Below are 113,587 nucleotides of genomic sequence, written 5' to 3' on the forward strand. Positions count from 1 at the left end.
ACACCGCGCCCTGCCGGCGTGACGCGCACGCTACGCTGAGTCAGCGGCGCGCCGGGGTCCGCGCGCCGATGGGCTGCGTAGGGGATCGGACCGTGATGAGGATCGTGCAGATCGCACCGAGCGTCGCACCCGGCGCCGGCATCTCGGGTGTCGCGTGGGAGCTCGAGCGAGCGTTCCGCGCCGCCGGGCACACCGTGGAATCCCTCACCGCGCCGCAGCTCGTGCGCGTGCCCCCACGCACCCAACGGGCCGCCTGGCAGCGCCGGCTGTCGATGATCGGCACGCAGTTCCGCCTCGTCGTTCGGGGCAGCGCCCGCGCCCGGCGCTACCTCGCCGAGCGGCCGGACGCGGTCGCCCTGTGCCACGGCATGGTGCTCGCGGGCGACGTCTTCGTGAATCACGTGATCACGATCGCGGCGGTGCGCGCCCGCGGACGGGCGCTGTGGCGGGTGCTGCGCAATCCGATGGTGCCGTTCGCCTACGTCGTGGACCGGATCCGCTATCGCGGCCGCACGCATCGCGCGATCGTCGCGCTCACCTCGGCCGAGGTCGCCGAGCTGGAGCGCTGCTACGGAGTGGCGACCCCTCCGGTGCAGGTGATCCCCAACGGCGTGGACCTCGAGCGGTTCCGGCCTCCCACCGTCGCCGAACGCACAGCGGCCCGTGCCGCGCTCGGGCTGGACGACGAGCACCGGATCGCCCTCTTCGTCGGGCACGAGCTGCGCTGGAAGGGAGTGCCGCTCGCGATCGACGCCCTCGTGCACGCGCCGACCGTGATGCTGCTGGTGGTCGGCGGGGACTCCGAGACCGTTCCGCTGATGCTGCGCCGCGCCGAGCGGGCGGGGGTCGCCGACCGCGTGCACTTCGCCGGGGTGAAGACCGACCTGTCCGCGGTGTTCGCCGCAGCGGACATGTTCGTCTTCCCGACGCTCTACGAGCCCTACGGCATGGTGATCTCCGAGGCGCTGGCCTCGGGCCTGCCCGTGATCGCGACACGGCAGGGGTGCGCCGTCGACCTCGTCGAGGACGGCGTGAACGGCTACCTGGTGGATCCGGATCCGAAGGGCATCGCCGCCCGGCTCGAGCAGGTCGCGGCCACCGACGTCGCGGACTGGCGGGAGGCATGCCGGCGCAGCGTGGAGCACCTCGGCTGGGACAGGATCGCGCACCGCTACCTCGCCCTGTTGGCATCCGTGCGCCCGGACGCGGCGGATCCGACGCCTCCCTCGCCCGCGAAACCGAAGTTGCGTCGCGAAACCCACGATGAAAACGTCGGTCTCGCGACGGAGGTTCGGTCTCGCGGTCAGCACACTCCCGAGCCGGACCCCGAGCCCGCCGACGGCCGTGACGCCCGGCCCCTCGACATCGTGCACGCGGTCAGCTCGGACGGGTTCGCCGGGGTGGAGCGCTTCATCGTGCGCCTCGCCGCCGCCCAGCAGGCCGCCGGCGCACGGGTGCGCGTGATCGGCGGCGACCCGGCGCGCATGTCGGCGGCGCTCGCCGGCTCCGGCGTCGGGTTCGTCCCCGCGCGCGGCAATCTCGGGGTGCGCCGCGCGCTGCGAGCGGTGCGAGGCGACGCCGATGTGGTCAACGTGCACATGACGGCCGCCGAGGCCGCCGCCGCGCTCGCCTTCGGGCGCGGCCGCAGGCCCGCCGTCGTGGCGACCCGGCACTTCGCGCAGCCGCGGCGCCGCCATGCCACGGTGCACATGAACACGGTCGCCGCCCGTGTGGTCGATGCGGAGATCGCGATCAGCCGCGCGGTGGCGGCAGAGATCGGCGTGACCTCGACGGTCGTGCACTCGGGTCTGCCTCCATCGGAGCCGACCGCATCGCGTCCACGGGAGCGCATCGTGCTCGTCGCGCAGCGCCTCGAGGCGGAGAAGGCCACGGACGTGGCGATCGACGCCTTCGCCGCATCCGGCCTCGCCGCCGACGGCTGGCGGCTGTGGATCGCCGGCGAAGGTGCACGACGCGAGGAGCTCGAAGCCCAGGTCGCCCGGCTCAGTCTCGGCGGCAGCACCCGGTTCCTCGGGTACCGGTCCGATATCGCCGCGCTGCTGGCGCAGGCGGGGCTCCTCCTCGCCCCCTGTCCGCGCGAGGGTCTGGGGCTGACCGTCCTGGAGGCGATGCAGGCGGGCCTCCCCGCCGTCGCCGCCGGAGCGGGAGGGCACCTCGATCTGCTCGACGGGCTGGAGCCCGATGCTCTCTTCCCGCCCGGCGACGCGGAGGTCGCGGGAACGCGCCTGCGTCTGCTCGCCGCGGATCCGGAGGCACGGGCCCGGCTCGCGACCGCCGCGCAGCAGCGCCAGCGTGCCGGGTTCTCGCTCGAGGCCCAGGCCGCAGGGACGGATGCCGTGTACCGCGAGGCGATCGCCCGCCACGCCGCGCCGCGCGGCGCACGCGAAGGCGAGGCGCGGCGATGAGCGACCTGGTCGTGCTCTCGCTCGAGCGCTGGGACGAGGTGTGGCGACGCAATCAGCACCTGGTCTCGGGCCTGCTGCGGGAGGATCCTGCCCTCCGCGTGCTGTTCGTCGAGCCTCCGGACGACCCCCTGCACGCCCTCCGGCGGCGCGCCCGGCCGGAGTTCGGCCATGGCGTGCGCGCGGTGGCCGAGCGGCTGCACACGATCCGTCCCGTGAAATGGCTGCCGCGTCGGATGGACCCGGGGGCGGACGAGCGGATCGAACACACCATCACCCGCGCCGCGGCGCGGCTGGGCATGACGGATCCGCTGCTGTGGGTCAACGACCCGCGCATGGCCGGGCTCGCCCGGCGCACCGGCTGGAGGGCGCTCTACGACCTCACCGACGACTGGCTGGCCGCCGACCGGCCCGCGGCGGAGATGCACCGCGTCGCGGAGGGCGAGGCGTGGCTGCTCGGGCATGCGGCCGCCGTGGTGGCCTGCTCGCCCGAACTGGCGCGGCGCAAGAGTCCGCAGCGCCCGGACATCGCGGTGGTGCGCAACGGCGTCGACGTCGACGCCTACCGCACTCCGCAGCCGCGTCCGGCAGACCTGCCCCCCGGTCCGGTCGCGCTCTACCTCGGCACCCTGCACCGAGACCGCCTCGACGTGGCGCTGTGCGTGCGGACCGCGGCGGAATTGGGCGCGGGCAACCGGACCGGCGGCGCCGGCGACCCGGGGAGCGCCTGGGGCGGCCCAAGGAGCATCGGCACCGCGGGGAGCACCGGCACCACGGGCGGGAGCACCGCGAACGCCGGCACCAGCGGGACGGTCGTGCTGGTGGGGCCGAATGCGCTCGACGAGGCCGACACCGCCCGGCTGCGCGACGCGGGCGCGATCGTGCTCGGTGCGCGCCGACGCGAGGCGGTCATCGGCTATCTGCAGCACGCGGATGCGCTGCTCGTGCCGCACGTCGTGACCGACTTCACCGAGAGTCTGGATCCGCTCAAGCTCTACGAGTACCGGGCCGTGGGGCGCCCGGTCGTGTCGACGCCGGTGGCGGGCTTCCGCGACGCCGACGACCCGCTGATCCGGATCGCGACGACCGAGGACTTCCCCGACGCCGTGCGGAAGGCGCTGGCCGAGGCCATCGACCCGTCGCCGACCGTCCCGGCACCGCGGACGACGGGGGCGGATCCGGATCCGGCGCTCTCCGCCGACTGGTCCCTGCGCGTCGCCGAGATGCAGGCCGTGCTCGCCGCGGCGGCGGGATCATGAGCGCCTCGGGCCCGGTCCCCGCCGCACGGGACGTGGCGCGCACGCGGTCGCCGAGGCTCCGGCACGGCAGCGATGCGCAGAGCGGCGTCCTCACCGTCGCCCTCTGCGTGGCGACCGCGGCCCTCGGCACGATCGCCGCGTTCGCCGTGCCCGCGGGCCTGCCCTACGACGAGACCGCCCACTGGGCGAACGCCGTCTGGGTCGCCGCGCACGGCACCCTGCCCGTGCTCGGCGATCCCGGCGTGACCTACGAAGGTCAGCAGGCGCCGGTGTTCTACCTCGCCGCCGCCGGGATCATCCGCCTGCTCGGAACCGGCGAGGCCGGCTTCCTCGGCGTGCGACTGTTCGGCGTGCTGGGCGCCGTGCTTCTGACCTGGCTGGTCGCTCGGATCCTGCTCCGCACGATTCCCGGGCAGGCCGCAGCCGTCGTGAGCGGGACGGCGTTCGTGGCTCTGAATCCGATGCTGATCGTGATGTCGGCCTCGGTGCAGAACGACACCTGGTCGCTCGTGGCCGGGTTCGCGGCCGTCCTCGTCGCGCTCGGCGGTCCCGGCGCGAGACCGTGGGGGCGCGGACTGGTGCTCGGCGCGCTCGGCGCCGTCGCGATCATGGTGAAGATCACCGTCGCCCCTCTGGTGGGCGGACTGCTCATCGTGCTGCTCGCGCGCCGCCGCTGGCGCGAGTCGCTGGCAGCGGCGATCGTCATCGCGGCGGGCTGCACCTGGTGGGTGCTGCGCAATCTCGCGCTCTACGGCGATCTCACCGGGCAGGCGGGCGTGGACGCCGCAGGCTACCACTTCCAGTCGGGTGGGACCACCCCGTTCGCACTCGCCCGCGAGGCGCTCACCTACCTGACGCTGCCGGACGAGTACCTCCGCAACGTGTTCGCCGCCCCCGGCTGGGTCGATGTGCTCGCGGTGCTGGTGGGAGCCGTGCTCGTCGTCGGTGCCGTCGCGCTGCTCACGGTCGCCCGCGAGCGCGCCCGGGGGGTTCCGCTCGCGGTGCTCCTCGTCACCGGCGTCGCGAGCGTCGCCGCCTGGCTCCTGCAGGTCGGGCTCGGCTGGCACGTCGCGTTCCGCACCGCGTACGGCGCGCTGCCCCTGGCTGCTCTGGCGTTCGGGTCCGCGACGCTGTGGATCCGCCGCCGTCGCGGGGACTGGATCCTGTGCGCGCTGCTCGTGCTGGTGCTGCTGGTGCTGTGCGGCTGGACCGGCGTCCAGATCGCCGCGGTCGGCGACCGCGTGATGCTCCAGCTCTGACCCGCGCGCAACCCCGGTCGACGTCAGCCGCCCTCAACTCGCGGTCGCGGCGTCCGGCTGCGGGTCCGTCGGCGGCCGCTCCCCGTGCAAGGCCTCGTACACGTCGCCGATGAAGGCCTCGACGGCAAGGTCGCCGGTGACCGGGCCGCCCGCGAGCAGGCCGTCGGCGCCGAGCAGCACGGCGGACGGTGTGGCCCATTCCTCGATCGATCCGGCGACGTAGTCACCGCGGTCGTGCAGCGATTGCGGCTCCTCGCGTTCGGCCCAGCGGCTCGACGTCGGCTCCACCAGCAGCAGCCGCACGTCGACCTCGGGCAGCAACGCGCGGTAGTGCGCCCGCCGCTCCCGGATCGTCTCGCACGGTTCGCACATCGACGACAGCGCGAGCAGCAGCATCGGCTTCCTCGCGGCGAGCTCACGCAGATTCACCTCGGTGCCGTCCGCGAGCGTCACCGGCACCGACGGCGTGCGGCGACGCGCGTACTCGAGCTCATCACCGCGCGGGGATCCGCCCGGAGCGTCGGAGGGGCCACCGTCCGCGCCCGCCGCGGATCCGGGAACCACCGGCACCCCGGGTGTCGTCGCCGACGGGCGCGCGGGCGCCCGCCACAGCACGAGCGCGGTGGTGACGACGGCGATCAGCGCCGCCAGCAGCCACGGCAGGTGCGCGATCCCCGCCGCGAGCGCGCCACCCAGGAGCGGGGTGCCGGCCGCGCCGAGCGCGGCGCCGACTGCGAGGGCCGTCAGCCAGATGTTCCGCACCACCGTCGCACCGGTGACCGGCGCGGGTACCCCGAAGCAGGTGCACGATGCTCCCCCGCGGGCCGCGGCCCGTGCGACCAGCACCATGTAGGCGAGCATCAGGGCCGCGGCGACGGTGCCCGCGAGAGCGCCGAGCCAGCCACCGAGTGCCGCCACGGCGATGCCGAGAGCGCCCTCGGCCCACGGGTGCAGCCGCAGCAGCGCCGCACGCCGCAGCGGCCGGGGCACGCCGAGCGCCTCCCACTCCCGCGGGTCGCCGGGCGAGCGCAGCTTCGCCCCGGCGCTCACGAGCAGCACTCCCGCGAGCAGCAGCGGCAGTGTCACGGCGAACGGAACGGGCATGGTGCGATGCTATCCAGCGGGCGGCGGATCCGGGATGCGAAGAAGGCCCCGCCGAAGCAGGGCCTTCATACGAGTGCACCGGACATCACTGTGCCGCGATGTAGCCCTTCTCGGTCGAGTTGAAGGTCGAGCACGACGCGCCCTGGATCGGCGGGGCCGACGGGATGGTCGCGTTCGCCACCATGGGCGCGCCGCCGTTGACGGTGTACGTGATGCTCAGCGCGCCGTTCGAGCTGTTCGGCGCGTTCACCGTCAGCAACGCAGCGGTGTAGGTCGTGTGCGCCGGAACCGTGAACGGGTTGGCCTGGCTGGAACCGTCGTTGAGGTTCACCACCCGGACCCCGCCCAGGCTGCTGCCGTCCAGCGTCGCGGAGGTCACGTTGATCGTGATCTGCGCGCCCGTCGGGTTGGCGATCGTGAGCTTGAACGCGTAGCCCTTGTAGAGGGAGTTGGAGTTACCCGGGAGCTTGCAGCCCGTGCCGGCCAGCGTGATCGGACACGGATTCTCGGGGTTGAAATCGTTGCAGGCGCTCGCGGCCGCGAACGGCACGGTCGCGGCGACAGCTACGGCGGGCATGGCCCACGCCATTGCTTTGGTCACAGTGCGGCGGCTGATGCCTACCGACGGTTCGTTCTCAGACATATGCAGTTCCCCAGTCGAATGCAATGCGTTATGCGACCCCAGATGACGGCATAACGCGGACAAGAGCGATGTTAGCGTATGAGCCAATATTCCGATACGGGGTTCGCAATGATTTCGCGGGAGGACACGCGCGATGGCACGGGATTCAGCCCGCAGGACGACGCCGCGGGCGCTGCTGCCGCAGCTCGGCACCCTGCTCCGTGTCACGGGCGCCCGTCCGCGCCAGTGGATCCTGACCACCGTGGCCGCCTCGGTCGTTCTGGCCCTGCTCGACATGGCGGGCGTCGCCGCGATGCTGCCGCTCATGAATCTCATCACCACGGGATCCCCTCAGGGCCCCGTGCTCGAGTGGGTCGCTGCGACAGCCGGAAGCTCGCAGCTGTCCGTGCTGATCCCGCTCGTCGGCGGCTTCATTGCGCTCGTCTTCCTGATCAAGACCGCCGGATCGCTGCTGTTCCGGTGGTGGCTGCTGGGCCGCACGACGCGGATCACCGCCCTCGCCGCGACGGAGCTGATGAACCGGTACGTGCAGGCGCCCTACGCCGCGCATCGGGCGCGCACGCTGAGCGTCGTCTACCGCAACATCAACGATGCGACCAATCAGGCGGCGAGCGTGCTGATGGCCGTGGTCACGATGTGCTCGGACGTGCTCGTCCTGGTCGCGATCATGGCGGTGCTCGCGCTCGCGGCACCCGGTGCCACGGTGTTCACCATCGTGCTGTTCGGCGGCATCGTGGGCGGCGTGCAGTTCGCCCTGCGCCGGCGCCAGCTGCGGATCGGCGAGACGATCGCCCAATCCGGCCTCGAGGCCTGGCAGGCGCTCATGCCAGGGCTGGAGGGCTTCCGCGAGACCCGGCTGAGCTCCCGCGGCTCGGCGTTCGTCAACGACTTCCGCGAGTCGCGGTTGCGCAGCGCCCGGGCCGGTCGTGAGCTGAGCTTCATGAGCGACGTGCCGCGCCACATCCTCGAGATCGCGTTCATCATCGCGATCGTGGGCATCTCGATCCTCATGTTCGCCGTCGGATCCGCCGCACAGGTGATCCCGGTGCTGGGACTGTTCGCGACCGCGGCGCTGCGCGCGCTGCCCACCCTCACCCGGGTCTCCGCGAACCTCGCGACGACGCGGGTCGGCGGCGTGGGCCTGAACATCATGGTCGACGCGCTGGCCGAGCTGGATCCGGCCGACCTGTACGACGAGAAGCCGCGCAGCGACGAGCCGTACCGCGGCGACATCGTGCTCGACGACGTCACCTTCCGGTATCCCGACTCGGACGTGACGGTGCTGGACGGGCTCTCGCTCACCATCGGCGAGAACCGCACGGTGGCGTTCACCGGGGGCAGCGGCGCCGGCAAGACCACCGTGGTCGATCTGATCCTCGGCCTGTTCTCCCCCACGTCCGGCGTCGTCCGCTGCGGCGGGCGGAGCATCTCGGATGATCCGGCGACGTGGTACTCGGAGATCGGCGTCGTGCCCCAGGACGTGTACCTGCTCAGCGGCACGATCGCGCGCAATGTCGCCTTCGGAGTCGACCCCGCCGACATCGACCGGGATCGCGTGCACACCGCTCTCGCGCAAGCGCAGCTCAGCGACCTCGTCACGGATCTGCCCGACGGCATCGACACGATCGTCGGGGAGCGTGGCACCCGTCTCTCCGGGGGTCAGCGTCAGCGCGTCGGCCTCGCGCGCGCCCTGTACCTGCGCCCTCGGGTACTCGTGCTCGACGAGGCGACCAGCGCGCTCGACAACGCCACCGAGCACGAGATAGCGCAGACGCTGCAGTCCCTGCAGGGCACGATGACCATCATCATCGTCGCGCACCGGCTCTCGACCGTCCGGGCCGTCGATCACCTGGTGCATCTGCGCGACGGCGGCATCGCCGCACAGGGCACCTTCGACCAGGTGCGGGAACAGGATCCGGAGTTCGCGCGCCTGGTCCAGCTCGGCCGGCTGGAGTGATCCGAGCCCGAGCCTGAGCGCCTCCGCTCAGACGGCCGCGGCGCTCGGCCGCTCGTCCGGAGCGAACTGCCGCTGCGCGAGAGCGCGCACATGCGGCAGCCGCGCACCGATCCGTTCGCGCAGGGTCGTGTCGGCGAACAAGTCTGCGAGCGCTGTTCCGGCCTCGTCGCCGATGCCCGGCGCGGGGTCGAGGGTGTACTCCTCCAGGCCGAACATCCGCGCGAGGCCCTCCACCTTGCCCCGGGTGCGCAGCACGACGACGGGCGTGCCCTGCCCGAGGGCGAGGATCGACAGGTGCATACGGCCGGTGACGACCGCATCCGCCCGCGCCGTGAGCCACCGCACCTCGGCGGGGCGCAGCGCCCGTTCGACGAGCAGCACCCGGTCCGCGCGAGCCGCCGCCTCCCCCGCGCGCCGGCACACGGCGAGGTCGTCGTCCGCGTCGCGCAGGCAGTGCGGCAGCAGCACCACGCGCATGCCCTCCGCCGTCAGCCGATCGATGAGCGCAACGAACTCGGGCACGAGGTCGGTCCTGCGTTCGATGAGGCCACTGAGGTTGACGATGACGACCGGATCCGGAAGCTGCGCCAGCCAGGCCGAGACGTCCGCCGGCTCCCGCTCGCCATCGGCCGCGAACACCAGGTCGGCGGCCTCGACCGCGGCGATCCCCGCGCGGTCCAGCCGCTCGGCCGAGATCGGATCCCGCACGAACAGCCGCGCCTCTCGTGCCGCCCGCGCCAGCGCTGCGGACGCGGCGGAGTCGACCTTCTGACCCCAGCTGAAGCCCAGCAGCCGAGCGTCGGCGCCGAGCCGCCGCGCCAGCCGGAGCATCTCGGCGCGGGTCACCGCCTCTGCGCGGTTGTACCCGCCGTCCATGATGTCGGCGCCGATCACGGCGAACGATCGCGCGGCTCGGAGCTGGTCGGCGAGCGCGCACACCTCGCCCCAGCGTCCGCGCAGGGTCCCGCCGCTCAGCAGCGGCGCGTGCAGCACCCGCACCCGGGCGCGGTCCTCCTCCGGGATGACGTAGGCGTCGGCGTCGCGCATCACGGCCACGACATCGCCCGGGGTGTTCGCGAGATACGCCTCGAACATCGCCTGATCGCCGATGTTGCCGCCGCCCGCGGGGAGCATCACCGCATCCCGATCCCGATCCTGCTCCCGCTGGTCGGAGCCACGGCGGAGGGGAAGGCGCCGCGGATGCGCCAGCACGCGCATCCGCTCCACGGCGTGCACGAGGCGCAGCCCGGCGTCGGAGAGGAGCGCCTGCCGAGCGCGCGCGTACAGGCCGCGTCTGAGCCGCGATTCGCGCCGCGCGGCTGCGACGGCGGGCACCGTCCGGGCCCCTTCTGTGATCGGCATGCGTCCTCCGCCGCGATGCTATTGCCTGTGACCGCGCGGTGATATACCTGTGTCGTGGTTCACCCGACCCCGTCGTCGCACGACGGATCCGGCCCTCGGGCATGAGGATCGTCAGCTTCTCCCTCGTTGTGCCCTATCCGGGCATTCCGCACGCCGGCGGGGAGTACTACCGTCGGCATCTCGGCGCTCTGAGTACCCTCGGCCACGAGGTCACCGTCGTCGCCCCCGACACCGAGCTCAACCGGATCGGCCTCGCGCGCACGCAGGATCCCGGCCGTGTGATCCTGGTCGCGGGTGACGACTCCCGCGGTCTGCGTGCCCTCGATCGTCTCGCGGCGCTCCTGCTGCCGCACTGGCTCGCACCCAGCAGGCGCAGCGCGCTGCGACGCAGCCCCGCCGTGCGCGAGGCCCTTCGGCATGCGGAGTTCGTCGAGGCGCAGTGGGAGGAGACGGCGTTCCTCCTGCGGGGCGCGGCGGGACGGCGACCGACCGCGCTGGTCGCGCACGATGTGCCGCTGCAGCGGGAGCTCCGGTGGCTGCGATCCGCCCGGGCGCAGAGCGCCACCACCAAGGTCGTGTGGCGAGGATGGCGCGCGCTCGTGGTCGCCGTGACGCAGCCCTCGTCGTTCCGAAGCGCCGATGTCGTGATCGTGCTGAGCGACAAGGACGCCCGGCAAGTGCGTCGCGCCAGCCGGCGCCCGCGTGTGGTCGCACTCGATCCGCCGCTGTGGGATCCGGCCGAGCATCCCGATCCCGCACCGGGTGGAGCGGCCCTGTCAGGCGGAGAGGCACTGTCGGGCGGAGCGGCCACGTCGGGCGGAGAGGCCGTGTCAGGCGGAGAGGCCATGCCGGTCGGATCGGCCATGCCGGGCAGAGGACCCGCCGTGTTCGTCGCGGCCTTCGACCGGCGCGAGAACGTGGAGGCGGCCGTGTGGCTGCTGGACGAGGTGTGGCCCTCGGTGTGCGCGGCCCTGCCCGAGGCTGCGCTGATGCTCGTCGGCGTCCACCCTCCGGAGTCGCTGTACCACCGTGCAGCGCTGATCTCCGGAGTGACCGTCACGGGCTATGTCGACGACCTCGACGAGGTCTATGACACGGCCTCGGCCGCGCTCGTCCCGCTGCACTCGGGGGCAGGCGTGAAGTTCAAGACGATCGACGCGCTGCTGCGCGGGCTCCCCGTCATCGCCACCACGGTCGGTGCGGAGGGGATCACCGACGACGACGGCCGGCACCCGTTCCCCGTGACGGACGATCCGCGCGAGTTCGCCGCCGCAGTGGTCACCGCACTCGGAGGCGCCTCCGCATCGGATTCCGAGGTGACCGAATGGGCGCGCACCCGGTACGGCACCGACCGCTACGCGCGCCGGCTAGTCGAGCTGATCCCGGCGCTGGGCGTGCACTCCCCGCTCTGAACTCCCTCTGCGTCGAAGACGCGTTCCTGGGGACGCCCCGTCTCCTCCCCCAGCCCGCATCGAGCGAGCGCAGCGGGCGCCCGCCCCGTCGTCACCTCGGGTCGTCGAGCGAGGACGCGCGCAGCGCGACCGAGACGAAACGCGCGCTCTCGCGGCTGCTCACGCGATGTGTTCGGTGCGCGCTCTGCCGCCGAGGCGCGGTGGGGATCCGGTGCCGGGTGGGGGCAGGAACCAGACTCTCGCGCGGATGCCGGTGCCGTCGACACGGATGTTCCAGCCGTTGTCGTGGATGAGGTGGTGGCAGGTCTCGCAGAGCAGCACACCGTTGGACAGGTCTGTTTTGCCGTGGTCGCGTTTCCACCAGTCGATGTGGTGGGCTTTGGTCATTCCGGGTGGGAGTCCGCAGAACGCGCACCCCCCGTCGCGTTCGGTAAGGGCGTGGCGTTGGGCGCGGGTGAAAAGGCGCCGGTCGCGTCCCCAGTTCAAGACCTCCCCGTTGTCCCCGCACACCCAGCTGGTCATGCCGCCCCCGCCTGCCATGCGGCGGACGGTGTCGATGCTGACCGACTGTTCGATCCCGTCGATCAGCCCGAACCCGCTGCCGTGCTCCAGGTCGGTCGCGTTGACGCGGACGATCACGGTCGCCCCGTTCAACGTCTTGTTCCGCTGACAGGTGAGGGCATGTTCGGCGAAATGGACGAGAGCGTCGGCCTGGACCTGCACCACGCTGCGCCGATCCGCATCCGGGGCGGCCGGGTCCCGGCCCTCACGTTTCGCGGCGAACTCGGCAGACACGAACCCCTCGATCGCCGTCTTCACCGCCGCCGCCCGTCCCGGATCCAGCACCGCGTTCACGTGCAGCATCCCATCCCGCTCGAACATCGACAGCGACGCCCGCGACCGCAACTCGTCCTCCCGCGGGGCGACCCCATCCGGATCCAGATGCGCCTCCAACCGGGTCACCATCCGCCGGACCTCGTCCAACGACAACCCGGGCGCCTTGCCGACCAGGAACTCCTCCGCCTGCGCGACGGCCCCACGGCCGACTTTCACGATCATCCGGTCCAGGAACGTGACCAGCAGATCCGCCACCGCCGCGCCGATCCGGCCCACGGCCAGCGCCTCCCGCAGTGCGGGGAACTTCGCCGGCAGCGGCTCCCCGATCAGGTTCGAGCGCGGCGCGGTGGCCTCCCCGACCTTGACCAGCCGGGTCGCGTCCCCCGTCGACGTCCCGGTGGTCGTCGCGATCAGTTGGGCCGTGTTCCGGTAGCCCTGCTGCTTCGCCAAAGACTCCGGCCCCAACTCTCGCCGCGACTCGTACGCGATCGCCGCCGCGACCTCTGCATGCACCGCTCCTGAGGAACGGTGCAGCAACCCCAGCACGTCGTTCACTGCCACCAGCTGCGCGCGCGACAGATCCCCGCCAGACCGCGCATCACCCCACGCCTCCACCAGAAGCCGAGTGGCTTCCAGGAGCGGATCAAGGGTGCTGGTCATGCTCCGATCCTACCAGGGATCGAAGATATGTTCTAGAGTTGTCGACAAGTGGATTCCAGCTTCGACCTGGGAATTCCCTGCACTTGCAAGACGCCGCACCGGTCGCTCCGCCCGCTTCGACGGGCCCGGCGTCCCGCCGCCCTAAGCTGGCCCCATGGGCGAGCGTCGCGTCATCCACGCCATCACGCCGGGCGACCACTTCTCCCCCCGCACCGGATCCGCGGTTCCGACGGTGGTGCATCTGCTCGCGGATGCCGCCGTGCGTGCGGGCGACGCCCGTCATGGCGTGATCCTGGACCGCACCACCATGTCCCCGCGGTATGACGGCGTCGACCTGATCGAGTACGACCGCGCGCCCGGCGTGACGCGCAACGGCCACTACCTCGATGCCGCGGCAGGGCGCCTCGGCCTGCTCCGTCCGCGGGTCGCGCAATGGTTCACCCCGCTCGCGGATGCGGTGCGCGCGCTGCCGGAGGCCGATGTGCTCGCGCACAACGCGCCGATCCTGCCCCGGCTGCTGCGCGGCAGCGGCCACCGCGTGTCGATCTATGCGCACAACCAGCTGTTCCGCACCTACGGTCCCCGCGAGGCGGACCGCATCGTCGGAGAGGCGGCGGCGGTCATCTGCGTGAGCGACGCTCTGGCGGACGAGACCAGCGCGCTGCTGCCGCGCGCGCAGCGATCGAAGGTGGCGGTCGTGGAGAACCCGGTGGACACTTCCCGGTTCTCCCCTGCCTCGCAACGGGCCACCGGGTCCCGTCCCGTCCGCGTGCTGTACGTCGGGCGGATGATCCCGTCGAAGGGTCCCGACGTGCTGGCCAGGGCGGCCAGGGCTTTCGGACCGGACGAGGCCGAGTTCGTGTTCGTGGGCAGCCACGAGTTCGACCCGAATGCGCCCGCCACCCCCTACGAGCAGGAGGTGCGCGACCTCGCCCTCGCGAGCCGTGCCACCGCGACCTTCCTGCCGTTCGCCGACAGGGACGCCCTCCCTGCCCTCTATCGCGACGCCGACGTGCTCGTCGTGCCCTCGGTCTGGGCCGAGCCCAGCGGGCTGATCCTGGGCGAGGGCATGGCGAGCGGCCTGCCGATCATCGCCTCCCGCACGGGCGGCATCCCGAGCGTGGTCGGAGACGTGGCCGTGCTCGTGCCGCCGAACGACCCCGACGCGCTCGCCGCCGCACTGCGCGAACTCATCGCGGATCCGGCGGACAGGATCCGGCGCGGCGAGGCCGGCCTGCGCCGGGCGGAGCAGCGGAATCCGGACTGGGCGTGGGCGCGGCTGCGCGCACTGCTCGAGCGGATCTGATCCAGGTCGGCGCCGCCAGCCCCAGGACGGGGCCCGGGCCGAGTCAGGGGCCGGGTCCGCGAGACCGAACCGGCGTCGCGAGACCGACGATGAGAACCTCGGTCTCGCGACCCCGTCTCGGTCTCGCTGTCAATGGCCCGGGTCAGCCGATGGCCCGAGTCAGCGCCCCCAGCGCCGCAGCGGACGCACCAGGGCAAGGTGTGCGAGGGCGTCCAGCTGGCACCGCAGCGCGAAGAGCACGCGTCGCGCGCGCAGTTCGCGGCGCGCGGCGGCCGACTTGACCCGGAACTTGTGTCGCTGCATTCCCCGCCATGCCGCCCGCAGGGCCTGCCGATCGGCGGTGGAGTTGTCGGCGGAGAAGTACGTGCGCGCCCAGACCGCGCGGCTCTCGCGCACATTCAGCACGGTGTTCCCCGAGGCGTTCGCCCCGTGGCGGCGATATCCGACCAGGATCTCGTCCAGCGGCACGATCGGACCGCGCCGGGACAGGCGCACCAGGGCGTCCCAATCGTCGGCCACTCGATACGAAGGATCGAACCCGCCGATCGCGTCGATCTCATGGCGTCGCAGCACGATCCCGCTCGGCGGGTAGAGGTGATTGGCGAGGAACAGCTCGGGCAGCGTGGCGTCCTCCTCGGGTGCGAGCGGCACCACGCGCCCGCCGCGCACCGCCTGGCGCGCCCGCATGAAACGAGCGAACTCCCCGTCCCCGAGCGGGGCGGAGCCGGCGTCGATCCAGTCCGCGACCGCATACGCGCCGACCGCGTCCGCTCGCGCGGCGAGCACGCGCAGCAGCCGCTCGTACAGCTCCGGGGCCACGAGGTCGTCGTGATCCATGAAGACCACGTACTCGACGTCGGCGCCGAGCAGGGCCAGCCCGGCGTTGCGGGTGCGGGCGATGCCCTCGTTCCTCTTCTGCACGAGCGTCAGCCGCGGGTCCTCGAACGCGGTGCGCACGATCTCGGCACCGCCGTCGGAGGATCCGTCGTCGAGCACGATCACCTGCAGCGCGGAGTACGTCTGGGCGAGCACCGATCGCAGCGTCTCGGTGATGTGGCGGGCGCCGTTGTAGAGCGGGATGATGATCCCGATCGTCGCCTCGCCGGCTCGTCCTGCGGTCACCTGCGCTCCTGTGCCGGTCGCCCACACCTGAGGATGTGCCACCTCGAGTCGATGATAGCCAGCGCGATCCGCGGCGCGTGCGTCCAGCGACGAGGGTGAGCCGGATCCCGCGCGGGCATACTGGAACCGCACACGGACAGGAGGCGAGATGGCGCGAGCCCGAGCCCTGCACGGGTCGACGGGCCGCGGGGCGATGCGCGCCTCGACGGCGTCGTCGCCTTCTCAGAGCGCGGTCCTCTGGCTGAGCGTCGAGGTGCCCGACCGGTTCGGACAGGGTGGGCAGCGCCGGCAGTACCACCAGATCGCCGCCCTGCGCGAGCACGGACGACGGATCGTCGTGGTCAGCCCGGCAGGACCCCAGGACGACTCCTCGATCGCGGCGCTCACCGAGGTGATCCGGCCGCGGCTGCACGTCAAGGGCAGGGCCGTGCCCGGCGCGGCCCGGCGACTCGCTCGGCTCGTGCGCAGTCCCCGCTGGGAGGCGATCGTGCTGTCGCACCAGGATTCGGTCTGGCTGCTGCCCGAGGGCGTCGGCGCTCCCGTGCTGCTCGACGTGCACAACGCGATGAGCGCCTGGCTCCTCACCCGTGGTCTTCCCGACCAGGCCGCGCAGCACCGTCAGCTGGAGGCGCGGGCGATCACCCGCGCCGAAGGGGTGATCACCTGCTCCGACACGGAGCGGATCCGGCTGATCGAGCAGCATCCGGACGCGGCGCCGCGCGTCTTCACCGCGCCTCTCGGCATCGACCCCGCGGAGTGGCCCGATCGCGCGTACTCCCGCAGCGCGCCCCTGGTCGCCCTCTTCGGTGGCTGGGCCTGGGAGCCGAACCGGCGCGGCCTGGACTGGTTCCTCGGCGAGGTCTGGCCGCTGCTGGCCGCCCTGGCCCCCGATGCGCGGTGCCGGATCGCCGGCACCGGACTGGACGGGGCGGTCGCCCTGCCGGCGGGCGTGGAGTTCGTCGGAAAGGTGCCGAGCCTCGTCGACTTCACGGCGGAGGCCACGGTCGTCGCGGTGCCCGTGATCGACGGCGTCGGCGCGGCCATGAAGTTCGCCGAGGCCCTGGCCACAGGCGCGGCGGTGATCGCGACGCCCGATGCCGCCAGCGCCTTCCCCGGCTCTCATGCGGAGGTCTCCGCGGATCCGGCGGCATGGGCGGCGTGGATCGCGGATCGCCTCGCGCACCGGGACTCGGAGCCGGCGCCTGCGCCCGAACGCGCGCAGGTGCTCGCGGAGCGGACCTGGGCCGAGTGCGTCGCCCCCATCGAGCGCTGGCTGCAGGCGCATGGGCGAGCCGAGCCCGGCACGGGATCCGGCGCCGAGCCCGGCACGGGATCCGGCACAGGGCCCCGCACGGGATCCGGCGCGGAGCCCGGTTCCGCCCCCCGTGGCGGATCCGTCGACCCGCCTCCCGGACAGGAGGCGACATGACCCGCCCGCGGCTCTCCTTGGCGACCATCGCGACCGAGGTCCCGATGGGCGCCCAGGCCTACCAGCAGCAGATCGGCGAGCGCGCGCCGGCGGCTCTGGCGCAGGCCGGACCCGAGCCGTGGACCGTGCGCCCCCTGGTGTTCCGCTCGCTCCGCTCACCGCTCGCGGGCAACCGCCGCCTTCCGCTCGGGCGTGTGACGCAGGCATCGGAGCGCGCTCGTGCCGCCCTCGGCCGCGCGTTGTACGCCGGCGACACCGTGTCGCATCGGATGGCGCTGGAGCTGCCACCGTCTCCGCACGCGGATGTGATCACGCTGCACGACGTGGTGTCCTGGCGCTTCCCCGACGAGTCGGCGCCCGTCGCCGCCGCAGCTGCCGAGGCGCGGCGGGCGGCGGCCGTGATCTGCGTGTCGGCGTTCACCGCGTCCGAGGCCGTGGATTTCCTCGGCGTGACGGATCCGCATGTCGTCCCGAACGGAGTGGATCCGCGCTATCTCGACGCGGCGCCGCTGCCCGCCGAGGCGCGTGCGGCGCTGGGGCTCGAGCAGCCGTACGTGCTGCACGCGGGCGGCGCGGCGCAGCGCAAGAACCTCGACGCCCTGGCGGCCGCCTGGCCACGGATCCACCGCGAACGACCCGGCCTGCTGCTGGCGCTCGCCGGACCGGCGCACCCCCGCCGCACCGAGCTGTTCTCCCGCATGGCGGGGGTGCGCCTGCTCGGGCGCCTGCCGGACGAGCTCATGCCCGGGCTCGTCGCCGCTGCCCGGGCCGTGGTCGTGCCCTCGCTCTACGAGGGTTTCGGGCTGCCCGTGCTCGAGGCGATGGCGGCACACGTCCCCGTGGTCGCGGCGAACACCAGCAGCCTGCCCGAGGTGGCGGGCGGGGCGGCCCTGCTCGTCGAACCCACCGCCGACGGGGTGACCGACGGCGTGCTGGCCGCGACCTCGGGCGACCCCGCCGTCGACGGGCTGATCACCGCCGGCCGCGCCCGCGCGGCGGAGTTCACCTGGGAACGCTCCGCACAGGGGCACGCGGACGTCTGGCGCGCCCTGCGGTGACCGGTTGCGGGACCCGTCGCCGCGATCGGTGAACACCCCGCGGACACCGCAGCCGGAGCGGACCCCAGCCGAGCGTCAGCGCCGCAGCAGTCCTGAGGGATACCGCGGCAGCGGGCCGAGCGCTTCGGGAACGCGCCGCAGCGCCGCCTCCAGCCCGTCGCACAGCGCTGCCACGCGGCCGGCGTCCGCCCGGCTCGCACGGCGCACCACGTCCTCGCGTGTGCGCACGTCGTCGAACTGCACGAATCGGCTGCGCCCCGGCGTGACCGCGGCCTCGTAGTCGCGGAACTTGAAGTCGCCCCCGATGAGGGCGGGCTCGCGCGTCGTCCAGACCGCCGGGATGCCGTACGCGTCCGCCGTGACCAGCCCGTGCAGCGACGTGGTCAGCACAGCTCCCGCCGAGGCGATCTCCCGCACCACGGGCGGCGCCGCGCGGTGCACGTCGACCGCGCGCACACCGTCCCGTCGGGCCAGTGCGAGCAGGTCCTCATCGCCGCGATGGTGCCCGTGCGCGACGAGCGCGACCTGTCCATCGGATCCGGGCCGCCTGAGGTGCCGCGCCACCAGCAGTCCCGGATCCCCGTACGCGACGGCCCCGGCACCGATCCGCTCCGCGGTGAGCGGACCGCGCACCGCGAGGACCGTGGCGTCGGGCAGCAGGCGCTCGGCGTCGTCGATCGCACCCGTGCCCCAGATCGCGCCGTCGAAGTCGGCGGGAAGGAACTGGATGAGGCTGCCGACGCCGACCAGCCGCGCCCGGTCGGGCTCGCGATGCCGCGGCACGAGGCCGTACCGCGGCAGCAGCAACGGGGTCAGGGCGTCGCCGAAGTTCGGATGGCCGTCCCACCAGAACGCCGGGACGACCACGCCCCGGGTGCCGACCGCGGGCGCGGCCTGCACCGCTCGGCGCGCCTGTCGCAGGCGTCGCCGCAGCGCGCCCTCGTACCGCCACGCCCCGGTCATCACGGGCCCTCCGCAGACGTATAGACCTGCAGGTACCGCTCGGCCACACGTTCCCAGGTGAACTCGCCCACTCGGTCGGCGCCCGCGGCCGCTAGCTTCGACCGCAGTGCCGGATCCGCCAGCACGCGCGAGATCGCCGCGGCCAGCGCGTCCACGTCCTCCGGATCGACGAGGATGCCGTCCTCCCCGTCGCGGACGAACCCGCCGGCGCCGCCGCGGTTCGTCATCACCAGCGCGGTCGATGCCCGCCAGGCCTCGAGCGCCGCGATGCCGAACGCCTCGGAGCGGCTCGGCACCACGAGCGCCCGGGATCCGGCCAGCACGGTCGCGACCTGCGCGGGCGAGCACCAGCCGAGGAAGTCGACGACATCCTCCAGGCCGTGCGCCGTGACCTGTTCCTGCAGCGCTGCACGCTCGGGACCGTCGCCTGCGATCACGAGCCGCGCATCCGCCCGCGTCGGAACGGGCTGCGCGGGTTCCGTCGCGGCGGACCGCCCGGGCTGCTCCAGCATCGTCGAAGTCGACCCTGCCGCCGTCGCGGAGCCCGGATCGCTCCGCACCCGCAGGCGAGCGAGCGCCTCGAGCAGAAGGTCGAATCCCTTCATCCGGCCCAGCCGCCCGACGGCGGCGAGATAGGGGCCGTGCGGGAGCCTGCCGCGGATCCCGTCGTCCTGCACCACGTCGAGCGTGACGCCGTTCGGTACGACCACGCCGCCGGCCAGCCCGAACCGAGCGCGCAGGTCGCGCAGCACGTACTCCGAGGGCGCGGTGACCGCCGCGGCTCGGGTGAGCGCGTCGCGCAGCCCCCGCCGCAGCAGCGCCGACTGGGCGAACACGTTGTCGTCGTCACCCGTGGTCTCGCCGTGGGAGGTGATGATCAGCGGGGTGCCGAACCGGCGATGCAGAGCGAGGGCGTACAGCCCGTTCGGGCCGAAGCAGTGCACGTGCAGCGCGTCGGGGCGGAATCGCCGATGCGCGCGCGCCCACAGCGACCAGGCACCGGGGGCGCGTCGGGCGAACCGTGCGAGCGAGCTCGCGTGCCGGGCCGGCAGCGGCGTCGGCAGATAGCGCACCGCGAAGGCGTCCGCCTGCTCGGCGTCCGCCCGGCCGCCACGGTCGACGGCCCATACCTCGACCTCGACGCCCCGGGCACTCAGCGCCCGGGCGACCTCGGCGACGTGCGTCTCGACGCCGCCGACGTGGGGCGCGTACGACGAGGTGATGAGTGCGACGCGCCGCGTGGTCACGACCGCCCGCGCTGGCGGCGCGGGCCGCCGGTGGCGTCGTCGGCGATGAAGTCGCCGAGCAGGGAGTCGAAGTCGCTGACCTCCGGATCCGCGGATTCCTCCGGGTCCGTCGAGTCCTCGGCGGGGTTCGCGGTCGCCGAGGCGGCGCGTGCTGCCGACCGCGCGGACGAGGCCGCCCGGCGCGGTTTCGCGGCTGGCGCCGCCGGCGTCTCGGTCTCGTCCGGCGCCGGCTCCGCCGCGGGCTGCCCCGGCTCCAGGTTCGCCGGAACGATCGGCATCGGCAGGGCGACCGGCGCGGACGTGGCGCCCGTGCGCTTCGGCCCGGCCGGAGCGGCCTCCTCCGCCTTCGCGCCACCGGACTTCGCTCCGCCGGACTTGGCTCCGCCCGGCTTCGGTGCGGATTCGATCTTCTCCCGGTAGTCGTAGGCGTAGCCTGCCTGCCGTCCGGTCACGGGCACGCGGTTCATCACCACGCCGAGCACGCGACCTCGCGCCTTCTCGAGCGTGTTGAGCGCCTTGTCCACCACCTCGTACGTGGTCTTGCCCGCCGCCACGACGATGAGGGCGCCGTCGGCCTGATTCGTCAGCACGGCGCCGTCGGTCACGGCGAGCACCGGGGGCGCGTCGATGATGACCGTCGCGTGCTTCGTGAGGTCCTTCACGAGCTGGTGCATGCGCTCGGATCCGAGCACCTCGCTCGGGTTCGGCGGGATGGTGCCGGCGGTCAGCACCGCCAGGTTGGGGATGTCGGGCGCGGTCTGCGCCACATCGGTGAGCTTCGCCCTGCCGGCGAGCACATCGGTGAGCCCGGCGCCGGCGACCAGGCCGAGCGTCGATGCGACCGTGGGGCGGCGCAGATCGCCGTCCACGAGCACCACGTTCGTGCCGGCCGCCGCCAGGGTCATCGCGAGATTCGCCGCGACCGTGGACTTGCCCTCCCCGGGCAGCGCGCTCGTCACCACGATCGTGCGCGGCGGGTGGTCCACGTCCATGAACTGCAGATTGGTCCGCAGCGCGCGCAACGACTCCCGCACGGCGAAGTCGGTGCGCGAATCGGCCGGCGCCTCGCCCTCCGCGACGATCCGGCGTTCGGCGGCCACCCCGTCGACCTTCGGGATGGTGCCGACGACCGGCACCCCCAGGCGCTGCTCCACGTCGTCCGTGCTGCGCACCCGGCGGTCCGAGATGGCACGGATCATCGCGAACGCGATCCCTCCGCCGAGCCCCAGCAGGCCGCCGACCAGCAGCGCCGTGGGCACGCTCGGGAAGATCGGCGCCTCCGGCAGGGCCGCCGTCTGGGCGACGTAGATCATGACCGGCGAGGTGTCCGGCTTGCCATCGATGCCGTCGGTGACGTCGATCACCGAGATGAGTCCCTGCATCCAGGCGTCCGCGAGCAGCTGCGCGGCCTTCGGCGACGATGCCGTGGCCGCGATGTTGATGATGTTCGTGCTCTCGGGGTTCGTCACCGTGATGCGCTTCACGAGCGCCTCCGGGGTGTCGGAGAGGTTGAGCGCGGCCGCCGCATTCACACCGACGTTGCGCCAGCCCGCCATCACCAGGTAGGTCGGCACCTTGGCGCGCCCGTAGGTGTCGCCCGACTGCGCGAGCTGCTGCTCCGGGTCGGTCGGCGTGGTCCTGCTCTTCACCAGCCCGCTCACCGAGGCCTCGTACACCGGGGTCTGGATCTTGACCCACCCGTAGGCCGCACCGAGGCCGACCGCGGTCATCAGGATGATGGCGATCCAGTTACGCCGCAGCGCCCGCAGATAGTCCCGGATGTCCATGTCAGCCCTTCGGGGTGGATGAGTAAGCACGATCATACAAACGGGCGCCGATCGGCTCCCTGGCGCGGGCCCGTCGTTTGGCCGCCCGCCGTTCCGCCGGACTCTGACGCGCATCCTTCGGCGGTGCCCAGTACTGCCCCTCGCCCTTCGAGACCGCGAGCGCCTGGGCCCCCAGGCAGATCCCCGCGACCAGGAACGGGACCGAGACCTGGGCGGCGACCCAGAACAGGTCGAACTGCGCCGCAGTGATGCGCAGCACGACCGCGCCGAGGGCGACGGCGCCGTAGCGGGGCGACATCCGCCACAGCACGACGACGAACCCAATCCACATGATCACGAAGCCGAGCAGACCGACCACCCCGGCCGAGGCGGCGACCTCGAGCTCGGCCTGCGGCGGCTGGAAGTGCGCCCACGGATGCACGTACCAGTAGCGCAGGCCGTGCCCGAAGATCGGCGAGAGCTTCCACAGCGCGTACACCTCGCGGATCCAGTCCAGCCGTGCGTAGGCGGAGTTGAACTGATTGCCCGACGCGAACTGCTCGATCACGCTCTGCACGATGAGCAGCACGGCGGGGATGGCGAGCAGGGTGAGGAAGACGGCATGCCCGGCCGCGCCCCGGCGGATGATGAGGATGAAGAGCGCGGCGAGCAGTCCGGAGACGGCCTGCCGCGACTGCGTGAGCAGCAGCGCCGCACCGAAGACGAACACGAGCGCGACGGTCCAACGGCGGGCGAGCCCGAGCCAGTCCGGTCTCGCGTAGGCCAGGAAGACCCCGAGCGCGAGAGCCCCGCCTGCCGCGTTCTTGTGCATCGGCCACGGCCACACCGGATAGACGGCATCGATCGGATGCCCCTGCACGACGTTGATCCCGGCCGTGACGTAGGTGCCGGCGGCGATCAGCACCAGCATGCCGAGCAGCAGGATCACCGACAGGCGCGCATATCCGGCCCGGCCCAGCCCCCAGCCCAGCACGAGCGCCCCGGAGACCAGCAGCCACGCGTGGAACCACTCCACCGTGTTCTGCGGGAACGGGTTCACGATCACGGTGAAGACCGTGCTGAACTGGTAGATCGCGTTCAGCCACAGCATCGCGCGCATCGGCGGGCTGAAGTTCCGGCTGCCCAGCAGCACGACGGCGCCGAAACCGGCCGCGATCGCCGCATCCGACACCGTCAGATCCGCCCCGCCGACCGCGAGCCGCTCCGTGACGAAGGCGACCGGCGTCGCCATCAGCGCGATGGCCAGTGGCGTCGACCAGGTGAGCACGGCGCCGACGACGAGCGCCGCGAGTGCGGCGGCGGTGAGCACGGAACCGGTGGTGGCATGCTCCAGCAGCAGGTAGGCCGCGATCGCCACGCCGACGGCGATGACCACCCAGCGCCAGGTCGCGGCCCAGGCTCCGGGGAGGGCGTCACGAAGGCGCGATACGACCTTCGCGCCTGTCCCCATGACCCGCACCTCCGTAGCCGCCCATTATCCCACGCGGACCCTTCGGGCCATCGGGCGAGGACGTCGCCGACGACCGTCACGGAGAGCATCCCACCGAATGCGACATCCGTCATCCGATTCGCGTCGTATCCTGCGGATCCTCGAGAACGTCCGTGATGATCCCGGCCCGCACTCGTCTCCTCATCGGGTGGTCCGCAACCGACGGGGGATCGTTGCGGCTCCCGACCACCCGGCACCGCGTCCCCGGTGCGCGATGCGGCCGGTGCCCTCCGGCCCGGCCGCATCGCCTTCGTCCGCGGGCCGCCGCGCCCGAAAACGCCCGCGCCGGCCCGTTGCGCTGAGCGAGGGCAGGCGCAAGGCCGCCTCACCGCGAAACTCCCCCGTGCATTCCCGTCCCCGCAGCCCTAAGGTGAGCACAGCCGGGGAACTCCCCTCCTCGGCGTTCTAGCCGGTGCAGTCCACTGCGAAGAAGCGAAGAGCTGGGGTTCTCCTCGCTTCCATGGACCGCGGCTCGGACTGCACCGGCGCCCCAAGCCCCGCCCATGGCATCCGCTGCGCACCCCTAGTCGTGCAGCGGCCCGCCCTGTCGCACACCCAGCGACTCCACCAGCTCCCGCATCCGCGCCTCGCCTGCGACCGGCGAGAACTCGGCGAACCACCGTTCGAACAGTGGCCCCCGGTGCGGGGAGATCGCCCCCGTCACCACGTCGGCGATGCGGTCGGCGAGCGCGGCGGCATCCCCGGCGGGCACGACCTGTGCGGCGCCGCCGACCACCTCGGGCAGCGCGCCCGCGTCGCTCACGATCAACGGCACCCTGGCCGCCATCGCCTCGGCCGCCACGAGCCCGAACGACTCGGCGATCACCGACGGCACCACGAGAAGGTCGATCGTGTCGAAGAAGTCGGCGGCGTCGACCCAGCCTGCGCGATGCGTGAGTCGTGCGACCGCGCCGAGCGCATCCTCCATCACGACGAGGTCCTCCTCGTGCACCGCTTCCGGCTCCCCGGCGAGCACCAGCCGGAAGCGGCCCGGCATGCGGTCCTCGAGCAGGCCGACGGCATCGGCGAGCACATGCACGCCCTTGTCCAGCCCGAGCTGCCCGAGGAAGCCGATGCGGATCCGTCCCGACGCGTCCGGATCCGGCTTCGTCCGGCGGATCCGATCCGTCCAGTTCGGCAGCACGAGCGCGCCGGGCACGGCCTCCAGCATGGCTCGCGACGGCACGAGGGTCGTGACGGCGCCGCGACGGGCGAGCGGCGACAGGATCCAGCGGATGCCGGTCGGCTCCTGATGCAGGTGCACCAGCCGCCCGGCACGACGCACGGTGGCCAGCGAGGGCACCAGGCCGTTGCACCAGAGCAGACCGTCGGGCCGCTCGCGGTCCCACCGGCGCAGCGCCCACATCCACAGGGCGCGGTTACTGGCGGCGAGTCCGATCACCGGCAGCCTCCTGCGCACCGTCTCGTCCAGCAGAGGCGACGGCGCGGGCACCACGACGGTGACGTCGACACCCAGCTCGCGCATCGTCTCGGCCATGCGCAGCAGCATGGTCGCTCCCCCGCCGAGGTCGCCGCTGTTCGCGGCGAGGAAGACCCGCTCGAAGCGGGCCGGACTCCGGTGCACCGCCCAGCTCGCGCCTTCGGCGAGCGTCCAGGTCTCCGCCGGCTCGAGCAGCGGCAACAGCGCCACGCGCCCGCGCTCCTCGGTCCGCTCGTCGACCCCCGGTGTTCCGACCGTGCGAAGCGGTCGTGCAGCGTCACTCATCAGTGCCTCCCCAAGTGGCACAGAAAGATGCCTCCCACAGGCACCGCAGCCTCGGGTGGGCTGCACCCCGCACGATACGTCAGAACACGGGCGTCCGGAAGCGTCTTCAGCAAAGCCGCAGACGACGCGATCACGAGGCGACGGCGGCGGGAGCCCATCGCGTCATCGCGCCCTGGACCCCTGTCGTTTTGGGGGATCCGGATCCATGCCGTAAGCTTTCTCTTTGGTGTGCGATCACTGCTGGTCGCACCCGCGAACGTGAGCCCTCCACTGGCGTGTTCCTCTCCCCTCAGGGAGGGAACCACCCCGGAGTGGGATTCACGAACCTCTCCGTTCGATCAAGAAAGCAGCACTATTGTGACGCGCACTTACACCCCCAAGGCCGGGCAGGTCCAGCGTGACTGGGTCGTCATCGACGCCACCGACGTCGTTCTCGGTCGCCTCGCCTCGCACGCCGCCGCGCTCCTGCGCGGCAAGCACAAGGCCACCTTCGCCAACCACATCGACTCGGGTGACTTCGTCATCATCGTGAACGCCGACAAGGTCGCGCTCACCGGTCAGAAGCTCCAGAAGAAGATCGCCTACCGCCACTCGGGCTACCCGGGCGGGCTCAAGGCCGTCGCCTACTCCGAGCTGCTCGAGAAGAACCCGGTCCGTGCTGTGGAGAAGGCCATCCGTGGCATGCTCCCCAAGAACAGCCTCGGCCGCCAGCAGCTGGCGAAGCTCAAGGTCTACACCGGCTCCGAGCACCCGCACGCCGCTCAGCAGCCCAAGACGTACACCCTCGACCAGGTCGCCCAGTAAGCGCCGTTACGAACAAGGACATACTCGTGGCTGACATCGAAACCACCGAATTCCCGCAGAACTTCTCGACGGAGACCCCTGAGGCCGCCGCCGTCGAGACCGCTCCGCGCCCCGTTCTCAACGTCCCCGGCGCAGCCGTGGGCCGTCGCAAGCAGGCCATCGCCCGCGTGCGCCTCGTCCCGGGCGCCGGCACCATCACGGTGAACGGCCGCACCATCGAGGACTACTTCCCGAACAAGCTGCACCAGCAGCTGATCAACGACCCGTTCACGGTGCTGAACCTCGCGGGCTCGTACGACGTGATCGCCCGCATCTCCGGCGGTGGCCCCTCGGGCCAGGCCGGCGCCCTGCGCCTGGGCATCGCTCGTGCGCTGAACGAAATCGACGCCGAGAACAACCGCCCGACCCTGAAGAAGGCCGGCTTCCTCTCGCGCGACGCTCGCGTCAAGGAGCGCAAGAAGGCCGGTCTCAAGAAGGCCCGCAAGGCGCCTCAGTACTCGAAGCGCTAAACCGCACAGTCCTCTATGGCTCTGTTCGGTACGGACGGGGTGCGGGGGCTGGCCAACGGCCCCCTCACCGCCGATATCGCGCTCACCCTGGCCCAGGCGACAGCTGTCGTCCTGGGCCAGGGCCGTATTGCCGAGGCTCGCAAGGCCGCCGGCAAGCGTCTCACCGCCGTGGTCGCCCGTGACCCGCGGATCTCGGGACACTTCCTCAGCGCCGCCGTCGAGGCGGGTCTCGCCTCCTCCGGGGTCGATGTGCTCGACGCGGGCACGCTGCCGACCCCGGCCGCGGCGTTCCTCATCGCCGACATCGACGCCGACTTCGGCGTGATGATCTCGGCGTCGCACAACCCGGCGCCCGACAACGGCATCAAGATCTTCGCCCGTGGCGGAGTGAAGCTGCCCGACCTCGTCGAGCAGCGCATCGAAGAGGCGATGGCCGGCGAGAAGCTGCGCCCCACGGGCGCCGACGTCGGCCGCGTGCGCCGCTTCTCCGACGCCGAGGACCGTTATGTGATGCACCTGCTGGCCTCGCTGCCGCACCGGCTCGACGGCCTCCACGTCGTGCTGGACTGCGCGCACGGCGCAGCGTCCGGCGCCTCCCCCGAGGCGTTCCGCAACGCAGGCGCCCGGGTGACCGTGATCGGTGCGGATCCTGACGGGATCAACATCAACGACGGCGTCGGATCCACGCATCTCGACAAGCTCGCCGCCGAGGTCATCCGCGTCGGCGCCGATGTCGGCATCGCGCACGACGGCGACGCGGACCGCTGCCTCGCGGTCGACGCCGACGGCAACATCGTGGACGGCGACCAGATCATGGCGATCCTCGCGGTCGCGATGAAGGACCGCGGGCGCCTGGCCGAGAACACCCTCGTCGCCACCGTGATGAGCAACCTGGGCCTGCACGTCGCGATGCGCGAGCACGGCATCACCGTGCGCCAGACCGCGGTCGGCGACCGCTACGTGCTCGAGGACATGAACGCCGGCGGCTACTCGCTGGGCGGCGAGCAGTCCGGCCACGTCATCATGAGCGACTTCGCCACGACCGGCGACGGCGTGCTCACCGGCCTGCACCTGGTCGCCGAGATGGCGCGCCAGAAGAAGTCGCTGGCCGAGCTCGCCGCGGTCATGACCGTGTACCCGCAGAAGCTCGTCAACGTCAAGGGCGTCGACCGCACCAGGACCGACGACGAGCACGTGCAGAAGGCGGTGCAGGCGGTGGAGGCCGAACTCGGCGAGACCGGCCGCGTGCTGCTGCGCCCCTCGGGCACCGAGCAGCTCGTGCGCGTGATGGTGGAGGCCGCCGACGAGACCTCCGCCCACGAGTACGCGCACCAGCTCGCGGAGGTCGTGCGCGAGCGACTCGCGCTCTGACATCCGCACCAGCCGGAACGGCCGCACAGGATTCCTGTGCGGCCGTTCTGTCACAATGGACGTTCTGCCGCGTTGAGGATCCTGGGGGTGAAGGCGTGAGCGATTCCCCGCCGACCGCGGCCCCGTTCTGGCATCGGCTGACCACCTGGGCTCTCATCTACGGAGCCGTCGTCGCCATCATCGTGTTCTCGCCGTATCCGTTCCTCTCGGTGTTCGATCCGCTGATCCAGAGGATCGGAGCGGTGGTCCCGGGGCTCACGCTCGTCCGCGCCGAGTTCATCGCGAACATCGCGATGTTCGTGCCGTTCGGCATCTTCCTGGCCGTGTTCCTCCCTCGCCGCCGATACCTCGTGCTTCCCATCGGCTTCGTCACCACCGTCACCATCGAGACCGTGCAGGGCCTGTTCCTGATGTCCCGCAGCGATTCCGTGCTCGACATCCTGTCGAACACCGCCGGCGCCGCCATCGGTCTCCTCATCGTCGAGCTCGTCGACGCGTCCCGGCGCCGATCCCGCAGATTCGCGCGGACGGACGGCGACTGAGCAGGCTTCCGATATTCCGCGGTCTGGATTCTGGGCCGACTCCGGGTTAGCATGAAGCCACGTTCGCATCCTTTGGGAGGATGCGGGCGGCGGCTCCACGGCTGTTCGACCCGAAAGATCAGCCTCGAGTCGGTGAGCGACGTCGGCCGTGGGAAGCCGATGCTCTGGGGAGGATGGCGAGTGCCATCCGCCGTTGTGGGAACGGTTCTGGGGAGTTCTGGGGAGTGTTTGAAAAAGTCGATCTTGTAGCGACGTCTCATACCGTCGCGCAGTGGCGTCACGCGTACGCCACACGTCTCGCCATCACGGACACGGTCGTCGTGTTCGCATCCGTGATGATCGCGCAGGTCGTGAGATTCGGATTCGGTGACTCGCACGTCGTCGGACTGAATCTCCTCGACACCGAGCTCGGATACTCGATGTTCTCGATCGGGCTCGCCCTCGCCTGGCTGCTGTCGTTGCGGCTGACCGGATCACGCAATCCGAAGCTCGTCGGCGGCGGAACGCTGGAGTACAAGCGCGTCATGGATGCCAGCGTGCGTCTGTTCGGCGTGCTGGCGATCCTCGCGTTCGGGTTCCAGCTGCAGATCGCGCGCGGCTACGTGCTGGTCGCGTTCCCGATCGGGCTGGGGCTGCTGTTCCTGGGCCGGTGGCAATGGCGCCGCTGGCTTCTGAGGCAGCGCACCGCCGGCCGGTACGCGCATCATGCGGTGCTGCTCGGGGAACGCGAGAAGTCGCGGCACGTCGGGGCATCGATCCTGCGCGAGCCGGGTCTGGGCGTGCGGCTGCTGGGGGCCGTCACCGAGAACGGCAGCGATCAGGACCTGCTCCCCGACGTGCCCGTGATCGGCGGGTTCGACCGCGCGATCGAGGCGATCCGCGCGTCGGGCGCCGACACCGTCGTCTACAGCGGATCCGATCGGATCAGCCCCGAGGCGCTGCAGGAGCTCGGCTGGGAGCTCGAGGAGGCGAAGATCGAGCTGCTGGTCGCCCCCGCTCTCACGGGCGTCGCGGGCCCGCGCCTGCACTCGAACCCGACGCCCGGCTTGCCGCTCATCCAGGTCGACTATCCGACGTTCGAGGGCATGAAGTACGTGGCCAAGCGCACGCTCGACATCGCCGCGTCCATCGTCGCGCTGATCGTGCTGAGCCCGCTGTTCGCGATCATCGCGCTGCTCGTGCGTCAGGACGGCGGCAGCGCGCTGTTCCGGCAGCAGCGCATCGGCGTCGACGGCCGGCGCTTCGAGATGCTGAAGTTCCGCACCATGGTCGTCGACGCGGAGGACCGGCTGCCGACGTTGCTGGACCACACCGACGGCAATGGCGTGCTCTTCAAGATGCGGCACGATCCCCGAGTGACTCCCGTGGGGCGCCTGCTGCGCCGGCACAGCCTCGATGAGCTTCCGCAGCTGGTCAACGTGCTGCGCGGCAACATGTCGCTCGTCGGACCCCGCCCGCCGCTCGCGAGCGAGGTCGAGCACTACGACTACCGCATGCAGCGCCGCTTCCTGGTGCGCCCGGGCCTCACCGGCCTCTGGCAGGTGAACGGCCGTTCCGACCTCTCCTGGGACGACAGCGTGCGACTCGACCTGTTCTACGTCGAGAACTGGTCCCTGACGGGCGACCTGATCATCCTGTGGCGGACGCTGCGGGTGGTGTCGACCGGCGTCGGCGCCTACTGAAGGCCGAGGCGCGCGACGTGTCGGGGCTGATCGTCACCGAGTGGATCGAGCGGTCCGGCGGGGCGGAGCGGGTCCTGGACGCCATGGGCGAGGTCTTCCCCGATTCGGAGATCTTCTGCCTGTGGAACGATGCGCCCGAACGGTTCGCGAAGGGACGCGTCGCCGAGTCGTGGCTGTCGCGGACGCCGTTCCGCAAGCACAAGGCGGCGTCGCTCCCCCTGCTCGACGCGACATGGCGGCGCGCACCGGTGCGTAGCGACCACGAATGGGTGCTCGCGAGTTCCTACGTGTTCGCCCACCACGTGCGGGTTCCTGATCCGTCGGTGCCGAAGTTCGTCTACGCGCACAGCCCGGCACGCTATCTCTGGGATCCGGAATCCGACGATCGCGGCCGGCATGCGCTCGTGCGCGCCGCCTCGCCCACGTTCCGCGGCATCGATCGCCACCGGGCGCAGGAGGCCACGACGATCGCGGCGAACAGCCGATTCGTCCGAGACAGGATCGCCCGGGCATGGCAGCGCGATGCCACCGTGATCCACCCGCCCGTCGCGGTCGAGGCGATCGGCGAGCACCAGGACTGGCGCACTCAGGTCCTCGATGCCGAGGAGCGACGCATCCTCGAACGGCTGCCGGAGACCTTCATCATGGGTGCGTCGCGGTTCACCCCCTACAAGGCGCTGGATTTGGTGATCGCGGCTGCCGACCGTGTCGGGTTGCCCGTCGTCATCGCCGGCCGGGGGCCCGACGAGATGCGCCTCCGCGCGCGTGCGGCGGAGGCCGGGGTCCCCGTCGAGTTCGTCATCGCACCCTCGGACGCCCTGATGTACGCGTTGATGCAGCTGAGCGCCGTGTTCGTCTTCCCGCCCATCGAGGACTTCGGGATCGTCCCGGTCGAAGCGCAGGCGGCGGGAACCCCTGTGGTCACCGGACCGATCGGCGGCCAGATCGAGACGATCGTCCCCGGCGTATCGGGGGTGATCGCAGAGTCCACTGATCCGGGCGATCTGGCCGTCGGCATCGAGGACGCACTGCGTCTGGCCCCGTTCGACTCCCGGATCCTGAGTGAGCGGTTCGGGGCGGACCGCTTCGCCCGTGAGCTGCAGGAGTTCGTCCAGGTCTGAGCGCGCCGGGCCCCCTATCCTGCTGATCGTGCCCTCCGCCCCACCGCCGCCGACCGCCAGCCGGGCCCGACCGCGCGCCGTGACGCGACGCATCGCCCTCGTCGCGCGGATCCTGCTCGTGCCGTACGCGATCGCCGTGCTGTTGGTCACCTGGCTGCCCGCGGAGGACGCCGGAAAGGTGACCGGCATCGTCGCTGTCCTTGCACGCCTTGTCGCGGCATCGGGCATCCCGTTCGCGTCCGCCTACGCCGTGCTCGAGTTCGCGGCGAACATCGCCCTATTCGTGCCGCTGGGGGTGCTGCTGGCCGCGGGCTGGCGGCGGATGCATGCCGGGGTCGTCATCGCCGTGGGGTGCGCCGCCAGCACCGTCATCGAACTCGTGCAGCTGGCCCTCCCGAGCCGCTACTCGACGCTCTCCGACGTGATCGCCAACACGCTCGGCACGGCCGTCGGCCTGGTGATCGCGCGGGCGTTCTCCCGGCGACGGAGGGCCGACGAAGCCTGACGCAGCCGGTCTACTTGCAGGTCGGCTCGACGGTCGTCGGCGTCGCGCGCGACATCGGTGTCGTCCAGACCTTGAGTGGCCCACCTGGACCCGGTGCGGTGAACTCGACGTTCACGGTGTGCGTATCGGCGAAGTGGCTGAAGACCTCGATCTTCACGGCAGGTCGGCCGAGGTGTTCGCCCTGGCTGAGGATGTTCGCAGGCTGCCCGTCGATCGTGATGCTCGACAGCGTGCCGCCCGCCGGTCCGTAGAAGACGGCGTAGCTGCTGATGTCTCCCGCTGCGAAGTAGGGACCCGTGATGTACGGCGGCAGGCCGGCGGCCGCCTCCTCGGTCAGTCTCGATGTGAGCGTCATCGTGCCCTTGACCACCTGATCAGCGCGGCAGGCATCGATCTTCATGTCGAGGTAATAGCTCTTCTTCGACCCGGTGTTGTCGTTCAGGTAGACGCCCAGAACGCTCTGCTCCTTGTCGTCCGTCGGCATGATGCCGCTCATCCGTGAATTGTCGACCAGCGCGGTCTGCTGGGGATCATTGCTGAGGTAGAGCAGCCGCCCCTCGTCGGATGCACGGAACAGCGCCTGGATCAGCTTCACCGGCGAAGCCTTGCCGGAGGTGACCGCCGAGAAGATCGTGTCCGCAGCGGAGGCGAAGAACGCGTCCTGCTCCGGACCGGTCGGATAGGTGAAGTACACCTGGTTGAGCAGCAGCGGGACCGCGTTCTGCGAGGTCAGCTGATCGCCGGTCGCCAGGGTCACCGGACCAGTCGCCTCGAGGATGTAGGACAGCGTGACCGGGTCGATCGACAGCACCGCGTCGAAGTTCGTCCCGACGTCCCTCGCCCACCATGCGCGCAGGATCTGGACCGCATATGGAAGATTCGGCACCATCGTGAAGTCGGGCGTGTAGCGACCGATCTTGTCGCCGAAGATGTTGACGGCCTGCGGGTCCAGGTCCGTGACGGGATTCGGACTGCCCTGATGCTTGAAATCGGAGCTGCTCACGACCGTGCCGCGCGTGATCGTACCGTTGTCGACGGTGATCGGAAGGAACTGCGCCGCGTTGCCGCCGAGGCTCCGCGCCTCCGAGTTGCCCTGGAACATCAGCAGGTAGGTGCGCGGGCCCTTCGCCCCGAGCGCGTCCGGCAGGACGCTCAGCACCTCGCGCGCGGTCTTCATCGTCGGCTGCAGCTTCGTCAGCTCGGAGTCGAGCCTGCCGACCCCGTCGGCGACGGGACCGACGAGCTGAGCCTTGTCGACCTTGCGGAGGTCGGCCGTCGCCTTCTGGATCCCGGCATCGACGGAATCGAAGGTCTTCGAGAGCGCGGTGATCGATGCAGGGTCGATCCGCCCATCTGCGATGTTCAGATCGCTCAGTTTCACGCTCGCCGCGGGCCGGACGACGTCCATCGCGAGGCCGTCTGTCACTTCGGCGACGGTTCGGACAGCGGAGAGATTGGAACCGACGACGGGGAGCTTCTCTGCGAAACTCCACTGCCACCCCTTCGTCGCCGCGACCGCAGCTGCGGTCTGCGCCGACACCGTGGCCGAGCTCTTGGCCGCGGCGTCGAGGTCACCGGTGAGCACCGACTGCTGCACTTGCTGCACGCCGGTCATCGCCGCCTCCAGATGGCCGCGCGCAGACATCGCCTTGTCGTAGACCTGCTTGCCGATGATGCCGCCGACCACGGCGATCACGATGAGCAGAAGGAACACTCCGCCCACGATCCATGGCCAGATCCGACGACGTCGGGGCTTGGACTCGAGGCGTTCCGCCTGGCGATCGCGGAGTTCACGGCGCGAGGGAGGCGTGCTACTCATGACTCCATCCAACCATCACCGGCAGAAGCCTCTTGGGCGCGTATTCCCAGCAACAGGGCGGCTCGGCCTGCGCGCATCTCGAAGTCCCACGATGAGGAGAGCCCGCGACGACGCGACTAGTCGATCTTTACGGTCTCCATCAGCCGTGACGACTCCAGCGCCGCCTCGACGACAGCGAGCGTGCGCAGCCCCTGCTCCATGGTCACGACGTCGGAACGGCTGCCCAGCACGGCATCCCGGAAGGCCTCGTGCTCCACCCGGAGCGGCTCGCGTTTGGTGAACGCGTATCGAATGACGTCTCCTTCCGAGACGCCGCGGAAGCTGGACACCGACTCCCACTCGAGTGGAATGGTGCCGTTCGCGAAGAAGGTGAGGTCGCCGGTCGCGGTGTCGGCGACGAACGCGCCCTTCTCCCCCGTGACAACGGTGACCCGCTCCTTCATCGGGCTCAGCCAGTTCACGATGTTGTTCACGATCACGCCGCTCTCCGTTCGGCCCGTGATGGTGATCATGTCCTCGTGCTCACGACCGCTCTTGAACGCGGTCTGCGCGAACACACGCTCGTAGTCGGACTGGACGACCCACGCCGTCAGGTCCACGTCGTGCGAGGCCAGGTCCTTCGCGACCCCGACATCGGCGATCCGGGACGGAAAGGGCCCCTGACGCCGGGTGACGACCTGGTAGACGGCCCCCAGCTCACCGGCCGCGAGCCGCCGTCGGAGCTCTTGCAAGGCAGGGTTGAAACGCTCGATATGCCCGACGGCGCCGACCAGCCCCGCTCGCGAGAACGCCTCGACCATGCGGCGTCCAGCGTCGAGACTGTGCGCGATCGGCTTCTCGACGAGGGTGTGCACGCCGGCGGCGGCGAGCTTGAGTGCCGCCTCCTCATGGAATCGAGTCGGCACCGCCACAACGGCGGTGTCGAGCCCTGCATCGATCAGCGCGTCGATGTCGGGCAGGATGTCCAACTCGCCGGCGACACCGTGCGGATCCCCGCCCGGGTCCGCGATCGCGACGAGCTCGACGCCATCGATCTCGCGCAGCACGCGAGCGTGGTGCCGTCCCATCATGCCGACGCCGAGCAGGCCGGCGCGCAAGGCCATCAGGCGCCCGCCCCTGCGACGGCGTTCACCGCGGCCACGATGCGCTCGAGGTCGTTCTGCGACAGCGACGGATGGACCGGCAGGGAGACGACCTCCCGCGCCGCGCGCTCGGTCTCGGGCAGGTCCAGTCCCGGTGCGAAATGTGCGAGCGACGGGAGACGGTGGTTCGGGATGGGGTAGTACACACCGGCACCGACCTGGTGCTCCTCTTTCAACGCCGCCACGAACCCGTCCCGGTCCTCCGGAACGCGAACCGTGTACTGGTGATACACGTGCACCGCACCTTCTGCGACCGGAGGGACGACCACGCCCTGCAGGTTCGCGTCGAGAAACGCAGCGTTCTCTTGGCGCGTCGTGGTCCAGCCGTCGACCTTGGTCAGCTGCACGCGACCGATCGCTGCGTGGATGTCGGTCATGCGCGCGTTGAACCCGATGACCTCGTTCTCGTACTGACGCTCCATGCCCTGGTTCCGCAGCAGTTTGACCATGCGCGCGATCTCATCCGTCGCTGTCGAGACCATGCCGCCCTCGCCACTGGTCATGTTCTTGGTCGGATAGAGGCTGAACATGGCGAACTCGCCGAAGGTTCCGACCGGCCGTCCATCCAGTGCGGCGCCGTGCGCTTGCGCTGCGTCCTCGTACAGGGCGATGCCGGTCTCGGCGGCGAGCGCCTCCAGCTCACGCATGCGCGCGGGGTGCCCGTAGAGATGAACCGGCAGCACGCCCTTCGTCTTGGACGTGACCGCCGCCGCCACCGCATCCGGGTCGAGCGTGAACGTGTCGGGCTCGATGTCCACGAAGACGGGGGTCGCTCCCGTGAGTGCGACCGAGTTGCCCGTCGCGGCGAACGTGAACGACGGCACGATGACTTCGTCACCGGGTCCGACGCCTGCGGCAAGCAGTCCGAGGTGCAGGCCCGCGGTTCCGGAGTTCACCGCGACAGCCGGGCGCCCCTGCACGAAATGCGCGGAGAACTCGGCCTCGAAAGCCGCGACCTCCGGGCCCTGCGCGACCATGCCGCTCCGCAGCACTCGATCGACGGCTTCGCGTTCTTCGTCGCCGATGATCGGCTTGGCAGGGGGAATGAACTCGCTCACGCGATCTCCTTCGTCAGTGTGCCGTTCTGCTCGCGGTACGTTGCGCCGCTCTGCGGACAGATCCAGATGCCGGTCGTGTCACCCGCGGTCAAGGGCACCCCGGCCTCACCGACCCAGCCGATGCGCTTCGCAGGTACCCCCGCGACAAGGGCGTACGCGGGAACGTCCTTGACCACGACCGCGCCGGCCGCCACGGTCGCCCAGGCGCCGATCGTCACCGGCGCGACGCACGTGGCACGCGCCCCGATCGCCGCGCCGCGCTCGATCGTCACTCCGACGGGCTCCCAGTCGTGTGCGCTCTTGAGCGACCCGTCCGCGTTGATCGCACGCGGGTAGGTGTCGTTGGTGAGGACGACCGCGGGCCCGATGAACACGCCGTCAGCCAGTCGCGCCGGTTCGTAGACCAGGGCATAGTTCTGCACCTTGCAGTTGTCCCCCATCACGACACCCGTGCCGACGTACGCGCCCCGCCCGACGATGCAGTTCTCCCCCAGCCGGGCGCGCTCACGCACCTGAGCGAGGTGCCAGATGGATGATCCCGCCCCGATCTCAGCCTCAGGCGAGACGTCAGCGGACTCCACGATCCGCACGTCAGATCTCTCGGTCATTCAGCCCCCCGTTTGATGAAATGCCAGAAACAGTCAGGCGGATCCGACCACGATGCGAGGCGTGCCGGCCCAGAGCGCGGCATCGCTCGCCGCACGCCCGTCGACGAGCAGCCTCACACCGGGGATCTGCGCAGGCGCCAGCGTTCGGTAGTCAGCGTGATCCGTCTGCAGCACGGCCACGTCCGCCGCCTCGCCGATCGCGAACGGCTCGAGACCGAGTGCCCGCAACTCTTCGTCCGTGTACAGCGGATCGTGCACGCGGACGTCGGCACCGCGCTCACGCAGTGCCTGGACGGTGGGGAACACTCCCGAGAACGCGGTCTCCTTCACGCCGCCCCGGTATGCCGCGCCCAGCACGACCGCCGTCAGCCCGGAGAGGGAACCGAGAACCGTCTCCGCCTGGGCTACCAGCCGCTCCGGCATCGACGCGTTGAGCTGCCGCGCGGTGCGGACGATGTCCGCACCGGGGTCGGTGGACAGATAGAGCCGCGGGTACACGGGGATGCAGTGGCCGCCCACGGCGATGCCGGGACGATGGATGTGGCTGTACGGCTGCGAGTTGCACGCCTCGATGACTTTGTAGACGTCGATCCCGTTGGCGGCGGCGAAGAGCCCGAACTGGTTCGCCAGACCGATGTTCACATCGCGATAGGTCGTCTCGGCGAGCTTCGCCATCTCGGACGCTTCTGTCGTCCCCAGATCCCACACCCCGTTGGGGCGCGGGAGGTCAGGGCGCTCGTCGAACTGGAGCACCGCCTCGTAGAACTCACGCGCACGTCGCGTGCCCTCCGGCGAGAGCGCGCCGATCAGCTTGGGGTACTTGCGCAGGTCCTCGAACACGCGCCCGGTCAGCACTCGCTCCGGCGAGTACGCCAGGTGGAAGTCGACGCCCTCCGTCAGACCGGAGCCGTCCTCCAGCATGGGCTTCCATCGATTGCGCGTGGTGCCGACGGGCAACGTCGTCTCGTAGGAGACCAGCGTTCCCGCCGTGAGATGCTCCGCAAGAGACGCAGTCGCAGCGTCCATGTGCTTGAAGTCGGGCTCCCAGGTCTCGTCGTTCACGAAGACGGGAGCCACCAGAACGACGGCGTCAGCACCGGGAATCGCTTCGGCGTAGTCGGTGGTCGCTCGAAGACGACCCGACGGAATCAACTCGGCGAGCTTCTCCTGCAGGTGCGCCTCGCCAGGAAACGGCTCCAGCCCCGCGTTGATCGTGTCGACGGTCTTCTGGTTGACATCGACGCCGATCACATCGTGGCCTGACGAGGCGAACTGGACAGCGAGGGGAAGCCCGATCTTTCCCAGGGCCACGACGGCGATGCGCATGGAATCATGCTATCGGTGCGTTCAGCGGCTCCCGTCGCGGTGTCAGCAGGACGAAACGTCCTGCTGCCTAAGACTCACCGCTTGCCGAGGAAGTATCTCAGCGTCGCTTCTGCGCCTCGACGCCATCGGTGTATCTGGTAGTCCCACATCTCACGTCGCGAGGGAAGATCCTCCCGATCGTTCCGCGGCATGTCCGCGCGCGACACCCAGATCGCACGCACGATCCAGCGGGGCTTCTGCGACCATGGCGCCGCGCGCACATGATGCCACCACGCCACGCTCGACGCGTCGTCGACCCGAGTCGAGAAGAGCGCCCATCGACGCTGCTGCTCGGCATCAGCATCGACGACGACAGGCCCCAAATCGGCCAACACGAAGTAGTCGCGCAACGTCCATGCGGCTCTTCCTGCACGAGCGATCGTCGTGAACTCGTCGCGCTCGCTCGTCGTGAATGCTTCACGCAGCGCGACGCTCACGAGCTCGCGCTCCTCGAGGTGCTTCGGCGATCGCCGATCGCGCTCGGCGTGCAGTGCCATGATCACGGCAGAGCCGGCCTTTGAGGGGGCCTGAACCGGAACGTGCGCCACGGAGACCTCCTGCCGCGACGACCAGAGGATGTCGAATGCGTCGGCGGCGTCGGCGAAGAATCCCGGGAACATCCAATGCACGTCGATGTCGCACGGCCAGTCCGCGTGGATATAGGTCATCGAGTGCTGTGGGATCAGCGCCGGGGTCTCGCGACCGACTCGCGTGTGCCACCCCCGACTCTCAAGTGCCGCGCAGTATTCGGTGAAACGCTCCGGTTCGATCAGGACGTCAGCATCAGCCGAAGCGCGTGGGGCGCGCAGCTCATAGTGTGCGGCGATGGGGCCCTTGAGGCTGAGTGCGCGGACACCGAGTTCTCGTGCGATCGCCGCAGCGAGCGCATGCGCAAGCTGCGTCGCGGCGTCCAACTCGAAGGATCCCGAACTCACGGTTCTCATCCTAGGGAGGATGCCCGATCGGTCAGCCACGCGGATGCAGTCGGCCTCTGATCGCCCGGACCGCGGATACCGGCAGCAGCCCGCTCAGCACCGACTTCGCGATGCGCGCATACTCTCGCGGCCCCGCGCCCAGTTGCGGGTAGTACCGCACACGCACACGGATCTCGTCGCGGCGATGACGAAGCGAGCGCTTCGCGAAGTCCGCCTTCTCAACGCGGTAGTTGTAGACCACCTTCGGGATCACGTACAAGCGGTATCCGCGCAGGAGCAGCTCGTACCAAAGGGCCAGGTCCTCTGCGCGCTTATAGGACTGATATCCACCGGCGGCCTTGACCGCGCTCGCGCGCATGATCGAGGCCGCATGAATGGGCGTGAAACCGCGCATGGCCAGTCTGGCCGTCTGTTCCCCCGGGCGACCGAGCACGATGCCGGGACCGTCCGACGAGATCTCCCTCGCCTGGCCGGAGACCACCGCGTACTCGGGATGCTGCGAGATCCAGCCGTAGACCGCCTCGAGATAGTCGGGTTCGACCGTGTCGTCGGTGTCCATGCGCGCGATGTATTCGCCACGGGCTTGGTCGAGGCCGTAGTTGAGCGCGGCTACGAAACCGCGGTTCTCGCCATAGCCGACGACGCGGATCCGGTCATCGGCGAACTCGGCGGCGATCGATCGCACATCCGTGGCCGAACCGTCGTCGACGATGAGGAACTCGAACCGCCGCTCAGTCTGAGCGAGGATCGAAGCCATCGCTTTGCGCAGTCGGTCGGGGGACGTGTTGTACTCGGCCATGAGGACCGAGATCAAAAGGGAATCCCCGGATCTTGTCACGCGGCCACCCTACCGATCGGCCGGACGGACCCGGAAATGTTGGCGCATCACGAACCGTAAACTTCTCACCATGAGGATCATGAGCGTCGTTGGCGCCCGCCCCCAGTTCGTCAAACTGGCCCCCATCGCTAAAGCTGCCCGCGCAGCCGACCAGGAGCACATCATCGTGCATACCGGCCAGCACTACGATCCGATGCTTTCTGACGTCTTCTTTCGCGATTTGGAGATCCCGGCGCCGGACGCTCATCTCGGTGTGGGCTCGGGTTCCCACGGCGTCCAGACAGGCGCGATTCTTGCGCAGATGGACGGAGTGCTCGAGCGTTTCAAGCCAGACGCTGTTCTCGTCTATGGCGACACCAACTCCACCTTGGCGGCCGCGGTCAGCGCCACCAAGCTGCACTTCCCCGTCGCGCATCTCGAAGCCGGGTTGCGATCCTTCAACCGGGAAATGCCGGAAGAGCACAACCGAGTGCTCACCGACCACGCTGCTGATTTGTGCCTCGCACCGACGGAGGTGGCTATGGGACATCTCGCTGCTGAGGGTCTCGCCACCCGCTCGGTTCTCGTCGGTGACGTCATGACGGATGTCCTGTTTCAAGTGAGGGACGCCATCACACGACAAGATGCCGTGCACCCGCTCGCCGGAGAGGCGGAGCCGGGGAACTACTATCTCGCCACCATCCATCGTGCCGAGAACACCGACGCCCCCGAACGGCTGCGCCAGATCGTCGACGCGCTTGCCGCAGCGGATCGTCCGGTCTTCCTCCTCGCGCATCCTCGCGTGCGCGCCAAAGCCGCCGAGCACGGTATCCCCCTGGAGGCTGGCGCTCTGCGGGCGCGCGACCCGCTGGCCTACCCCGAGTTGATCGCCGCCGCGCGCACGAGCGCTGGCATCGTGACCGACTCCGGAGGGTTGCAGAAGGAAGCATTCCTCCTCCGCGTTCCGGGGACGACGGTGCGGCGAGAGACCGAGTGGGTGGAGACCGTAGAGCTCGGCTGGAATGTACTCGCGAACACGGCCGAGGAGATCGCGGCGGCGCTGACGCGACCGACGCCTGCACCGACGGACGCAGCTCCTTACGGAGACGGTCACGCTGCGACTCGTGCCGTGGACGCGATCATCAGCGCCTTCGACTGATTGGACAAGAACGTCTGCGCTCAAACCGGATGTCTGCAGAGGTCAGGATCCGAAGGTCCCCGACGTCGACCGCGATTCAAAACCGCCGCCACCGTGTTCCCACCTATCGCCCGTAGAATCGGTCAGATCGCCCAGAGTTCAGTCCGTCGAGGCCTCGCACGAAGTGCCCGACATCAATCAAGGATGCACTGCCGCACATGAGAATCCTTCACGTCGGGCTCTTCCACAAGCTGGGAAGTGGCCAGCGCGCTCAGTTGGAATACGAGCGAGCGGCGGCGCAATCGCTGGAAGGCGCGATCTGGGAGACGCACACACTCACACCAGAGCCGGTACGGACCGATGACGGCCCACGCGTTCCGGCATGGGCGCGGCGGTTCCAACTGGCCAAGCTCTACACGTGGCTACATATCCGACGCCAGGCCGCGCAGTACGACGCGATACTGATGCGGTCGATCTCACCCGACCCGTTCGCCGCTCTGATGGCGCCCTTGATCCCGAACCTCTTCACCGTGCACCACAGCAAGGAGATTGAAGAGATCTCCCTCGTCACGAAGGGGCCGCGGCTCGCGCTTACGCTCTTCCTCGAGGGTGGTTTCAAACGCTGGGCGTTCCGTCGCCTTCGGGGCGTTATCGGTGTCACGGACGAGATTGCCCAGTACGAGGCCGAGCGCTTCCCCCGGGCACGCGTCGTTGCAACGTATCCGAACGGGATCGACATCGAAAGTGTTGGCATCGCAGCAGAGCCCTCGGATCAGCCGGCGCCTCTGCGTGCAGTTTTCGTTTGCAGCGTCTTCTACGCCTGGCATGGTCTCGACCGGCTCCTCGCCGCGCTTGAGGCGCTGCCGGCAGATGGCACAATCCCCGTGAGGGTGGATCTCGTTGGTCGGATCGAAGACGATCAGCGCGCGCAGGTCGAGGCCCTCGCCGCACGAGGGATCGTCGTCGTCCATGGCGACCTCTCCGACGCGGAGATGCTCGATGTCTTCCGAGAGGCTCGAGTGGCGATAGCTTCCCTGGCTCTAGACCGCAACGGCCTCCGCCAGGCGAGCACCCTCAAGGTCAGACAGTATCTCGCAGCTGGACTGCCCGTCTACTCAACTCACATAGATGCGGGGCTCCCCCGCGATTTCCCCTACTATCACTGTGACGACAGCGGATTCAGTATCGAGCGGATGGTTGCGTTCCACGACGCACTTGGGGATCGTCGACGCGCTTCAGTCCGGGAGGCGGCCCGACCTTACGTGGACAAGCACTCGATCATGGAGTCGCTGGTCGCTCAGCTGGGAGAGGCGAACCTCTCCGACTCGGCGAGAAAGACCACTCAGGGCGATCACAGGCAGCGACGATGACTGAAGTCGGGTCCCGCCCGCCCGAGGACGCCACCGGACCGCGACCCATAACGCGGATCGGTCTGGTTCTCGTTGCGCTGATCGCCCCGGTCAGCGTGCTCAACCCAGTCCTTCCGCACCTCGGGCCGGTCTCGGCGTTCACGGGCTTCGCGGCGCTGTTCTTCATCTACGGCATCACGCACATGCAGAAGCGTCAACCCGACGGCCTTCGACAACTTGTTGCGATCCTCTGCCTGCCAGTCCTCGTGATCTCGCTGTTGGCGGTTGTGAACAGCTTCAACGTGCAGTATGTCTTCGCCCAGGCCGTCGTGGTGTCCGGTGGCGTCTTCATAACGTTAGGGTTGCTCGCGCTGCCGAGCTCACGAGACCTGATCCGATCGCTGCTGTTCGGCTGGCTTGTCGCTTCGCTTTGCACGTCGTGCCTGGCTCTGATCGAGATCACAACGGGTCGACATTTCGGTGCAACCTACCTCGATGCAAATCCCGACGCAACAAAACTCGGCGTCGTGACCGTGTTCTACAACCCCAACAACTACGCCGCCTTTTTGGCATTGACCATCCCGCTGCTTCTCGCGGGCGCCTCGCTGACGACGCGGAAGTGGGCCCGCCTCCTCTATGTTTTCGCCGCGATCGTATCGGTTCCCCTCATGGTCGCGACGAGCAGCCGCTTCGGGCTCGCCACCCTCTTCGTCGCCCCCGCCATGTGGATCATCCTCCGCCTCCGTTCTCACGTCACACAGGCAATTGCCGTCGTGTTCGCACTGGTTGGCGCAGTCCTGATTCTGCGGTTCCAGGCGGGGTCCGCGGCGGGGGATATCGCGCCGGTCGGCGCCGGCGGTAGTTACACGATCAATCTGCTCGGGCTCCAGATCCCTGCAGACAGCTCGTTGCTTGCTCGCTGGAACCTCATCCTGAACGGCCTTGACATGATTGCCGAGAATCCTCTCGGCTCGGGTCCCGGCGGGTACACCGTCACTGCGCAAGCGCAGGGCACGTCCCGCATGACGTTCAACATCACCAACCCGCACAACGGAGTGATCGAGTTCTTCACGCAATACGGCGTGCTGCTCGGAGTCGTCGCCGTCGTCGTCACCATCGCACTGTTGGTGCTGTCCGTCCGAGCCAACAACGCGTCCCGGCGACGGACGCCCGAGCGCGCACTTGCTTCGGCGCTCGCGTGCGTGATCGCTACACTTCCACTCATCCTCACCATGAACAGCTCGTTCGTCGGCGTCCCCCATGAATGGGCGGGCTTCGCGACGTGCGCGGCAGTCGGCATCTATCTCCGCACCCTGCACCGCTCGGCCGCGGCACGTGAGCAAGTTGAGCCCGGCAACGACATGGCCTCCCTGGGAGGTCTGCACACGAACTAGGTGGACACGGCCCGATCGCAGTTCCGCGCAGAACAGGCCAGGATACCGTCTAATGGACCCGGCTGCCGGCCGCCTTCCGATAGACGTCCTGGTAGCTTTCCCTCCGGGCCGCCGCGCTGAACTCGTTTGCCGCATGCGTGCGAAGTTCCCGCGAAGACAGACGATTTTCATCCCGCACTAAGGAATCCACTGCGTCCGCCAGCGCCTCTGGCGTGCGTTCCCGCACGATCCTGGATCCCCGCGAAGGAAGAAAAGTCTGGTACTCGCCCGCGCCCGACGTCACGACAGGGAGCCCCTGGGCAATCGCCTCAGCAATCGAGACACCAAATGTCTCATAGGCGGTAGGAAGGATAAAGAGTTGATGCTCGCGGAGCAGATCCGGAATTCTTGCCGCGTCCACGTGGCCCAGGAAATTCACGGCCTCGTCGATGCCAAGATCCCGCACAGTCTGTTCGGACTCATCGCGTAGCGGCCCACTACCCGCCCAAGTCAGAGAAATATCATAGCCGCGCGCACGCAAAAGGGCTGTGGCCCGCACCGCTTCTAGTGGCCCCTTGTTCGCGACGAGCCCGCCAGTCGCGATCATCCGGATCGGGGACAGGGCGCTGAGCGCCTCAGGGAGCGGTGCGTCCGCGGCGGGCAGAGCGACGTCATTCCCGATCACCGACACCGACGTCGCACCGGTCCGACGAACCGCAGCCGCCAGCTCCTGTCCGACAGCAATGACCTCATCCGGGCGGCGGAGCATGCGGCGCATGGGAGCGCTCATGAGCAAGCCAGCGCGCCAACTCGGCGCTTTCGCGATGAGAAGGCTGTAGTGCTCGGTGTGCACCCAAGGGATACTCACGCGCAGCCCCAGGAACGCCGTCAGCGTGGGGTATGCCATCGTGTGCAGGAGGTCGGCCTCACCGAGCATCCGTTCCAGGAGAGGTCGCAACCCGCTACCGGGACGGATGTCCTTCGTCCGGAATGGAACCCGGACGACGCGAAGCGATTCACCAAGGCGAGCATCGGGGTCGGAGCTACCCAGATGCAGAACCGTCACGTCATGATCCTGGGCGAGAAGCGCACAATCCCGCATGTTGAATACACCACTCATTGGTGAATGCGAGTCTGGGAACCAACGAGTCACCACGAGCACGCGCATAGACGTATTCTATCGAAGTTGCTCAACCGTCCGCGGGGCGTTAGGCATGCGGATCGAGACCTGCTGCCCCACGCTCGCAGCGAGAAATCATCAGTTGCGCCGTTCGGCCACGTCGCCCTGGCTAACGGCCAGTCTCCATGCGGTCGCTGTCGTACCGTCCAGCGACGCGATGAGCGAGCACGATAAGGAATGCGAGCAACAGCGTCATGGCGGCGCTCGTGAACCACACCGCTCGCACGAGGTCGCCTCCAGCCGCAAGAAGGATCGCGATCGGCACGATCAGATAGACGATCGCGAAGATCAGCATCGATCCTTGTCGCTCAGCGACGATGAACACCGTTGATAGCGGTGCGGTCGCGACGTTCAGATAGAGCCACGGGGTCAGCGCCTGTACGACGAGCCCTGCCTCAGCCCACCGCTCCCCGAGGAACCAAGGCACCACGACAGGTGCCACGAGGCCGAGCACCAAAAACGGGAGGAAGCCTAGGAGCAGTGCGCGAATGGTCACTCCTCTGACCAGGGTTTTGAGCGTCCCGGGAGCAGCAACTGCCATGCGCTGGTAGTACACCTGGGAGATCGCGCTCGCGATCAGCGCCATCGGTGCCTGGGCGAGCTTCCATGCCATCGAGAACTGGCCCAGCGCATGCAGCGAACGCCCTCCGATGATCATGTTGATTCCATTGAGCCGCAAAGAGTCCACGAGCGCATTAGGTGCATTGAGGAGCGGCATCTTGCGGTAGCGCACCATGAGCTTCCACCAACTGCGGTGGTCTCGGACTGGCGCCGTCTTACGAGCGTCGTCTGTGATCAGCAAGATTCCGACGCCGAAGACCTGACCCACCAGGTAGCCGACGATGAGCCACTCGCCGGTCGGTGCGATGAGCAGCCCCAAGCCTGCTTGCGTCGCAGCTGTGACGAGCGCCTGAACGATACGCGAGACGCTCTGCATGCGATAACGACGCTTCCGCGTCAGCCAGAAATACAGGATCGTCGTCTCACCGGCGAGAAAAACGCTCGCTCCGATCAACAGCAACCACCAGTGCCGATCCGCAGGCCCGGAGAGCCAGAACACCAAGAGAGTGACGACCACCGTGAGGGCCGAAATGAGACTGACTAGTCCCGTGGAGAGCTGCCGCAGTCGGTGAGCGTCCTCCTCGCGCTCCGGGAGCACAATGGCGTATTCATAGCGCAGGGCCGCGACCATGCTCACCACAGCGCTCACCGAGAGGAAGATCGCCAGGATGCCGAACGCCGCGGGTCCGTAGATACGGCTAAGGATCGGCATCGTCACAACGCCGATGATCTGGGAGGCGACTGTACCTGTGAGGAGGGTGGCGATGCTTCGGATAGTCGATGAGCTACCCCTGCCTGACGACTTGCGACCGTCCTCGCGCACAGCGCTCAACTCCTTGTCGTCTTCAGGCACCTGCACGATCACCGCCTGATCCAAGCAAGACCTCAAAATGATCGGCGTATTGACGCCAGACCCGATCAGTCGAGTAGTACTCTTCGGCACGCGCCCGAGCCGCCTGACCCCATGCACGTACCTGTTCGCGCTGGCCTGCCGCGCGCTCGATGGCGGCCGCCAGTGCCACCCCGTCCTGCACCGGCACGATCAACCCGGTCTCCCCGTCGAGCACCACGTCACGGGCTCCTGTCGCCTCGGTGGTGATCGTGGGAACCTCGAGTCCCGCTGCTTCGACGATCACCTGACCGAATCCCTCACGCAAGGTGGGCAGGCAGAGGATGTCGACCGCACGCATGTAGACGCGAGGGTCCGAAACCGCTCCGACCCGATGCACGCCGTGGTCGACGACGAACTCGTCGATGCGGCGCTCAAGCCCATCGTCCTCACCGGGGCCGACGATGACCGTGGCGACCTCGATGCCTCGCTCCGCGACGAGGGCAAGGGCATCGAGGAGGTCCCCGACGCCCTTGTCCGCGGTGATGCGCCCCACGAACAGCAACCGGAACGCGTCGCCCTGGCCCGCGAGGAAGTCAGCCGTCTCCGCGTCCATCGTCGGAATGTCCGTGGCCTCCCGGCTGAAACGGCGCAGATCGGTCCCGAACGGACTCCCTTCCCCGAGCACCACCACGCGGGAAGTGAGCCGCTCGGCGCGCACGAGCTCAGCAAGGCTGTGGCTGACGGCGAGCGTCTCCGTCGCCAGGCCGGCGGCAGTCTTCTCCAGGGCTCGGAAGACGCGGCGACGCATGCCCGACTCGGTCTCGTAGCGCAGACCGAGGATGTGATAGATCCGGACAGGCACGCGGAGCAGCCAGCCCGCCACAGACGCCAGGAGCGATGCCTTGGGCGTCGAGAAGACGAGAACGTCCGGACGGACACGTCTGATCGCGCGCGTGAGCTGCAAGAGAGAGCGAAGATCACGGATAGGCGACGGATCGCGCACCATATCGACGTCGACGATGTCCACGCCCTCCGCTTCACCGAGCGCCGTCAGCTTGCCGGTGTCGCGCGAGATGATCGTCACATGCCACCCGCGCTCCCGGAGGTAGCTGAGGTAGCCGCGATAGAAGACGGTGCTGATGTCATTCGTGATCACGAAACACAGTCGCCGACCCGTCATCGCGCAGGAACTCCTCGCACGGTCGCACCGGCCGGCACGTTCTTCGTCACACAAGCACTCGCTGCGACGAGAGCACCGACACCGACCTCCAGCAACTGCAGGACGACCGCTCCCGCACCGATCAAGGTGCCGGAGCCCACACGGACGTCCCCCGAGATGACAGCTCCGGGGTTGATGGAGACATAGTCCTCAAGCCGGCAGTCGTGGCCCACGATCGCGCCCGGGTTGATGTGCACATGGCGACCGAGGACGATGTTCGTGGAGATCTGAGCCCCACCGCACACCACGGATCCCTCGCCGATCCGAACCTCGGAACCGACAACGGCCGAAGGGTGGATCACGGTCGCGGCCCGACCGCCCCACGAGTCGATCCTCTCGCTCAGCTGAGCGCGTACAGAGGGGGAACCGATGCCGATCACGTACCTCGCGGAAGCGATGTGGGAGCGCAGTTCCTCGATGCCGCCGAGATGCGGGATCTCCAGCGCTGCAAGGCGCTCACCGTGAACGGGCGATGGGCCGTCGTCGACGACTCCGAGCAGGTTCCAGACGGGTTCAGGTGCGGCTGCGTTGATCGCTCGAACCACGTCGATCGTCTCGCGCCCGAAACCACCGGCGCCGACGATGATGATGTCTTCAGGCATTCGTCTCCCCGAACTTCTGCATGGTCACGTGCCCCTCTGCGGAGATCCCTTCGCGCGCGAAGACTGCTCGCACAGTCGCCAGAATCACACGTGCGTCGAGGGCCAGGCTCCGGTTGTCGACGTACTCGACGTCCAACGCGAACTTCTCTTCCCAGCTCAGCGCGTTCCGTCCGCTCGCTTGCGCCAGCCCCGTGATACCGGGCCTGACCTCGTGCCGTCGTGCCTGCTCCGAGGTGTAGCGAGGAAGGTACTCCACCAGCAGCGGCCGAGGTCCGACGATGCTCATGTCGCCTTTGAGCACGTTCCACAGTGAAGGCAGCTCGTCGAGACTCGTCGAGCGCAGGCTCTTGCCGAATCGAGTGAGCCGCTGCTCATCCGTGACCAGCCCTTGCGACGCATCCACGTCGCGCATGGACCGGAACTTGCGCAGCACGAAGATCTTCGCGTCCTTGCCGGGGCGAGGCTGGGCGAACATCACCGGACGCCCCAGTCTCGTCGCGACCAGAAGAGCCACCACGGCGATCACCGGTGACAGCAGTACCAGCGCAACCCCTGCGGCAACGACATCCAGTACCCGCTTCAGCGGATCGTACGCACGCACGGCCATCGGTCAGCGAGTCCGGAGGAAGCGGCCGATGGAATCGAAGACACGTCCGCGCTGATCCGCCGTCAGGGCGGATCCGCTGGGCAGCGTCAGCCCGCGAGCGAAGAGACGCTCCGAAGCACCGGTGAGCGTGCCCCGGTAGTGGGCGAAAACAGGCTGAAGGTGCATCGGCTTCCAGACGGGGCGGCTCTCGATGTCATCCGCAGCCAAAGCGTTCGACAGATCTTTCGCGTCCCATCCGGCGATCTCCCGATCGACGAGGATCGAGGTCAGCCAGGCGTTGTCCTCGGCATCGTCCGCCCCACCGAAGATCTCGACCCCCGGCACTTCCCGGAACACGTCCTTGTAGAGCTCCCGCATCTCACGACGCCGGGCGAGCATGGAGTCGAGTCGCTTGAGCTGCGCACGCCCGAGGGCAGCGAGCAGGTTGCTCATTCGATAGTTGTACCCCACGTCGACATGCTCGTAGTGCGCAACCGGCTGGCGCGCCTGAGTCGCCAGGTACCTGACGCGCTCCGCGATATCCGCATCATCGGTGAGGAGCATCCCGCCGCCCGACGTCGTCATCACCTTGTTGCCGTTGAACGACACGGCAGAGACCTGCCCGAAGCTTCCTGCGGCTTTGCCCTTGTGTGAAGCGCCCAACGATTCCGCGGCGTCCGCCAGCACCGGCACGCCGAACTCGTCGGCGATGGCGAGGATCGCGGTGTAGTCGACCGTCTTGCCCAGCAGATCCACCGGGACGATCGCGCCGACGCGGGATCCTTCGTCGCGCAGCTCTTCGAGAGCAGACCGGAGGAGTTCGGGATCCATGTTCCCCGTCGCCTCGTCGGCGTCGACGAAGAACGGGGCCGCGCCCGTATAGACGATCGCGTTGGTGGTCGCCGCAAACGTCATCGTCGACGTCACCACGACATCGCCGGGCTCCACGCCGAGCGTGAGCAGCCCGAGATGGAGTGCAGCCGTGCCGGAACTCAGCGCGACACCATGCCCCACCCCGACCCGAGCAGCGAGCTCCGCCTCGAAAGCGTCGACATCCGGGCCGAGCGGAACGATCCAGCCGGAGCGCATAGCTGCGACGACCGCATCCTCCTCGATCTGAGTGACGTCCGGGGAGGACATGAGGATGCGTTCAGCCATTCAGTGATTCTCCCAGACGCGGCGCGCCACCGATGACCTGCTCCACCACGATCCGGTCGACCACGGCGGTGTCGTTGTTCCGCGGGACGGCGTTCATCCGGGCTTCCCACCCGGCCTTGTCCAGTCGCTCAGGACTGATCGTATCGGCGTGCGCGTGCGAGATCTTCGGGTGGAAGGGCCGCTCGAGGTTCTCCCGGGCACCGACCAGTTCCTCGTGCAGCTTCTCGCCGTGGCGCAGACCCGTGAAGACGATCTCGATCTGCTTCCCCGACATCGCGATCATGCGCTTGGCGACCTCGAGGATCGACACCGGCTCCCCCATGTCGAGGATGAGCACCTCGCCGGCACGACCGATTCCTCCGGCCTGGATCACCAGCTGGCAAGCTTCCGGAATGGTCATGAAGTAGCGAGTCGCGTCGGGGTGCGTCACCGTGATCGGCTTCTCCTCGGCGATCAGACGCTGGAAGGTCGGGAGCATGGATCCGCGGCTGCCGATCACATTGCCGAAGCGCACCGAGAGGTACTGCATGCCGGTCTGCTCACCGACCCAGGCCGTGAGCTTCTCCGCGACGCGCTTGGAGTGACCCAGCACACTGGTCGGGTTCGCGGCCTTGTCAGTGGAGATGTTGACGAAGTGGCTCACACCGACCCGGCGCGCAGCCTGCAGGACGTTCAGTGATCCGATGACGTTGGTCTTCCAGGCCTCGTCGGGATACTGCTCGAGCATCGGAAGGTGCTTCAGGGCGGCGGCATGGAACACGACCTCAGGGAGGCGCTCATCGAAGATCGCATTCAGCACTGACACGTCGCGGATGTCGGCGAGCACGACCTCCTTGGAGTCGAGCAGTCCGTTGCCGGCCGTACCGAGCTGCGCCGTCTGCAAACCGGTCTCGTCCCGGTCGAGCATGATCAGCTCGCTGGGCCCGAACTTCGCGAGCTGGCGACACAGCTCGGATCCGATGGATCCTCCGGCACCTGTGACGAGCACGCGCTTGCCCGTGATGTACCCCGCGATCAGCTCGACGTTGGTGTCGACCGGGTGCCGACCGATGAGGTCTTCGATCTCGATGTCGCGGACATCGACGCTGGCATGTCCGTCGAGCATGTAGTCGGTGATCGTCGGCGTGACCGACACGCTCATACCGGCCGCGTCCGCCGCGTCGCTCAGCTCTCGCAGCAGCACGCTGTCGGCGTTGCCGAGCGCGATCACCAGTCGGGTAGCGCCCGTCCGTTCCGCGATCTCGGCGAGCTGACTGCGGCGACCGAGCACCGGGACGCCGCGCAGCCGCAGGTTCTTCTTCGCAGGATCGTCGTCGATCAGCCCGACCGGGAGGATCGGCGATCCCGGGTCGGTGATGATGGTGTGGAGAAGACGGTCACCCAGATATCCCGCGCCGACGACCAGTGCGCGCTCCGCGTTCGTGCCGGGCTTTCGGGAGCGCTCGACGACGAGTCGCGCGACGTAGCGCACGCCGAACATGAGCAGAAGCACGAACGGGCCGGCGAGCAGGACGGTGGCGCGCGGGACGCCGATGTGGTTTCCCGAGGGGACGACCACGGACGAGAGGATCAGTGTGATGCCGCCCGCCACGAGCGCCAGCGTCCATACCTCGCTGAACGAGCCGTAGGAGTAGCGACCTCGATAAAGGGCGAGCACATACCCGACGATGAGCTGCATCGCGGCCGCGATGAGGCCCAGGCAGAACGTCGCGACCCATCCCGAAAACGGAAGCTTGAAATCGACGCGCAGTCCCACGGCGAGGAAGGTGCCGAACACCCAGGCGAACGCGTCGAGAGCAGCCACCCATCCTCGTCGCCGGTGCCCCACGCGGGTGACACGACCGGCGACGACCACGTTCTCGCTTTGAACGGCACTCTGCACGACAGCATCCCCCCACACTCGATCCGCGGCACTTGAGCGCACGGACGCTCAACATCGCTAGCCCCAGATGAGGAGAGATGCACGCTCTGCCCCACCATCCCTGCCCTTCAGGATCCCATACCTGTGAGAACGCCGTGTGCCGTTGTCCGGAAAGTGACGCAAAGCGTACGGTTTCCGTTCGCATTTCGTACGGTATCGACGACGATGTCGGGCGCGTCCGACCGTCGCCGCGGAGGAGTGAGGCTTGCCGGCAACGCTCCGATGTTCGGGGGAAATGCGAGGAGGACCCTTGACCACCCGAGGGCGTCCGTCCGTGCTTCACGCCCGCCACGGCGAACGACCAGCGCGTGCTTCGCTAGGCTGACCGCGTGGGTGGGGAGCAGACGGCACAGTGGCGTATCGCCGACGCCGTCGCGTGGACGATCAGCGGCAACGACGTCGTCGCCCTCGATCTCGAGTCCTCGACGGCGCATCCGATGACGCTGCAGGAGACGGCGGCGTACATCTGGGAGGAGATCGCCGTGAACAGTCCGATCTCCACGAACTCACTGGTCACGAACGTCGCTGATGCCTACGAGGTCGGGGAGGAGATCGTCAGAGACGATGTCCTCGCCCTGCTCGATGAGCTCCGCGACAGGCATCTGATCCGCCGCACGACCTCCGCCGGCATCTGACTCGAAGGAGCCACCACCATGCACGTCCTCGTCACCGGCGGCGCCGGATTCATCGGTTCGCACACGGTCGTCGCTCTCCTCGAGCGCGGGCACGACGTCACGATCGCCGACGACTTCGACAACTCGTCACCCGAGGTGATCAACCGGATCGAGCAGATCACCGGCATCCGACCAGCACTGGCGGAGGTCGATCTGCGCGACGAGGAAGCATTCGACGCCGCATTCGCGACCACGGCGCCCGACGCCGTCATCCATTTCGCCGGGCTGAAGTCGGTCGGCGAGAGCTCGATCGATCCGCTCCGCTATTACGAGCACAATCTCAGCAGCACATTCTCGCTGCTGAACGCGATGAAGAAGCACGGCGTGCGCACCCTCGTCTTCTCCTCTTCGGCGACGGTCTACGGCGAAGGCCAGGAGCCGCCCTATGGCGAGGACGGCGGGCCGCTCGACGCGAACAATCCGTACGGCATGACCAAGGTGATGCTCGAGCGGATCCTCTCGGATGTCGCCGATGCCGAGCCGGGATGGCACATCGCGCTGCTGCGCTACTTCAACCCGATCGGAGCTCATGAGAGCGGTCTGATCGGAGAGGATCCGAAGGGCGTGCCGAACAACCTCGTGCCGTACGTGCTGCAGGTGGCCATCGGTCGCCGCCCGCACGTCAGCATCTACGGCGACGACTACCCGACCGCCGACGGCACCGGCGAACGCGACTACATCCACATCGCGGATCTCGCGGAAGGACACGTCGCAGCGCTCGAGAAGATCGTGGCGATCGAAGGTGCACGGGCATGGAATCTGGGCACCGGGCAGGGGACGTCGGTGAAGCAGCTGATCGCCGCCGTCGAATCGGCCTCGGGCATTCGGATCCCGGCGGTCATCGCACCCCGTCGCGCGGGCGACCTGCCGCGCAGTTGGGCCGACACCTCGCGCGCAGAGGCCGAACTGGGCTGGAGAGCCACCCGCGACATCGCGGATATGGCTCGTGACGGCTGGCGCTGGCAGTCGCAGAATCCGCGTGGCTTCGACTCCGTCGACTGAGCGGGACCGCCGCACGCAACTGTGGCCGAATCGACGCCGCGCGACCATGGCCTGCGGCGTGCCGGATCCCTAGAATCGCACCGTGCCTTCCCGACACGAAGAACGTGGGGCGCGCCCGGCTCCCGAGAACTCTTCACCCGAATCGGACGGTTCGCTCGCACGCCTTCCCGTCGACGCGGACCTCGAGCACGAGAAGTCCAAGAAGCGATACCGTCGCCCCCTGCTGAAGAGCGCCCGGTTCTGGGTGCCGATCGCGATCCTGCTGGTGCTCATCGGGCTCGCCATCGCCGGCACCCTCGCCGCGAAGCAGCTCTACGGACACGCGATGGCGGCGAAGGCCGACCTCGAGAAGGCCATCCCGCTCGTCGACACCGTGCAGCAGCAGATGCTCGACGGCGACACCGCCGGCGCGAAGGCCACGATCGCGCAGATCTCGCAACTGACGGCCGCCGCCGAGAAGGAGACCACGGGCCGGCTGTGGAAGAGCGCGGAGTGGGTGCCGGTGGCCGGGCCGAACCTCGTCGCCGCACGCGTGGTCGCCGGATCCGTCAACGACCTCGTCACCAACGCGATCACGCCGCTCACCGCGGTCGACCTCAAGGCCCTGATGCCCAAGGACGGCGCCATCGACGTCGCCAACCTCTCCAAGCTCGCCGCCACGATCGAGACGGCGAACACGAGCGTCACCCGCATCAGGACGAGTCTCGACAGACTCGACCGCTCCGCCCTCGTGCCCCAGGTGGCCTCCGGCGTCGCCCAGCTCGACGCGGCGATGGCGAAGATCGAACCCGCCGTGACCCCGATCCACAATGCGCTCACCATCCTGCCGAAGGCCCTCGGCGCCGACGGCCCTCAGCACTACCTGCTCATCTTCCAGAACAACGCGGAGTCGCGCGGCACCGGCGGCAACCCCGCCGCCATCACCCTGCTGACGGCCGAGAACGGCAAGATCTCGATGACGCAGCAGGCCAATTCCACCGACTTCAGGAACGGCCGCCCGGATCCGGTCATCGCACTGAACCCCGAGACCCAGGCACTCTACGGCGACAAGATCGGCCGCTACATCCAGGACGCCACGCTCTCCCCCGATTTCAGCGAGACCGCGCAGATCGTTCGCGCCTGGTGGGCGGAGACATACGGCACCCCCGTCGATGCCGTCGCGTCGATGGACCCGGTCGCGCTCAGCTACGTGCTGCGCGCCATCGGCCCCGTGACCATGCCTGCTCCGTTCGGCGAGACGCTCACGGCGGACAACGCGGTGCCGCTGCTGCTGAACGAGGTGTACGCGAAGTACCCGGATCCCGCCACGCAGGACGCGTTCTTCGCGTCCGCCGCCAAGACCGTCTTCGACGCGCTCCTCACCACGCACGCCGATCCCAAGGCACTGCTGACCGCCCTGGTGCAGGCCTCGAAGGAGGGGCGCCTGATGTACTCCCCCGGCGACGAGTCGCAAGCCAAGCTGCTGGCCGGCACCCCGGTGGGCGGCAACATGCCCGTTGACAACGCGAAGACCACCGACCTCGGCGTCTACATCGACGACCTCACGGCAAGCAAGCTCGACTACTACATGCAGATGGGCATCGCCGCGTCGAGCACGCAATGCCAGAAGCCCGATGCGCCGACGTTCACCAGCACGGTCACGCTGCAGAACACGCTCGACCCGGCCGCAGTCCCCGGTCTGCCGCCGTACGTCGATCCGGGGCTCTTCTTCCCCAAAGGCCACGCCTCCACGGACGTGTACCTTTACGGACCGGTCGGATCCACTCTCGTGGGCGTCACGGTCGACGGTCAGGTCATCCCCGTGTCGGGGCTTCCGCACCTGGGCCGCACCGTGGCGAAGGTGAACGTGCTCATGGCGCCCGGCCAGACGGCGACGGTAGCCGCCTCGTTCAGCGCTCCCGCCGGCGCGTTCGGGCCGCTCGAGGTGCGCCACACGCCGATGGTGAAGGCGACGCCCGTCACGATCGACACCCCGGGGTGCACGCCGGCGAAGAAGTAGTGCGGCACGGTGTGCGGCCCAGATACGCGGCCACGGCTCGATCCCCCGCGGGGCTGGTCAGCTCCGGGATCGACTGAGGCTCACGGCGAAGGCAGCACGATCGTGGGATCCGCGGGCGGAGTGCTCACCGGCGGCTGCGACGGGTCCGACGGCGGCGGCGATGACGGCTCCGTCGGTGGCACGGTCGGCTCCGTCGTGGTCCCGCCGCTGGTGCCCGTGCCTCCGGTGCGGCCGGATCCACTCGACTCGCCCTCCGCGACGGCACGCGCCTGGTCCGCGATGAGCGCGGCGAGCGCGCTGCGCCAGGCCTCCATCGCGGCGAACGGCGTCGGACCGAACGGATCCGAGGCAGCTGCTGCGGCCGCCGTGTCGGTCGCCGCGATGCGGAACGGCTCCGCGGCGTCGGCGTTCTCGGCCACGGCCGTCGCCGCGAACGCCGGGATCGACTGCCGGAAGGTGGTGATCGCCCCGCGGAACCCGGCGCTCGCGGCGGTGAGAGACGCATGCCCCGCTGCGATGTCGCGCTCGAGCTGGTCCAGCGAGGCGTTGGTCGCGCTCTTGCCCGCGGGTTTCGGCACCTTCACCGCGGCGATCGCGGCGACGTAGGCCTGACGCGCGGCATCGGCGGCGAGCCGCGCGGACTCGTCACTGGATCCGGCCATCGCCGCCAGCGGCGCTGCGAACGAATCGGCACTGGTCTTCGCAGCCACCACGGCGGCGGCCAGCGTGTCGACCGACTCGTTGACGTTCGCCACGCGCTCTGGGTCGACGGTCGCGGTCGGAGACGCCTGCACGGTCACTGGCGCGGACGCCGCCGGCGTCGCTAGGGCCCAGCCGGCGCCGGCCGCGGTGATCACGAGCCCCACGGCCATCGCGATCGCCTGCGGACGCGCGAAGCCGTAGGTCTGCGCGTGCTGCGGCTCGGGGCGGGCGGGCACGGGCGACGGGAACGAGTGCGTGTAAGGATGCGCCTCGATCTCGGCCTCGTCGAACAGGTGCCCCTCGGTCGTGTCGATGAGGGCCGTCGCGGGCGTCAGATGCAGGTCGTCGACCTCGTCCTGCCGGACTGCCGGAATCTGCTGCGAAGGGGCCAGGTCCGCGAACAGCGCTCCCACGTCGTCGTGATGGCTCTCACCGGCAGCCTGCTCGGGCCCGTGCTCGTGCGGGAACAGCGCCGACAGGTCGAAGGCACTCCCGTCGCCGGGCTGCGGGCGTTCGCCGTTCGCAGCCGCTGCGGTGCCGGCCCCGTCCCGGGGCAGGTCATCGTCGGGCATCTGTCTCTGCCTTTCCCACGTCGACGCGGTACTCGACTCTATCGACAAAGCGACGCCGGCTTCGTGAGGCGACGGGTGCGGCACCCGCCGGATCGGGCACCCCGCCGTCCCCGCACTCTTCGCCGGCATTCGCTGGTCGCGATACGCCCTATCAGCGCGCTCGAAGGGGGGCCTCGCGACCAGCGAACCTGGCACGGGGGCGAGTTGCGACAGGCGAACCCGGCACGAGGGCGACTCGAGACCAGCGAACCCCGGCACCAGGGCGAGTCACGACAGGCGAGCGTGCGGCGCAGCCGAAGCTCCCCCGCGGTCGGACTGCTACGGGCGCCCCATGCCCAGGTACGTCCATCCTTCAGCGCGCCACGCCGCAGGATCCAGGCAGTTGCGTCCGTCGACGACGATGCGTCCCGGGGTCAGCGACGCCGCGTGCGCGGGGGTCAGCTCGCGACGATAGAGATCCCACTCGGTGACCAGCACGAGCGCCTCGGCCCTGCGGATCGCCTCGTCGCGATCGCGCTTGTACTTCAGCTGCGGATGCAGGCGCTTCGCATTCGGGATCGCCTCCGGATCCGTCACCGTGACCTTCGCCCCCAGCCCGCGCAACCGGGTGGCGACGTCGAGTGCGGGCGAGTCGCGCACGTCGTCGCTGTGCGGTTTGAACGCGGCGCCCAGCATCGTGATCCGCCGCCCCACCACGCTGCCGCCGAACGCGTCGACCACGAGGCGCACGGCGTGCTCCCGGCGACGCAGATTGATCGCATCGACCTCGCGGAGGAAGCCCACCGACGCCCCGCGTCCGAGCTCCTCCGCGCGTGCCGCGAAGGCGCGGATGTCCTTCGGCAGGCAGCCGCCGCCGAACCCGATCCCCGCGCCCAGGAAGCGCCGGCCGATCCGCTCGTCATGGCCGATCGCGTCGGCGAGCAGGGTCACGTCCGCGCCGGACGCCTCGGCGATCTCCGCCATCGCGTTGATGAACGAGATCTTCGTGGCGAGGAAGGCATTGGCCGCGCCTTTCACGAGCTCGGCTGTGGCGAGGTCGGTGGCGAGGAACGGGCTGCCGCTCGCGATCGCATCCGCATACGCCTCGCGCAGCACGTCCGTGCCACGCGCACCGGCGGCGTCGGCGGCGGCGCCGACCACGAGCCGGTCCGGGCGCAGTGTGTCGTGCACCGCCCACCCCTCGCGCAGGAACTCCGGGTTCCAGACCAGGGTCGCGCCGGTCTCGGCCACGCGCCCGGCCAGCGCCGCGGCGGTGCCCACGGGCACGGTGGACTTGCCCGCCACCACGTCGCCGGGCTGCAGGTGCGGGAGCAGCGCGTCGAGCGCCGCATGCACGTAGCGCAGGTCGGCAGCCGACGAGTCCGGCTGCTGCGGGGTGCCCACGGCGAGGAAGTGCACCCGCGCACTGCGGGCATCGGCGATATCCGCAGAGAACATCAGCCGCCCGCTCTCCACGCCGCTCGCCAGCAGCTCGTCCAGCCCCGGCTCGAAGAACGGCGCGCGCCCCGCGGCGAGCGCGGCGATCTTGACCGGATCCGTGTCGATCCCGATCACGTCATGCCCGATCGATGCCATGGCCGCCGCATGCACGGCGCCGAGATACCCGCAGCCGATCACAGACATCCGCATGAGGCCACATCACCGGATCCGCCTCTCCTGCGCACGACGAGCAGGCGTCGCGACGGCGACCTCTGGGTGAACGATTGGGGCAGGCGCACCCTCGGGGAGCACGTGCACCGGGAGGCGCTGGCGTGCGGTCGCTCCCACGCGCGGCCCGGTGCCCGTTCGCTGGTCGCCAATCGCCCCTTCACGACGCCCCAAAGGGCCATACGCGACCAGCGAACAGCACCCCGGGGCCACAAGCGACCAGCGAACAGCGTCCGAATGACCCCGAAGGCGACGAACGACAGGCAAGGGCCAACGGACCGTCGAGAAACCTACTTCGGCGTCGCCGTCACCAGGATCGGCAGATGGTCCGACTCCCCCTGCGGCAGCGTGCGCACCGACTCCACGACGAACCCCGACGCCGCGGCGAAGTCGTAGAACCCGCGGAACACCCGATAGCGCGTGTACGTGTGCTGGTCGCTCATGACCAGCTCGTACCCGACGTCGCGCATGTGCTCGCTGAGCCGCTCCTTGAACACGGGGTAGTTGAAGTCGCCGACGATGAGCTGAGGCAGACCCCAGCCGAGTTCGGAGAGCTCCGACAGCGCAGCGCGGATCTGGTCCCGCCGCAGTGCATTGCGCGCCGTGAGCGGAGCCGCGTGCAGCGACGCCACGAGGAAGTCGCGGCCGGCGTCGATGTCGCGCAGCCGCACGCCCAGCAGCCGCTCATGCGCGGGGCGGAGCACGTGGTCGTGCAGCGACTTCTTCACCGAGACCGCCGCCATGTCGACGAGGCGGAACGCGCTGGAGCGGTAGTAGATCGCGAGTCCCAGTCGGTTGCGCTGCGTCGTGTGGGCGAGAACCAGCCCTCCGGCGCGCTCCGGCAGCGAGGCGGTGTCCCCCTCCTGCAGGCACAGCACGTCGGGGTCATGGGCGTCGACGAGGTCGTCGAGCTCATGCGCCGCCCGGTGCTTGCGCAGGTTGTAGGAGATGATCCGCACGGTCCCCACCGTACCCGCGCGCGCTCTCGGCAGCCTGGGCGGTTGCGCGGTGTTCACGGGGTATTACGGATCCGGATCCGCCGCGCGCGATGCGCATGTTGCCCGCACGGTCGGGAGGAGAACGCGCGCTGGGGTGGTTCCGGCGCCCCGGGACGCTCCGGCGGGGGGATCCGCGGGCTGGGCGCGTCTCAGACGGCTGGAGAAAGTCCGGATGGCTGGAAATCTCCGGGGAGCTCTCCAGCCATCCGGGCAAACCTCAGCCATATGGATGCGCCCGGCGAACTCCAGCCATCCGGACGCGCCGGGCACAGAACGGATCCAGGATCCGGCTCAGTCGTCCTGGCCGCGGCGGTTGCGGGTCTGCTCGGCGCGTGCGGCGAGCAGCTCGTCCGCGGGGTAGCCGACCTCGGTCAACGTGAGGCCGCGCGCGGCGAGCACCTTGAACGCGCTCGTTCGGGTGAGCTCGTCGCGCAGACGGGCGAGGTCGGCGACCTCGAGGCGCCCCTCCCCCACGGCCGCGCACGCGCCCACGAGCGCGCGCACCATGCTATGGCAGAACGCGTCGGCCTTCACCTCGGCCACGAGCACCCCGGTCGCATCGCGCACCCAGCGGTAGTCGAGCAGCGTGCGGATCGTGGTGGCCTCCTCGCGCGGCTTGCAATAGGCGGCGAAGTCGTGCAGGCCGATGAGGGTCTGCGCGGCGGCGTCCATGGCGCCTTCATCGAGGGATCCCTTGATCGTCGTGGTGTCGTGGCGCAGCAGCGGATCGTAGCCGGCCCGGGCATCGGCGAGTCGATAGCGGTAGCGCCGCCACACCGCGGAGAAGCGCGCGTCGAAGCCCTCCGGTGCGAGCGCGGTGCGCGACACCGTGACGTCGGGGTACTGCCCGAGCACCCCCCGGATCCGCGACGCCAGGGAGGACGCCGGATCGGCGGCGCCAGAGGCGCCGGAGGCCGGATCGGCCGCGGCACGACCGTTGCGCGTGACCACGCGGGACCACTGCTGCTCGTCGAGGTCGACGTGCGCGACCTGCCCCGTGGCGTGCACGCCGGCGTCGGTGCGTCCGGCGACGACGAGCCGCGGCCCGGCGTCCGACGGTGCTCCGGGATCCTGCTCGGCCGACGGCCCGACGATGCGAGCGAGCGCCTGCTCGATCGTGCCCTGCACGGTCCGCAGCCCCGGCTGCTTCGCCCAGCCCCGGAAGTGGGTGCCGTCGTAGGCGATGTCGAGACGGATGCGCACGGTTCAAGGGTACCGATCCCGCTCGCCCTCCCCCGTTCCCCTCTCATCGGGCAGACGGCGTCCCGGGCAGAACGCGTCCCCGCTCCCCCGGATCCCGGCCGGGAGTATGGTGTCTCACAGATCGCGTCCCACGAGGGCGGATCCGGAATCACCCTGGGACTCAGTCTCATTCTGTGCGACACTGAATTTCAGGAAGCGGTACCGGCGCCCGAGCCGGCGGCGCAGCGCGACAACGAGTCAGGCCGAGATCGAAGGAGATCCCATGGTCAGCAGCATGTTCCCCGACGTCGAGATCCCCGCGGTCCCGATCCACGAGTACCTGTTCGGCGACATCTCCGAGCACGACCTCGACCGTGTCGCGCTGGTCGACGGTATGTCGGGAGCGGAGACCACCTACCGCCAGCTCATCGGCCAGATCGATCTCTTCGCCGGAGCACTGGCCGCGCGCGGCATCGGCGTGGGCGACGCCGTGGGGCTGCTCTGCCCGAACGTTCCGGCGTTCGCGACCGTGTTCCACGGGATCCTGCGCGCCGGCGCTACGGCGACCACGATCAACGCGCTCTACACCGCCGACGAGATCGCGAACCAGCTGCGCGACGCGTCCGCGTTCTGGCTCATCACGGTCAGTCCGCTGCTGCCTCAGGCGCAGGCCGCGGCAGAGCAGCTCGGACTGCCCGCCGATCAGGTCATCGTGCTCGACGGCGCAGAGGGGCATCCCTCGCTGCGCGACCTGCTCTCCGAGGGCCACCACGCCCCGGCGATCACGTTCGATCCGGCCACCCATGTCGCGGTGCTGCCCTACTCGTCGGGAACGACCGGGCGTCCCAAGGGCGTGATGCTCACGCACCGCAACCTCGTCGCCAACGTCGCGCAGAGCACCGTCTCGATCGAGCTGAACGACGAGGACCGGATCCTCGCCGTGCTGCCGTTCTTCCACATCTACGGCATGACCGTGCTGCTCAACCTCGCCGTGCGCCTGCGGGCCACGCTCGTCACGATGCCGAAGTTCGACCTGGTCGAGTTCCTGCGCATCATCGCGGAGCAGCGCACGAGCTGGCTCTTCATCGCGCCGCCGATCGCCGTCGCGCTCGCCAAGCATCCGCTCGTTGCTCAGTACGACATGAGCGCGGTCAAGGTCGTCTTCTCGGGCGCCGCGCCGCTGGACGGCGCTCTCGCACACGCGGTCGCGGAGCGGCTGGACTGCACCGTGCGGCAGGGCTACGGCATGACCGAGACCAGCCCCGTCACGCACACGGTCCCGGTGGAGCGCGACGACATCGACCTCTCCTCGGTCGGGCTGCTGATCCCGAACACCGAGGCGCGCCTGCTGTCGGAAGACGGATCCGATGTGGCCGTTCCAGCCGAGGGCGCGAGCGAGCCCGGTGAGCTGCTCATCCGCGGGCCGCAGGTCATGAAGGGCTACCTCAACCGCGCCGACGCCACCGCCGACATGCTGGACGCCGACGGCTGGCTGCACACCGGCGACGTCGCCACCGTGACCGCCGGCGGGGTGTTCCGGATCGTGGACCGTCTGAAGGAGCTCATCAAGTACAAGGGCTACCAGGTCGCGCCCGCCGTGCTCGAGGCCGTGCTGCTCGAGCACCCCGCGATCGCCGACGCCGCAGTGATCGGCGCGGCGGACGAGGACGGCCAGGAGGTGCCGAAGGCCTTCGTGGTGCTGCAGCAGGGCGCCGAGCTCGACGAGGACGGCGTGAAGGCGCACGTCGCTGCGCACGTGGCCCCGCACGAGAAGGTGCGCATGGTGGAGTTCATCGACGCGATCCCGAAGTCCGCCTCGGGCAAGATCCTCCGCAAGGACCTCCGCGCGCGGGCCTGAGCCGCCGAGGGCGAGGGGTCAGGAAGCCGGCTCGGTCGGTTCGACCACCTCGGCCGGCGCACCCTTGGGCGTGTGCCGGAACACGATGTAGTGGTACAGCACGAAGCGCACGACCACGATCACCGCGATGCTGCCGAGGTTGATCAGGTTCACGACGGCCGGGCCCGGGGCATGGCCCGTCGCGCCTTCGACCACCTCGGCGCCGAGCCACACGATGCCCGCCCCGAGCAGGGTGCAGACCAGGTTGACCGCGAGGAAGAGCACGATCTCGGCGACGCGCCCGCGCCGGTCGCGCCCGCGGAACGCCCACTCGCGGTTGCCGATGTAGGCGTTGACCAGGGCGACCAGGCTCGCGGCGATCTTGCCGACGACGAGATCCCACCCGAAGACGAAGACGAAGAGGTTGAACGCCCCGACCTCGATGAGCGTGCTGATGCCGCCGACGATCAGGAAGCGGGTGCCGACTCCCGCCAGACGGCGCAACCGGGAGCGGCGATCCATAGCCCTACTAGAATACCCGGGGGACGGTGCGGCCCAGGACGCCAGCGTGAACCGGGCGGATCCCCGCTCGTCCCCCGCGAAGACTCCGCCGGTGCTGCCGTGGCGCCGACGGGTCCCGCCCCGGCCCGCACGGGCCCTCCAGGAGAAGGCTCGAGGTTCGAGTGCAGTACGCCCATCTGGCCGTCGTGATGCCGGCCTACAACGAGGCCGAGGGCATCGGCGGCTTCATCGACGAGATCCGCACCGCCGTCGCCCCGCTCGCGGAGCGCGTGACCTTCGTCATCGCCGACGACCGTTCCACGGACGGCACCGCCGCCGCCCTGTCCGGCATCGAGGACGTGGACGTGCAGACCCAGCCGGCCAACCGCGGCCACGGTCCGACCGCTCTCGCCGCGTACCGCGCCGGGCTCGCGCTGGCCCCCGATGCCCTCGTGCACGTCGACGGCGACGGACAGTTCCTCGGATCCGAGATCGCGTCCGCCGTCCGCGCCCTGCACCGCACCGGCGCGGACGTCGTGCACGGCGTGCGCCATTCCCGCACCGACGCCTGGTACCGCCGCCTGCTCACCGCCGGCGTGCGCCTGCTCACCGCCGCGGTCGTCGGGCGGGGCGTGCCCGACGTGAACACCCCGCTGCGGGTGTACCGCCCGGAGGCCCTGCAGATCCTCGTGAACGCCGTGCCCTCCGATGCCCTCGTGCCGCACGTGCACTTCTCGCTCGCCGAGGTGCGCGCCGGATTCGCCGTGCGCTACCTGCGCGTGCGCAGCATCCCGCGCCGCGGCGCGTCGAGCACGGGCACCATGTGGGGCAAGGTGGCACGCCCGTCCCTGCCGCCCAAGAAGCTCGTGCTGTTCGCGCTCCGCGCGCTGCGCGAGGCGTGGATGTGGTCGCTGCGCCCGGGTGCACCGCTGCGGGCGCTCGAGTTCGAGGGGCTCTCCGCGGCCGCTGCGGCACCGGAGGGATCCGGATCCGCATGACTCGTCGCCTCTCCGGAATCGCGTTCTGGCTCCTGCTCGGGCTGCTCCTGGTCGCGAACGCGATCGTGATGTGGCACAGCCTCACCGCGCTGCGATTCTGGGAGGACGAGGCATTCAACCTCACCGTGCCACGGAACCTGCTGGCAGGCCTCGGCTACACGAGCGACGGCACGCTGTCGGGCTCGACCCTGACACCGTTCGATCCGCGGATCTCCACCGGACCCGTCGTGCTGCTGCCCGTCGCCGGCGTGCTCGCGTTCGGCGTGGACCCGGTGATCGGCGCACGGCTCGTGCCGCTCGCCTACTGGGTGCTGCTGCTCGTGGGGCTCGGCGTGCTCGGCCGCCGCCTCGCCGGACGCTTCGGCTCGCTGGTCGCCGTAGCGCTGCCGCTCGCGTTCAACACGGCCGACAGCGTCTCCCCGATCCAGGGGCCCGCGGATCTGCTCGGCGAGATCGCCGCGGCCGCGCTCATCGTGTGGGCGCTGATCCTGCTGCCGCGCCGTGCGTGGCTCGCGGGGCTGCTGCTGGGGCTCGCCGTGCAGGCGAAGCTGATCGCGCTGCTCGCGCTGCCCGCGTTCGCCGTGGCACTGTTCCTGCTCACGCCCGCCGCGCCGTTCTGGCCGCGCCTGCGCGCGACTCTGCGCCGCAGCGTGGTGCCGCTCGTGCTGGTCGCCGCACCTACGGTGCTGCTGGAGGCGATCGCGCTCGCGTCGATGGGTCTCACCGGATACGCCCGGCACGTGCGCGCGCTGGGCGGGTTCCTGCTCAGCGGCGGTCAGCACATCACGCCGACCACGGTGCCGCAGAAGCTCGGGACGCTGGCCGGATCCTGGTTCCTGCCGTGGTGGCTCGTCGCCGTCGCCGCCGTGCTCGCCGCCGTCGTGATCGCGTGGGCTGCGGTGCCCGCCCGGGGGCCGGCCGACAACGGTGCCGTGTCGGATCCGCATCGCGCCGCAGCCGCAGCCGCTGCGCCTGGGGGCTCCGCGGTACCGGATCCGCATCGCCCGCGCTGGTGGGAGCGGGACCCGCAGCTGCTCGCGCTCGGATTCGGCTCGGCCGTGGGCGTGCTCGCCTTCGTGGGCTGGTGGGCGCAGGCCGCCCAGCTGCCGCTGTGGGTGCGCCACCCCGCGGTCGGCGTGTTCGCGTTCGCCCCGATCCTCGCCGCGATCGCGGTGCGCGCCACGGCCGCGCTGTGGCGGCGGCACGGCACAGCGGCAGCGCCGGGCCTCGCGCGCGTCACGGCCGTCGTCGCAGCCTCTGTTCTGGCCGTGGTGGTGGCCGCCGGCGCCTCCGGTGACACTCTGCGTGCCGTGCAGCCGTCGACGGCTCAGACGCTGGACCAGCAGCGCGCCGCGGTCGCCCCCCTCGCTGCGTGGGTGCGCGAGAACGACGTGCAATGGCTGGCTGCGAAGCCGTGGGGATGGCCGGTGTCGTCGGTGGTGCTGACCGGAGCGCACGTCGGCCTGTTCGACGCCCCCGCGATGCGGCACACCCCGATCCTCACGCCCGAGCCCTGCGCCGGCGGAGCTCCCCTCGTCGCGTCAGCAAGCGCCGGCATCTGCCCCGCTCCCTGACGCGACCTGGATCCGCGCCTCCCTGGCGTCCAGCGCGTCCGTGGTCTCGCCCTCCCGGCCTACCGTCATAGCCGCCCTGCCGCCCTGCCGGAGTACCGCCCTAGCCGCCCTGCCACGCTGTCGCACTACCGCGCTAGCCGCACTGCAGCCCTGCTCGCTGGTCGCCAAACGCCCCTTGCGCGGCCGTGAAGGGGCGCTTGGCGACCAGCGAACAACGTACGGTAGGCACCGGGCCCCGGACGGCGGGCACCTTAAGACCAGCGAACATCAGCCAGCGGGCACCGGGCCCCGGGCACCGGGCACCGGGCACCGGGCGAAGCAACAACGCCACCCCGGCGGGGACGACGAAGCCCGCCGCCCCACAGGGGCGACGGGCTTCGTACGAGCGAGGGACCTTACTCGGCCTTCTCCTCCGCGGCGGCCTCGGCCGGAGCCTCAGCAGCGGCCTCGGTGGCCTCGGCGGCGGGAGCCTCGACGGCCTCCTCCACGACCTCGGTCTCGACGACCTCGGCCGGAGCCTCGGCGGCGGGAGCGGCCTTCTCCGCCTTGGCGGGCTTCGCAGCGGCCTTCTTCACCTTGGGGGTGACGGGCTCGAGCACGAGCTCGATCACGGCCATGGGCGCGTTGTCGCCCTTGCGGTTGCCGACCTTGGTGATGCGGGTGTAACCGCCCTCACGCTCGGCGACGAGCGGCGCGATCTCGGCGAACAGGATGTGCGTCGCCTCCTTGTTGCTGCGCAGCACCGTCAGCACGCGACGGCGCGCGTGCAGGTCGCCGCGCTTGGCGAAGGTGACAAGGCGCTCGGCCAGCGGACGCAGGCGCTTGGCCTTGGTCTCGGTGGTCTTGATCGACTTGTGGACGAACAGCTGTGCAGCGAGGTTCGCGAGCAGCAGACGCTCGTGGGCCGGGCCGCCTCCGAGGCGGGGACCCTTGGTGGGCTTAGGCATTGTTCATACTCCTGGATCGGAAAGGTTCGGGTCAGCAGGCTTCTGCCGGCTGACAGAACGGGTAGGTCAGAAGGACTCGTCTTCGGAGCCGCCGTAGAAGTGGGCGCCGTCGAAACCGGGCACCGAATCCTTCAGCGACAGGCCGAGCGAGACGAGCTTGTCGCGCACCTCGTCCACCGACTTCTGTCCGAAATTGCGGATGTTCATGAGCTGCGTCTCCGAGAGGGCGACGAGCTCGGACACCGTGTTGATGCCTTCGCGCTTGAGGCAGTTGTACGAGCGGACCGACAGATCGAGATCCTCGATCGGCATCGACAGCTCGTTCGAGAGCACGGCCTCGACCGGCGCGGGGCCGATCTCGATGCCCTCGGCCTCGACGTTCAGCTCGCGGGCGAGACCGAACAGCTCGGTCAGCGTGCGGCCGGCCGAGGCGACGGAGTCGCGCGGGATGATCGAGTTCTTGGTCTCGACGTCCAGCACGAGCTTGTCGAAGTCGGTGCGCTCGCCGGCGCGGGTGGCGTCGACGCGGTAGCTGACCTTGAGCACGGGCGAGTAGATCGAGTCGATCGGGATCTGGCCCGCCTCGGCGTACTCGCTGCGGTTCTGCGCCGCGGAGACGTAGCCGCGGCCGCGCTCGATGGTGAGCTCGAGCTCGAACTTGGCGGTCTCGTTGAGGGTCGCGATGACCAGTTCGGGGTTGTGCACCTCGACACCGGCCGGAGCGGAGATGTCCGCCGCGGTGACCTCGCCGGCGCCCGTCTTGCGGAGGTAGGCGGTGATGGGCTCATCACGCTCCGAGGAGACGACGAGCTGCTTGATGTTGAGGATGATCTCGGTGACATCCTCCTTGACACCGGGGATGGTGCTGAACTCGTGGAGGACGCCGTCGATGCGGACGCTGGTCACGGCCGCGCCGGGGATCGAGGAGAGCAGGCTGCGACGCAGCGCGTTGCCGATCGTGTAACCGAAGCCGGGCTCGAGCGGTTCGATGACGAACCGGCTGCGGTTCTCGGAGATCTTTTCCTCGGTGAGAGTGGGACGCTGTGCGATGAGCACTGTGTGTTCCTTTCGATCACGTGCCCGCTATATGACACGTGTGGGTGAGGTCTTGAGTTGTGGAGGAAACGCGGGTGAGGATCCCCGGTCTCGACAGCATCGAGATCCGAGGATCCTCAGAACGCGTCAGACGCGACGGCGCTTCGGCGGGCGGCAGCCGTTGTGCGCCTGGGGCGTCACATCCTGGATCGAACCCACCTCGAGGCCTGCGGCCTGCAGCGAGCGGATCGCGGTCTCGCGGCCGGAACCCGGACCCTTGACGAGGACGTCGACCTTCTTCACACCGTGCTCGGCAGCCTGACGGGCGGCCGACTCCGCGGCCATGCCGGCGGCGTACGGGGTGGACTTGCGCGAGCCCTTGAAGCCCACGCCACCGGACGAGGCCCAGGCGATGACGGCGCCGGACGGGTCGGTGATCGAGACGATGGTGTTGTTGAACGTCGACTTGATGTGGGCCTGGCCCAGCGCGATGTTCTTCTTCTCCTTGCGGCGCGGCTTGCGCGCGGCGGCCTTAGGTGCAGCCATGAAAGTGTTCTCCTATTCCCTGGCCGCTTAGCGGGCCTTCTTCTTGCCGGCGACGGTGCGCTTCGGGCCCTTGCGGGTACGGGCGTTGGTCTTGGTGCGCTGACCGCGGACCGGCAGGCCACGGCGGTGACGAAGGCCCTCGTAGGAGCCGATCTCGACCTTGCGGCGGATGTCGGCGGCGACCTCACGGCGGAGGTCACCCTCCACCTTGTAGGTGCCTTCGATGTAGTCGCGGAGGGCGACGAGCTGGTCGTCGGAGAGGTCCTTGACGCGGATCGACTCGTCGATCTCGGTGGCCTTGAGGATCTCGACCGAGCGGGTACGGCCGATGCCGTAGATGTACGTGAGGGCGATCACCACGCGCTTGTCGCGCGGGATGTCGACGCCGGCAAGACGTGCCATGCGGTGACTCCTGGAGTGTTGTGGAGGTGTGGAGCAGGATCGGTGCCCGGGCCTCCGCCCGAGGTGTCCCCCTTGCGGGTTCTGATCCTGCCTGTTTCAGATATTGAGTTGTGAGATCGCGAGAGATCCGGGCCGGAGCCCGGATGCTCAGCCCTGGCGCTGCTTGTGGCGCGGGTTGCTCTTGCAGATCACCATGACGCGGCCGTGACGGCGGATCACCTTGCAGTGGTCGCAGATCGGCTTGACGCTGGGGTTGACCTTCATGTTGTTTCCTTATCGCTGTCTTCACCGGGCAGGCGCGAACGCCTGGGGTGTTACTTCTCGACCGGTCTAGCGGTAGCGGTAGACGATGCGACCGCGCGTGAGGTCGTACGGAGAGAGCTCCACGACGACACGGTCCTCGGGGATGATGCGGATGTAGTTCTGCCGCATCTTGCCGGAGATCGTTGCAAGGACCTTGTGTCCGTTGCTCAGCTCAACGCGGAACATCGCGTTGGGAAGAGCCTCGGAGATCACGCCCTCGATCTCGATGACACCGTCTTTCTTAGCCATAGCCTCGCTGACGCTTCTGCAGACCGGTCGATCTGCGGTGGGTGGGTGGTGGTGGAACTGTGCGGATCCGGACACGCCGGACCAAGGCGCAAAGCACCAAAGATCTATGGTAGTCCGGATCCGCGGATCCGCAAAATGCGGAGCTGTTACTTCTGCGCGGCGATCGCCTGGATCTTGGCGAGATCGCTCTGCTTGGTCAGATCGAGGCGCTCTCCGTTGATCTCGATCGTCGGCGTTCCCTGGATCTTGTGCGCCGTGGCCTGCGCAGTGGGGAACTTGAAGAAGGTACCGGCCTTGATGGTCGCCTCGGCCTTGTCGGCGCCGACCTGCTTCGCGTAGTCGATCAGCTGCTGGTCGGTGAGACCGGGCGTGTTCTCGGTGGGCTGGTTCTCGAACAGGATGTTGAGGTAGTCCAGGAACTTGTCGGGGTTCTCCTGAGCGACGCTGTAAGCGGCCGCCGCAGCGCGCGACGAGTAGTTCGTGCCCTGCGAGAAGCGGTCGAGGATCGCGATCGGGTGGTACTCGAGCGTGATCTTGTTCTCCTTGGCCAGGTTCTGCAGGTCGGAACCGAACTGGGTCTCGAAGCTCTTGCAGACGGGGCACTGGAAGTCGACGAAGACGGCGACCTTCTCCTTGCCATTGCCGGTGGTGACGGCGCCGGTGTCGGAGTTGATGATCGCGCTCTTCGGAGCGGCACCGGGGTCCGTGGCCTTGTTGTTCAGCCAGACGACGACGCCGACCAGTGCGATGAGCACGGCGACGACTGCGGCGGTGATTCCGATGGCGAACCCGTTGGTCCTGCCCTTGGCAGCGGCCATGTGTGTGTCTCCTTAGTCCAGACCCGCCCGGCGGATCCGCTCAGCTGTGTCTTCCCATTGTGCCGTGCGAAGCCTTTGAGGTCCGTGGGAGCATTCGCCGCGTCGGGCCAGGTCGGGCCGACGAGCCTCGCTAGGCGATCGGCGCGGGGGTGATCCCGAAGGCCGCGAGCCCCGCTGCACCGCCGTCGGCGGCGGTCAGCACCCAGATGCCGTCATCGTGCAGGGCGACGCTGTGTTCCCAGTGCGAGCCGTCGGATCCGTCGGTCGTGGTGACGGTCCAGTCGTCGTCCTCGACGTAGGTCTGATCCGAGCCGGCCGTGACCATGGGCTCGATCGCGAGCACGAGGCCGGGGCGCACCTCGGCGCCGCGGTCGGCCGTGCGGTAGTTGAACAGGCTCGGCGCCTCGTGCATCTTGCGGCCGATGCCGTGTCCGACGTACTCGCGCAGGATCCCGTAGGGCTTCCCGGAGACCGCGGAAGGGCCTGCGGCGAGGATGTGGTCCTCGATGGCCGCGGAGATGTCCCCCAGGTGCCTCGCGGACGCCATCGCGGCGATGCCGGCCCACATCGATCCCTCGGTGACATCGGAGAGCGTCTGACGCGTGCCGACCGCCGCCGCCCCGGACGGGTCCGGGACCACGACGGTGATCGCGCTGTCGCCGTTCCAGCCGCGGAACTGGGCACCGCAGTCGATCGAGACGATGTCGCCGGGCTGCAGGACGCGGGATCCGGGGATGCCGTGCACGACCTGGTCATTGACCGAGATGCAGGTGGTGTGCCGGTAGCCGCGCACGAGCTTGAAGTTCGACTCGGCGCCGCGATCCAGGATCACACGCTCGGCGATCGCGTCGAGCTCCCCCGTCGTGATGCCGGAGCGCACGGCGCCGCGCACCGCGGAGAGAGCCGCACCGGTGATCAGACCGGGCTCGACCATCGCCTCGAGCTGAGCGCGACTCTTGTAGATGGAGCGGCGGAACGCCACGTCAGACCGCAGCCGTGCGCACGAGGCCGCGCGCGCTCAGCGCTGCGAAGACGCGCTCGGTGATCTCGTCCAGGCTGCCGACGCCGTCGATCGTGTCCACGATGCCGCGCGCGCCGTACACGTCGAGGATCGGAGCAGTCTGCTCCTCGTAGATGTCCAGGCGCTTCGCGATGGCATCGGGGGTGTCATCCCCGCGACCCTGCTCGACCGCGCGCACGGTGATCCGGGCGATGCTCTCCTCGCGCGGCACGTCGAGCAGGATCACCGCGTCGAGCGAGGTGCCCTGCTCCCCCAGGAACGCGTCCAGATCCTCGACCTGCGCCGCGTTGCGGGGGTAGCCGTCCAGGAGGAAGCCGGCCTCCGCGTCGGGCTGGGACAGACGGTCGCGCACGAGCGCGCCGGTGAGCTCGTCGGAGACGAGGTCGCCCGCATCGAGGATCGCGGTGACCTGCTTGCCCAGCTCCGTGCCCTCCTTGATGTTGGCGCGGAAGATGTCGCCCGTCGAGACGACCGGGATGCCGTAGGCCTCGGCGATCCGCACTCCCTGCGTGCCCTTGCCGGAGCCCTGCGGGCCCACGATCAGCAGGCGTGCGGTGGAGGTTGCGGATGCCGTCATCGTAGGAGCCCTTCGTAGTGTCGCTGCTGCAGCTGCGCGTCGATCTGCTTGACCGTCTCCAGGCCGACGCCGACGATGATCAGGATCGATGCGCCGCCGAACGGGAAGTTCTGGTTCGCGCCGACCGTGGCCAGCGCGATCAGCGGGATCAACGCGATGATGCCGAGGTAGAGGGATCCGGGCAGCGTGATGCGGGTGAGCACGTAGTCGAGGTACTCGGCGGTGGGACGGCCCGCCCGGATGCCCGGGATGAAGCCGCCGTACTTCTTCATGTTGTCGGCGACCTCGGTCGGGTTGAACGTGATCGCGACGTAGAAGTACGTGAAGCCGATGATCAGCAGGAAGTACGTGATCATGTAGATCGGGTGGTCGCCCTTGACGAAGTACGTCATGATCCAGGTCGCCCACGCCGGCGGCGTCTTGCCGTCCTGCGGGATGTTGAACTGCGCGACCAGCATCGGGATGTACAGCAGCGACGAGGCGAAGATGACCGGGATCACGCCCGCCATGTTCACCTTGATCGGGATGTAGGTGTTGGTGCCGCCGTAGGTGCGGCGTCCGACCATGCGCTTGGCGTACTGCACCGGGATGCGGCGCTGCGACTGCTCGATGAAGACGACCAGGGTCATCACGACGATGCCGACGAGCAGGACGAGCAGGAAGACCTCGAAGCCCTTCGTCTGCATGATGGCCCACATGGCGCCGGGGAAGGTCGCGGCGATCGAGGTGAAGATCAGCAGCGACATGCCGTTGCCGATGCCCTTCTCGGTGACGAGCTCGGCGAACCACATGATCAGGCCGGTGCCGGCCGTCAGCGTGATGATGAGCAGCAGCTGCGCCCACCACACGTCGTTGGTGAGCAGCTGGTTGCACGCCGCGACGCCGGTCTGACCGAACAGCTGGCCGGTGCGCGCGACGGTGACGAGAGTCGTGGACTGCAGCAGCGCCAGCGCGATGGTGACGTAGCGCGTGTACTGAGTGAGCTTGGCCTGGCCGGCCTGGCCCTCCTTGTGCAGCGCCTCGAAGTGAGGGATGACCACGCGCAGCAGCTGGGTGATGATCGAGGCCGTGATGTAGGGCATCACGCCGAGCGCGAAGATCGACAGCTTCAGCAGAGCGCCGCCGGAGAACAGGTTGACGAGCCCGAGCAGCCCCTCGGTGCCGCTGTTCTGCGCGAGGCACTCGGAGACGTTCGGGAAGCTCACGAACGGAGCGGGCACGGTGGATCCGAGGCGGTAGATCGCGATGATCGCGATCGTGAAGCCGATCTTGCGTCGAAGATCCGGCGTGCGGAAGATCCGCGCGATGGCGCTGAACAAAAGCTTGCCTTCCTGAAAAGGGATGACGCCCGACGAGGGACAGTCGATTACCCAGGGTAACGCAAGAGGGGCCGGAGAAATCTCCGGCCCCTCTCGACGGGTGTTACTTGATCGATCCGCCGGCGGCGACGATCTTCTGCTCCGCGGAGCTGGAGACCTTGTCGACCGACACGGTCAGAGCCACGGCGATGTCGCCGTTGCCCAGGACCTTGACCTTCTCGTTCTTGCGGACCGCGCCCTTGGCGACCAGGTCGGCGACGGTCACGTCGCCACCGGCCGGGTAGAGCTCGGCGAGCTTCTCCAGGTTCACGACCTGGTACTCCACGCGGAACGGGTTCTTGAACCCGCGCAGCTTCGGGGTGCGCATGTGCAGCGGCATCTGCCCACCCTCGAAACCGACGCGAACGGTGTTGCGGGCCTTGGTGCCCTTGGTGCCGCGACCGGCGGTCTTGCCCTTGGAGCCCTCACCGCGACCGACACGGGTCTTCGCGGTGTTGGCGCCGGGGACCGGACGCAGGTGGTGCACCTTCAGGACGCCGGGACGGGAGACCGTGGTCTCCTCGGCCTTCTTGGCGGCCGGCTTCTTGGCGGCGGTCTTGGTGGCCGCTTCCTTCTTCTCAGCCATTAGTCGATCTCCTCAACCTTGACGAGGTGAGCGACCGCGCGGACGTAACCGCGGGTCTGGGCATCGTCGGGACGGACGACCGAGTCGCCGATCCGCTTGAGGCCGAGCGAACGCAGCGTGTCGCGCTGGTTCTGCTTCTCACTCACCTTGGACTTGACCTGCGTGACCTTGAGGCGCGCAGCCATCAGGCACCTGCCTTCTGCGCAGCGATGGCGTCGGCCTCTGCGCGGACGAGACGCGCCGGGGCGACCTGGTCGAACTCGAGGCCACGACGCGCGGCGACCGCACGGGGCTCCTCGAGCTGCTTCAGGGCGGCCACCGTCGCGTGCACGATGTTGATCGTGTTCGACGAGCCGAGCGACTTCGACAGCACGTCGTGGATACCAGCGCACTCGAGCACGGCGCGGACCGGACCACCGGCGATGACACCGGTACCGGCAGCAGCCGGACGCAGCAGCACGACGCCGGCAGCGGCCTCGCCCTGCACCGGGTGCGGGATGGTCGACGCGGAGCGCGGCACGCGGAAGAAGTTGCGCTTGGCCTCCTCGACGCCCTTCGAGATCGCGAGCGGGACCTCGCGGGCCTTGCCGTAGCCGACGCCCACGAGACCGTTGCCGTCACCCACCACGACGAGCGCGGTGAAGCTGAAGCGACGGCCGCCCTTGACGACCTTCGACACGCGGTTGATAGTCACCACGCGCTCGAGGAACTGGTTGTCCCCACGGTCGCGGGAGTTGCGGTCGCGGCCGCCCTGACCGCGGTCACGGCCACCACGGCCGCCGCGGCGCTCGTCGCGCTGCGGAGCCTCGGTACCGGCCGCCGTCTCGGCGGGAGCCGTAGCCGTCTCGGTCACTTCGTTCTCCTTGTTGTCACTCACAGTGCCAGACCCCCTTCGCGGGCGCCGTCGGCGATGGCCGCGACACGACCGGCGTACCGGTTGCCACCGCGGTCGAACACGGCCTCCGAGACGCCGGCGGCCTTCGCGCGCTCGGCGACGAGCTCGCCGACCTTGCGGGCCTTGGCGGTCTTGTCACCGTCGAAGCCGCGCAGGTCGGTCTCGAGGGTGGAGGCACTGGCCACGGTGTGGCCCTTGCTGTCGTCGACCAGCTGCACGAAGACGTGGCGGGCCGAACGGGTGACGACCAGGCGCGGACGCGCCTCGGTGCCCTGGATCTTCTTGCGAAGGCGGGCGTGACGACGCGAGCGGGCGTCGGACTTCGTCTTGATAGCCATGGTTACTTACCACTCTTTCCGGCCTTGCGACGCACGACCTCGCCGGCGTAGCGCACGCCCTTGCCCTTGTACGGCTCGGGCTTGCGGATCTTGCGGATGTTCGCAGCCGCCTCGCCGACGGCCTGCTTGCTGATGCCGCTGACGGTGAGCTTGTTGGCGCCCTCGACCGTCAGGGTGATGCCGGCGGGCGGGTCGATCAGGACCGGGTGCGAGAAGCCGAGGGCGAACTCGACCGAGTTGCCCTTCTGCTGCACGCGGTAACCGGTGCCGACGACCTCGAGGCCCTTGGAGTAGCCCTGGGTCACGCCGATGATGTCGTTGTTGATGAGCGTGCGGGTCAGACCGTGCAGCGAACGCGAGGCGCGCTCGTCGTCCGGACGGGTGACGAGAACCTGGTTCTCCTCGACCGACACCTCGATGGGGGAGGCCACGGTGAGCGAGAGCTCGCCCTTCGGGCCCTTCACCGACACCGCACGGCCGTCGACCGAAACGGTCACGCCCGCGGGGATCTCGATGGGAAGTCGTCCAATACGCGACATTTCAGATCACCACACGTAGGCGAGAACTTCTCCGCCCACGCCCTTCTGCTCAGCCTGGCGGTCCGTGAGGAGCCCCGAGGAGGTGGACAGGATCGCGACACCGAGGCCGCCGAGCACCTTGGGGAGCTCCGTCGACTTCGCGTACACGCGGAGGCCGGGCTTGGAGACGCGCTTGATGCCGGCGATCGACCGCTCGCGGTTCGGGCCGTACTTCAGCGAGATGGTGAGGTTCTTGCCGACGCGGGCGTCGGAGATCTCCCAACCCGAGATGTAGCCCTCCTGCTGGAGGATCTCAGCGATGTGGGTCTTCAGCTTGCTCGACGGCAGGGTCACGGAGTCGTGATGCGCCGAGTTCGCGTTGCGCAGACGGGTCAGCAGATCTGCGACCGGGTCTGTCATCGTCATAGTTGTCTTCTTTCGTTCATGAGGTTCCGGCTGCCGTTACACGGCAGACGGCCTGCGATGAGCACGCAATTTTCAATTGTACGTCACGTGCAACACGCCCGAAGACCGGATCCCGAGGAAGCCCCCGGGATCCGGTCTTCAAGACATGGTCTTACGCCTGGACCTCGTCCGACTTGAACGGGAAGCCGAGGTGGCGGAGCAGCGCCCGGCCCTCGTCGTCGTTCTTCGCCGTGGTCACGACAGTGATGTCGAAACCGCGGACGCGGTCGATGCGGTCCTGATCGATCTCGTGGAACACGCTCTGCTCCGTGAGACCGAAGGTGTAGTTGCCGTTGCCGTCGAACTGCTTGTCCGAGAGACCGCGGAAGTCGCGGATACGGGGCAGTGCGAGGTTCACGAGGCGGTCCACGAACTCCCAGGCGCGGTCACCGCGGAGGGTGACGTGCGCGCCGATGGGCTGGCCCTCGCGCAGCTTGAACTGCGCGATGGACTTGCGGGCCTTCGTGACGATCGGCTTCTGGCCGGTGATCTTGGTGAGGTCGTCGACCGCACCATCGATCACCTTGGAGTCGCGAGCCGCCTCACCGACACCGGTGTTGACGACGACCTTGACCAGGCCGGGGATCTGCATGACGTTCTCGTAGCCGAACTCGTCCTGCAGAGCCTTCTTGATCTCGTTGTTGTACTTCGCCTTCAGGCGGGGCTGCACCTTGACAGCGCCCGCGGCGTCAGCAGCCGCCATCAGAGGTCCTTACCGCTCTTCTTCGCGTAGCGCACGCGAACCGTGCGCTTCACGCCGTCCTTGACCTGCTCCTCGACGCGGTGACCGACCTTGGTCGGCTTCTTCGTCTCGGGGTCGACCAGGGCGACGTTCGAGATGTGGATGGGGGCCTCGATGGTCTCGATGCCGCCCGTCTTCGTGCCGCGCTGCGTCTGGCCGACGCGGGTGTGCTTGGTGGCGTAGTTCACGCCCTCCACGATCACGCGGTTCTGCTCGACGAGGACCTCGAGGACCTTGCCCTGCTTGCCGCGGTCGCCGCCCTTTTCCTGCTTGCGGCCGGTGATGACCTGAACCAGGTCACCCTTCTTGATGTTCGCCATGAGTTACAGCACCTCCGGGGCGAGCGAGACGATCTTCATGAACTTCTTGTCACGGAGCTCACGACCGACCGGGCCGAAGATGCGGGTGCCGCGGGGCTCCCCGTCGTTCTTCAGGATCACGGCGGCGTTCTCGTCGAACTTGATGTACGAGCCGTCGGGACGGCGGGTCTGCTTCACGGTGCGGACGATGACGGCCTTGACGACGTCACCCTTCTTGACGTTCCCACCGGGGATCGCGTCCTTGACCGTGGCGACGATGATGTCGCCCAGGCCCGCGTAACGGCGGCTGGAACCGCCGAGCACGCGGATGGTGAGCAGCTCCTTGGCGCCGGTGTTGTCGGCAACCTTGAGTCGGGACTCGGTCTGGATCACTTTGCCTTCTCCAGGATCTCCACCAGACGCCAGCGCTTGGTGGCGCTCAGCGGGCGGGTCTCGTTGATGAGAACGAGGTCGCCGATGCCGGCGGTGTTGTTCTCGTCGTGCGCCTTGACCTTCGTCGTACGGCGGATGACCTTGCCGTACAGCGGGTGCTTCACGCGGTCCTCGACCTCGACGACGATGGTCTTGTCCATCTTGTCGCTGACGACGTAGCCGCGGCGCGACTTGCGGTAGCCACGAGCGTCGGCGTCGCGGACGTCGTGCGAGACGACCTCAGCCTTGGCGGCAGCAGCCTTCTTCTCAGCCATTACTCGGCCTCCTCCTTCGGCGCGTCAGCCTCGTCGGCCTTCTTCGCCTTTGCCTTGGACGCCTTCTTGGCCGGAGCCTCGACCGGAGCGGGCGTCGCACGGATGCCCAGCTCGCGCTCGCGGATCACGGTGTACAGGCGCGCGATGTCGCGCTTGACGGCGCGGATGCGGCCGTGGCTCTCCAGCTGGCCGGTGGCCGACTGGAAACGGAGGTTGAACAGCTCCTCCTTGGCCTTGCGCAGCTCCTCGACGAGGCGCTGGTCTTCGAACGTGTCGAGCTCGGTCACACCGAGCTCCTTGGTGCCGATCGCCATTACGCGTCGCCCTCCTCGCGCTTGATGATGCGTGCCTTGAGCGGCAGCTTGTGAATGGCACGGGTCAGGGCCTCACGAGCGAGTTCCTCGTTGACGCCCGCGACCTCGAACAGGACGCGACCCGGCTTGACGTTGGCGACCCACCACTCGGGGGAACCCTTACCGGAACCCATGCGGGTCTCGGCAGGCTTCTTCGTGAGCGGACGGTCGGGGTAGATGTTGATCCACACCTTTCCACCACGCTTGATGTGACGGGTCATCGCGATACGAGCGGACTCGATCTGACGGTTGGTCACGTAAGCGGGGGTGAGGGCCTGGATCCCGAACTCGCCGAAGGAGACCTTCGTGCCGCCGGTGGCCGCACCATCACGCTTGGGGTGATGCTGCTTGCGGTACTTGACCTTGCGAGGGATAAGCATCAGGCAGACGCTCCTTCTGCGACGGGAGCCTCGTTGCGCGGGCCACGACGGCGGTCGCCGCCACGGTCGTCACGACGGGACTTCGGTGCGTTGGCCTGCTCGCGAGCAAGCTCCTTGTTGGTGAGGTCGCCCTTGTAGATCCAGACCTTCACGCCGATGCGGCCGAAGGTGGTCTTGGCCTCGTAGAAGCCGTAGTCGATGTTCGCGCGCAGCGTGTGCAGCGGCACACGACCCTCGCGGTAGAACTCCGACCGGCTCATCTCCGCGCCGCCGAGGCGGCCCGAGACCTGGATCCGGATGCCCTTGGCGCCGGCGCGCTGGGCACCCTGGAGGCCCTTGCGCATGGCACGACGGAAGGCGACGCGAGCAGAGAGCTGCTCGGCGATGCCCTGAGCGACGAGCTGAGCGTCGGCCTCGGGGTTCTTGACCTCGAGGATGTTCAGCTGGATCTGCTTGCCCGTGAGCTTCTCGAGGTCGCCACGGATGCGCTCCGCCTCGGCGCCGCGGCGGCCGATGACGATGCCCGGACGAGCAGTGTGGATGTCCACACGCACGCGGTCGCGGGTGCGCTCGATCTCGATGTTGCTCACGCCGGCGCGGTCGAGCTGCGTCTGCAGGAGCTTGCGGATCTTGATGTCCTCGGCGACGTAGTCGGCGTAACGCTGACCCGGCTTGGTGGAGTCAGAGAACCACCGGGACACGTGGTCCGTGGTGATGCCGAGGCGGAAGCCGTACGGGTTTACCTTCTGTCCCATTACTTGCTCGCCTTCTCGTTCTTGGCGACCTCAGGGGTGGCCAGCACGACCGTAATGTGGCTCGTGCGCTTCTTGATCTGGAACGCGCGACCCTGGGCGCGGGGCTGGAAACGCTTCAGCGTCGTCCCCTCGTCCACGAAGGCGTTCTTGACGTAGAGGTCCTGCTCATCGAGGAACTCGCCGTCGCGGTCGGCCTTCACCTGAGCGTTGGCGATGGCGGAGTGCACGAGCTTGTAGATCGGCTCGGAGGCGCTCTGCTGCGCGAACTTCAGGATGGCGAGGGCTTCCTGCGCCTGCTTGCCCTTGATGAGGGCGACGACACGACGAGCCTTCTGCGGGGTCACGCGGATGTGCTTCACGCGTGCGACGGATTCGACCATTAGCGGCGCCGCCCCTTCTTGTCGTCCTTCACGTGGCCGCGGAAGGTGCGGGTGGGCGCGAACTCGCCCAGCTTGTGACCGACCATGCTCTCGGACACGAACACGGGGATGTGCTTGCGTCCGTCGTGCACGGCGATGGTGTGTCCCAGCATGGCGGGGATGATCATCGACCGGCGCGACCAGGTCTTGATGACGTTCTTGCTGCCGGCTTCGTTCTGCACGACCACCTTGCGAAGCAGGTGCTCGTCGACGAAGGGGCCCTTCTTAAGACTGCGAGGCATCTTCTCTTACTCCTACTTGCGCTTCTTGCCGGCGTTACGGCGACGCACGATGTACTTGTCGCTTTCCTTGTTGGCGTGACGGGTGCGTCCCTCAGCCTGGCCCCAGGGGGAGACGGGGTGACGTCCACCGGACGTCTTGCCCTCGCCACCACCGTGCGGGTGGTCCACCGGGTTCATGGCGACACCGCGGACGGTCGGGCGCACGCCCAACCAGCGCTTGCGGCCGGCCTTGCCCCAGTTGATGTTCGACTGCTCGGCGTTGCCGACCTCGCCGATCGTCGCACGGCAGCGCGCGTCGACGTTGCGGATCTCGCCCGAGGGCAGACGCAGCTGGGCGTAGGGGCCGTCCTTCGCGACCAGACGCACGGAGGCGCCGGCCGAACGGGCCATCTTCGCGCCGCCGCCGGGGCGGAGCTCGATGGCGTGGATGACCGTACCCGTCGGGATGTTCTTCAGCGGGAGGTTGTTGCCCGGCTTGATGTCGGCGCCGGCACCCGACTCGACGATGTCGCCCTGCTTCAGCTTGTTCGGCGCGATGATGTAGCGCTTCTCGCCGTCGAAGTAGTGCAGCAGCGCGATGCGCGCGGTGCGGTTGGGGTCGTACTCGATGTGAGCGACCTTGGCGTCGATGCCGTCCTTGTCATTGCGACGGAAGTCGATGACGCGGTACTGGCGCTTGTGGCCACCACCGATGTGACGGGTCGTGATGCGGCCCTGGTTGTTGCGGCCACCGGTCTTGCTGAGCGGACGGAGCAGCGACTTCTCCGGCGTCGATCGGGTGATCTCGGCGAAGTCGGCCACCGACGAGCCGCGGCGACCCGGGGTCGTGGGCTTGTACTTGCGAATAGCCATGTTGTGTCCTTATCCCCCGGTCAGTTCACTGCCGTGAAGATGTCGATGGTGCCCGACTTCAGGGCGACGATGGCGCGCTTGGTGTCCTTGCGCTTGCCCGTGCCGAAGCGGGTGCGGCGAGCCTTGCCGACGCGGTTGATCGTGTTGACGCTGGCGACCTTGACATCGAAGATCTTCTCGATGGCGAGCTTGATCTCGGTCTTGGAGGCGCGGGGGTCCACCAGGAAGGTGTACTTGCCCTCGTCGATCAGGCCGTAGCTCTTCTCGGAGACGACCGGCTTCAGGATGATGTCGCGCGGGTCCTTGTTGGCAGCCGCGGCGAGGATGTTGTCGCTCATGCGGAGACCTCCTCGGTTGCGCCGGACTTCAGCGCGACGAACGCGTCGAAGGCCGCCTTGGTGAAGACGATGTCGTCGGAGTTGACCACGTCGTAGGCGTTCAGCTGGTCGAAGTACAGCACGTGCACAGCGGCCAGGTTGCGGACGCTCAGGGCGGTCAGGTCATCCTCGCGGTCGATGACCACGAGGAGGTTCTTGCCCGGGAGCGAGGTCAGGAAGGCGGCGGCCGTCTTGGTGGACGGCTTGCCCTCGATGCCGAAGGACTCGACGACGTGCAGGCGCTCACCGCGGAAGCGGTCGCTCAGCGCACCCACGAGGGCGGCGGCGATCATCTTCTTGGGGGTGCGCTGCGAGTAGTCGCGCGGCTTCGGGCCGTGGACGATGCCACCACCGGTCATGTGCGGCGCGCGGATGGAGCCCTGACGGGCGTTACCCGTGCCCTTCTGCTTGAAGGGCTTGCGACCGGCACCGGAGACCTCACCGCGACGCTTGGTCGAGTGGGTGCCCTGGCGTGCCGCGGCGAGCTGCGCGACGACGACCTGGTGGATCAGCGGAACGTTGGTCTTGGCGTCGAAGATCGCGGCGGGGGCGTCGACCGTACCGGTCTTCTTGCCGCCGGCGAACACGTCGAGCGTCAGAGTGGTGTCAGCCATGGGACTCAGGCACCCTTCACTGCGTTGCGGACGTAGACGATGCGGCCGCGCGCGCCGGGGACGGCGCCCTTGACGAGCAGCAGACCCTTCTCGGCGTCGACGGCGTGCACCGTGAGGTTGAGGACGGTCACGCGCTCGCCACCCATACGACCGGCCATGCGCATGCCCTTGAAGACACGGCTCGGGGTCGACGAAGCACCGATGGAACCGGGCTTGCGGTGGTTGCGGTGCGAACCGTGCGAGGCGGAGACGCCCTTGAAGTTGTGGCGCTTCATGACACCGGCGAAGCCCTTGCCCTTGCTGGTGCCGACGACGTCGACCAGCTGGCCGGCCTCGAAGGTGCCGTCGACCGTGAGCTCCTGGCCCAGGCTGTAGTCGCCGGCGTCCGCGGTGCGGATCTCGGTGACGTGACGACGCGGGGTGACCCCGGCTGCCTCGAAGTGGGCGGTGAGCGGCTTGTTGACCTTGCGCGGGTCGATCTGACCGGCCGCGATCTGCACGGCGTTGTAGCCGTCCTTCTCGGGGGTGCGGATCTGGGTGACCACGTTCGGGGCCAGCTCGATCACGGTGACCGGGATCAGCTTGCCGTTCTCGTTCCACACCTGGGTCATGCCGAGCTTCGTGCCGAGCAGGCCCTTGGAAATCTTTGCGTTGATGTCGACCATCGTGATCCCCTTACAGCTTGATCTCGATGTTGACGTCAGCAGGAAGGTCGAGACGCATGAGCGAGTCAACGGCCTTCGGCGTCGGGTCGACGATGTCGATCAGACGCTTGTGGGTGCGCATCTCGAAGTGCTCGCGGCTGTCCTTGTACTTGTGGGGCGACCGGATGACGCACACGACGTTCTTCTCGGTCGGAAGCGGCACCGGGCCGACGACGGTCGCGCCCGCACGGGTCACGGTGTCGACGATCTTGCGGGCCGACGTGTCGATGACCTCGTGGTCATACGACTTCAGGCGAATGCGGATCTTCTGTCCCGCCATTGTCTGCTCTCTCTCATTAAGCGTCGTACCTGCCCGGACCGGGTGATCCGGGGGCATTGGACGCGCGACGGCGCGTTCTGCGCCTTCGCACTCCTCCTCCTGACCCGTTGCCGGATCCGTTCGAAGGGGCGCACCACTGTTCTGCTGTCAGCCCGGGGCCTTACGACCCGCGGAAGCCGACCCCCGCACATGGCAGGGCCTCGGTGAGGAGGTGTCGGTTGTCTGTTCTGCTGCCCGCGGCCCAGATCCCTGCGTGAAGCACGCCGTCTGTGCACTGCCCTGGCAGTGATCCGGCGCGCATCGGGACGCGCGCCGGAATGTGGAACCTCCATAGTCTACGTGCAGCCCGGGCGTGTCGCAAACTCGGGCGTGTCGCGACGGCGTGTCCGGCGTGTCCCTCCGCGGCGAGGTCGGGCGGCGGCTTCGGGCCCTGGCTTCCCGAGGTGGCTTCCCCGTTCGCTCGCCGGTCCCGAACAGCCCTCTCTCGCTCCTCGCTGGCTCCGGATCGTTCCCTCCCACCGCTCGCTGGTCCCGGATCGTCCCCTCCCCTCGCTCCCTGGTCCCGGATCGCCCCCTCCATACTGTTCGCTGGTCCCCTATCGCCCTTTCGCAGGCCCACAAGGGGCGACACGCGACCAGATCGCACCCTCCCCCGCTCCCTGGTCCCGGATCGCCCCCTCCACACTGTTCGCTGGTCCCCTATCGCCCTTTCGCAGGCTCCCAAGGGGCGACACGCGACCAGCGAGCAGCATTGGACCACTCCCCACAGCTCACGATTCGAACCGGGTATCCACGGATTGCGTGGTCACCGCCCCGCCAGGCGCCGGATGCGAGCATCTTGGATCGCATGCATCCACCACGTCCCGTCCCCGCACACCTCGGCACCTCGTTCACCTTCGCCCAGGGGCGAGCGGCAGGGCTCTCTGCGAAGCAGTTGCGCCGTCCGGATCTGGCCAGCCCGTTCCGAGGAGTGCACACATCCGCGGATCCGCCCGACGACGACCCGGCACCGGATCCGTTCGCGGATCCCGTGGCCACGACCGTGCGAGAACTCGCCATCGCGTACGCGCTGGCTCTGCCACCTGGCGCTCACCTCAGCCACTCCACGGCGGCGGCGCTGCACGGCATCCCGCTTCCCGCGCGGGCGTTCCCGATGGCAGGAAGTCCACTCCGTCCGGTCTCCGAGCGCGTCCAGGTCGAAGCGGCCATTCCTGCACCCGGCAGAGCACCGCGCGGACCGCGGATCCGCGGACATCAGTGCGTCGCTGCGCTCGAGCCGGTGATGTTCGTCGGCGGCCTGCCTGTCGCGACGCCGGCCGCGACCTGGGCGTCGCTTGCCGGCCGCCTCGGCATCGATGAGCTCGTGGCGGTCGGAGACGCGATCGTTCGGATCCCGCGCATCCCGGGGCCGTTCGGTCGCGTGCTGAGTGCACCGCTTGCGACGTTCGACGATCTCGATGCGGTGATCCGAGCGGGCCGGCGTATCGGGATCATGACGCTCCGGGAGGCGCGCACCCTGATCCGCATCGGATCCGCGTCACCCAAGGAGACGGATCTGCGCCTTGCCCTCACGGCAGGTCGGGGCCTGCCCACGCCGACGCTCGACTTCGATGTTTACTCTCGCGGCGCATTCCTCGGCTGCAGTGAGATCGCCTATCCCGACTTCCAGGTCGCCGTCGAGTACGAGGGCGACTATCACCGCACCGACCGCCGGCGCTGGACGAAGGACATCGACAAGTACCAGGCCTACGCCCAGGCGGGTTGGCGTGTCGTGCAGATCACGGCGGAGCACCTCCGCCAGACGGGCGAGCCCGCCCGCCGCGTCCGCGCCGCGCTGCGGCAGGCCGGATGGCGCCCCCGCCTACGATGATGACTCAACTGGCGCCCTACGAGATGCCGACGCAGACAGGCTCCGCTGGTCACAGAATGCGCTTCTGTCGCCGTGGAAGCGACGAACTGCGATCAGCGAGCGGTTTAGGTGCGTTCGGTTGCCGACTTCAGGAGGAGATAGCCGCTTGAACGTGGCAGGACTGCGTTCCTGAGGCGATGGTGATGCCGGCCATCCCATTGCCTACCAGTGTTCCGCCCGAGACTCCCTTGAGCCGAACGCTCATGGTGTTGCCCGAGCCGCTACCCGTCAGAGTGAAGCCGGTGCGCCCGGACTGCGGACCGCTGGGAGTCAACTGGACGCCCCCGACAGGCGCATCGTTCGAGGTGAAGGTGTGACCCGAGGCAAGGGATACCGTGAAGACCACGCCGGCACCGCCACGGCCGCGGCCACCACCGGAACGCTCCAGGCGGCGCCCTTCAGCACCGTGCGGCGGTGAAGCCCCGTCGCGTTCTTCCCCAGAGTCTCGCCCATGATGTCTCCCAGATGGCTTGCGCCTACATCGATCTCGACCGCACCCGGTCCCATCCGGATGCGATAACCAGCGCCCCAGCGCGTCGTGTCCCGAGTTCATGACAGCGCATCGGATCGACGCGACTTCGCGACTTGCCTTCGAGATGACGCAATCAGCCGGATACGCGTCGCGCTCGGCACGGCCCGTCGCCCGCGGGTGGCGGATAGCTGCGCTGCGGCGGAATCGCCCGCCGAATCCGACCGCGCGGCGGGCCGACCGAGTCAGCTCGCGAGCCTGACTCCCAAGCGCACCGCCGACGGCGAGGGCAGCCCTTCGCGCAGCATGGCCCGCGCCAGCGGGGATCCGCCGGAGAACCCGACCCGATGCGCGATCTCATCGATGCTGGACAGGCCGGTGGGATCCTCGCTGAGCAGTCGGACCGCCGCATCCAGCCGTGCGTGCCGCACCTCCCGCGCGATCGTCGTGCCGTGCGCGTGGAACTGGCGCTCCAGCTGACGCACGGACAGGTTCACGGCCTCGGCGATCCGCCGCGAGCCGAGCCGCGGATCCGCGTGCATGCGCATGATCACCGCCAGCGCGCGCCGCATCGGACTGGGCGCCTCCTGCACCGCCTCGACGGTCAGCAGCCGTGCCACCATGTCCCGCACGAGCAGCTCGATGTGCGGATGCGGCACGCCCATCACCTCGCGATCGACCGCGGTCACGACCTCCCCCGCGAACGCGATCACGCCGCTGAGCAGCGTCTCGCCGCCGACCGCGGGACGGGCTCCGGACGGCACGTCCTCCCCCGGCGGCACCGGCACCGTGATCGAGATCAGCTCGCTCGGCCGCAGCACCGCCGCCATCACGGTGCAGTCCGCCATCAGCAGCGCACCGTTCTGCGTCACCTCGAACGGCGTCGATCCCCCGCGCACCGCCACGCGCCCGCGCCGCACGCCGTGCACGGCCAGCATGCCCGGGCCCGCGCTCAGCGACAGCACGCCCCCGGTCGCCCTGGTCAGCCGGATCCGCACGTCGCCGAACTCGCGCTCCAGCCGCTGCGCGGCACCGGCCGGCGACACCGCGGCACCCGACGGTACGGGGCCACCCACTGGCGATGCCGCGGTGCCAGTCGCCGCCCCGGACCCACTCGCCGGCGACACCGCGGACGCGCGTGCGGACAAGGTCGCAGACGAGGGCTCCCCCGTCGCGGTGGTCGAGCGGTTCGGCGACGAGGACAGCGCGGTCGCCGTAAGAGCCTCGCCGGTCATCGCCGGGCCTGCGCGATCAGCTCATCGAACTGCGCGGATCCGGGATCCGCGGCGATGTATCCTCCGGTTCGGCCGACGTACCCGCCGCCGTAGTACCCGTACCCGGCCCGGTCCATCCCGCGCAGGGGGATCTGGTTGATCACGACGCCGAGCGTTGTCGCGCCGGCCTTGTCGAGATTCGACAGCGCCTTGCCGAGCTGGTCGATGTGCGTGGTGCCGGCCCTCACCACGACGATCGCGCCGTCGCCCTGCGTGGCCAGGATCGCACCGTCCGTTACGGGCAGCAGAGGCGGCGCATCCACCAGCACGATCGCATGCTCGGACAGGGTGCGCAGCAGATCGTGCATCACGTTCGTGCCGACCAGTTCGCTCGGGTTCGGCGGCACTCTGCCCGCCGCCAGCAGGAAGAGGTTGCGATGCAGCGCCGAGCGCTGCAGCACATCCCCGATGGCCGCGTTGCCGACCAGCACATCGGTGAGCCCCGCTGCACCGGGCAGTCCGAACGTGCCCGCAACGGTGGGCCGCCGCAGATCCCCGTCGACGAGCACGACGTGCTTTCCGGACTCCGCGATCGCCAGTGCGAGGTTCGCGACCACCGTCGACTTGCCGTCGCCGGGGACCGGGCTCGTCAGCACGATCACCTTCGGCGGATTGTCCACGTGCAGGAACTGGATGTTGGTGCGCAGCTCGCGCAACGCCTCTGCGAGCGGGAGATGCTCGTTGTCGGCGCGCGCGCTCGACGTCGTGATCAGGCGCTGTTCGCTGCCTGTCAGCTTCGGGTCGGCGGGAAGGGTGCCGATCACCGAGACCCCGAACGTCGATTCGACGGCCGAAGCGGAGCGGATCCGCTTGTCCGCCGTGTTGCGCACCAGCGCCCAGGCGATGCCGAGTGCGAGGCCGATGAGCGCGCCCAGCAGCAGGTTCAGCCTCGTGTTCGGCGACGACGGCGAGCCCGGCAGCACCGCGGTGTCGCCCGGCACAAGGGCGACCACGGCCGCGTTCCCCGTGCTGCCGTCTCCCACGCCCGAGGTGCCCGAGCCGGAGTCGCCCGTCGCGGCGGCCCCGGCCTGCGCGAGCACCTGCCCGCTCTCCAGCCTCTGCACCTCTACCGCCAGCGCGCGGATCCACGCATTGGCGAGATCCTGCGCCTGCTGCGGCGTGGGCGCCTGGGCGGTGATGCGCAGCGTCACCGTGTCGAGCGGCACCGAGGCGGAGATCCGGTTCACCAGCGCCTGCGCCGAGGTCGTGAGACCGAGCTGGTCGATGACCGCCTGCGCCACCGACCGGTTCTTCGCGATCTCGATGTACGACTTCGCACGCGACTTCGCATAGGTGTCGGCGAGCGACGCGATGCCCGTCGAGCCGCTGCTCTGCGACACCACGAATCCGCTCGCATCCGCGGTGTACACCTTCGGCACCAGCAGGCTCACGCCGAAAGCGATGGCCACGCCCAGCGCGGTGCTCAGAAGGATGGCGACCCAGTGCCGACGGACCACACGCCAGTAATCTTCGATGTTCACAACGATCCGCTCCCCAGCAGCGTTCTGTACTTGCTCGTCCTCCCACAGGACACCCGCAGTATATCGAGCGCGGCGTCGCTGTCACCCCTCGGTTCCCGCGCCGCTCCGCCGCGCCTGCCGGGTGCGGCCCGCGCTTGCCGGCTCGCCGTTCGCGGCATCGGATCCGACCGCGTCGATCACCGGGACGGATCCGGCACGCACGACGGAGGGCGGGGCGCTGCAGCGCCCCGCCCTCCGGAAGTACTCAGATCGAGATCACTCGTTGCCGACCTGCTTGTCGAGGTTGTCGCGCACGCCATCGATCTGCTCGGCAGCACCCGGCGCGACCTTCTTGGCGAGGTCTGCGGCGCCGCCCAGGACGGTGTCGCTGATGCCCTCAGCCTGCTCGCTGTGCAGCAGCTCCTCGACCTTGTCCTTGTTCTCCTCGAAGAACTCCTTGCCCTTGTTCACCGCGTCGTTGATGGCGTCACCGAGACCCATGGGGTTCCCTCCCTAGATCGGGCCGTCTTTCGGCCCGCACGTCGCCATTCTGCCGGTCGGCGCGGCCGAAAGGAACCCTTCGCGCGCGAAGTGTCGGGAGATGAAGAAGCACCCGCGCCGGCGACGGACCCGCCATCGGCGTGCGGCGCGGGAACGACAAAGGGGCCGAGCCCGAAGGCTCGACCCCTTTGCGGAAAGCAGATGCTTACTTGACGATCTTCGTGACCGTGCCGGCGCCGACGGTGCGGCCACCCTCACGGATCGCGAAGCCGAGGCCCTCCTCCATGGCGATCGGCTGGATCAGCTCGACCGACATGTCGGTGGTGTCGCCGGGCATGACCATCTCGGTGCCCTCGGGCAGCGAGATGACGCCGGTGACGTCGGTGGTACGGAAGTAGAACTGCGGGCGGTAGTTCGTGTAGAAGGGGTTGTGGCGGCCACCCTCGTCCTTGGACAGGATGTACGCGGTGCCCTCGAAGTTGGTGTGCGGGGTGATGGAACCCGGCTTCACCACGACCTGGCCGCGCTCGACGTCCTCGCGCTTGGTGCCACGGAGCAGAAGACCGCAGTTCTCGCCGGCCCATGCCTCGTCGAGCTGCTTGTGGAACATCTCGATACCCGTGACCGTGGTCTTCTGCGTCGGGCGGATGCCGACGATCTCGACCTCGGAGTTGATCGCGAGGGTGCCACGCTCGGCGCGGCCCGTGACGACGGTGCCACGACCGGTGATCGTGAAGACGTCCTCGATCGGCATCAGGAACGGCTTGTCCTTGTCGCGCACCGGGTCGGGGATCGAGTTGTCGACGGCCTCCATGAGGTCGAGGATGGACTGGGTCCACTTCTCGTCACCCTCGAGCGCCTTCAGGCCCGAGACGCGCACGACGGGCGCGTCCTCGGCGAAGCCCTGGCTGGCGAGCAGCTCGGAGACCTCGAGCTCGACGAGCTCCAGGATCTCCTCGTCGTCGACCATGTCGGCCTTGTTCAGCGCGACGAGCAGGTACGGCACGCCGACCTGCTTGGCGAGCAGAACGTGCTCACGGGTCTGAGCCATCGGGCCGTCGGTGGCGGCGACCACGAGGATCGCGCCGTCCATCTGAGCCGCACCGGTGATCATGTTCTTGATGTAGTCGGCGTGACCGGGCGCGTCGACGTGAGCGTAGTGACGCTTCGGGGTCTCGTACTCGACGTGCGAGATGTTGATCGTGATACCGCGCTGACGCTCCTCAGGCGCGGAGTCGATCGACGCGAAGTCGCGCTGAACGTTGGTGGCCGACGGGAACTTGTCGGCGAGCACCTTCGAGATCGCAGCGGTGAGCGTGGTCTTGCCGTGGTCGACGTGACCGATCGTTCCGATGTTCACGTGCGGCTTGGTCCGCTCGAACTTGGCCTTAGCCACTGGGTCCTCCTCAGGACGTCATGTAGGGGCACCGGGCACTGGATTGTGACCGCTTTCCTACGGGTTTGATTCTCAGTTTAGTAGAGAGACGATGTGAAGTTGTCTGAGTGCCGGTGAGGCCCGGATCCGATCCGAGCCTCACCGGCTCCTAGGGCTTACTCGCCCTTGGTCTTCTGGATGATCTCGTCGGCGACGGCGCGCGGGACCTCGGCGTAGCTGTCGAACTCCATGGAGTAGACGGCACGGCCGGAGGTCTTCGAACGCAGGTCGCCGATGTAGCCGAACATCTCGGACAGCGGGACCGACGCGCGCACGACCTTGACGCCCTGGGCGTCCTCCATCGACTGGATCTGGCCACGACGCGAGTTCAGGTCGCCGATGACGTCGCCCATGTACTCCTCGGGCGTACGCACCTCGACGGCCATGAGCGGCTCGAGCAGCACCGGGTTCGCGCGCTTGATGGCCTCCTTGAAGCCCATCGAGCCCGCGATCTTGAACGCCATCTCCGAGGAGTCGACGTCGTGCGAGGCGCCGTCGAGCAGGATCGCCTTGACGCCCACCATCGGGTAGCCCGCCAGAGCACCGGCCGCCATCGCGTCCTGGAAGCCCTGGTTGGTCGGCTCGATGTACTCGCGCGGGATGCGACCACCGGTCACGCTGTTGACGAACTCGTACGACTTCTCGGCGTCGAGATCGAGCGGCTCGAGCGTGAACTGGATCTTGGCGAACTGGCCCGATCCACCGGTCTGCTTCTTGTGCGTGTAGTCGTGCTTCTCGACGGCCTTGCGGATCGTCTCGCGGTACGCCACCTGGGGCTTGCCGACGTTGGCCTCGACGTTGAACTCGCGCTTCATGCGGTCCACGAGGATGTCCAGGTGCAGCTCGCCCATGCCCTTGATGGTCGTCTGACCGGTCTCCGGGTTGAGCTCCGTGCGGAACGTCGGGTCCTCTTCGGCGAGCTTCTGGATGGCGACACCCAGCTTCTCCTGGTCGGCCTTGGTCTTCGGCTCGATCGCGACCTCGATGACGGGCTCGGGGAACGTCATCGACTCGAGGACCACCGGCGAGGCCGGGTCGGTGAGGGTGTCACCCGTGGTGGTGTCCTTCAGACCGATGACGGCGTAGATGTTGCCCGCGGTGACCGCCGGAACCGGGATCTCCTTGTTGGCGTGCATCTGGAAGATCTTCCCGATGCGCTCCTTCTTGCCCTTGGTCGAGTTGATGACCTGGGCACCGGAGTCGAGCTCGCCCGAGTAGACGCGCACGTAGGTGAGGCGACCGAAGAACGGGTGCACGGCGACCTTGAACGCGAGGGCCGCGAACGGGTCCTTCGCGTCGGGGTGACGCTCGATGATCGTGTCGTAGTCCTTGGGGTCGTGCGCCTCGATCGAGCCCACGTCGAGCGGGTTCGGCAGGTAGTCGATGACGGCGTCGAGCATCGGCTGCACGCCGCGGTTCTTGAACGCCGAGCCGCACAGCACCGGGTAGATCTCGGAGGCGACCGTCATCTTGCGGATCGCGCCCTTGATCTCGGCGACAGTGAGCTCCTCGCCACCGAAGAACTTCTCGAGCAGCGCGTCGTCGCTCTCGGCGACGGTCTCGAGCAGCGCCTGGCGGTACTCCTCGGCCTTGTCCTTGAGGTCGGCCGGAATCTCCTGCACCTCGTAGGACGCGCCCATGGTGACGTCACCCTTGGAGTCGCCGGCCCAGACGAGCGCGCGCATCTCGATGAGGTCGACGACGCCGACGAAGCTGCTCTCGGAGCCGATCGGCAGCTGCATGACGAGCGGCTTGGCGCCGAGGCGGTTCACGATGGTGTCGACCGTGTAGTAGAAGTCCGCGCCCAGCTTGTCCATCTTGTTGACGAAGCAGATGCGGGGGACGTTGTACTTGTCGGCCTGACGCCACACGGTCTCGGACTGGGGCTCGACGCCCTCCTTGCCGTCGAACACGGCGACCGCGCCGTCGAGGACGCGGAGCGAGCGCTCCACCTCGACCGTGAAGTCCACGTGACCGGGGGTGTCGATGATGTTGATCTGGTTCTTGTTCCAGTAGCAGGTCACGGCGGCGGACGTGATCGTGATGCCGCGCTCCTTCTCCTGCTCCATCCAGTCGGTCGTCGAGGCGCCGTCGTGGGTCTCGCCGATCTTGTGGTTCACACCCGTGTAGAACAGGATGCGCTCGGTCGTCGTGGTCTTACCGGCATCGATGTGCGCCATGATGCCGATGTTGCGGACCTTGCTCAGGTCGGTGAGCACTTCTTGTGCCACGGGGTGTGTCCTTATCTTCTTGCTGTCGTCACGCGACGAAGGAAAGTGTGAGGGTGCCGGGACCGGATCCTGTGCTTCGACGAGCGAAGCGGCAGGAGCCGATCCCGGCCCGACTGGTGATTACCAGCGGTAGTGCGCGAACGCGCGGTTCGACTCGGCCATCTTGTGAGTGTCCTCGCGGCGCTTGACCGCGGCACCCAGGCCGTTCGAGGCGTCCAGGATCTCGTTCTGGAGACGCTCGGTCATGGTCTTCTCACGGCGGCTCTTGGCGTAGCTGACGAGCCAGCGGAGGGCGAGGGTGTTCGCGCGGTGCGGCTTCACCTCGACCGGGACCTGGTAGGTCGAGCCACCGACGCGGCGGCTGCGGACCTCGAGGGTCGGGCGCACGTTGTCGAGCGCCTTCTTCAGGGTGGCGACGGCGTCCTGACCGTTCTTCGCCTCGACGCCCGAGAGGGCGCCGTAGACGATCGACTCGGCGAGGGACTTCTTGCCGTCGACCAGGATCTTGTTCACCAGCGAGGTGACGATCGGAGCACCGTAGACCGGGTCGTTGACAACGGGGCGCTTGGGGGCGGGGCCCTTACGAGGCATCTAACTCAACCCTTCTTCGCGCCGTAGCGGGAACGAGCCTGCTTACGGTTCTTGACGGCCTGGGTGTCCAGGGCGCCACGGACGATCTTGTAGCGGACACCGGGGAGGTCCTTGACACGACCACCGCGCACGAGCACCAGCGAGTGCTCCTGCAGGTTGTGGCCCTCACCGGGGATGTAGGCCGTGACCTCGGTGCCGTTGCGGAGCTTCACACGAGCGACCTTGCGCATCGCCGAGTTCGGCTTCTTCGGGGTGGTGGTGTACACGCGGGTGCACACGCCGGCCTGCTGCGGGTTCGACTTCAGGGCGGGAGCCTTGGTCTTGGTGACCTTCGGCGAACGACCCTTGCGAACCAACTGCTGAATAGTTGGCACTGCTTCTCCTTGTTGTGCTGCACGGTGACAGCGTGATGGGTTTCACATCAGACCCGCCCGCACGCCGAGAACGACGTGCGTTTGAGTGGTGGGTATGCCGTGGGGGCGGAACCGGCGAGTGCCGGCGCCCGGTACGCGCGCGTCAAGACACACGCATACCCGCTCTATGGTAATGCGCGGTAACACGCCCGGTCAAATGCGCACGGACGGCGCGCCGGGGGCACGTCGTCGGCACGGCGCGGGCCGATCCTCACCCGAGCGCGGCCTCGCTCCCCGACTCGCAACCGGCCCGCCGGCGGATCCGATCCGGTCACCGCAGGTCCCGCAGTCTGGCCGTCATCGGAGCGCGCTCGGCGCGTCGTTCGGCCGTGGTCGCGATGATGAGCAGCACCGCACCCATCACCGCGAGCGTGATCCACCAGGGCATCGATTCGATCCCCCGGCCGATCTGCACGGCGAACACGAACACGTTCTCGATCGGCAGCACGATCAGCCCGATGAGGAACGGCGCGGCCAGCCGGCGGGTCGCGCCGACGAGGATCGCGATGAGGGCGCAGACCATGACCAGGATCGCGCGCCACGTGAGCGGATCCGTGAACGTCGACACGACCGAGGCGAGCATGGTCACGACGATGCCGGGTGCCAGCAGCGCCCAGGATCCGGTCGCGCCCCGCGGCCAGTCGCGCAGGCCGGCAAAGGGCGGTGGCGGGGTCGTCCCGGTCGGGACCGCACCGCCCGACGACGCATCGGCGCCGGCGCCCCGCGGATTGCGGGCGCGGCCTTGAGGAGACTGCGAAGCGGGATCGGCAGGCGGGGACGGGACGTCGAACCGTCCCTGCATCCCCGCCGCGATCAGGAACAGCCCGAGCGGGAGGGAGAACCACTCGACGCGCAGATCGCGCGGGCTCCAGGCCACGACGGCGGTGACGAACGCCAGGGCGAACAGGATCCACACCGGCGCGACGGTGAACGCGCCGCGGACGACCCGCCGCGCGGTGAGGGCCGTCGCCGCCAGCAGCACCAGCATCAGCGACCACATGCCCCAGATCGAGAACCAGTCCCGCTGGATCGCGGGCCACACGCCCGCCGTCGTCGCCACGAGTGCGGGGACGAAGAGCCACGGGGACTGTCGCACCGCGGCGATCGGGGCCACCGCACGCAGCGCTCCGGCGCCCGCGGCCATGCCCGCTCCCCCCGCGACCGAGAGCCCGGTGCACGCGAGGAACAGCGGAACGGCCGAGAGCGGCGCGGGCAGCAGCCCGCCCAGGCCCTCTCCCCGGCTCAGCAGGATCGCCTGCACGGCGCCCGCCACCCCGGCCACGATCGATGCCGCCATCAGCCACGAGACGGCGGGCCGCAGGCGGCGGACCGCGGCGGACCCGCCCGGCGTCGCCGCGGACGCGTTCGCCGCCGTCGTCGCAGACGCCCCCTCCTTCGCGATGCGGTCGGCGTCGCGCCCGCGAAGCTTCCAAACCAGCAGGCCGCCGATCGCCGCAAGCAGCCACGATGCTGCGAGCAGCGCCCCGGTGCGCCAGGGCGAGGCCTCCGCGGCGCCGACTCCGGTGAGCACGAGCACCGGAACCACCGCGCCGGCGGATCCGACCGCGACGAACACGGCCCCGGTGCCGCCTCGCAGTGCGCGCACGATGCCGAACGCCACCGCCGCGAGCGCGGGCGGCAGCAGGTACGCCTCGGCCAGGCCGACCCCGGCTGCTGCGCACGCCGACCACAGGGCACCCGTGGCGGCGACCGTCGCGACCGCGCGCAGGTGCCGTCGGCCCGTCGTTGCGGCGGCGACGCCCGATCCGGCCGCGAGCAGCGCCAGCACCGCGCACGTCGTGCCGAAGCCCGCGGCCTCGCGCACGAGCGCCAGGACGGCGGCGAGCGCACCGGTGAGCAGGGCGCCCGCCTCGAGAGCGGTCTGCACCTGCGCAGCCACGATGCGGCCCACCCCGCGGTCCGCGACCACGCGGCGAACCCCTCGCGTGCACGGCAGCACGCCTGCCACGAGCGCGGCGATCACCGGCAGCACCACGGGCGAGGCGCTCGTCGCGAGCAGCTGGGCGCCCAGGCAGAGCACCGACACCGCGAGGGCCGGCACGATCGCGGCGGCCGCGAGCAGTCGCACCGCGGGCACCGCGCCTTCGCGCCGCGTGCCCAGCAGCAGGGCGGCCAGCACGGCCATCGCGGCCGTGGGCAGCGCCGTCCAGCCGCTGCGTTCGACGAGCACCTGGGCGACCCCGATGGCGAACGGCACTGTGGCGACCACGAGCATCGCCTGCCAGGAGCTCCCCGGGACCACCCGCACGGCGGTGACCGCGGCGACCGTGAGCAGACCCGTCGTCGCGGTGAGGCTGAGCAGCGCGACGCCGCCGATGCCGGCGAGGGCGAGCCCCGAGGAGAGGACCAGGAGCCCATAGCCGAAGCCCGCCCCGACCAGCAGGAACCGCCAGTTCGCCGGCAGAGCCGCGCCGAGCGCGAACAGGGCGAGCAGGGTCACCACGCCCGCCACGGGCATGAGGGCCGGATCCTCGGCGCCGACGAACGCCGCGAGGGCGACCGCGACATGGGCCGCGAGCACCAGCAGGATCCGGGCGACCTCCCCGATCCGCCGCCGCGGCACCCTCGCCACCAGCGACACCGAGACTCCGGCGACCAGCAGCAGGCCGATGCGCAGCGGCGCCTCCAGGAGCGGGGACGCCCCCAGTGCGAGCACGGCGAACGAGCCGGGCACGATCGCCAGCACCGCGAACACGGCGCGGAACGTCGCGCTCCGCCGCCACGCCAGGGCGGCCACGGCTCCGAGCGCGGCGGCGCCGACGGCGAGGTTCACGACCAGTGCCCATCCCAGATCGGCGGGCAGCTCGCCGATCGGGCCGTCCGAGAGCCCGGTGCGCCCGGCTCTGGCCAGGACGGATCCGCCTGCGAGTGCGGTGAAGAGCGCTCCCGGTGCGAGCGCGACGGCGAGCACGCCCAATGCGCCCCCGACGACGGCGACCGGGCGCGCGGTGCGCGGCAGCGGGAGCACGGCGCCGAGCAGCACCAGGCCCAGCCCCACCCCGGCCGCACACGCGACCAGGAACCACGGCTCCCCCATGCGCGGCGCGATGCTCAGCGCCACCAGCACCGGGGCACCCGAACCGGCGATCCCCGCGACGATGCTCCACGCGACCGCGCCCCCGTTGCGGGTGGCGAGCAGGGCGTGCGTGCAGACGAGCACGGCGGTGATCGCGAGCACGGGCATCGTGCCAGAGAAGGTCACCAGCCGGCCGGCGCTCACGAGCAGCACGATCGTCACGGCGACCGCCTGGGCGACGATGAGCGAGCCGCGTTCGAGGGCGAGCGGCACCGGATCCGGCTCTCGTTCGCGGTCCGGTGCATCCGCGGTGTCGGCGTCGGCCAGGAACCGGGCCCCGAATCGCGGCAGCAGGGCGACCTCGGCGAGCGCCACGAAGGCGACCGCGAGGACGGCGAGCAGGCCGACATCGCCGATGCCCGCGACGCCCGCGAGCATCGCGGGAGCGACCGCGAGTCCGACCAGCCCCGCCCAGAGCCAGATGCGCAGTCGCGCCCGGCCGGCGATCGCGAGGAGCGCCGTAGATCCCGCGGCGGTCACCCCGGCACCGAGCAGCCATCGATCGGCACCCGGCGCGGCGGCGAGGACGCCCTGCGCCGCGAGCCCGGCGAACACCAGGGCGAGACCGGCCACGGTCTCCGCGGAGAACCGCAGTCCACGGCGGGCGAGCAGCGCGCCGCCCGCCAGGAACAGCGCACCCGTCGTACCGATGATGGCGGTGCGCGCCGCGTCGGCGAGATCCGGAGTGAAGAAGCTGAACACGATCGCCGCCGTGCCGAACAGCGCGGCCCCGGCCAGCGACAGCAGCGACTGCAGCGGGGCGCTCCGCTCCGGCGCCGCTCCGGGCCGGCTCGGGGCGGGCGGGCGCACGGGCGGCGGGGCGATCGGCGTCTCCGAGGCGGCTGTGACGGGCCGTGCTCCGACCCTCGCGGCCCCGACACGGGCGGATTCGGCCGGAGCCGCGCCCTTCTTCGCGACGGCGCTGCTCCGGGGCAGCGCGGCCAGCAGCTGCTCGCGACGTGCGAGTGCGGCGGCCGCCTCTGTCGAAGCCGTCCAGAGGTCCTGCGCCTCGGGGCCGCGGAAGTCCGCTCCGCAGGCCCGGCAGGTGGGCCCGGCGACCGCGGCGCCGCAGATCGGACAGTGCGCGTCGTCACGAAGCCGTTCCAGCGCGGTGGCCACCCAGATCGCGGAGGCGCTCATGCCTCGCCGTCCGGGATCCAGCGCAGGATGTCACCGGGCTGGCATTCCAGCACCCGGCAGATCGCGTCGAGCGTCGTGAAGCGCACCGCCTTGGCCCGACCGTTCTTGAGCACGGCGACGTTGGCCGGCGTGATGCCGATGGCGTCGGCGAACTCCTGCACGCTCATCTTCTTGCTCGCGAGCAACACGTCGAGATCGATCACGATGGGCATCAGACGACCTCGGACAGATCCTGCTCGAGCTCGAGCGCCTTGCGCAGCAGCCCGCGCATCACACCGACCAGCAGAGCGAGGGCGATCCCGATCACCACGCCGACCACCCCGAGCAGCAGGATCGAAGGGTTCACCGCGCGCCCCAGCAGGAGCACCACCACGGCCGCCGCGATCAGCACCGCCGAGGCGGCCATGGTCACCATGATGATGTCGACGTAGAGGAAGGCCCCTGAACTGAAGATCCGATCCTGGCGCACGAGGGAGAGCAGCCGCCAGACGCAGACCAGCACGAGTTCGATCAGCGCCACCAGCACAACCCCGCCGACGATGCCAGGACCGGTCAGATACGCGAGCTCGGGATTGCGCTGGGCCGTGAGTACGGCCACGCCGGGGATGAGCGCCACCTGCGTCGCCAGCAGCAGGGCGAGCAGCACGACGATGAGCGCCTTGAGTGCGGCGGTGATCCGGGGTTGCATGGCGCTCCTATCGAAAAGCGATCTTTATCTATCGAAAAACGATAGCCATGCGCGCGCGGCGATGCCAGCCCGGATCCGGTCTCCCAGCGAATGTCCCGTTTCCGGGTCAGAGGGTGTCGGGGTCGAAGGGCGAGTCCAGCGCCTCGGTGAGTTCGGCGAGCATCGCCTCGATCTGGGGCTCGACGTACTCGCTGATCGCCGCCTGCACCCGCAGGCGGTGCCGCAGCAGCAGGCCGCAGATCTCGCGACCCACGACGTTGGCGTAGTCGTCGGCGAGCGCGACCTCGTGGCGCAGCGCGGCCTTCGCGTCATCGCTGAGCGGCGGCAGCGGGGGCAGTTCGCCCGCATCCTCATCGGCCATGCCCGCGAGCGTGAACAGGAACGGCGCACCGGGAACCGGATCCGGATCCAGCGGCATGCCCTCGTACTCGGGCTCGAGGTCCTCGGCCGGCCGGTAGGCGCGGGCGCGGTTGCGCGCGGCCTGCTGGTCGAGCTCGCCCTGCAGCATCGGCAGGTTCCGGGCGGTGTACTCGGCGACGGCGTGGTCGACGATGGTCTTGATGCGCGTGGACAACCCGTGCTGCACGCCGTGCGGCACGTTCCCGCCGATGCCCGCGGCCGACAGCACGGGAGAGCCGAGGCAGCGGCGACACGGCGCGACACGACCGCGGTGCGTGGAGGGCTCCCAGCGCGGCACCCAGCGCAGCCAGGCCTCGACGGCCTGGTCCACCTGCGTCTCCAGCGAGCGCTCCACGCCTCCAGCGTACGGGGCGGACACGCCCGGGCGGCCACGGCACGCGAGATCGGCGGCGTCATCGCAGCCGCGCGGGAAGGCTGCGCCGCTGCCGCGATCGGGCCGATCGACCGAAGTCAGGCGGATCCACCCGGATCTGTTCTCGGCGCCTTCACCTGATCAGGGCGTGCTGCGCCGGAGCCGAGCGGACAAGGGGGCGTCACGGCTGCTCGTCGTCGTCCTTCTCCCACGGCCAGCGCGGCGCCCTGGCCTCTGTGCGGCGCAGTGCGATCGCCACCCACGCCGCGATCAGGGCCGCCACCACGATGACGGCGCTCGCTCCGCCCAGCACGAGCTGACCGGCGGCGGCGGTGGCGTCGACCGCGCCCGCCCCCTCGGCCACGGCCGCGCCCCACACGCCGCCCAGATGCACGAGCGCCGCCCCCAGCGCGAGGAACACCGTCGCGACGAACGACGGATGCGGATCCGCGAGCACGCCTCGCAGTGACAGGGCGAAGACCACGACGGCGAGCACCATGCCGACGATGCCGGGCAGCTGGCCGAGCCGCGGGACCGCGATGAGGTCGTGCTCGGTGAGCAGGCTGAGCATGCCGAGGCCCATGATCGCCAGCGCGAAGAACGAGATCACCCCGATCACCCAGGCGAGGACAGGCCGAACCCCCGCGGGCCGGGGCTCGCGGGGGTTCGGCGGGAATCCGTTCGTGATGCTCTCCTGCGGTGCAGGCCGGCGCCGCTACGGCAGCTGGGGTCCGGCTTCGAGGACGCGCTCGTACTCGCGCTGCGCTTCCTCGTTCTGCGCGGTGCGGCGGGCGCCGGCGCGGGCGGCCCAGGCGCCGAACCAGATGGTGAGCTCGCGACCGAAGATGAACGCGGCGATCGCGAGCGGAGCGAGCAGCTGGCCGTTCACGTTCTCGGCCAGCTGGGTCGCGCCGAGCTTCCAGAACTCGACGGATCCGATCGCGCCGAGCAGATGACCGCCGTATGCGAACCCGCCGACGATGATGCCGAACACGACCCAGTAGCCCCAGCGTCCGCGGTTGATGATGCCGCCGAGCAGCCAGAACCCGATCGCGAACACGACGACCGGGATCCACAGACCCGGGCTGCGGACCTGGTCGAGCAGGTACGTGCCGACGCTGTCCGTGGTGACCTTGCCGTCGAACGCGGCGATGCCGAGCGCCGTGCCCAGGTAGAGGATCGCGAAGGCGATCGCGGCCAGCAGACCGATGCCGAAGATCGCACCGCGGTTGCCGCGCTCGCGCGGGGGCTCGGGAGCCTGCACGAAGATGGGCGGCGGCACGTCGGTCGCCCCCGGGGTGATGACGGCTGGCGCGAGCACCTGCGTGGGCGCTTCGGCGACGGTGTCGACGCGGGTGGTCGCCTGCTCGAACGCCGAGGTCTCCGTGGCAGCCGCCGCCGCGACGACGGTAGGGGTCTCGGGCGACGGCGGGGTGAAGGTGCCGCCGAAGGTGCCGGGGTAGGCGGCCTCCGCCGCCTCGAAGGCGGCGAGATCCGCGTCGACGGCAGCGTGCTGGTCCGCGGCCGGGGCCTCGCCCCGTGCGGTCGCCCCGTCGGCGGCGCGCTCGGCCTCCGCGAGGCTCTGGTTCGCGCTCTGGGCGACGGCGGCGTGGTCGGGCTGCGCAGCCTCGGCGACATCCTCGCCGGCGGCGTCCTGGGATGCGGCGTCGGCAGGCACTGCCTGCACGTCGGCGGCCGCCGGGGTCGGCTGCACGTCGGCGCCCTCGATCGGGCCGGCCTCAGCGTGGACGGCCGTGGTGTCGGCGCCCTGGACGTCCGCTTCGGGCGCGGCGGCCACGGCGTCGTCGACGTCGTGCGCCTGCGCCGGCTTCGAAACCTCGTGGTCACTCATGGGAGCTCCTCCATACGGATACGGTGATTCGAGGCTATCTCCGAGGAGGTGCGCCGTCGCGGAGACGTGCCGGGAAACCGCGGATGCCGGATCCGGATCCGGCTCACGTCCGGATCCGCGTCACGGGCGCATCCGCCTCACTGATGCAGCAGGCCGGCGAAGTAGTTCACCATCACGGGCCCCATGGGCGCAGCGAGGTACACGAGACCGGCGATGACCCCGGCGCAGACGACGCCCGCGAGCCACGCGATCCCGGTGTTGCGCCCCCCGATCCGTGCCATACCTCGAGGGTACGAGCGCAAAGCGGGTGGACGAGGGCGGCGCGCGGTGGAGGCCTCGCCCCGGGGCCTCGACGGGCGTCGGGCGACCGTGCCGCACTCAGCCGGCGTCGGGAGCGACCACCCCCGGCAGGGCCCATGCGGCGAACACCGGCCCCTCCGCGACGAGCGCGACCGCGCCGCCCTCGGCAACCGCGAGCGTCGCATCGCCGAACAGCGCCTCCGCCGCCGCGGCCCCGGCGAGCGCCCCGACAGGGAGCTCGATGTCGACGTCCCCACGGGCGGCGAGCACGAGGATGGTCTCCTCGGCCGACTCCCGCACGAACACGAGGCCATCGTCATCGACATGGAGCCACCGCAACCCGCCCGTGCCGAGCACGGGGTGCGCGCGGCGCAGTCCGACCAGGTCGCGGTACAGCGCGATGCGCTCCGCCGTGTCCGCCTCACCCTCGGTCCCCCACGGGATCGGCGTGCGGCTGGCCTCGCCGTCCACGCCGATGAGGCCGAACTCGTCCCCGGCGAACACGACGGGCAGCCCCGGCAGCGTCATCGACAGGCCGACCGCCACCGGCACGGTGCCCGGCGCGGCATTCGTCGCGAACCGCGCGGTGTCGTGCGTGTCCAGCGGCTGCATGTTGCCCAGCCGCACCCGCCAGGGGATCCCCCCGGTGAATCGGGTCATCGAGTCGACGACGTCGCGCGCGGTGTAGCGCGGGATCCCCCCGGTCTGCATGCCGAAGAACCAGCTCTCGGTGCGCTCCTCCCCCTCCGCGGTGAGGTACGGCGCGCTGTTCGGTTCGCTCAGCCAGGCCCACACCGGGCGCGTGAAGGACGGATAGGTCATCGCCCCGTCCCACCCGTCGCCCTGCAGGTCGCTCGTCGCGTCGTTGGTCGACTCCCCGAGCAGGATCGCATCCGGGTTGATCCCCCGCACGGTGTCGCGCAGCAGTCGGCGCACGTCGGCGTTCAGGTCGATCGCCCCGAGGCGGCCGGTCATGTTCGCGACGTCGACGCGCCAGCCGTCCGCTGCGTAGGGAGGCTTCAGCCAGCGCGCGACGGCCGAGTCCTCGCCCGTGATGAAGCGCTCGCGCAGCTCCTGGCTCGCCCAGTCGAACTTGGGCAGGCTCTTCGCGCCCAGCCAGCACTCGTACTCGGTGTTGTCGTCGTCGGTGAAGTAGTAGAACCGCTCCTCGGGCGCTCCGGGATTGCCGAACGCCGCGCGGAACCACTCGTGGCGGTCGCCCGAGTGGTTGCTGGTGAGGTCGCCGATCACCTTGATGTCACGGGCGTGCGCCTCCTCGATGAGGCGCGCATACGCCTCATCGCCGCCCAGGAGCGGGTCGACCCGGAGGAAGCTCGAGGCGTCGTAGCGATGGTTGGACGCAGCGGGGAAGACGGGCGTGAGGTAGAGCAGGTTGACGCCGAGCTCCACGAGGTGATCCAGGTGCTCGACGATCCCGGGGAGGTCTCCCCCGTAGAACTGGTGCGCGCGGCCGGGCATGACCGGATCCACCGGGGTGTCCCAGTCCGCCGGGATCGCCCAGTCCGGCGTCGGGTGCTCATCGGCCTGCGCGGACCGGGCGAAGCGGTCCGGGAACACCTGGTACATCACCGACTCGTGCAGCCAGGCGGGCGGCGCGGGTTCGGCGACCAGGGCGAAGTCCTCGGCGTCGAGCGTCTCCAGGCGGTGGATCCCCGTCTGGTTCAGCCACTCGACCCGGCCGTCCTCGTGCTGCAGCAGGAACCGGTACCCGTGCCGCGGGTTGCGCACGGTGACCGGCGCCTCCCACCACTCCCAGCCGTCGGCGGCGCCGATCCGGGCGGCGTCGGTCCATTCCGGTTCGTGGTCGGGGTTGGAGCGTGTGCGCACGGCTGCGAGCGGGCCGTAGCCGGCCGGCACGCGCAGACGAACCAGGACGACATCGCCGAGAGCGGGGGCGTCGTCGGAGACGTGCAGCGGGGATCCGTCGTGGTGCGGGAGCAGAGCGGTCATGTCGGGGCCTTTCGTGGTGCGGCGGCAGCCCGCCGGAGTCGACGTGGTTGCACGACCGGTGCCGTGACAGAGCCCTTGGATTGTGATTCGAGGATCTTCACTTCACGCTACCGGCGGTGAGGCCGCCGACGATGTACTTCTGCAACGACAGGAACAGGATCATCGGCAGGATCGCCGCGAGCACGGCCCCGGCCGCGAACACCGCGTAGTTCTTCGCGTCGGTGGAGACGTACTGGTAGAGCCCGACCGCCAGCGTCTGCTTCTCCGGGGAGATCAGCACCGTCGACGCGATGAGGAAGTCGCCCGTGATGCCGATGAAGGCCAGCAGGCCGACGACGGCGAGGATCGGCGCCACCAGACGCAGGATGATCGTGAAGAAGATCCGGGCGTGGCCAGCCCCGTCGATCTTCGCCGCCTCGTCGATCGAGGCCGGGATGGTGTTGAAGAAGCCGTACATCAGGAACGTGTTCGCCCCCAGCGCGCCGCCGAGATACACGAGGATCAGGCCGATCTGCGAGTTCAGCCCGAGCGCCGGGAAGATGTCGCCGATCGCGGACATGAGCAGGAAGATCGCCACGATCGCCAGCAGCTGCGGGAACATCTGCACGAGCAGCAGGGTCATGAGCCCGGTGCGGCGTCCGCGGAAACGCATGCGCGAGAAGGCATATGCGGCGAGCGCGCACAGGAACACGCTCGACACCGCGGCGAGCACGCCGATGAAGATCGTGTTCAGGAACCAGGCGCCGTAGGGCCGGGACGGATCCTGGAACAGCTGCACGTAGTTGTCGAGGCTGATCTTCGAGAACAGGCCGTTCGTGCTGAGCAGGGTCCCGCCGGGGTTCAGCGAGGCGGACAGCACGTAGACCAGAGGGAAGCCGGCGAACACGAGCATGACGATGCCGATGAGGTGCCGCCAGCCGGTCTCCCGGAACCAGCGTCCGAATGGCCGACGGGCGCGGGGCGCCGGTGCTGCGATGAGCGCGGCGGTCGCCGTCGTGGCGGAGGTCGTTGCGATGTCGGTCATGTCAGTTCAGATCCTCCAGCACCTTGGTCTGCCGGAATCCGATCAGGGAGATCACGGCGACGAGCACGAAGATGATGATCGAGAAGGCGCTGGCGAGACCGTAGTCCCGCTCGGAGCCCACGAAGGCGACCTTGTAGACCATCGAGATGAGCAGATCCGTGGATCCCACGTTGATGCTCGCGCCGGTGAACTGCGGGCCGCCGTTCGTGAGCAGGAAGATGAGCCCGAAGTTGTTGAAGTTGAACGCGAACGACGCGATCAGCAGCGGCGCCACAGCCACGAGCAGCAGCGGGAACTTGATCAGCCGGAACGTCTGCCACACGCTCGCGCCGTCCACGCGCGCGGCCTCGACGACATCGTCGGGCAGCGACTGCAGAGCGCCGGTCGTGACGAGGAACATGTAGGGGAACCCGAGCCACAGGTTCGCGATGAGGATCGCCGCCTTGGCGAGCCAGGGATCCGTCAGCCACGGGATCGATGCACCGCCGAGGACGACCTGGTTGATGAAGCCGAAGTCCTTGTTGAACAGCCCGGCCCACACCAGCGCGGACAGGAACGCCGGGAACGCGTACGGCAGGATCATGATCAGCCGGTAGTACTTGCGGCTGCGCATCTTCGGATCGTTGAACACGATGGCGAGGAACAGACCGAGGATGAACGTCGTCGCGACCGAGAGGATCGCGAAAGCGAAGGTCCACAGCAGCACCGCGAGGAACGGGCCCCGGATGGACTGGTCAGAGAAGGCGCGGACGAAGTTGTCCCCGCCGACCCACACCTGCCAGCCGGGCAGCAGGGCCTTGCCGTCCTTCGCGGTGAACGCGCCCCGTCCGGTGTCGGAGTAGACGACGCCGGTCTTGGTGTCGGTCATCGTGTCGGCCTTCGGATCCCACCTCAGCGTCGAGGTGAACTGGTAGGCCTTGGATCCGTCGGTGGTCTTGAGGTAGCCCTTGTTCAGATCGTGCGAGAGCGGCACGGCCAGCGCGGCGATGTCGTCCTGATGGGCGATCACGCTCGGGAAGTCGAGGGTGGTGAAGCCCGGGGCGCCGTCGGACGTGATGCCGGGTTCGGTGGAGAGCGGACGGTCGGCGCCGCCGATCAGCGGCTCATCGCTGCCGGGCTCGGAGGTGAGGAAGAAGAACTCCCCATCCTTCTCCAGGATCTTGACGGAGAACGTCGGGGAGTCGGCGACACGGGTCTGCGACTGCAGCAGCAGCGCCTGGACGGCGTCCTCCTTGGTGGAGTTGTGCCCTGATCCGTAGTTGGTGAAGGCGACGTAGCCGGAGTACAGCACCACGAAGATCTGGAAGATCAGCAGGAACACGAGCCCCGGCGTCAGGTACTTCGCCGGCAGCAGGCCGGGGATGAGGTAGACGGCGTTGATCGCGAGCACGCCCACGGCGACCAGAACGGCCGGCGTCCACTGCGCGCTCGCGGCGAGCGCGAACACGGCGTAGAGGGCGAGCGCGTCGATCACTGCGAGCGCGACGATCTTGACCAGCCACACCTTCCAGCCGGCCGAAGCGGCCTCGGCGTACGCGGCGGCGCGCCGGTGGCGGCGGTTGCGAGCCCGGTCCTCGGCGGACATGGCCGAGGGTTCCAGCGTCTTCTCCTGCACGGCAGGACCCGTCATCTCGACCCCTTCACAACGTCGTCAGCGGGCGGAGGTGCGGGGAGGCGGCGCGACCGCGCACCTCCCCGCACCGGGTTCATGATCGGATCAGCCGATCTTCGTCTGGATCGCCTGGGCCATGCCGGTCCAGGTGCCGGCCGGGTCGCCGCCCTTGATGATCGCGACCTCGGACTTGCCCCAGTCGTCCCACACGGAGCCCATCTCGGGCACCGACGGCATCGGCACGGCGTTGGCGCCGACCTTGGCGAAGCCGGCCACGGCGGGGTCGGACTGGGCGGCCTGGAACGACTCCGTCAGCGCCGGCGGGCGACCGCCCGCCTTGTAGAGCGCGGTCTGCACCGCCGGGGTGGCGAGGTAGTTCACCAGGAACTCGTTCGCCGCGAGGGTGTTCTTCGACTTCGCGTTCACGAAGAAGGCCTGCACTCCGGCGAACGGCCGGGCCTCCTGGCCGCCGGCGCTCGGGATGGGGTCGACCGAGACCTTGATACCCGCCTTCTCCGCGTCGGGCAGGTTCCACGGGCCGCTGATGAAGTAGGGAGCCTCGCCCGCGTTGAAGGCGGCCTTGGCGAGGTCGCCGGTCAGGCCGGGGTTGAAGATGCCGGCCGCGCCCTGCGCGCCCAGCCAGGTGGCGAACTTCTGCCCGGCCTCGTCGCCGATCGTGAGCTTCTTGGCGTCGTAACTGCCGTCCGCGTTCTGCGCGAAGACCTGGCTGCCGAACGAGGTCTGGAACGGGTAGGTGTGGTACGCGTCGCCGGTCGCCGCGTCGAGCCCGATCAGGAACGGGTACTTGGTGCCGGCGGCCTTGCCCTTGGCGATCATCTCGTCGTAGCTGGCCGGGGTGGAGTCGGCGAGCGCCGTGTTGCGCAGGATCGCGATGTTCTCGATCGCGTAGGGCAGGCCGTAGACCTTGCTGTCGTAGGTGACGGCCGAGATGGCGACCTTCTCGAACTTCGAGGCGGAGTCCCCCAGCTCGATGGGGGCGACCAGGCCGTCCTTCACGAAGGATCCGATCCAGTCGTGCGCGCCGATCGTGATGTCGGGGCCCTTGCCGGTGGGGACCTGAGCGGTGAAGTCGTCGCGGATCTTGCCGAAGTCCTTGACCACCAGGTTGATGGTGATGCCCTTGTCCTTCTTGAAGTCGGCGGCGACCTGCTTCATCGCGGCCGCACGGTTGGAGTCGACCCAGACCGTGAGCGAGCCCGTGGTCTTGTCACTGCCGGCAGACGCGCCGCCGGCGTTGCTGCTGCCGCCGCAGCCGGTCAGCGCCAGTGCGCCGGCCACGAGGAGTGCGCCGAACGCGACGACGCTCTTCCTGTTCACCTTCATCGGTGTACCTCTCTCGGTGCTGTAGGGAGCGCGATCGGCTCCGATCCCGCGCCCGAGGGCGCTCGCTCCGCCTGCGAGAATTGCAAGCGTTTACAGTATGCGGATCCGAACACCATCGCGCAACCCTTCGTCGTCCCCCTCTGGCTTCGACAGCATCCGACAGGCCCCTTATGTTTGCTGGCGATGAGGCCGGGTCCGCTGAGGGTTGCGTCATTCGGAAGCGTTTACAACAATGAGCCGAACGAACATCGACGATCGCCGCAAGAGCGTCGCTCGCCGGTGCCGACCGATACCCTGCCTTGACCCGACTTCTCAGGAGGCCCGAGTGGCTGACATCGCCGATGTGGCGCGTCTCGCCGGTGTGTCCACCGCCACGGTCTCGCGAGCGCTGAACGGGAAGACGGCGTCGCCGGCCACCAGGGAGAAGGTCCTGGCGGCAGCCGCCGAGCTCGGTTACGTCATCTCGTCGAACGCCTCGGGGCTCGCGTCGGGGCGAACACGGCACATCGGGTTCATGGTGCCGTTCATCGACCGCTGGTTCTTCACGGATCTGCTCACCGGCATCGAGTCCGTGCTGCTCAGCCAGGGGTACGACGTGACCCTGTACGACCTGCAGGGCAACGAGTCCCAGCGCGACCAGGTGTTCGGCAGCTCGCTGCGTCGCGCGAGCATCGACGGCCTGATCGCGGCGAGCATCGAGCTGACGCCCGATGAGATCCGCGCGCTGCGCGCTCTCGGCAAGCCCGTCGTCAGCATCGGCGGCCACATCGAAGGCGCCACGGCGGTCGACGTCGACAACGCACGGATGGCGACTCTCGCCACCGAGCACCTCCTCTCCCTCGGCCACACCCGCATCGCCTACGTGGGCGCCGGGCGCACGATCGCGAGCGCGTTCCAGCTCGGCGACGCCCGCTACGACGGCTGGCTGTCCGCGATGCGCGCGGCGGGGCTCGAGGTCGAGGAGACGGGGTTCTGGGAAGCCGACTTCGACATCCCCTCCGGGTACGCGGCCGCGAAGGCGCTGCTCGCGCACGATCGGCCGACCGCGATCTTCGCCGCGAGCGACGAGATCGGGATCGGCTGCATGCTGGCGGCGCGCGACCTGGGCCTGCGCGTCCCCGACGACCTGTCGATCGTCGGCATCGACGACCACAAGCTGTCGGCGTTCTTCGGGCTGACCACGCTGGCCCAGGATCCCGCAGGCCAGGGACGTCTCGCCGCTCACCTGCTGCTCGCACAGCTGGACAACCCGGGTGCGGCCCCGGAGCACCGCACGCTCACCCCGCGGTTCGTGGTGCGCTCGTCGACGGCTCGCCCGGGCGGCGCCGTTCACGAGACCGCGTGAGCCCGCCCCTCGTTACACTGCCTGTATGGCTGACAGCTCATTCGACATCGTGTCCAAGGTCGATCGCCAGGAGGCGGACAACGCCCTCAACCAGGCCCGCAAGGAGATCGAGCAGCGCTACGACTTCAAGGGGGTCGGCGCCTCGATCGCGTGGAGCGGCGAGAAGATCCTGATCCTGGCGAACTCGGACGAGCGCGCGCGAGCGGTGCTGGACGTGTTCCAGACCAAGCTCATCAAGCGCGGCATCTCGCTGAAGAGCCTGGAGTCCGGCGACCCCACGGCCAGCGGCAAGGAGTTCCGCCTCGAGTCGACCCTCAAGGAAGGCATCAGCTCGGAGAACGCGAAGAAGATCGGCAAGATCATCCGCGACGAGGGCCCCAAGTCCGTCAAGTCGCAGATCCAGGGCGACGAGCTGCGGGTGCAGTCCAAGAGCCGCGACGACCTCCAGGCTGTGATCGCGCTGCTCAAGGGATCCGACCTCGACCTGGATCTGCAGTTCATCAACTTCCGGTAAGCGGACATGCCGCTCGATTCCGGGCGGCATGTCGATCGCGGGCGACATCGATCGTCATCTTCCTGGACGGATCCTCCGCTCCGGAAAGGGACACATCATGGACAGCACCCCCATCACCGGCATTCGTGCCGTCAGCATCCCGGTGGACGACCAGGACGCGGCACTGCGCTTCTACCGGGGCCTCGGCTTCACTGTGCTCCGCGACGTCCCCACGCCGAACGGCCGCTGGATCGAGCTGACTCCGGGTGGTGACGTGGTCGTCACCCTCGAGCCCGCGGATCCCGCCGTGCACCGCGGATCGATCGGGATCCGGTTCACCTCGGATGACGTCGACGCCGCTCATGCCGCGATGGCCGCCGGAGGCATCGTCGTCGACGAGATCCTGCGCTGGCCCGGGACTCCGGCGATGTTCGCCTGGCGCGACCCCGACGGCAACGCGTTCTCGATCACCGGGACGACGCCCGAGACGGACGGCACAGGGTCATGAGCACCGTGGGTCCGCTGGACATCACGTTCACCGCGATCCTCGGCCGCGTGCGCGCGGGCGACACCTGGATCTGCGTCCAGTTGCCCGATTCGGCGACCGTGTTCGGGACGCGCGGCCTGGTCAAGGTGTCCGGAACCGTCGACGGGCATCCGTTCGACGGCGCGTTCATGGCGCTGGGCGACGGCACCCACAAGCTGCCGGTCTCGAGCACGATCCGCCGGGCGATCGGCAAGGACGAGGGCGACGAGGTCACCGTCCACCTCACCCGCCGGCGCAGCTGACCCCCTCCTTGGTCCGGAACGTCCCACCGCCCCCGAAACAGCCCCTGACGTCGCAGAAACACCTCTCGATGTCGCAGGATGCGCGACTCGGACATCACTTCGATACCGGTATTTGGGTTTGCCCCCGAGCGGTGGGATAGTGCTGTTCTGGGGAAACTACTTGGGGGTAGTGATGGGCGAACGCGGTCCGATGACTGGCGTGGTTCGGTCGCCGCTGGGGGCGACGAAGCAACTCCTCGCGGAGGAGGTGTATCAGCAGGTCGGTGCGTCGATCATCGACGGCACATTGCCGCCGGGATCGCGCATCCGGGATGCGGATCTGGCTGAGAAGTTCGGCGTGTCACGGATGCCGATCCGGGAGGCGCTGCAGCGGCTCGAGCGGGTCGGCCTGGTCGAGATGTACCCGAGCCGGTACACGCAGGTCACCGAGGTGCCGCCGCAGCTCACGGCGAAGACGCTCGAGTATGCGGGCTATCTCGGCGGAGCGATCGCCGCGATCGCGGTGCCGCGGCTGAGCGACGCGGAGCGCGAGGAAGCGGCGGCTCTCGCTCGCGGCCTGAACGACGGCCTCGACGATCCTGCGGCGCTCTCGGCCGAGCGCTGGGCGCTGCTGCACTACCTCGCCGAGCGCTGCGAGAACGAGATCCTCAGCTCGGTGCTCGACGAGACGAGCATGCCGCTGTCCCGCAATCTGCGACCGTGGTCCGTCGACGCCTCGCAGCGGGACGCCATGCGCACGCTCCACGCCGAGCTCGCGGAGGCGATCCTCGCCGGTGACGGGCACGCCGCGGAGCATCTCATGCGCGCCGTGCACCTCGTCGACTGACCGGCCGGAACCGCGAGCGATCGGCGGCCGGCCTCTCGCCGCGCTCGGATCAGGTGCGCTTCCCCGGCCCGCGCCGTGCGACGCGATCCGCCGCGGACCAGCCGTCGACCCAGTACCCGAGGCGCGCATAGGCCTCCTCCCGGGCCTCGTGCCGGGACAGGAACACGTCGTGCAGCGCGCCGTCGATGCGCTCGATCGTCACCGAGGGCCCGATCTTCAGCGCGGCGCGGGCGATGTCGTCAACGACGAGCACGCTGTCGGCACGGGTGAGGTCATCCGACCAGGCCGTCGGCACGGCGCTGCGCGCCGACAGCAGCACGCACACGGGGACGCCGATCGCGATCCCGGCCGCGATCGCCGCGTGACCGCCCAGGATCGCATGCAGCCACCCGGCGTGCACGGCCATGGTCTGCGCGGGCCGCCAGTCGAGGTTGACCTCCATCGGATCCGTCGGATCCGCCGCCTCCTGCTGAGCGCGCGTGTAGTAGCCCAGGTCGACCTGGGGTGCGCGGTCGAGCGGACGGTATTTCGCCCGCAGACCCACGAGCGGGGTGATCGTCTCCCGCGTGAAGCGCGACAGCTGGAACTCCAGCCACGGACTGTTCAGGATCACGGCCGAAGCGACACCGGGATGCCGCGCGGCCCACAGGCTGAGGATCAGCCCGCCCGTGGAGTGGCCGAGGAGCACCAGCCTGCGGCCGACCGCGCCGGATCCCTCCTGCATCGCGGCGAGCGCGGCGGCGATGTCCTTGTCGTAGTCGACGAGATCTCCGATGTAGCCCGGAGTCTGGTACTCGCGCAGGCTTCGGCCGTACTTGCGCAGGTCGAGCGCGAAGAAGCGTGCGCCGCGGCCGGTCCAGAACCGTGCGAGCCGCTTCTGGAAGAAGTAGTCGGACCACCCGTGCACGTACAGCACATCGGTGTCGGCGAGCTGCCGGCCGTCCCCGAAAAGTCTCCGCCAGGCGCTGTGCTGCGGCAGCGCCCGCACCAGGGTCGCGACGATCTCGCCCTCGTCGTCGGATCCGAGCGGCAGCGTGAGCTGCTCGAACTCGTCGCCGAGCACATCGGGTGTCCACACGGCGGAGGCGGGGCGGCTCATGGATCCAGGGTATCCGCGCCGTTCAGAGGCGCTCCGAGCCCGCCTCCTCTACGCTGAGCCACATCGACGCGCACCGCTCAGGAGGAACCATGATCCGCACTCGACTGCACCGCTCGATCGCCGGCCTCGTGGCGGTCGCCGCGCTGACCACTGGGGCGTTCGCCCTCGCGGGCTGCTCCGGCGGCACCGCGCCGACCAGCAGCACGGGCAGCGCCCCCGCCACCACGGGATCCGGCGTGCTGCCGCCGATCATCGCGGATCTCGGTTCGATCGACGGGACCACGGTCCAGGTGCCCCTCGGCAACACGATCGACCTCACCGGCGACGACAAGGACTTCACGCACTGGACCGCCGACATCGCCGACGCGAAGATCGTCTCCTTCGTCCCCGGCAAGGACGACGGATCCGCTCAGTTCAACCCTGGTCTCGAAGCCCTCGCCGAGGGCACGACGAAGGTCACGATGGACAACAGCGCCTCGGGCAAGCATCTGGTGTTCACCGTCGAGGTCACCGCGAAGAAGTAGCCGCCGCCGGCAGCCGGACGCGCGTTCGAGGAGCGATGTCTGTCCCCTCCGCTGGGAAATCCGGACGAACATCGCTCCCCGAAGAGAATCCGGATCCGCGTCACTCCCCGCGGGAGACGCGGACCATGTCCTCACGCGGAACGAGCTTGACGCGGACGCGCTCCTCGGGGGCGCCGAGCGCGATCTCGTGCTCGTCGAGCCGGTGCCAGCCGTCGAGGTCGGTCCAGCGCACGCCGCGCTCGGCGAGCAGTGCGGGGATCGCCTCTTCGGACGGGTCCTCCGGCTGCCACCAGGAGCCCTGGTCGTTGATGACGTGACGGATCGTCTCCATCGCGTCGGACTTCGTGTGGCCGATGAGGCCCACGGGACCGCGCTTGATCCAGCCAGTGGCGTAGATGCCGGGCACGCGCTGGTTGGAGTCCTTCGCGAGCACCTGGCCCTCGCGGTTCGGGATCACGCCGTGCTTCTTGTCGAAGGGCACGCCGTCCAGCGGCGAGCCGAAGTAGCCGACGGCGCGGTACAGGGCCTGGATCGGCACCTCGCGCATCTCTCCCGTGCCGACGGCGCCGCCGGTGCCGTCCGGCTTGGTGCGCTCGTAGACCAGCGCAGAGACGCGACCGTTCTCGTCGACCCGGACCTCGACGGGGCGCGCCCAGAAGTGCAGGTGCAGACGACGCGACGCGGATCCGCCGGCGTTGTTCACCGAGTCCCGCTTGCGCCAGGACTGCAGCACCCGGTCGATGACCATGACCTGCTTGTTGCTGGCGATCGCGTCGCGGGAGGCGTCGTCGTAGTCGAAGTCCTCGTCGTAGACGACCATGTCGACATCGCGCAGCTCGCCGAGCTCGCGCAGCTCCAGCGGTGTGAACTTCACCTGCGCGGGCCCGCGGCGGCCGAACACGTGCACGTCGGTGACGGCGCTGGCCTTCATGCCTTCGTAGACGTTGGCGGGCACCTCGGTGACGAGCAGGTCCTCGGCGTGCTTGGCGAGCATGCGCGACACATCGAGGGCCACATTGCCGTTGCCGATCACCGCGACGGACGCGGCGTCCAGCGGCCACTCGCGCGGCACGTCGGGGTGCCCATCGAACCAGCTCACGTAGTCGGCGGCGCCGTAGGATCCGACCGCGTCGATCCCCGGGATGTCCATGCCGGTGTCGCGCCGCGCGCCGGTCGCGAAGATCACCGCGTTGTAGTGCCGCTTCAGGTCCTCGAGCGTGATGTCGGTGCCGAAGTTCACGTTGCCGAACAGGCGGATGTCGCCACGGTCCAGCACGTCGCGCAGGGCCGTGATGATGCCCTTGATGCGCGGGTGATCGGGCGCGACGCCATAGCGCACCAGGCCGTACGGCGCCGGGAGCTGCTCGAACAGGTCGATCGAGACGTCGAAGCGCCGTTCGGCCTTCAGCAGGAGGTCGGCGGCGTAGATTCCGGCGGGGCCGGCTCCGACGATGGCAAGCCTGAGCTTGGTCATGGTGGTTCCTTTCGGCAGCAGGACGTCAGCTGCTGCGGTCCGCGAGCGACTCCGCGAACCGGGTCAGCGCCTCGCGCACGGGCCCCTTGGGCAGCACGGCGAGCTCGTCGATCGCGCCCTGGGTCCAGCTGCGGGCGAGATCGAGGGTCTTCTGGGTGACGGCGTGGTCGCGCAGGCGCGCGAGGGCGTCGTCGAGGATCGCGGGATCCTCGCCTGCGGCGATCCGCTGCACGCCGGCCTCGATCTCCGCGGCGAGCGCGGTGGATGCCGCATCCGTCTCGACGCTGAGCAGCAGCGAGGGCATGGTCGGCACGCCCGCACGCAGATCCGTGCCGGGCACCTTTCCGGTGTCCTCCGGCTTCGCGGAGAGGTCGATCACGTCGTCGAGCAGCTGGAACGCCACGCCGACCTTCTCGCCGTAGCTGCGCAGCGGCTCCTCGTACTCGGCGGGGGCGCCGGAGAAGATCGCCCCGGCCTGCGTGGCCGCCGCGATGAGGGAGCCGGTCTTGTCGGCGAGCACCTGGATGTAGAACTCGACCGGGTCGTCGCCGTCCTGCGGGCCGACGGTCTCGTGCATCTGTCCGAGCACGAGCCGCTCGAACGTGTCGGCCTGCAGACGGATCGCGCGGTCGCCGTGCCGGGACATGAGCTGGCTCGCCCGGGAGAACAGGATGTCGCCGGTGAGGATCGCGATGTTGTTGCCCCACACGGTCTGCGCGGCCGGCACGCCGCGGCGGCGGTCCGCGCCGTCCATGACGTCGTCGTGGTACAGCGAGCCGAGGTGCGTCATCTCCAGCGCCTTCGCGATGTCGATCACGGCGGGCACGTTTCCGGCTCCGAGCTGCGCGGTGAGCAGGGACAGCACCGGCCTCACGCGCTTGCCGCCCGCCTCGTAGAGGTAGCGGCTCGGGGCGTCGGCGATCGAGTCGGCGACGCGCAGGTCGACGGCGAGGCCCTCTTCGACCAGGTCGAGACCCGCCTCGACCTCGCGGGCGAGCTTGCGCGCGGCGGGGCCGACGAACACGCGGTCGCTGAAACCGAGACGGCTCGCGAGGCGCGAACCCGTGGCGGCGGGGCTCGAAGTCACGTCGTCCAGCCTACCTGGGCGCGAACCGTGCCCGGTTCCCTGTGCCGCAACGGCGTCGGGATTCCAAGGCCGGCATCGAGCGGTCCCGCCCCTGCCGCACGGCGCACCGCGGTCCTATGCTGAGGGCCATGATCTCCGGATCCTCCGTGACGGCGCGCT

The 113,587-nt window shown here is 69.3% G+C and carries 112 protein-coding genes (1 of these 112 cut by a window edge); 32 read left to right on the plus strand and 80 right to left on the minus strand.

Annotation, left to right across the window (positions count from 1 at the left end; all coding sequences use genetic code 11):
• The first annotated feature begins 95 nt into the window (after positions 1-95).
• The 3 genes from LXM50_RS15070 to LXM50_RS15080 are packed head-to-tail and all read left to right on the plus strand — an operon-like array spanning position 96 to position 4,941.
• A complete protein-coding gene (locus tag LXM50_RS15070; RefSeq protein ID WP_233312300.1) occupies positions 96-2,426 on the plus strand; it encodes a glycosyltransferase in 2,331 nt (776 codons plus the stop codon).
• Positions 2,423-3,682, plus strand: a complete 1,260-nt coding sequence (locus tag LXM50_RS15075) for a glycosyltransferase (RefSeq protein WP_233312301.1) — start codon at positions 2,423-2,425, stop codon at positions 3,680-3,682. Before LXM50_RS15070 ends, LXM50_RS15075 begins: the two co-directional genes overlap by 4 nt.
• On the plus strand, positions 3,679-4,941 hold the full coding sequence (locus LXM50_RS15080; protein WP_233312302.1) for a glycosyltransferase family 39 protein: 1,263 nt from the start codon (positions 3,679-3,681) through the stop codon (positions 4,939-4,941). Before LXM50_RS15075 ends, LXM50_RS15080 begins: the two co-directional genes overlap by 4 nt.
• A gap of 33 nt (positions 4,942-4,974) precedes the next feature.
• On the opposite strand, the gene LXM50_RS15085 is transcribed toward LXM50_RS15080, so the two are convergent.
• Complete coding sequence (locus LXM50_RS15085) at positions 4,975-6,045, minus strand: MauE/DoxX family redox-associated membrane protein (RefSeq protein WP_233312303.1); 1,071 nt, start codon at positions 6,043-6,045, stop codon at positions 4,975-4,977.
• An 85-nt stretch (positions 6,046-6,130) separates the two neighbouring features.
• A complete protein-coding gene (locus LXM50_RS15090) occupies positions 6,131-6,622 on the minus strand; it encodes a hypothetical protein (protein ID WP_233312304.1) in 492 nt (163 codons plus the stop codon).
• Between the two features lie 199 nt (positions 6,623-6,821).
• Here LXM50_RS15090 and LXM50_RS15095 point away from each other — a divergent pair, with 199 nt between their 5' ends.
• Positions 6,822-8,645: an ABC transporter ATP-binding protein gene (locus tag LXM50_RS15095; protein WP_233312305.1), complete on the plus strand. Its 1,824-nt coding sequence runs from the start codon at positions 6,822-6,824 to the stop codon at positions 8,643-8,645.
• A gap of 27 nt (positions 8,646-8,672) precedes the next feature.
• On the opposite strand, the gene LXM50_RS15100 is transcribed toward LXM50_RS15095, so the two are convergent.
• Positions 8,673-9,980 carry a polysaccharide pyruvyl transferase family protein gene (locus LXM50_RS15100; RefSeq protein WP_233312306.1) on the minus strand — a complete coding sequence of 436 codons (1,308 nt, stop codon included), beginning with the start codon at positions 9,978-9,980 and terminating at the stop codon, positions 8,673-8,675.
• A gap of 128 nt (positions 9,981-10,108) precedes the next feature.
• Here LXM50_RS15100 and LXM50_RS15105 point away from each other — a divergent pair, with 128 nt between their 5' ends.
• The gene (locus tag LXM50_RS15105; RefSeq protein ID WP_233312307.1) at positions 10,109-11,419 is read left to right on the plus strand and encodes a glycosyltransferase family 4 protein; all 1,311 of its coding nucleotides are present in this window, start codon (positions 10,109-10,111) and stop codon (positions 11,417-11,419) included.
• Between the two features lie 159 nt (positions 11,420-11,578).
• Here the strand turns inward: LXM50_RS15105 and LXM50_RS15110 are convergent, their stop codons facing one another.
• Positions 11,579-12,916, minus strand: coding sequence for an HNH endonuclease signature motif containing protein (locus tag LXM50_RS15110; protein ID WP_233312308.1), 1,338 nt, complete (start codon positions 12,914-12,916; stop codon positions 11,579-11,581).
• 154 nt (positions 12,917-13,070) lie between these two features.
• On the opposite strand from LXM50_RS15110, the gene LXM50_RS15115 reads away from it, so the two are divergent.
• The gene (locus tag LXM50_RS15115) at positions 13,071-14,222 is read left to right on the plus strand and encodes a glycosyltransferase family 4 protein (protein ID WP_233312309.1); all 1,152 of its coding nucleotides are present in this window, start codon (positions 13,071-13,073) and stop codon (positions 14,220-14,222) included.
• Between the two features lie 159 nt (positions 14,223-14,381).
• Here the strand turns inward: LXM50_RS15115 and LXM50_RS15120 are convergent, their stop codons facing one another.
• Positions 14,382-15,344: a glycosyltransferase gene (locus tag LXM50_RS15120; protein ID WP_233312310.1), complete on the minus strand. Its 963-nt coding sequence runs from the start codon at positions 15,342-15,344 to the stop codon at positions 14,382-14,384.
• Between the two features lie 148 nt (positions 15,345-15,492).
• Between LXM50_RS15120 and LXM50_RS15125 the strand changes: the two genes are divergently transcribed.
• Together LXM50_RS15125 and LXM50_RS15130 are read left to right on the plus strand one after the other, a co-directional pair.
• Positions 15,493-16,773, plus strand: coding sequence for a glycosyltransferase family 4 protein (locus LXM50_RS15125; RefSeq protein WP_233312311.1), 1,281 nt, complete (start codon positions 15,493-15,495; stop codon positions 16,771-16,773).
• Positions 16,770-17,831 carry a glycosyltransferase family 1 protein gene (locus LXM50_RS15130; protein ID WP_233312312.1) on the plus strand — a complete coding sequence of 354 codons (1,062 nt, stop codon included), beginning with the start codon at positions 16,770-16,772 and terminating at the stop codon, positions 17,829-17,831. Before LXM50_RS15125 ends, LXM50_RS15130 begins: the two co-directional genes overlap by 4 nt.
• Positions 17,832-17,906: 75 nt before the next feature.
• On the opposite strand, the gene LXM50_RS15135 is transcribed toward LXM50_RS15130, so the two are convergent.
• From LXM50_RS15135 to LXM50_RS15155, 5 genes are all read right to left on the minus strand, one after another.
• A complete protein-coding gene (locus LXM50_RS15135) occupies positions 17,907-18,794 on the minus strand; it encodes a polysaccharide pyruvyl transferase family protein (RefSeq protein WP_233312313.1) in 888 nt (295 codons plus the stop codon).
• On the minus strand, positions 18,794-20,041 hold the full coding sequence (locus LXM50_RS15140; protein ID WP_233312314.1) for a glycosyltransferase family 4 protein: 1,248 nt from the start codon (positions 20,039-20,041) through the stop codon (positions 18,794-18,796). The genes LXM50_RS15135 and LXM50_RS15140 overlap by 1 nt, the downstream gene beginning before the upstream one ends.
• Positions 20,038-21,828: a polysaccharide biosynthesis tyrosine autokinase gene (locus LXM50_RS15145; protein ID WP_233312315.1), complete on the minus strand. Its 1,791-nt coding sequence runs from the start codon at positions 21,826-21,828 to the stop codon at positions 20,038-20,040. Before LXM50_RS15145 ends, LXM50_RS15140 begins: the two co-directional genes overlap by 4 nt.
• 1 nt (position 21,829) lies before the next feature.
• Positions 21,830-23,278 (minus strand): O-antigen ligase, encoded by a 1,449-nt coding sequence (locus LXM50_RS15150; RefSeq protein ID WP_233312316.1) that lies wholly within the window; start codon positions 23,276-23,278, stop codon positions 21,830-21,832.
• A gap of 562 nt (positions 23,279-23,840) precedes the next feature.
• Positions 23,841-25,043 (minus strand): glycosyltransferase, encoded by a 1,203-nt coding sequence (locus LXM50_RS15155; RefSeq protein ID WP_233312317.1) that lies wholly within the window; start codon positions 25,041-25,043, stop codon positions 23,841-23,843.
• Between the two features lie 357 nt (positions 25,044-25,400).
• Between LXM50_RS15155 and rplM the strand changes: the two genes are divergently transcribed.
• The 7 genes from rplM to LXM50_RS15190 all read left to right on the plus strand — a co-directional run bounded on the left by rplM (position 25,401) and on the right by LXM50_RS15190 (position 31,577).
• Positions 25,401-25,847, plus strand: coding sequence for a 50S ribosomal protein L13 (gene rplM / locus LXM50_RS15160; RefSeq protein ID WP_091742431.1), 447 nt, complete (start codon positions 25,401-25,403; stop codon positions 25,845-25,847).
• Positions 25,848-25,873: 26 nt separating this feature from the next.
• The gene (gene rpsI / locus LXM50_RS15165; RefSeq protein ID WP_233312318.1) at positions 25,874-26,356 is read left to right on the plus strand and encodes a 30S ribosomal protein S9; all 483 of its coding nucleotides are present in this window, start codon (positions 25,874-25,876) and stop codon (positions 26,354-26,356) included.
• 15 nt (positions 26,357-26,371) lie between these two features.
• Entirely contained in the window at positions 26,372-27,727 is a 1,356-nt protein-coding gene (gene glmM, locus LXM50_RS15170; protein ID WP_233312319.1) for a phosphoglucosamine mutase, read from the plus strand.
• A gap of 95 nt (positions 27,728-27,822) precedes the next feature.
• On the plus strand, positions 27,823-28,269 hold the full coding sequence (locus LXM50_RS15175) for a VanZ family protein (protein ID WP_233312320.1): 447 nt from the start codon (positions 27,823-27,825) through the stop codon (positions 28,267-28,269).
• A gap of 224 nt (positions 28,270-28,493) precedes the next feature.
• Positions 28,494-29,951, plus strand: a complete 1,458-nt coding sequence (locus tag LXM50_RS15180; protein ID WP_233312321.1) for a sugar transferase — start codon at positions 28,494-28,496, stop codon at positions 29,949-29,951.
• A gap of 17 nt (positions 29,952-29,968) precedes the next feature.
• Positions 29,969-31,072: a glycosyltransferase gene (locus LXM50_RS15185; protein WP_233312322.1), complete on the plus strand. Its 1,104-nt coding sequence runs from the start codon at positions 29,969-29,971 to the stop codon at positions 31,070-31,072.
• Between the two features lie 28 nt (positions 31,073-31,100).
• Entirely contained in the window at positions 31,101-31,577 is a 477-nt protein-coding gene (locus LXM50_RS15190; protein WP_233312323.1) for a VanZ family protein, read from the plus strand.
• Positions 31,578-31,587: 10 nt separating this feature from the next.
• Here LXM50_RS15190 and LXM50_RS15195 read toward each other — a convergent pair whose 3' ends face one another.
• The 7 genes from LXM50_RS15195 to LXM50_RS15225 all read right to left on the minus strand — a co-directional run bounded on the left by LXM50_RS15195 (position 31,588) and on the right by LXM50_RS15225 (position 39,342).
• A complete protein-coding gene (locus LXM50_RS15195; RefSeq protein ID WP_233312324.1) occupies positions 31,588-33,396 on the minus strand; it encodes a DUF4012 domain-containing protein in 1,809 nt (602 codons plus the stop codon).
• Between the two features lie 116 nt (positions 33,397-33,512).
• On the minus strand, positions 33,513-34,502 hold the full coding sequence (locus tag LXM50_RS15200; RefSeq protein WP_233312414.1) for a Gfo/Idh/MocA family protein: 990 nt from the start codon (positions 34,500-34,502) through the stop codon (positions 33,513-33,515).
• A complete protein-coding gene (locus tag LXM50_RS15205) occupies positions 34,499-35,596 on the minus strand; it encodes a DegT/DnrJ/EryC1/StrS aminotransferase family protein (RefSeq protein ID WP_233312325.1) in 1,098 nt (365 codons plus the stop codon). The genes LXM50_RS15200 and LXM50_RS15205 overlap by 4 nt, the downstream gene beginning before the upstream one ends.
• Positions 35,593-36,204, minus strand: a complete 612-nt coding sequence (locus LXM50_RS15210; protein ID WP_233312326.1) for an acyltransferase — start codon at positions 36,202-36,204, stop codon at positions 35,593-35,595. Before LXM50_RS15210 ends, LXM50_RS15205 begins: the two co-directional genes overlap by 4 nt.
• 33 nt (positions 36,205-36,237) lie before the next feature.
• Positions 36,238-37,530, minus strand: coding sequence for a nucleotide sugar dehydrogenase (locus LXM50_RS15215; RefSeq protein ID WP_233312327.1), 1,293 nt, complete (start codon positions 37,528-37,530; stop codon positions 36,238-36,240).
• A 74-nt stretch (positions 37,531-37,604) separates the two neighbouring features.
• Positions 37,605-38,483 carry a nucleotidyltransferase family protein gene (locus LXM50_RS15220; protein ID WP_233312328.1) on the minus strand — a complete coding sequence of 293 codons (879 nt, stop codon included), beginning with the start codon at positions 38,481-38,483 and terminating at the stop codon, positions 37,605-37,607.
• Between the two features lie 52 nt (positions 38,484-38,535).
• Positions 38,536-39,342, minus strand: coding sequence for a glycosyltransferase (locus tag LXM50_RS15225; RefSeq protein ID WP_233312329.1), 807 nt, complete (start codon positions 39,340-39,342; stop codon positions 38,536-38,538).
• 70 nt (positions 39,343-39,412) lie between these two features.
• Between LXM50_RS15225 and wecB the strand changes: the two genes are divergently transcribed.
• The 3 genes from wecB (at position 39,413) to LXM50_RS15240 (ending at position 43,202) form a co-directional block, all read left to right on the plus strand.
• Positions 39,413-40,480, plus strand: a complete 1,068-nt coding sequence (gene wecB / locus LXM50_RS15230) for a non-hydrolyzing UDP-N-acetylglucosamine 2-epimerase (protein ID WP_233312330.1) — start codon at positions 39,413-39,415, stop codon at positions 40,478-40,480.
• A gap of 197 nt (positions 40,481-40,677) precedes the next feature.
• Positions 40,678-41,829, plus strand: coding sequence for a glycosyltransferase (locus LXM50_RS15235; RefSeq protein WP_233312331.1), 1,152 nt, complete (start codon positions 40,678-40,680; stop codon positions 41,827-41,829).
• Positions 41,826-43,202, plus strand: a complete 1,377-nt coding sequence (locus LXM50_RS15240) for an O-antigen ligase (protein ID WP_233312332.1) — start codon at positions 41,826-41,828, stop codon at positions 43,200-43,202. Before LXM50_RS15235 ends, LXM50_RS15240 begins: the two co-directional genes overlap by 4 nt.
• Positions 43,203-43,251: 49 nt before the next feature.
• Here LXM50_RS15240 and LXM50_RS15245 read toward each other — a convergent pair whose 3' ends face one another.
• From LXM50_RS15245 to LXM50_RS15275, 7 genes are all read right to left on the minus strand, one after another.
• Positions 43,252-44,349 carry a glycosyltransferase family 4 protein gene (locus LXM50_RS15245; RefSeq protein ID WP_233312333.1) on the minus strand — a complete coding sequence of 366 codons (1,098 nt, stop codon included), beginning with the start codon at positions 44,347-44,349 and terminating at the stop codon, positions 43,252-43,254.
• A gap of 121 nt (positions 44,350-44,470) precedes the next feature.
• Positions 44,471-45,787, minus strand: a complete 1,317-nt coding sequence (locus LXM50_RS15250) for a lipopolysaccharide biosynthesis protein (protein ID WP_233312334.1) — start codon at positions 45,785-45,787, stop codon at positions 44,471-44,473.
• Entirely contained in the window at positions 45,768-46,910 is a 1,143-nt protein-coding gene (locus LXM50_RS15255; RefSeq protein ID WP_233312335.1) for a glycosyltransferase family 4 protein, read from the minus strand. The genes LXM50_RS15250 and LXM50_RS15255 overlap by 20 nt, the downstream gene beginning before the upstream one ends.
• Before the next feature lie 20 nt (positions 46,911-46,930).
• A complete protein-coding gene (locus LXM50_RS15260; protein WP_233312336.1) occupies positions 46,931-47,575 on the minus strand; it encodes an acetyltransferase in 645 nt (214 codons plus the stop codon).
• Positions 47,568-48,182, minus strand: coding sequence for a sugar transferase (locus LXM50_RS15265; protein ID WP_233312337.1), 615 nt, complete (start codon positions 48,180-48,182; stop codon positions 47,568-47,570). Before LXM50_RS15265 ends, LXM50_RS15260 begins: the two co-directional genes overlap by 8 nt.
• Positions 48,183-48,185: 3 nt before the next feature.
• Positions 48,186-49,319, minus strand: coding sequence for a DegT/DnrJ/EryC1/StrS aminotransferase family protein (locus tag LXM50_RS15270; protein WP_233312338.1), 1,134 nt, complete (start codon positions 49,317-49,319; stop codon positions 48,186-48,188).
• Positions 49,312-51,123 carry a nucleoside-diphosphate sugar epimerase/dehydratase gene (locus LXM50_RS15275; protein WP_233312339.1) on the minus strand — a complete coding sequence of 604 codons (1,812 nt, stop codon included), beginning with the start codon at positions 51,121-51,123 and terminating at the stop codon, positions 49,312-49,314. Before LXM50_RS15275 ends, LXM50_RS15270 begins: the two co-directional genes overlap by 8 nt.
• Before the next feature lie 446 nt (positions 51,124-51,569).
• Between LXM50_RS15275 and LXM50_RS15280 the strand changes: the two genes are divergently transcribed.
• From LXM50_RS15280 to LXM50_RS18775, 3 genes are all read left to right on the plus strand, one after another.
• Complete coding sequence (locus tag LXM50_RS15280; protein ID WP_233312340.1) at positions 51,570-51,875, plus strand: PqqD family protein; 306 nt, start codon at positions 51,570-51,572, stop codon at positions 51,873-51,875.
• Between the two features lie 18 nt (positions 51,876-51,893).
• On the plus strand, positions 51,894-52,916 hold the full coding sequence (galE, locus tag LXM50_RS15285) for a UDP-glucose 4-epimerase GalE (RefSeq protein WP_233312341.1): 1,023 nt from the start codon (positions 51,894-51,896) through the stop codon (positions 52,914-52,916).
• An 82-nt stretch (positions 52,917-52,998) separates the two neighbouring features.
• Positions 52,999-54,915, plus strand: a complete 1,917-nt coding sequence (locus LXM50_RS18775) for a DUF4012 domain-containing protein (protein ID WP_233312342.1) — start codon at positions 52,999-53,001, stop codon at positions 54,913-54,915.
• 80 nt (positions 54,916-54,995) lie between these two features.
• Here LXM50_RS18775 and LXM50_RS15295 read toward each other — a convergent pair whose 3' ends face one another.
• The 4 genes from LXM50_RS15295 to truA all read right to left on the minus strand — a co-directional run bounded on the left by LXM50_RS15295 (position 54,996) and on the right by truA (position 60,037).
• The gene (locus LXM50_RS15295; protein WP_233312343.1) at positions 54,996-56,189 is read right to left on the minus strand and encodes a hypothetical protein; all 1,194 of its coding nucleotides are present in this window, start codon (positions 56,187-56,189) and stop codon (positions 54,996-54,998) included.
• 318 nt (positions 56,190-56,507) lie between these two features.
• Positions 56,508-57,818: a UDP-glucose/GDP-mannose dehydrogenase family protein gene (locus tag LXM50_RS15300; protein ID WP_233312344.1), complete on the minus strand. Its 1,311-nt coding sequence runs from the start codon at positions 57,816-57,818 to the stop codon at positions 56,508-56,510.
• Between the two features lie 308 nt (positions 57,819-58,126).
• On the minus strand, positions 58,127-58,795 hold the full coding sequence (locus LXM50_RS15305; RefSeq protein ID WP_233312345.1) for an endonuclease/exonuclease/phosphatase family protein: 669 nt from the start codon (positions 58,793-58,795) through the stop codon (positions 58,127-58,129).
• 330 nt (positions 58,796-59,125) lie between these two features.
• Entirely contained in the window at positions 59,126-60,037 is a 912-nt protein-coding gene (truA, locus tag LXM50_RS15310; protein WP_233312346.1) for a tRNA pseudouridine(38-40) synthase TruA, read from the minus strand.
• A gap of 262 nt (positions 60,038-60,299) precedes the next feature.
• On the opposite strand from truA, the gene LXM50_RS15315 reads away from it, so the two are divergent.
• Positions 60,300-61,874, plus strand: coding sequence for an AMP-binding protein (locus LXM50_RS15315; protein ID WP_233312347.1), 1,575 nt, complete (start codon positions 60,300-60,302; stop codon positions 61,872-61,874).
• Positions 61,875-61,892: 18 nt separating this feature from the next.
• On the opposite strand, the gene LXM50_RS15320 is transcribed toward LXM50_RS15315, so the two are convergent.
• Positions 61,893-62,375, minus strand: a complete 483-nt coding sequence (locus LXM50_RS15320; RefSeq protein WP_233312348.1) for a GtrA family protein — start codon at positions 62,373-62,375, stop codon at positions 61,893-61,895.
• Positions 62,376-62,536: 161 nt separating this feature from the next.
• On the opposite strand from LXM50_RS15320, the gene LXM50_RS15325 reads away from it, so the two are divergent.
• Positions 62,537-63,352, plus strand: a complete 816-nt coding sequence (locus LXM50_RS15325; protein WP_233312349.1) for a glycosyltransferase family 2 protein — start codon at positions 62,537-62,539, stop codon at positions 63,350-63,352.
• Entirely contained in the window at positions 63,349-64,926 is a 1,578-nt protein-coding gene (locus tag LXM50_RS15330) for a hypothetical protein (protein WP_233312350.1), read from the plus strand. Before LXM50_RS15325 ends, LXM50_RS15330 begins: the two co-directional genes overlap by 4 nt.
• A 395-nt stretch (positions 64,927-65,321) precedes the next feature.
• Here the strand turns inward: LXM50_RS15330 and rplQ are convergent, their stop codons facing one another.
• The 30 genes from rplQ to rpsJ all read right to left on the minus strand — a co-directional run bounded on the left by rplQ (position 65,322) and on the right by rpsJ (position 81,708).
• Positions 65,322-65,873, minus strand: coding sequence for a 50S ribosomal protein L17 (gene rplQ / locus LXM50_RS15335; protein WP_233312351.1), 552 nt, complete (start codon positions 65,871-65,873; stop codon positions 65,322-65,324).
• 66 nt (positions 65,874-65,939) lie between these two features.
• On the minus strand, positions 65,940-66,929 hold the full coding sequence (locus LXM50_RS15340; protein WP_233312352.1) for a DNA-directed RNA polymerase subunit alpha: 990 nt from the start codon (positions 66,927-66,929) through the stop codon (positions 65,940-65,942).
• Positions 66,930-67,055: 126 nt separating this feature from the next.
• Positions 67,056-67,454 carry a 30S ribosomal protein S11 gene (rpsK, locus tag LXM50_RS15345; protein WP_017829189.1) on the minus strand — a complete coding sequence of 133 codons (399 nt, stop codon included), beginning with the start codon at positions 67,452-67,454 and terminating at the stop codon, positions 67,056-67,058.
• 27 nt (positions 67,455-67,481) lie between these two features.
• The gene (gene rpsM / locus LXM50_RS15350; protein WP_045249906.1) at positions 67,482-67,856 is read right to left on the minus strand and encodes a 30S ribosomal protein S13; all 375 of its coding nucleotides are present in this window, start codon (positions 67,854-67,856) and stop codon (positions 67,482-67,484) included.
• 147 nt (positions 67,857-68,003) lie between these two features.
• Entirely contained in the window at positions 68,004-68,120 is a 117-nt protein-coding gene (rpmJ, locus tag LXM50_RS15355) for a 50S ribosomal protein L36 (protein WP_005050492.1), read from the minus strand.
• Positions 68,121-68,186: 66 nt separating this feature from the next.
• Positions 68,187-68,408 (minus strand): translation initiation factor IF-1, encoded by a 222-nt coding sequence (infA, locus tag LXM50_RS15360; protein WP_017201569.1) that lies wholly within the window; start codon positions 68,406-68,408, stop codon positions 68,187-68,189.
• 146 nt (positions 68,409-68,554) lie between these two features.
• Entirely contained in the window at positions 68,555-69,226 is a 672-nt protein-coding gene (locus tag LXM50_RS15365) for a thioredoxin domain-containing protein (protein WP_233312353.1), read from the minus strand.
• Between the two features lie 130 nt (positions 69,227-69,356).
• A complete protein-coding gene (gene map / locus LXM50_RS15370; protein WP_233312354.1) occupies positions 69,357-70,208 on the minus strand; it encodes a type I methionyl aminopeptidase in 852 nt (283 codons plus the stop codon).
• A 1-nt stretch (position 70,209) separates the two neighbouring features.
• Positions 70,210-70,824, minus strand: a complete 615-nt coding sequence (locus tag LXM50_RS15375; RefSeq protein ID WP_233312355.1) for an adenylate kinase — start codon at positions 70,822-70,824, stop codon at positions 70,210-70,212.
• Entirely contained in the window at positions 70,821-72,143 is a 1,323-nt protein-coding gene (gene secY / locus LXM50_RS15380; RefSeq protein ID WP_233312356.1) for a preprotein translocase subunit SecY, read from the minus strand. Before secY ends, LXM50_RS15375 begins: the two co-directional genes overlap by 4 nt.
• Positions 72,144-72,246: 103 nt before the next feature.
• Positions 72,247-72,768 carry a 50S ribosomal protein L15 gene (gene rplO / locus LXM50_RS15385; protein ID WP_105686040.1) on the minus strand — a complete coding sequence of 174 codons (522 nt, stop codon included), beginning with the start codon at positions 72,766-72,768 and terminating at the stop codon, positions 72,247-72,249.
• A complete protein-coding gene (gene rpmD, locus LXM50_RS15390; protein ID WP_045249910.1) occupies positions 72,768-72,953 on the minus strand; it encodes a 50S ribosomal protein L30 in 186 nt (61 codons plus the stop codon). Before rpmD ends, rplO begins: the two co-directional genes overlap by 1 nt.
• Positions 72,953-73,645 carry a 30S ribosomal protein S5 gene (rpsE, locus tag LXM50_RS15395; protein WP_308192534.1) on the minus strand — a complete coding sequence of 231 codons (693 nt, stop codon included), beginning with the start codon at positions 73,643-73,645 and terminating at the stop codon, positions 72,953-72,955. Before rpsE ends, rpmD begins: the two co-directional genes overlap by 1 nt.
• The gene (rplR, locus tag LXM50_RS15400; RefSeq protein WP_267920971.1) at positions 73,642-74,001 is read right to left on the minus strand and encodes a 50S ribosomal protein L18; all 360 of its coding nucleotides are present in this window, start codon (positions 73,999-74,001) and stop codon (positions 73,642-73,644) included. The genes rpsE and rplR overlap by 4 nt, the downstream gene beginning before the upstream one ends.
• Before the next feature lie 2 nt (positions 74,002-74,003).
• On the minus strand, positions 74,004-74,540 hold the full coding sequence (gene rplF / locus LXM50_RS15405; RefSeq protein WP_233312357.1) for a 50S ribosomal protein L6: 537 nt from the start codon (positions 74,538-74,540) through the stop codon (positions 74,004-74,006).
• A 6-nt stretch (positions 74,541-74,546) separates the two neighbouring features.
• On the minus strand, positions 74,547-74,945 hold the full coding sequence (gene rpsH / locus LXM50_RS15410; protein WP_233312358.1) for a 30S ribosomal protein S8: 399 nt from the start codon (positions 74,943-74,945) through the stop codon (positions 74,547-74,549).
• 151 nt (positions 74,946-75,096) lie between these two features.
• Positions 75,097-75,687, minus strand: a complete 591-nt coding sequence (rplE, locus tag LXM50_RS15415; protein WP_233312359.1) for a 50S ribosomal protein L5 — start codon at positions 75,685-75,687, stop codon at positions 75,097-75,099.
• Complete coding sequence (rplX, locus tag LXM50_RS15420) at positions 75,687-76,046, minus strand: 50S ribosomal protein L24 (RefSeq protein WP_233312360.1); 360 nt, start codon at positions 76,044-76,046, stop codon at positions 75,687-75,689. The genes rplE and rplX overlap by 1 nt, the downstream gene beginning before the upstream one ends.
• Positions 76,047-76,049: 3 nt before the next feature.
• Complete coding sequence (gene rplN, locus LXM50_RS15425) at positions 76,050-76,418, minus strand: 50S ribosomal protein L14 (protein WP_045249917.1); 369 nt, start codon at positions 76,416-76,418, stop codon at positions 76,050-76,052.
• Positions 76,415-76,732 carry a 30S ribosomal protein S17 gene (gene rpsQ, locus LXM50_RS15430; protein ID WP_233312361.1) on the minus strand — a complete coding sequence of 106 codons (318 nt, stop codon included), beginning with the start codon at positions 76,730-76,732 and terminating at the stop codon, positions 76,415-76,417. Before rpsQ ends, rplN begins: the two co-directional genes overlap by 4 nt.
• On the minus strand, positions 76,732-77,046 hold the full coding sequence (rpmC, locus tag LXM50_RS15435) for a 50S ribosomal protein L29 (protein WP_045271047.1): 315 nt from the start codon (positions 77,044-77,046) through the stop codon (positions 76,732-76,734). Before rpmC ends, rpsQ begins: the two co-directional genes overlap by 1 nt.
• Positions 77,046-77,465 (minus strand): 50S ribosomal protein L16, encoded by a 420-nt coding sequence (rplP, locus tag LXM50_RS15440; protein WP_184215346.1) that lies wholly within the window; start codon positions 77,463-77,465, stop codon positions 77,046-77,048. Before rplP ends, rpmC begins: the two co-directional genes overlap by 1 nt.
• Complete coding sequence (rpsC, locus tag LXM50_RS15445; RefSeq protein ID WP_233312362.1) at positions 77,465-78,220, minus strand: 30S ribosomal protein S3; 756 nt, start codon at positions 78,218-78,220, stop codon at positions 77,465-77,467. The genes rplP and rpsC overlap by 1 nt, the downstream gene beginning before the upstream one ends.
• The gene (rplV, locus tag LXM50_RS15450; protein ID WP_233312363.1) at positions 78,220-78,600 is read right to left on the minus strand and encodes a 50S ribosomal protein L22; all 381 of its coding nucleotides are present in this window, start codon (positions 78,598-78,600) and stop codon (positions 78,220-78,222) included. The genes rpsC and rplV overlap by 1 nt, the downstream gene beginning before the upstream one ends.
• A complete protein-coding gene (gene rpsS / locus LXM50_RS15455) occupies positions 78,600-78,881 on the minus strand; it encodes a 30S ribosomal protein S19 (protein WP_233312364.1) in 282 nt (93 codons plus the stop codon). The genes rplV and rpsS overlap by 1 nt, the downstream gene beginning before the upstream one ends.
• A 12-nt stretch (positions 78,882-78,893) precedes the next feature.
• Entirely contained in the window at positions 78,894-79,733 is an 840-nt protein-coding gene (rplB, locus tag LXM50_RS15460; RefSeq protein ID WP_233312365.1) for a 50S ribosomal protein L2, read from the minus strand.
• 20 nt (positions 79,734-79,753) lie between these two features.
• Entirely contained in the window at positions 79,754-80,071 is a 318-nt protein-coding gene (gene rplW / locus LXM50_RS15465) for a 50S ribosomal protein L23 (protein ID WP_045249924.1), read from the minus strand.
• Positions 80,068-80,724: a 50S ribosomal protein L4 gene (gene rplD, locus LXM50_RS15470; RefSeq protein WP_233312366.1), complete on the minus strand. Its 657-nt coding sequence runs from the start codon at positions 80,722-80,724 to the stop codon at positions 80,068-80,070. The genes rplW and rplD overlap by 4 nt, the downstream gene beginning before the upstream one ends.
• Before the next feature lie 5 nt (positions 80,725-80,729).
• A complete protein-coding gene (gene rplC / locus LXM50_RS15475; RefSeq protein WP_233312367.1) occupies positions 80,730-81,389 on the minus strand; it encodes a 50S ribosomal protein L3 in 660 nt (219 codons plus the stop codon).
• A gap of 10 nt (positions 81,390-81,399) precedes the next feature.
• Positions 81,400-81,708, minus strand: coding sequence for a 30S ribosomal protein S10 (rpsJ, locus tag LXM50_RS15480; protein WP_017201594.1), 309 nt, complete (start codon positions 81,706-81,708; stop codon positions 81,400-81,402).
• A gap of 847 nt (positions 81,709-82,555) precedes the next feature.
• Between rpsJ and LXM50_RS15485 the strand changes: the two genes are divergently transcribed.
• Positions 82,556-83,578 (plus strand): hypothetical protein, encoded by a 1,023-nt coding sequence (locus LXM50_RS15485; protein WP_233312368.1) that lies wholly within the window; start codon positions 82,556-82,558, stop codon positions 83,576-83,578.
• A gap of 753 nt (positions 83,579-84,331) precedes the next feature.
• Here the strand turns inward: LXM50_RS15485 and LXM50_RS18780 are convergent.
• The 18 genes from LXM50_RS18780 to LXM50_RS15575 form a co-directional block, all read right to left on the minus strand.
• A complete protein-coding gene (locus tag LXM50_RS18780; RefSeq protein WP_233312369.1) occupies positions 84,332-85,132 on the minus strand; it encodes a helix-turn-helix domain-containing protein in 801 nt (266 codons plus the stop codon).
• 185 nt (positions 85,133-85,317) lie between these two features.
• Entirely contained in the window at positions 85,318-86,841 is a 1,524-nt protein-coding gene (locus tag LXM50_RS15495; RefSeq protein WP_233312370.1) for a polysaccharide biosynthesis tyrosine autokinase, read from the minus strand.
• Between the two features lie 255 nt (positions 86,842-87,096).
• Positions 87,097-87,321, minus strand: coding sequence for a hypothetical protein (locus tag LXM50_RS15500; RefSeq protein ID WP_045249928.1), 225 nt, complete (start codon positions 87,319-87,321; stop codon positions 87,097-87,099).
• 205 nt (positions 87,322-87,526) lie between these two features.
• Entirely contained in the window at positions 87,527-88,717 is a 1,191-nt protein-coding gene (tuf, locus tag LXM50_RS15505; protein ID WP_105686027.1) for an elongation factor Tu, read from the minus strand.
• A gap of 155 nt (positions 88,718-88,872) precedes the next feature.
• Positions 88,873-90,987 (minus strand): elongation factor G, encoded by a 2,115-nt coding sequence (gene fusA, locus LXM50_RS15510; RefSeq protein ID WP_233312371.1) that lies wholly within the window; start codon positions 90,985-90,987, stop codon positions 88,873-88,875.
• Positions 90,988-91,107: 120 nt separating this feature from the next.
• Positions 91,108-91,578, minus strand: coding sequence for a 30S ribosomal protein S7 (gene rpsG, locus LXM50_RS15515; protein ID WP_045271034.1), 471 nt, complete (start codon positions 91,576-91,578; stop codon positions 91,108-91,110).
• Between the two features lie 5 nt (positions 91,579-91,583).
• Positions 91,584-91,952 carry a 30S ribosomal protein S12 gene (rpsL, locus tag LXM50_RS15520; RefSeq protein WP_017201609.1) on the minus strand — a complete coding sequence of 123 codons (369 nt, stop codon included), beginning with the start codon at positions 91,950-91,952 and terminating at the stop codon, positions 91,584-91,586.
• Between the two features lie 310 nt (positions 91,953-92,262).
• Positions 92,263-96,228 carry an SCO7613 C-terminal domain-containing membrane protein gene (locus tag LXM50_RS15525; RefSeq protein WP_233312372.1) on the minus strand — a complete coding sequence of 1,322 codons (3,966 nt, stop codon included), beginning with the start codon at positions 96,226-96,228 and terminating at the stop codon, positions 92,263-92,265.
• Positions 96,225-96,440, minus strand: a complete 216-nt coding sequence (locus LXM50_RS15530) for a helix-turn-helix transcriptional regulator (RefSeq protein ID WP_233312373.1) — start codon at positions 96,438-96,440, stop codon at positions 96,225-96,227. Before LXM50_RS15530 ends, LXM50_RS15525 begins: the two co-directional genes overlap by 4 nt.
• On the minus strand, positions 96,440-96,916 hold the full coding sequence (locus tag LXM50_RS15535; RefSeq protein WP_233312374.1) for a DUF2975 domain-containing protein: 477 nt from the start codon (positions 96,914-96,916) through the stop codon (positions 96,440-96,442). Before LXM50_RS15535 ends, LXM50_RS15530 begins: the two co-directional genes overlap by 1 nt.
• A gap of 106 nt (positions 96,917-97,022) precedes the next feature.
• Positions 97,023-97,670, minus strand: a complete 648-nt coding sequence (locus LXM50_RS15540; RefSeq protein ID WP_233312375.1) for a spermidine/putrescine ABC transporter substrate-binding protein — start codon at positions 97,668-97,670, stop codon at positions 97,023-97,025.
• Positions 97,671-97,869: 199 nt separating this feature from the next.
• The gene (locus LXM50_RS15545) at positions 97,870-98,307 is read right to left on the minus strand and encodes a hypothetical protein (RefSeq protein ID WP_233312376.1); all 438 of its coding nucleotides are present in this window, start codon (positions 98,305-98,307) and stop codon (positions 97,870-97,872) included.
• 96 nt (positions 98,308-98,403) lie between these two features.
• Positions 98,404-99,540, minus strand: coding sequence for an ABC transporter (locus LXM50_RS15550; RefSeq protein WP_233312377.1), 1,137 nt, complete (start codon positions 99,538-99,540; stop codon positions 98,404-98,406).
• 137 nt (positions 99,541-99,677) lie between these two features.
• Complete coding sequence (locus tag LXM50_RS15555) at positions 99,678-99,821, minus strand: hypothetical protein (protein WP_233312378.1); 144 nt, start codon at positions 99,819-99,821, stop codon at positions 99,678-99,680.
• A gap of 97 nt (positions 99,822-99,918) precedes the next feature.
• Positions 99,919-101,811, minus strand: a complete 1,893-nt coding sequence (locus LXM50_RS15560) for a glycoside hydrolase family 13 protein (protein ID WP_233312379.1) — start codon at positions 101,809-101,811, stop codon at positions 99,919-99,921.
• Positions 101,812-101,908: 97 nt separating this feature from the next.
• A complete protein-coding gene (locus LXM50_RS15565; protein WP_233312380.1) occupies positions 101,909-102,835 on the minus strand; it encodes a sugar ABC transporter permease in 927 nt (308 codons plus the stop codon).
• A gap of 1 nt (position 102,836) precedes the next feature.
• On the minus strand, positions 102,837-104,465 hold the full coding sequence (locus LXM50_RS15570) for an ABC transporter permease subunit (protein ID WP_233312381.1): 1,629 nt from the start codon (positions 104,463-104,465) through the stop codon (positions 102,837-102,839).
• A gap of 87 nt (positions 104,466-104,552) precedes the next feature.
• Complete coding sequence (locus LXM50_RS15575; protein ID WP_233312382.1) at positions 104,553-105,791, minus strand: maltose ABC transporter substrate-binding protein; 1,239 nt, start codon at positions 105,789-105,791, stop codon at positions 104,553-104,555.
• A gap of 325 nt (positions 105,792-106,116) precedes the next feature.
• Here LXM50_RS15575 and LXM50_RS15580 point away from each other — a divergent pair, with 325 nt between their 5' ends.
• From LXM50_RS15580 to LXM50_RS15600, 5 genes are all read left to right on the plus strand, one after another.
• Complete coding sequence (locus LXM50_RS15580; protein ID WP_233312383.1) at positions 106,117-107,136, plus strand: LacI family DNA-binding transcriptional regulator; 1,020 nt, start codon at positions 106,117-106,119, stop codon at positions 107,134-107,136.
• A 25-nt stretch (positions 107,137-107,161) separates the two neighbouring features.
• Positions 107,162-107,650 carry a YajQ family cyclic di-GMP-binding protein gene (locus LXM50_RS15585; RefSeq protein WP_233312384.1) on the plus strand — a complete coding sequence of 163 codons (489 nt, stop codon included), beginning with the start codon at positions 107,162-107,164 and terminating at the stop codon, positions 107,648-107,650.
• Positions 107,651-107,747: 97 nt separating this feature from the next.
• On the plus strand, positions 107,748-108,137 hold the full coding sequence (locus LXM50_RS15590; protein WP_233312385.1) for a VOC family protein: 390 nt from the start codon (positions 107,748-107,750) through the stop codon (positions 108,135-108,137).
• On the plus strand, positions 108,134-108,418 hold the full coding sequence (locus LXM50_RS15595) for a DUF1905 domain-containing protein (RefSeq protein WP_233312386.1): 285 nt from the start codon (positions 108,134-108,136) through the stop codon (positions 108,416-108,418). The genes LXM50_RS15590 and LXM50_RS15595 overlap by 4 nt, the downstream gene beginning before the upstream one ends.
• A 190-nt stretch (positions 108,419-108,608) precedes the next feature.
• A complete protein-coding gene (locus tag LXM50_RS15600) occupies positions 108,609-109,244 on the plus strand; it encodes a GntR family transcriptional regulator (protein WP_233312387.1) in 636 nt (211 codons plus the stop codon).
• Between the two features lie 49 nt (positions 109,245-109,293).
• On the opposite strand, the gene LXM50_RS15605 is transcribed toward LXM50_RS15600, so the two are convergent.
• The gene (locus tag LXM50_RS15605; protein WP_233312388.1) at positions 109,294-110,343 is read right to left on the minus strand and encodes an alpha/beta hydrolase; all 1,050 of its coding nucleotides are present in this window, start codon (positions 110,341-110,343) and stop codon (positions 109,294-109,296) included.
• Positions 110,344-110,432: 89 nt separating this feature from the next.
• On the opposite strand from LXM50_RS15605, the gene LXM50_RS15610 reads away from it, so the two are divergent.
• Entirely contained in the window at positions 110,433-110,867 is a 435-nt protein-coding gene (locus LXM50_RS15610; protein ID WP_233312389.1) for a hypothetical protein, read from the plus strand.
• Between the two features lie 100 nt (positions 110,868-110,967).
• Here the strand turns inward: LXM50_RS15610 and LXM50_RS15615 are convergent, their stop codons facing one another.
• Together LXM50_RS15615 and LXM50_RS15620 are read right to left on the minus strand one after the other, a co-directional pair.
• A complete protein-coding gene (locus LXM50_RS15615) occupies positions 110,968-112,341 on the minus strand; it encodes an FAD-dependent oxidoreductase (RefSeq protein WP_233312390.1) in 1,374 nt (457 codons plus the stop codon).
• Positions 112,342-112,366: 25 nt separating this feature from the next.
• A complete protein-coding gene (locus tag LXM50_RS15620; RefSeq protein ID WP_233312391.1) occupies positions 112,367-113,428 on the minus strand; it encodes a polyprenyl synthetase family protein in 1,062 nt (353 codons plus the stop codon).
• Positions 113,429-113,556: 128 nt separating this feature from the next.
• Between LXM50_RS15620 and LXM50_RS15625 the strand changes: the two genes are divergently transcribed.
• On the plus strand, positions 113,557-113,587 hold the 5' portion of the coding sequence (locus LXM50_RS15625) for an ester cyclase (protein WP_233312392.1). Its footprint extends 380 nt past the window's final position; 31 of the gene's 411 nt are visible here — the first part of the coding sequence; the start codon lies at positions 113,557-113,559; the stop codon falls past the right edge of the window.

The organism is Microbacterium sp. Au-Mic1 (genome assembly GCF_021341785.1).
In the GTDB taxonomy this organism is placed as follows: Bacteria; Actinomycetota; Actinomycetes; order Actinomycetales; family Microbacteriaceae; genus Microbacterium.

What these genes read in the sequence shown, in the direction of transcription:
- LXM50_RS15070 (WP_233312300.1), top strand. Translation starts at nt 96, where the DNA reads ATGAGGATCGTGCAGATCGCACCGAGCGTCGCACCCGGCGCCGGCATC.
- LXM50_RS15075 (WP_233312301.1), top strand. Translation starts at nt 2,423, where the DNA reads ATGAGCGACCTGGTCGTGCTCTCGCTCGAGCGCTGGGACGAGGTGTGG.
- LXM50_RS15080 (WP_233312302.1), top strand. Translation starts at nt 3,679, where the DNA reads ATGAGCGCCTCGGGCCCGGTCCCCGCCGCACGGGACGTGGCGCGCACG.
- LXM50_RS15085 (WP_233312303.1), bottom strand. Translation starts at nt 6,045, where the DNA reads ATGCCCGTTCCGTTCGCCGTGACACTGCCGCTGCTGCTCGCGGGAGTG.
- LXM50_RS15090 (WP_233312304.1), bottom strand. Translation starts at nt 6,622, where the DNA reads ATGCCCGCCGTAGCTGTCGCCGCGACCGTGCCGTTCGCGGCCGCGAGC.
- LXM50_RS15095 (WP_233312305.1), top strand. Translation starts at nt 6,822, where the DNA reads ATGGCACGGGATTCAGCCCGCAGGACGACGCCGCGGGCGCTGCTGCCG.
- LXM50_RS15105 (WP_233312307.1), top strand. Translation starts at nt 10,109, where the DNA reads ATGAGGATCGTCAGCTTCTCCCTCGTTGTGCCCTATCCGGGCATTCCG.
- LXM50_RS15110 (WP_233312308.1), bottom strand. Translation starts at nt 12,916, where the DNA reads ATGACCAGCACCCTTGATCCGCTCCTGGAAGCCACTCGGCTTCTGGTG.
- LXM50_RS15115 (WP_233312309.1), top strand. Translation starts at nt 13,071, where the DNA reads ATGGGCGAGCGTCGCGTCATCCACGCCATCACGCCGGGCGACCACTTC.
- LXM50_RS15125 (WP_233312311.1), top strand. Translation starts at nt 15,493, where the DNA reads ATGGCGCGAGCCCGAGCCCTGCACGGGTCGACGGGCCGCGGGGCGATG.
- LXM50_RS15130 (WP_233312312.1), top strand. Translation starts at nt 16,770, where the DNA reads ATGACCCGCCCGCGGCTCTCCTTGGCGACCATCGCGACCGAGGTCCCG.
- LXM50_RS15135 (WP_233312313.1), bottom strand. Translation starts at nt 18,794, where the DNA reads ATGACCGGGGCGTGGCGGTACGAGGGCGCGCTGCGGCGACGCCTGCGA.
- LXM50_RS15145 (WP_233312315.1), bottom strand. Translation starts at nt 21,828, where the DNA reads ATGGACATCCGGGACTATCTGCGGGCGCTGCGGCGTAACTGGATCGCC.
- LXM50_RS15150 (WP_233312316.1), bottom strand. Translation starts at nt 23,278, where the DNA reads ATGGGGACAGGCGCGAAGGTCGTATCGCGCCTTCGTGACGCCCTCCCC.
- LXM50_RS15155 (WP_233312317.1), bottom strand. Translation starts at nt 25,043, where the DNA reads ATGAGTGACGCTGCACGACCGCTTCGCACGGTCGGAACACCGGGGGTC.
- glmM (WP_233312319.1), top strand. Translation starts at nt 26,372, where the DNA reads ATGGCTCTGTTCGGTACGGACGGGGTGCGGGGGCTGGCCAACGGCCCC.
- LXM50_RS15195 (WP_233312324.1), bottom strand. Translation starts at nt 33,396, where the DNA reads ATGAGTAGCACGCCTCCCTCGCGCCGTGAACTCCGCGATCGCCAGGCG.
- LXM50_RS15210 (WP_233312326.1), bottom strand. Translation starts at nt 36,204, where the DNA reads ATGACCGAGAGATCTGACGTGCGGATCGTGGAGTCCGCTGACGTCTCG.
- LXM50_RS15215 (WP_233312327.1), bottom strand. Translation starts at nt 37,530, where the DNA reads ATGCGCATCGCCGTCGTGGCCCTGGGAAAGATCGGGCTTCCCCTCGCT.
- wecB (WP_233312330.1), top strand. Translation starts at nt 39,413, where the DNA reads ATGAGGATCATGAGCGTCGTTGGCGCCCGCCCCCAGTTCGTCAAACTG.
- LXM50_RS15235 (WP_233312331.1), top strand. Translation starts at nt 40,678, where the DNA reads ATGAGAATCCTTCACGTCGGGCTCTTCCACAAGCTGGGAAGTGGCCAG.
- LXM50_RS15240 (WP_233312332.1), top strand. Translation starts at nt 41,826, where the DNA reads ATGACTGAAGTCGGGTCCCGCCCGCCCGAGGACGCCACCGGACCGCGA.
- LXM50_RS15245 (WP_233312333.1), bottom strand. Translation starts at nt 44,349, where the DNA reads ATGCGCGTGCTCGTGGTGACTCGTTGGTTCCCAGACTCGCATTCACCA.
- LXM50_RS15260 (WP_233312336.1), bottom strand. Translation starts at nt 47,575, where the DNA reads ATGCCTGAAGACATCATCATCGTCGGCGCCGGTGGTTTCGGGCGCGAG.
- LXM50_RS15265 (WP_233312337.1), bottom strand. Translation starts at nt 48,182, where the DNA reads ATGGCCGTGCGTGCGTACGATCCGCTGAAGCGGGTACTGGATGTCGTT.
- LXM50_RS15270 (WP_233312338.1), bottom strand. Translation starts at nt 49,319, where the DNA reads ATGGCTGAACGCATCCTCATGTCCTCCCCGGACGTCACTCAGATCGAG.
- galE (WP_233312341.1), top strand. Translation starts at nt 51,894, where the DNA reads ATGCACGTCCTCGTCACCGGCGGCGCCGGATTCATCGGTTCGCACACG.
- LXM50_RS15295 (WP_233312343.1), bottom strand. Translation starts at nt 56,189, where the DNA reads ATGCCCGACGATGACCTGCCCCGGGACGGGGCCGGCACCGCAGCGGCT.
- LXM50_RS15300 (WP_233312344.1), bottom strand. Translation starts at nt 57,818, where the DNA reads ATGCGGATGTCTGTGATCGGCTGCGGGTATCTCGGCGCCGTGCATGCG.
- LXM50_RS15315 (WP_233312347.1), top strand. Translation starts at nt 60,300, where the DNA reads ATGGTCAGCAGCATGTTCCCCGACGTCGAGATCCCCGCGGTCCCGATC.
- LXM50_RS15320 (WP_233312348.1), bottom strand. Translation starts at nt 62,375, where the DNA reads ATGGATCGCCGCTCCCGGTTGCGCCGTCTGGCGGGAGTCGGCACCCGC.
- LXM50_RS15330 (WP_233312350.1), top strand. Translation starts at nt 63,349, where the DNA reads ATGACTCGTCGCCTCTCCGGAATCGCGTTCTGGCTCCTGCTCGGGCTG.
- rplQ (WP_233312351.1), bottom strand. Translation starts at nt 65,873, where the DNA reads ATGCCTAAGCCCACCAAGGGTCCCCGCCTCGGAGGCGGCCCGGCCCAC.
- rpsK (WP_017829189.1), bottom strand. Translation starts at nt 67,454, where the DNA reads ATGGCTGCACCTAAGGCCGCCGCGCGCAAGCCGCGCCGCAAGGAGAAG.
- rpsM (WP_045249906.1), bottom strand. Translation starts at nt 67,856, where the DNA reads ATGGCACGTCTTGCCGGCGTCGACATCCCGCGCGACAAGCGCGTGGTG.
- rpmJ (WP_005050492.1), bottom strand. Translation starts at nt 68,120, where the DNA reads ATGAAGGTCAACCCCAGCGTCAAGCCGATCTGCGACCACTGCAAGGTG.
- infA (WP_017201569.1), bottom strand. Translation starts at nt 68,408, where the DNA reads ATGGCTAAGAAAGACGGTGTCATCGAGATCGAGGGCGTGATCTCCGAG.
- LXM50_RS15365 (WP_233312353.1), bottom strand. Translation starts at nt 69,226, where the DNA reads ATGGCCGCTGCCAAGGGCAGGACCAACGGGTTCGCCATCGGAATCACC.
- LXM50_RS15375 (WP_233312355.1), bottom strand. Translation starts at nt 70,824, where the DNA reads ATGACGGCATCCGCAACCTCCACCGCACGCCTGCTGATCGTGGGCCCG.
- rplO (WP_105686040.1), bottom strand. Translation starts at nt 72,768, where the DNA reads ATGGCTGAGAAGAAGGAAGCGGCCACCAAGACCGCCGCCAAGAAGCCG.
- rpmD (WP_045249910.1), bottom strand. Translation starts at nt 72,953, where the DNA reads ATGGCTGCGCGCCTCAAGGTCACGCAGGTCAAGTCCAAGGTGAGTGAG.
- rplR (WP_267920971.1), bottom strand. Translation starts at nt 74,001, where the DNA reads ATGGCTATCAAGACGAAGTCCGACGCCCGCTCGCGTCGTCACGCCCGC.
- rplF (WP_233312357.1), bottom strand. Translation starts at nt 74,540, where the DNA reads ATGTCGCGTATTGGACGACTTCCCATCGAGATCCCCGCGGGCGTGACC.
- rpsH (WP_233312358.1), bottom strand. Translation starts at nt 74,945, where the DNA reads ATGACGATGACAGACCCGGTCGCAGATCTGCTGACCCGTCTGCGCAAC.
- rplE (WP_233312359.1), bottom strand. Translation starts at nt 75,687, where the DNA reads ATGGCGGCTGCTGACGCCGCGGGCGCTGTCAAGGTGCAGCCCCGCCTG.
- rplX (WP_233312360.1), bottom strand. Translation starts at nt 76,046, where the DNA reads ATGGCGAACATCAAGAAGGGTGACCTGGTTCAGGTCATCACCGGCCGC.
- rpsQ (WP_233312361.1), bottom strand. Translation starts at nt 76,732, where the DNA reads ATGGCTGAGAAGAAGGCTGCTGCCGCCAAGGCTGAGGTCGTCTCGCAC.
- rpmC (WP_045271047.1), bottom strand. Translation starts at nt 77,046, where the DNA reads ATGGCGATCGGCACCAAGGAGCTCGGTGTGACCGAGCTCGACACGTTC.
- rplP (WP_184215346.1), bottom strand. Translation starts at nt 77,465, where the DNA reads ATGCTTATCCCTCGCAAGGTCAAGTACCGCAAGCAGCATCACCCCAAG.
- rpsC (WP_233312362.1), bottom strand. Translation starts at nt 78,220, where the DNA reads ATGGGACAGAAGGTAAACCCGTACGGCTTCCGCCTCGGCATCACCACG.
- rplV (WP_233312363.1), bottom strand. Translation starts at nt 78,600, where the DNA reads ATGGTCGAATCCGTCGCACGCGTGAAGCACATCCGCGTGACCCCGCAG.
- rpsS (WP_233312364.1), bottom strand. Translation starts at nt 78,881, where the DNA reads ATGCCTCGCAGTCTTAAGAAGGGCCCCTTCGTCGACGAGCACCTGCTT.
- rplB (WP_233312365.1), bottom strand. Translation starts at nt 79,733, where the DNA reads ATGGCTATTCGCAAGTACAAGCCCACGACCCCGGGTCGCCGCGGCTCG.
- rplW (WP_045249924.1), bottom strand. Translation starts at nt 80,071, where the DNA reads ATGAGCGACAACATCCTCGCCGCGGCTGCCAACAAGGACCCGCGCGAC.
- rplD (WP_233312366.1), bottom strand. Translation starts at nt 80,724, where the DNA reads ATGGCTGACACCACTCTGACGCTCGACGTGTTCGCCGGCGGCAAGAAG.
- rplC (WP_233312367.1), bottom strand. Translation starts at nt 81,389, where the DNA reads ATGGTCGACATCAACGCAAAGATTTCCAAGGGCCTGCTCGGCACGAAG.
- rpsJ (WP_017201594.1), bottom strand. Translation starts at nt 81,708, where the DNA reads ATGGCGGGACAGAAGATCCGCATTCGCCTGAAGTCGTATGACCACGAG.
- LXM50_RS15485 (WP_233312368.1), top strand. Translation starts at nt 82,556, where the DNA reads ATGCATCCACCACGTCCCGTCCCCGCACACCTCGGCACCTCGTTCACC.
- LXM50_RS15500 (WP_045249928.1), bottom strand. Translation starts at nt 87,321, where the DNA reads ATGGGTCTCGGTGACGCCATCAACGACGCGGTGAACAAGGGCAAGGAG.
- rpsG (WP_045271034.1), bottom strand. Translation starts at nt 91,578, where the DNA reads ATGCCTCGTAAGGGCCCCGCCCCCAAGCGCCCCGTTGTCAACGACCCG.
- LXM50_RS15525 (WP_233312372.1), bottom strand. Translation starts at nt 96,228, where the DNA reads ATGAGCGCCTCCGCGATCTGGGTGGCCACCGCGCTGGAACGGCTTCGT.
- LXM50_RS15530 (WP_233312373.1), bottom strand. Translation starts at nt 96,440, where the DNA reads ATGCCCATCGTGATCGATCTCGACGTGTTGCTCGCGAGCAAGAAGATG.
- LXM50_RS15535 (WP_233312374.1), bottom strand. Translation starts at nt 96,916, where the DNA reads ATGCAACCCCGGATCACCGCCGCACTCAAGGCGCTCATCGTCGTGCTG.
- LXM50_RS15550 (WP_233312377.1), bottom strand. Translation starts at nt 99,540, where the DNA reads ATGAGTGACCACGAGGTTTCGAAGCCGGCGCAGGCGCACGACGTCGAC.
- LXM50_RS15555 (WP_233312378.1), bottom strand. Translation starts at nt 99,821, where the DNA reads ATGGCACGGATCGGGGGGCGCAACACCGGGATCGCGTGGCTCGCGGGC.
- LXM50_RS15560 (WP_233312379.1), bottom strand. Translation starts at nt 101,811, where the DNA reads ATGACCGCTCTGCTCCCGCACCACGACGGATCCCCGCTGCACGTCTCC.
- LXM50_RS15565 (WP_233312380.1), bottom strand. Translation starts at nt 102,835, where the DNA reads ATGACCGACATCGCAACGACCTCCGCCACGACGGCGACCGCCGCGCTC.
- LXM50_RS15570 (WP_233312381.1), bottom strand. Translation starts at nt 104,465, where the DNA reads ATGACGGGTCCTGCCGTGCAGGAGAAGACGCTGGAACCCTCGGCCATG.
- LXM50_RS15575 (WP_233312382.1), bottom strand. Translation starts at nt 105,791, where the DNA reads ATGAAGGTGAACAGGAAGAGCGTCGTCGCGTTCGGCGCACTCCTCGTG.
- LXM50_RS15585 (WP_233312384.1), top strand. Translation starts at nt 107,162, where the DNA reads ATGGCTGACAGCTCATTCGACATCGTGTCCAAGGTCGATCGCCAGGAG.
- LXM50_RS15590 (WP_233312385.1), top strand. Translation starts at nt 107,748, where the DNA reads ATGGACAGCACCCCCATCACCGGCATTCGTGCCGTCAGCATCCCGGTG.
- LXM50_RS15595 (WP_233312386.1), top strand. Translation starts at nt 108,134, where the DNA reads ATGAGCACCGTGGGTCCGCTGGACATCACGTTCACCGCGATCCTCGGC.
- LXM50_RS15600 (WP_233312387.1), top strand. Translation starts at nt 108,609, where the DNA reads ATGACTGGCGTGGTTCGGTCGCCGCTGGGGGCGACGAAGCAACTCCTC.
- LXM50_RS15605 (WP_233312388.1), bottom strand. Translation starts at nt 110,343, where the DNA reads ATGAGCCGCCCCGCCTCCGCCGTGTGGACACCCGATGTGCTCGGCGAC.
- LXM50_RS15610 (WP_233312389.1), top strand. Translation starts at nt 110,433, where the DNA reads ATGATCCGCACTCGACTGCACCGCTCGATCGCCGGCCTCGTGGCGGTC.
- LXM50_RS15615 (WP_233312390.1), bottom strand. Translation starts at nt 112,341, where the DNA reads ATGACCAAGCTCAGGCTTGCCATCGTCGGAGCCGGCCCCGCCGGAATC.